This window comes from Bradyrhizobium sp. BR 10261, assembly GCF_019455395.1.
Taxonomy (GTDB): Bacteria; Pseudomonadota; Alphaproteobacteria; order Rhizobiales; family Xanthobacteraceae; genus Bradyrhizobium; species Bradyrhizobium manausense.
The window spans coordinates 113,488-226,916 of the sequence record NZ_JACOFQ010000010.1 but is presented as its reverse complement, the minus strand read 5'-3'; the positions used below and the strand labels follow the sequence as shown (position 1 = coordinate 226,916).

The window sequence follows — 113,429 nt, the reverse complement described above, 5'->3', positions numbered from 1 at the left end:
GCTGATCGTACTGCCGTTTCTTGACTAGCCAATGTGAGGGAGTTCAACCATGTCAGATCGTCATGTCGATGGACCGCTTCAACCGGGTGATCGCGCACCAAACGTCGTGCTGGAGGCCATCACACGCGAAGGGAAGATCGCACTCGAGGATTACCGCGGGCAACGTCCGATATTGGTCGGCTTGTTTCGGGGCCTGCACTGCCCATTCTGCCGGCGCCACATCGCGGCGCAGGCCCAACTCGACGGCGCGCTGCGCGGAAGGGGCATTGAAAGTCTCACGATCGTCAATACGCCGGCCGACCGGGCGCGGCTCTACTTCCGCTATCATCCCCTGCCGAACTTGCTCGCTGCCTCCGACCCCGAGAGGGTCTCGCATCGTGCGTTCGGTTTGCCCAATCTCGAGTTCACGGAGAACGAGACCGATTGGCCGCGCAAGGTCGGCATGGATGTGCTCATGAGCATGCCACCAGTCGATATGCCCGGCGAATTGCCTGGTCCGATGGCGCGTCCGGCGGCCGCCGAGTACCTCAACAACAAGGACGGCTATGAGATGACCGAAGCCGACCAGCGCATGGCGGCAGGCGGCACAGGCCAACTGTTCGGCCAATTCCTGCTCGATCGGGAAGGGATCGTGCGCTGGACCTTCACCGAGGTTCCGGATGGCGGCCGGCGCATGTTCGGAGCGCCGAGCCATCAGGAGCTGATGTCGGCCGCCTCGCAGGTGGCAAGCTAGGCAAGGAAGATCAGCTCGCCGTCCTCGGCTGCCTTTCCGCCAACGCCGCCGCCATCGCCGAGATCAGCGGGCGCATGAAGAAGGCTTCGTCGGCCGGCGAAACGTCGGTGCGCAAACCATGCGCGGCGAGTTCGCCGGAGACGGCCGGTCCGACTGAGGCGATCAATGTCCGCTCAAGCCCCGCGCGCAGCTTCGCTTCGCTGCCATGCGCCTTGGCCGCCTCGATCAGCCGGCGGACCTGGCCAAGATTTGTCAGCGCGATGGAGTCGATGCGCCCCTCCGCCATCTCGTCGATGGCGGCGACGATATTGGCGTTCGCGGCTTTGGAGTCGTAGACGTAAGGCAGCACCGTATCGACCTCCGCACCTTGCGCCGCGAGTGCGCCGGTCAGCGCGCTGTGGTCCTTGTCCGGATAGAGCTGGAGGCCGAGGCGGTGCCCCTTCAAGTCGAGCTTGCCCAGCATCTCGATCACGCCTTCGGTGGTCGGCTTCTCGGTGGTCTGCTGCGCCTCGAGCGCGATTTCACGCAGCGCCTTGCCGGGTTTCGGCCCGCGGGTAAATTTTCGCGTTTTGGCCAGTGCCGCGACAAAGTCTTGGTCGAGCCCGCGCGTGCGCGCGAGCTTCATGATCCGCCGCAGGCCTTCACCGGTCATCAGCACGAGGTCGTCAAACGGCTTGTCGATGGCGCGGCGGATCCAGGCTTCGACCGGGGCCGGGTCCGGCGCATCCTGAATGGTGAACATGGGGCATTGCACGACCTCGGCGCCCTGCTCGGCCAGGAGCTTCGAGAACTGCGCCTCCTCGCGGGTCTCCAGGATCAGGATGCGGGTGCCGTTCAAGCGGTCGGCCATGGGCGTGCTCCGGTCAGTCCAATATCGCAATCGTCCGTTCATCCTGACTCCGTCGTCGGGATTGGCGCAAGGCCAGCCACAGTGCTAGAGCAGGGCGCAAATCGCGGGTCGTTCCGCGCCGCTGCCCAATCTTTCGTCAAGAGCCATCTCTTCAACAGCCATCTCTTTAACAGCCATGCCCGATCATCAATACGTTCTGACCCTGTCCTGCCCGGATCGTCCCGGCATCGTCTCGGCGGTGTCGACCTTCCTGGCGAACTCCGGACAGAACATTCTCGACGCCCAGCAGTTCGACGACGTCGAGACCAAGAAATTCTTCATGCGCGTGGTGTTCACCGCGGCTGATCTCGCCGTGGAACTGGCGGCGCTGCAGACCGGCTTTGCCGCGATCGCCGAGCGTTTCGGCATGGAGTGGCAGATGCGCGACCGCGCCGCGCATCGCAAGGTGATGCTGCTGGTGTCAAAGTCCGACCATTGCCTGGTCGACATCCTCTACCGCTGGCGCACCGGCGAATTGCCGATGAGCCTGGTCGCGATCGTCTCCAACCACCCGCGTGAGGTCTATGCCGGGCTCGATTTCGGCGAGATACCGTTCCATTATCTGCCAGTCACCAAGGAGACCAAGCGCGAGCAGGAGGCTCAGATCCTCGATCTCGCCGCCAGGACCGGGACCGATCTCGTGGTGCTCGCCCGCTACATGCAGATCCTGTCGGATGATCTGTCGGCAAAACTGTCCGGACGCTGCATCAACATCCATCACTCGTTCCTGCCGGGCTTCAAGGGCGCCAAGCCCTATCACCAGGCCCATGAGCGCGGCGTTAAGCTGATCGGCGCCACCGCCCATTACGTCACGCGCGATCTCGACGAAGGCCCGATCATCGACCAGGACGTCGAGCGCATCAGTCATCGCGACACGCCTGAGGATCTCGTTCGCAAAGGCCGCGACATCGAACGCCGCGTGCTCGCGCGCGCAATCCGCTATCACCTCGACGACCGCGTCATCCTCAACGGCCGCAAGACCGTGGTGTTCGTGGATTAGCGAATGGTGAGTGGCGATTAGGCGAATAGAAAAGGGGGCATATTCGCCACCTCAGTGCACCGCCTCGCCCGACGTGGATCCGGTCGCGCCCTTCTGCGCCTGCTCTTCCTTGTCGCGATCCGCCGCCGGCATCAGCCGCTTGCGCTCGCGTTCCTTCATGTAGGCGTCGTATTGCGGCGTGCCCGGCCGGGGCGGGGCATCCGCCGGCAGGCCGCCGGCCCATTGCGGGATGTAGTCGCCCATGCCGGCCGAGAGCTTTTCGTTGACCGTGCCGCAGCCGGACAGGCCCGCGGCGAGCGCGAGCAGGGAGACGATGAAACGGAAACGTCTGGACATGGTCGGGTGCAGCAATCGGGACGAGGGACCGGGCGCCGGACGAGCGGCGCTGTCGGAACGGTAGCCTTCAACAAGGTAAAATAGGCTTATTCGAGATAGGTATAAAAATACCTTGATGATATCGGCGGATCGGGTCTCCCCGATGTCCGGATTCTGCAAATGAAAGACGAAATTCTCCATCCACGCCGACGGACGCATTCCTAGACTGCAGCCGTCGGCTCGCGACAATCTGCTTGGCTGGCGCGAGGGCTTTTTCGTTGACAGCTCCATTTCATTTGTACAATCGTACAAATGAAATGGAGCGAACTCGGGGGCTCGGGTTACCTGACGTAACCGCGACATCGCTTCCAATCTTGGTTAACCGAACGCGCGGGCATTGCGCCGAATGGTCGCCAAACGTCCGATTGACAATGACGGCCCGAAAGACGCCATGTGGCGCGCGATATCGCGCATGCGCGGGTCAAAGTGAGGCAAGGATCGGGGCACTCGGTCCACCGCGGGAATGAAGGGGAGGGACATCTGATGTTCGAACACAAGACGTTTTCTCGGGCGGCTGCCATTGCCGCCATCGCGGGCCTTGCGGGCCTCTCACCGGCCAAGGCGGAAGACACCGTCAAGATCGGCCTGATCCTGCCGATGACCGGCGGCCAGGCCTCGACCGGCAAGCAGATCGAGAACGCGATCAAGCTCTACATGCAGCAGAACGGCGAAACCGTCGCCGGCAAGAAGGTCGAGATCATCGTCAAGGACGATGCGGCGATCCCGGACAAGACCAAGACCGCCGCGCAGGAGCTGATCGTCAACGACAAGGTCAACTTGATCGCCGGCTTCGGCGTCACGCCGGCGGCGCTCGCCGCAGCGCCGCTTGCCACGCAAGCGAAGATTCCGGAAATCGTGATGGCAGCGGGCACCTCCATCATCACCGAGCGCTCGCCCTATATCGTGCGCACCAGCTTCACGCTGGCGCAGTCCTCCACCATCATCGGCGACTGGGCGGTGCAGAACGGCATCAAGAAGGTGGCGACGCTGACCTCCGACTACGCGCCGGGCAACGATGCGCTCAACTTCTTCAAGCAGAATTTCACTGCCGGTGGCGGCGAGGTGGTCGAAGAGGTCAAGGTCCCCCTGCAAAATCCTGATTTCGCGCCGTTCCTCCAGCGCATGAAGGATGCCAAGCCCGACGCGATCTTCGTGTTCGTGCCGGCGGGCCAGGGCGGCAATTTCATGAAGCAATATGCCGAGCGCGGCCTCGACAAGGCCGGCATCAAGGTGATCGGGCCGGGCGATGTCACCGACGACGATCTCCTCAACAACATGGGCGACGCCGTGATCGGCACCGTGACCGCACATCTCTATTCCGCGGCCCATCCCTCGCAGATGAACAAGGACTTCGTGGCGGCGTACAAGAAGGCCTTCAACAGCCGTCCCGGCTTCATGGCGGTCAGCGGCTATGACGGCATTCACCTGATCTACGAGGCACTGAAGAAGACGGGTGGCGACACCGACGGCACCAAGCTGGTCGAGGCCATGAAGGGCCAGAAATGGGAGAGCCCGCGCGGCCCGATCTCGATCGATCCGGAGACCCGCGACATCGTCCAGAATATCTATATCCGCAGGGTCGCAAGGTCGAAGTCTGACGGCGAGCTCTACAATGTCGAGTTCCAGGTCTTCGAGGCCGTCAAGGATCTCGGCAAGACCAAGAAGTGACCCGCGAAGCGGGTCATCCCGGGGCGACATCAGGATCGATCCAGTCTCGATGACCTCAATCCTCACCAACCTGTTCGATGGCGTGGCCTACGGCATGCTGCTGTTCGTGCTCGCCTGCGGGCTTGCGGTCACGCTGGGCCTGATGAACTTCGTCAATCTCGCCCATGGCGCCTTCGCCATGGCCGGCGGTTATGTCTGCATGCTGCTGGTGAACCAGCACGGCTGGCCGTTCTTCGCGGCCCTGCCGCTCGCCTTCGTCTCGTCCGCGGTGATCGGCATCGTGCTCGAGCGCACGCTCTATCGCCACCTCTATGCGCGTGGCCATCTCGACCAGGTGCTGTTCACGATTGGATTGACGTTCATGTCGGTCGCGGCCGTGGACTACATCCAGGGCTCCTCGCGCGTCTTCATCAACCTGCCGGCTGCCCTGCAAGGTCAGTTCGACGTGTTCGGCGTCGGCATCGGCCGCTACCGGCTGATGATCATCGTGATCTGCGGCCTGCTCACCATCGGTCTGCAGATGGTGCTGGCCAAGACGCGTTTCGGCAGCCGTCTGCGCGCCGCCGTCGATGATCCCCGTGCCGCGAGCGGCCTCGGCATCAACGTGCCGCAGGTGTTCGCCTTCACCTTTGCATTCGGCTGCGGGCTTGCCGGCCTTGGCGGCGCGCTCAGCGCCGAGATCCTCGGCCTCGATCCATATTTCCCGCTGAAATTCATGATCTACTTCCTGATCGTGGTCACCGTCGGCGGCTCCTCCTCGATAACAGGCCCGTTCCTGGCCTCGCTGCTGCTCGGCATTGGCGACGTCGCCGGCAAATATTACGTGCCGAAGATGGGACCCTTCGTGATCTACACCATGATGATCGTGATCCTGATCTGGCGACCGAACGGCCTGTTCGGCCGCACGGCCGCACGTTGAGCTTGCCGATGAGCGCTTCGTCCGACGTCGGTTATCACGCCCAGCGGCAGGCGCGCTGGCACTATGGCGAGGCCGTCTTCTGGCTCGTCGTGCTCGCCTGCGGCTTTCTGTTTCCCTCGCGTTATCTGATCATGACCGACATCCTGCGGCTGGCGCTGTTTGCGATCTCGCTCGATCTCATCCTCGGCTATGCCGGCATCGTCTCGCTCGGCCACGCCGCCTTCTTCGGCGTCGGCGCCTATGCCGCAGGACTTCTTGCGCTTCATGGCATCATCAACGAGCCGGTGCTGGCGCTGATCGCGGCGGGACTTGCCGCGATGGTGCTCGGCTTTGCCACAAGCTTTCTGGTGATCCGCGGCGTCGACTTGACGCGCCTGATGGTGACGCTCGGCATCGCGCTGCTGCTGGAGGCGCTCGCCGAACGCTTCTCCAACATCACCGGCGGCACCGACGGCCTTCAAGGTATCGAGATGCAGCCGATCCTCGGCGAGATCCCGTTCGACATGTTCGGCAAGGCCGGCTTCTTCTATTCGCTGGCCGTGCTGTTCGTGCTGTTCCTGCTGGCCCGGCGCATCGTGCATTCGCCGTTCGGCCTGTCGCTGCGCGCGATCAAGAACAACCCGCTGCGTGCGGCTGCCATCGGCATCCCCGTCAACCGCCGCCTGATCGCGATCTATACGCTTGCGGCGTTCTACGCCGGCATTGCGGGCGCGCTGTTCACCCAGACCACCGCGATCGCCTCGCTCGACGTATTCGCCTTCGACCGCTCCGCCGACCTGATGCTGGTGCTCGTCATCGGCGGCACCGGCTATCTCTATGGCGGGCTGATCGGCGCCGTGATCTTCCGCATGCTCCAGGAAGTGTTCTCCACCATCACCCCGCAATATTGGCAGTTCTGGATCGGGCTCGTTCTGGTCGTGATCGTGCTGGTCGGCCGCCAGCGACTGCACTATGGCGTGCTGTTCCTGCCCAATCTGCTGATCAAGCAGATTGCAGGACGCAAGGCGGTCGTGACAGTGCCGGAGAGCGACGCATGACCATCGCGCTCGAAACCCGAAACCTCGAAAAGACCTTTGGCGGTCTGCGCGTCACCCGCGACCTCTCGCTCAGGATCGAGCAGGGCGCTCGCCATGCGCTGATCGGGCCGAACGGCGCCGGCAAGACCACGGTGATCAACCAGCTCACCGGCGTGCTCAAGCCGAATTCGGGTCGCATCCTGCTCGAAGGCCAGGACATCACCGATCTGCCGGTGCACAAGCGCGTGCTGCGCGGCCTGTCGCGCACCTTCCAGATCAACCAGCTCTATCCCGATCTCACCCCGCTCGAGACCATCGGCCTTGCCGTCTCCGAGCGCCTCGGCCATGGCGGCGACTGGTGGCGGCGCATGGGCACGCGTAGCGACGTCAACGGCGAGATCGCCGATCTCCTGAGGCGCTTCCATCTGCTCGATGCCATGAACGAGCAGACCGTAAAGCTGCCCTACGGCAAGCAGCGCCTGCTCGAGATCGCGGTCGCGATCGCTGCCAAGCCGCGCGTGCTGCTGCTCGACGAGCCCGCAGCCGGCGTGCCGGAGAGCGAGCGCCATGACATTCTCGCTGTTGTCGGCAGCCTGCCGCGCGACGTCACGGTGCTGCTGATCGAGCACGACATGGACCTCGTGTTCTCGTTTGCCGACCGCATCTCGGTGCTGGTCTCCGGCGCGCTGCTGACCGAAGGGGCGCCCGAGCAAGTCGCGCGCGATCCGCAGGTGAAGGCGGTCTATCTCGGCGAGGAGGCGGTCAATGTCTGACCTGCTCGCAATCGACCAGCTTCGCGCCGGCTATGGCGAGGCGGTGGTGCTGCCCAACATGTCGCTGCGTCTCGCCGAGGGACAGGTGCTGGCGCTGCTGGGACGTAATGGCACCGGCAAGACCACGCTGATCAACTCCATCGTCGGCGTCACCCGTCGCTTCTCGGGTACCGTTGGTCTCGCCGGCACGGACGTCACGAGCTTGCGACCCGACCAGCGGGCGCGGGCCGGCATCGGCTGGGTGCCGCAGGAGCGCAACATCTTCCGCTCGCTGACGGTGGAGGAGAACATGACCGCGGTGGCGCAGCCCGGTCCCTGGACCGTCGAGAAGGTCTACGAGATGTTCCCGCGGCTGAAGGAACGCCGCAGCAATTTCGGCAACCAGCTCTCCGGCGGCGAGCAGCAGATGCTGGCGATCGGCCGCGCGCTGACCCTCAACCCGAAGGTCCTGCTGCTGGACGAGCCGACCGAGGGTCTCGCCCCCATCATCGTCGAGGAGCTGCTGAAGGCGATCGGGACCATCACCCGGGGCGGCGGCATCTGCTCGATCATCGTCGAGCAGAACGCGCAAAAGATTCTGGGGCTCGCCGACCGTGTTGTGATATTGGAGCGCGGAACGATCGTCCACGACGCCCCGAGCGCCGCGCTGAAGGCCGACCCGTCGGTCCTGGAGCGTCACCTCGGTGTCGCAGGGGCGGCGGCCCACTAGAAAATCCTCGGGAGTTCAAGAATGCAGCGAACCAAAGCCCCCTTCCGTGCCGACGAGGTCGGCAGCCTTCTGCGCCCTGCCAAGATCAAGGACGCACGCGCGAAACTCGAGAAGGGCGAGATCTCGACCGACGATCTGCGCAAGATCGAGGACATGGAGATCGAGAAGGTCGTGCACAAGCAGGCCTCGATCGGCCTCAAGCTCGCGACCGACGGCGAATTCCGCCGCTCCTGGTGGCATTTCGACTTCCTGGCCAAGCTCACCGGCTGCGAGCTGTTCCACCCCGATACCGGCATCCAGTTCGCGGGCGTGCAGACCCGTCACGACGCGGTGCGGGTGATCAACAAGCTCGATTTCCCCGACAATCACCCGATGCTCGACCATTTCCGCTTCCTGAAGAAGGTCGCCGACCAGGCCCACGTCACCGCCAAGATGACGATCCCCTCGCCAGCCGTGCTGCACTTCCGCGGCGGGCGCAAGTCGATCTCCAAGGACGTCTATCCCGACCTCGAGCCCTTCTACGAGGATCTCGGCAAGACCTACCGCAAGGCCGTGAAGGCATTTTACGACGCGGGCTGCCGCTATCTGCAGTTCGACGACACCGTCTGGGCTTATCTCTGCTCGCAGGACGAATTGCAGAAGGCGCGTGAGCGCGGCGACAATCCGGACGGTCTCCAGCAGATCTACGCCCGCATCATCAACTATGCGCTGGCCGAGAAGCCAGCCGACATGGTGGTGACGACGCATGTCTGCCGCGGCAATTTCCGCTCGACCTGGATTTCTTCGGGTGGCTACGAGCCCGTGGCAGAGACCTTGCTCGCAGGCACCAATTACGACGGCTACTTCCTCGAATACGACAGCGACCGCGCCGGCGGCTTCGAGCCGCTGCGCTTCCTGCCCAGGGGCAACAAGGTCGTCGTGGTCGGCGTCATCACCTCGAAGTTCGGCGAGCTCGAGAAAAAGGACGACATCAAGCGTCGTCTTGAAGAGGCCGCCAAGTTCGCGCCGCTGGAGCAGCTCGCGCTGTCGCCGCAGTGCGGCTTTGCCTCGACCGAAGAGGGCAACATCCTCTCCGAGGAAGAGCAGTGGGCCAAGCTGAGCCTTGCGGTGGAGATCGCGAAGGAAGTGTGGGGCACCTGAGCCTCTAGCGTCGAGCGCGCGAGTGGAGCGAAGCCTCACTACACACTCACTGTCATTCCCCGCGTAGGCGGGGAATCCAGTACGCCGCGGCCTATCGATTCAATCACAACTGTCTCGGAGTACTGGATCGCCCGGTCGAGCCGGGCGATGACAGCTGAGTGTTGGGCGAATAGCCCCACATTCAACGTCAGCCCGCGCGTCGTCACTTCTCCGCCAGATAGACCTCGCCGAGCAGCGACGAGTTCGACCACGGCACCTGCTTGTTCTTCGTGGCCGACACCACTTCGGCCCGCACCCGCGTCAGCATCTGCTGCACTTCGAGGCCCGGCGTGCCGATATGGCGGGACAGCGCGGCGGAGAAGGGCGAGTTGGCGCCTTCGCCATCGAGCGCGACCTGGCCGGGCGCGGTCGCGAATGCGATCAGCGTGCCAGCCCCCAGCGTCGCACCTGATCCGAGACTGGACGGTGCGGCGAGGCCCGACGCGCCCTCGATGCCGCGACTGCTGCCGGCGCTTGCGACTTGCTGCGCCATCGGGTTGTTGCGGCAGGCGTCGAAGATCAAAATGTTGGTGCGAACCTGGTCGTCCAGACCCGCCATGATCGTGTCCATGTCGATCATGGCCTCGGTCATGCTGCTGCCTGGCTTCAGCGCGACATCGACGGGAATGAGATAGTTGCGGCCGTCGATCTGCACGCCATGGCCGGCATAGTAGACGAGGGCCACCTGCGCCCGTGCGGCCTCGCGCAGGAAGTCGCGCGTCATCTTCTGCATCGCGGCGCGGTCGAGGTCGACGCCCTCCGATACCGTGAAGCCGATGTCGCGCAGGCTCTTTGCGACCGCGCGCGCGTCGTTGGGCGGATTGGGCAGCGCCTTCACATGGGCATAGGCCCCGTTGCCGACGACGAGCGCCATGCGGCTGCCGCGAACGGCCGGTGCAGGCGAGGGCGCAGGAGACGGTGCAGGTGCCGCGCCCGTCTGCTGCGGGGCTGGCGCTGCCGCCGGTTGCGTCGCCGGCGGTGGCGCATCGCGCGGCATCGGCGCGGCTGCGTCGCTCACCAGCGACAGCCGCACCTTTGCGGTCGCCTGGACCGCCTTGCTGCCGGCGTCGGAGGCCGTGATCGCCAGTGACGCGTTGTAGTCTTCGCGGGCATGCGCGTAGTCGCCCTTGGCCTCATAGGCGAGCGCGCGATGGGCATAGCCGGAGATCAGCACGCTGTTCGGCGGCGTCATGATGTTGGCTGGGGGCTTGTCCTTGGCTAGCCGGATCGCCTCGCTGCCATCGGCGATCGCGCGATCGAGATCGCCCCTGGCGCGCCAGATCGCGGTGCGCTGGATCAGCGGCTGCGGCAGCGTCGGGTCGATCCGGATCGCCTGATTGAGGTCGGCGAGCGCGCCGTCCAGATCGCCGAGCGCCTCCTTGGAGATGCCGCGATTCTGGAATGAGAACGCCGATCTGGGATCCGCCTTGATCGCCATGTCGTAGTCGGCGATCGCCTTGGTGTAGTCGCCCTTGCCGCGCCAGGCATTGCCGCGGTTGTGGAAGATGATGCCACTTGGCGGGCCGAGCTTTAGCGCATCATCGAAATCGGCGATCGCGATGTCGTAGTCGCCCTTGTCGAAATAGGCCGAGCCCCTGAGATTGTAGACCGCCTGGCCCGGCTGCAGCCGGATCGCCTCGGTGGTGTCGGCAATGACCTTGGCGTAGTCGCCTTTCTTGTTCCAGCCCACCGCGCGCCAGAAATAGACGGTCGCGAGCTGCCCGCCCTTGAAGACCTTCAGGGCGATGATCTTGGTGCAGGCGTCGACCATCTGGTCCGCCGGCGTGGTCTCGGTGGTGCAGAGCGGCCCCAGCTGGCTGCGCGACTGGCCGAGCAGGGCGCCGACCAAAGGGTCGCGGCGAGCAAAGCGAGCACGACGAGCAGGCGGCTCATGGGGGGTCCTCGAGGAGACGTGCTTGTTTGTTGTCTGGCGGCAGGTCGGGGTTCACGCACGTGTCATCGGCTGTGGGGGTAACGCAGGCGGTGGTATTCCCTCGGTGGGCAGAATTTGCTACGGGGTTGGTCCCAATTTTTCTGCCCACCGCTTTCCCATCGATGAAGAACGACGAAATCCTGAGCCAAATCACCGAGTTCTGCCGCAAGGCGGACATGGCGGAATCGACGTTTGGCCGGCGGGCGGTGAACGATGGGAAGCTCGTGCAGCGCCTGCGCGAGGGCAAGCGCATCACCATCGACACGCTGGAGCGGATTCAGGCCTATATCGCGGCATCGACGACCGGTGGCCTGCCGCCGCCGCGGGGGCTCCAGGTCCCCCCGGAGAAGCGTGATCCGCGTGGCAATTTCCGCTTCTTCGAGAACCGGCAGAAATATCTGCTGTTCGTCCACACCTGCAGCGAAAAGCGGGTGATCGCCGACCGGGTGGCGCTGGAGCTGTCCACCATCCATCCGCGCCCGCCGGCGCTGCGCATTTTCGATGCCGGTGTCGGCGACGGCACGGTGCTGGCGCGCGTGCTGCGCGCCACGCATCAGCGCTACCCGCATATGCCGTTCTATGTCGCCGGCAAGGAGCTTAGTCTCGAGGATCTGCGGCTGACGCTCGAGAAGGTGCCGGACCGCATTTTCGAGCATCCTGCGTCGGTTTTCGTCTTCACCAACATGTTCTATTCGGAGGCGCCCTGGCTGACGCCGGCCTCGCCTGCTGCGGCCGCGGCCACGGTCTGGCACGAGGTCCCGCTGAGGGGGGCCTCGTCGGGCGAGTTCGAGCAGCAGATCGCCGAGCTACGGCCGTTCCTGGAGCAGAATTGGCGGGCGGCGATCAGCCCGCGTACGGCAATGCCGCTTTACGAGCGGCCGGTCGTGCTCGTGCTCTACCGCGACGACCATCGATTCCTGCTCGATTCGACCATTCCGCGGCCCGGGCAGACCGAGGCCAATTTCGACCTCGTGATCGCATCCCAGCCATACCGGGCCCTGTCCTCGGTCAATTTTCGGGCCAAGCGGATCGTTGCACCGCTGGCGCGGGCGTTGCGACCGGGCGGCCGCCTGATCGGAATCCACTCTCATGGCCACGATCCCGGCATGGAAATGATCCAGGCCATCTGGCCCGGAGAAAACCCTTTCTCGGTGAGCCGTCATGAGCTATTGCGCGCGGTCAAGTATGAACTCGGATCGTTGGGCCGCGACCTAAATTTTAATGCTTACGCGGACAACCGTTCGATCTTCAGGTATGATATGGAAGCGCTGCCCAACGAGGTGACGGGTACCATCGGGACCTCGACGGCCTTTGCAGCGTGGAATGCGGCGGTGTATGTCGCTCAGATTGAGGACGACCGGTTGACAGATATGACTCAAAACGGCCGCACTCTGGATGCCGCCAGAGATGTGCTGCGGAAGTACAACGGGCTCTGGTTTCTTGACGAATCCTACGTCATCTCGCGCCGGCGTGATTGACATAATCCAACTGTAAACATCGCAAACGTCCGCCGGTAGCGGTGGAACAAGGGGTTTCTTGATGCGCGCGTCCTATCTCTTCACCAGCGAGTCCGTGTCCGAAGGCCATCCGGACAAGGTCTGTGACCGGATCTCGGATGAAATCGTCGACCTGTTCTACCGCGAAGGGCCGAAAGCCGGCATCGATCCGTGGCAGATCCGTGCCGCCTGCGAGACGCTGGCGACCACCAACAAGGTGGTGATCGCCGGTGAGACTCGCGGTCCGAAGTCGGTCACCAGCGAGCAGATCGAAAGCGTCGTGCGCGGCGCGATCAAGGACATCGGCTACGAGCAGGAAGGCTTCCACTGGAAGACCTGCGACATCGAGATCCTGCTGCACCCGCAGTCGGCCGACATCGCGCAGGGCGTCGATGCGCTGCAGCCGGGCGAGGTCAAGGAAGAGGGGGCGGGCGACCAGGGCATCATGTTCGGTTACGCCACCAACGAGACGCCCGACCTGATGCCGGCGCCGATCTTCTACGCCCACAAGATCCTCCGCCTGATCTCGGAAGCCCGCCACTCCGGCAAGGAGAAGGTGCTCGGCCCCGACTCCAAGAGCCAGGTCACCGTGCAGTACGAGAACGGCAAGCCGGTCGGCGTGCGAGAGATCGTGGTCTCGCACCAGCATCTGGTTCCGGACCTCACCTCGAACCAGGTCCGCGAGATCGTCGAGCCCTATGTGCGCGAGGCCCTGCCGAAGGACTGGATCACGCCGAAGACCATCTGGCACATCAACCCGACCGGCAAGTTCTACATCGGCGGTCCCGATGGCGATTCCGGCCTGACCGGCCGCAAGATCATCGTCGACACCTATGGCGGCGCTGCACCGCACGGCGGCGGCGCGTTCTCCGGCAAGGATCCGACCAAGGTCGATCGTTCGGCCGCTTATGCTGCGCGCTACGTCGCCAAGAACATCGTCGCCGCCGGTCTTGCCGATCGCTGCACGCTGCAGCTCGCCTACGCCATCGGCGTGGCGCGCCCACTGTCGATCTACATCGACACCCACGGCACCGGTAAGGTGTCGGAGGATCAGCTCGAGAAGGCCGCCGCCAAGGCGATGGACCTGACCCCGCGCGGCATCCGCAGCCATCTCGACCTCAATCGCCCGATCTACGCGCGCACCTCGGCCTACGGCCATTTCGGCCGCACGCCCGACAACGAGGGCGGCTTCTCCTGGGAGAAGACCGACCTCGTCGAGCAGCTGAAGCGCGCGCTCTAGTTCTCTTGCGTCGTTCCGGGGCGCCGCGACAGCGGCGACCCCGGAATGACGAGCCAAACAGACAGGAACCCCCAATGAACGCGAAGCCCGGCTTCACCGATTACATCGTCAAGGACATTTCGCTCGCCGATTTCGGCCGCAAGGAGCTCTCGCTCGCCGAGACCGAGATGCCTGGCCTGATGGCCACCCGCGAGGAGTTCGGCCCCAAGCAGCCTTTGAAGGGTGCGCGCATCGCCGGCTCCCTGCACATGACGATCCAGACCGGCGTGCTGATCGAGACGCTGGCAGCGCTCGGCGCCGACATCCGCTGGGTCTCCTGCAACATCTATTCGACGCAGGACCATGCCGCCGCGGCGATCGCGGCCGCCGGCATTCCCGTCTTCGCCGTCAAGGGCGAGACGCTCAAGGATTACTGGGACTACACCGCAAAGCTGTTCGACTGGCACGGCGGCGGTCATCCGAACATGATCCTCGATGACGGCGGTGACGCCACCATGTACGTCCATCTGGGTCTGCGGGCCGAGAAGGGCGACACCGCGTTCCTGGACAAGCCGGGCTCGGAAGAAGAGGAAGTCTTCTTCGCGCTTCTGAAGAAGCAGCTGAAGGAGAAGCCGAAGGGCTACTTCGCCGCGATCGCCGCGAGCATCAAGGGCGTGTCGGAAGAGACCACCACGGGCGTGCATCGTCTCTACGACATGCAGAAGGCCGGCACGCTGCTGTGGCCCGCCATCAACGTCAACGACAGCGTCACCAAGTCGAAGTTCGACAACCTCTATGGCTGCCGTGAATCGCTGGTCGACGGCATCCGGCGCGGCACCGACGTGATGATGTCGGGCAAGGTCGCGATGGTCGCGGGCTTCGGCGACGTCGGCAAGGGCTCGGCGGCCTCGCTGCGCCAGGCCGGGTGCCGCGTGATGGTGTCGGAAGTCGATCCGATCTGCGCGCTGCAGGCCGCGATGGAAGGCTACGAGGTCACGACCATGGAAGACGCCGCGCCCCGCGCCGACATCTTCGTCACCGCGACCGGCAACAAGGACATCATCACCATCGACCACATGCGCGCGATGAAGGATCGCGCCATCGTCTGCAACATCGGTCACTTCGACAACGAGATCCAGATCGCCGGTCTGCGCAATCTGAAGTGGACCAACATCAAGCCGCAGGTCGACGAGATCGAATTCCCCGACAAGCATCGCATCATCCTGCTGTCGGAAGGTCGCCTCGTGAACCTCGGCAACGCGATGGGCCATCCTTCGTTCGTGATGTCGGCGTCCTTCACCAACCAGACGCTGGCGCAGATCGAGCTGTTCGCCAACAACAAGGACGGCAAGTACAAGAAGGAAGTCTACGTGCTGCCGAAGACGCTCGACGAGAAGGTCGCGCGTCTCCACCTCGCCAAGATCGGCGTCAAGCTCACCGAGCTGCGCAAGGACCAGGCCGACTATATCGGCGTCAAGCCGGAAGGCCCGTACAAGAGCGATCACTACCGCTACTGAGCCGCAGGCCTGTCGACCAACAACGCGAAGCCCCGGAGCGATCCGGGGCTTTGTCGTTTCGGCCCGTGGAATTCAACCCGTTTGGCGGCTTCCGCACGCCCTGATTGCCGATTGACGCCCAGCAACGTCGAGCGGACAATCCCCGCGCGGCGGAGGAAACCATGCAACAAGAACATTTCGACGTGCTGATCGTCGGTGCCGGACTATCAGGCATTGGCGCGGGCTATCATCTTCAGAGCAAGTGCCCGGGCAAGAGCTACCTCATTCTGGAGGGGCGCGACTCCATCGGCGGCACCTGGGACCTGTTCCGCTATCCCGGCGTCCGCTCCGACAGCGACATGTTCACGCTCGGCTATTCCTTCAAGCCGTGGACCGATCCGAAGGCGATCGCCGACGGGCCGCAGATCCTGAACTATGTGCGCGAGACCGCCGCCGAGAACGGTATCGACAAGCACATCCGCTTCCGCCATCGCGTCAGGGGCGCGGCGTGGTCGACCAGTGACGCCCGCTGGACCATCGAAGCCGAGCGCGCGGCGGACGAGGGCGCGACGGAGCTCGTGCGCTTCACCTGCAATTTCTTGTTTCTGTGCGCGGGCTACTACAAATACGAAGCGGGCTACACGCCGGAATTCGCGGGCGCTGCCGACTTCGCCGGCCGGATCGTGCATCCGCAGAAATGGACCGAGGATATCGACTACGCCGGCAAGCGCGTCGTCGTGATCGGCTCCGGCGCGACCGCGGTGACGCTGGTGCCGGAGCTCGCCAAGACGGCGGCGCAGGTCACCATGCTGCAGCGCTCGCCGACCTATGTGGTGTCGCGTCCGGCGCAGGATCCCCTGGCCAACAAACTGCGCCGCAACTTGCCGGCGCGGCTGGCCTATCATTTGATCCGCTGGCGCAACGTGATGTGGGGGATGTTCTTCTTCCAGCTCAGCCGGCGCAAGCCGGCGAAGGTGAAGGACTTGATCCTGACGGGCGTGAGAGCTGCGCTTGGGCCGGATTACGACATCGCGACCCATTTCACGCCGCGCTACAATCCCTGGGACCAGCGGCTCTGCCTCGTGCCGGACGGCGATCTTTTCAAGGCGATCCGCGAGAAGCGCGCCGCCGTGGTCACCAACGAGATCGACACTTTTACGCACGATGGCATCCGCCTCAAGGACGGCAGCGAGCTTGCCGCCGACATCATCGTGACCGCGACGGGCCTGGTGCTCCAGGTCGTCGGCGGCCTCGAGGTCAGCGTCGATGGCCGTCCCGTCGATTTCGCCAAAACTCTCACCTACAAGGGCATGATGTATGCCGACGTGCCCAACATGGCGTCGGCCTTCGGCTACACCAATGCGTCCTGGACGCTGAAATGCGATCTCACTTGTGAATATGTCTGCCGGCTCATCAACTACATGGACCGGCACAATTTCCGGCAAGCCATGCCGCACAATGCCGATCCTGCTATCACCGCCCAGCCGTCGCTGGATTTTACCTCGGGTTATGTGCAGCGCTCTGTCGCAAAATTGCCAAAGCAGGGCTCGAAGCGACCGTGGCGGCTGTTCAGAACTATGCGCTCGACATCGTTTCCTTGCGCTTCGGCAAAATCGACGACGGCGTGATGCGGTATTCCTGATCGCGCCACGCAGGATCGCGGGATGGCCTCGCGTTCGCTTGAGACGAATCGCGACTTGTGGTAGTATCTTGCGCTGCAACAGGTTCGTTTCCGACAGCACCTGAGTTCCACGTCGTTGCCGTCCTTGGGGAGCGCAGGACATGCACGTCGTTGCCCTGGTCACGCAAAAAGGCGGAAGCGGCAAGAGTACGCTGTCCGTTGGACTGGCGGTGGCAGCAATGCAGCGCGCCGAGCGCGTCGCTCTTATTGAGGCGGACGCGCAGGGTACGGTCTCGAAATGGAAAGCGCGCCGCGAGAATCCCTATCCTTGCGTCGAGCGCGTTACCGATCCGGCCGAGATCGAACCGTTGATCGCGCGCCTGAGCGCCGAAGGCGTCTGGCTCGCCATCTTCGACACAGCTGCGACGACCAACAGCCTGGCGATGCGCGTCATCGCCTGCGCCGATCTCTGTCTCATCCCGGCGCGCCCGAGCCCGGCCGATATCGAAGCCGCAATCCCTACGCTGATTGCCATTCGCAGGCTCAATCGCCGCTTTGCCTTCATCCTCAATCAGACGCCGACGCGGGGCTGCCGCCTGAGCGAAGCTGCCACATCGCTGAGCTCGATCGGCGCGCTTGCGCTCCCGTTTATTGCGCAGCGTAACGATCACCAGGATGCGCTCGGAGCGGGGTTAGGCGTCACTGAGTTTGCACCGGCGGGCAAAGCTTCGGATGAGATTGGCAGTTTGTGGGGTTGGATCGCGGGGCACTTGGAAGAGTTGGACGATCATGGGAAAGGCACGCTCAAAGCGGCCTGCTGATGTTGCACGCGCCGGGCGTCGCTCGCTGCTGGAATTGGCGGCGGAAGTGAGCCGTGCGGTCGACGAGGGTCTGGCCATGCCGCCGGGCTCGGTCGCCGTCGCCCAAGATGCGCCGCAGATCGTGCAAGAAGAGCCTGCTCCGATGACCTTTCCGGTACAAGGAAAAGCCCGCGTCACCCTTGCAAGTCCCCAACCTCCGGGCAGTACCACCACTGATCTCATTGTCGATATGGCCAAGGCGTATCAAGCCCGCGCCTTGGACGGCATGAGCGCTACGTTCAACTACGCCAATGACCTCGCAAAGTCACGGCTGGTCGGTGTGACATCGGAGGCCAATGGAACAGTCGTCGTGGGAAGCGAGATCATCGACGCGATTGGAACGGCAGCTGAGTGGCGCGCCGTCGTGCTCGAACTGATGAAGGTCAATGCGGGCGCGACCCTGGAGTATGCGCAGGAGCTGGGCCGTGCAAAAACGCTGGCGGAGTTGGTGGAGCTGTCGGCCACGCATGCGCGAAAACAATGTGAGTTGGTCCTCGAGCAAACCGAGTTGCTGAGGTCAGTTGCTCAAAGGATGACCAAGCCCAGCGTCAGGTAATGCCGCTTGCCTGCCATCATCGCGCTCAGGACCTGCGCGGGACGACCAGGGCGAGCCCGAGATCGATCGCGAGCGCCAGCACCATGGCGCCACCGCCGAGAGCGAACAGGACGAGATAGTCGCCGCCGGTCTGCGCATAGATCCAGGAGAAGCCGTAAGCTGCGGCCGCCTGGAACAGCGCAAAGCTGGCGGTGGCGTGGCTCCACGTCGAGCGCTGCTGCTCGCCGGAGTGCGGGACGAGCTCATGGATACGGCCGAGCACCAGCGGCACGATGCCCGGCGTGAAGCCCCCGATCACCACACTCGATACGATCAACGAAACCGGTGCGGTGCTGATGGCCGGAAGCAGTACGGCCGCCGCTTCAATCAGGAACGCAGCGCGTATGGCTGTTCCGAATCCGGAGCGGTCGCCGAGATGGCCGGTGACGAGCGGGCCGACGATCGCACCGAGGCCGTACAGCACCCAATAGCGCGATCCCGCTGCGATGCCTTGGCTGAGGCCCCGCGCGACGAAGTCTACCATGAAGACCATGTGCGGGACCAGCGCCACGGCATTGAGGCCGTACTGGATCAGCAGTGCACGGGCGGCAGGCGAGGCGTGATGCTGCTTCACCTGGTGCAAGGGTGCGACATGGGAATTGGCCTCGCCAGGCCAGCTCCACCAACTCATCGCAGTGAGCACGGCCGAGAGCGCGCCAAGCCCATACCAGCTCTGCTGCAAGCCTTGTTGTAGGAGCAGCGGCACCAGCGTGCCCGATGCGGCAACGCCGAGGCCGACGCCGGCAAAGATCACGCCGCCGACGATGCCGCGCCGGCCGGGCGAGGTGCGCGGAAGAATAACGGAAGCAGCCAGCACCATGATGATCCCGCCGGTGAGACCCGACAGGAAGCGCCAGGTGAAGAACCAGATGAAAGACACCGGCGCAGAGCTGGCAAAGAAGCCGAGGGTTGCAAGCAGCATCATCGCCCGCAGCGCGCGGACCGCGCCGATGCGAGCCGCGACTGCTCGCGCTGCGAGCGCGCCGGCGAGGTAGCCGGCAAGGTTCGCAGCGCCCAGATAGACCACGTCGGAAGCGCTGAACCACTTTGCTGCGATCAGCGCCGGGATCAGCGGCGTGTAGGAGAAGCGAGCAAGGCCAAGCCCGACCAGCGATGCGGAGAGGCCGGCGACGGCATATCGCCAGGTCGGCTCTGACGCCGCGTTCGGCCGCTGATGAGGCCGGGCGTGACGCCCAGTGTTTGCGTTGAGTTCGGTCATTGTCATCCTCATGGGCGGGCTCAATGGCCGGCGATCTGGCCGCCGTCGACATGCAAGATCTCGCCGGTGACGAAGGACGCACCCTCCAGATAGAGCACGGCATCAACGATGTCGGACATCTCGCCCATGTGGCCGACCGGGTGCATCGCGCCGTATTGGGCGTGCGTCGAAATCGGGTGCATCGGCGACTTGATGATCCCCGGCGCCACCGCGTTCACGCGGATGCCGCGCCTGGCGTATTCGATCGCGAGCGACCTGGTCGCGGCGTTCAGCCCGCCCTTGCTGAGCGAGGCCAGCACTGAGGGCACGTTCGAATTGGCATGATCGACGAGCGTTGTTGTGATTTGGACGACATGACCCGATCCCTGCTTCTCCATCTCGGCGATCGCGAGCTGGGTGATGTTGAAGAAGCCGGCGACGTTGGTGCCCATCACGGCCGCGTAGTCCTCGGCCGTGTATTGCGTGAAGGGCTTTGCGACGAAGATGCCGGCGTTGTTGACAAGCGTGTCGACGCGCCCGAAGCGCGCGAGGGCCTGCGCAACGACGCGCTCGGCCGTCTTGCGGTCAGCGATGTCGCCGGCGACGGCGAGGATATCGTCGTCGCCTGACGGCTTGATCGACCTCGCCGTGGCGACCACGCGATAATTGCGATCGCGAAAACCCTGGACCAGGGCGGCGCCGATGCCCTGCGATGCACCGGTGATGATGGCAACCTTCTGCTCGATACTCATGACGGGCTCCTGTTGTTGATCCGTGCCAGCACTGGCTGGCTTGCCCGTCGAGGTACGCCGCGGCGGCCCGGCTGCGAATACGCGCTGTCCGGCAGACACTCTTTCGCGGCGCGTACGAATGCTGCGCCGGCGCCTCGCGGCAGTTGTGGGGGTTGGGGCAAACGCCTAGCTTGCCGGGGATTTCAGAAGGACCGCGGGAAAGCATGGATCGTCTGGATGCAATGAAGGTGTTCGTCCTTGCGGTGGATGAGGGCAGCCTTGCCGCCGCGGGGCGAAAGCTCGGTCGTTCGCCGGCGGCGGTCAGCCGTGCCATCGCCTTTCTGGAAGAGCGGGTCGGCGCCGAGCTGCTGCATCGGACCACGCGATCGATCAAGCTGAGCGAGGAGGGCGAGCGCTATGTCGCGGTCTGCCGCCGCGTGCTGGTCGAGCTGGAGGAGGCCGACGACATCGCAGCTGGCCCGCGTACCGCGCCGCGCGGCCTGCTGACGATCACCGCTCCGGTGGTGTCAGGCGAGATGGTGCTGCGGCCGATCCTGGATGCGTTTCTGGACGCCTATCCCACAGTGTCGGCGAAGCTGCTGCTGTTCGACCGCGCGGTCAATCTCATCGACGAAGGCGTGGATGTCGCGCTTCGCATCGGTCCGCTCGCGGACTCGGCGATGGTGGCGACGCGGATCGGCGAGGTCCGCCGTGTCGTCGTGGCAGCTCCGCGCTATCTCATGCAACATCCGCGGATCGAAGAGCCCGGGGACCTTACCAAGCATCAGATCGTGGCGATGGCCCATCTTCCCAATTCATGGACCTTCAAGCCCCCGGAAAACTCGTCAGCGCCCCGCACGGTCCGGTTCACTCCGCGTCTCACCGTCAGCAGCACCTATGCCGCCGTGGCTTCCGCCGTCGCCGGGCGCGGCGTGGCGCGGATGTACTCCTATCAGGTCGCCGAGCAGGTCGCGCGCGGCGAGCTCGAGATCGTGCTTGCTGGCGACGAGGACCCCGAGATGCCGGTTCACCTGATCTGTCCGCAGGGTCGCCTCTCGGTGCCGAAGGTGCGGGCCTTCACCGACTTCGCAGTTCCCCGGCTCAGGAAGCAGTTTGCACTGCTCAAGAAGAGTCTCGGTGTGCGCTAGAGATCGCGGACGCCGCGACCGCCAATGTGTTGTTTTGCGTATACGGCCGCCCGGCTGAATCGGCGATGGTTCCCGAACGGTTAACGCCGATTTAACGGATGGGTCCTAGCCTGTCTCGGCCGGGGTTACTCGCAAGGCCGAGGTGAGCCCAATGGAAGCCCAGAAGATCGCGGTCGACGCCGTTGTGGCGCTGACCGATTGTGACCGCGACGCCGTCATTGCATTCATCCGCCGGCTCTATCTTGCCGGTGTCACCGATCCCAAGCGCCTGACTTTCAAAGGTCTGCAGGCGCTGTCCCGGGCGTGATTCGGCTCGTTTCGGTCCGTTTTCGCCCCGGTTCATCCCGAACCTCTCCCGAGCGTGACCGCAACCCCCGGTGAATATCTTGCCGCTGGGGGCCCCGCGGGTTACACGACACCCCGGCTGGGTCACTCGGGATTGGGGAAATGCTGAAACAGCTTTTTGCGCCGCAACTTGTCATTCTGTACGTGCTTGTGGCATCGACGATATACGTTCACTTCCGCGGCAAACAGCGGCTGCGCTTTGCGCGCCAGCTCGGCGATCACTCGACCTACCTCGCGCCCTACAATGTGCTGATGTATGCGGGCTCGGCGGTGCCGAACAAGCCGGTGATCTCGGTCGAGCAGTTTCCGGAGCTGAAGCCGCTCAGCGAGAACTGGGAGACCATCCGCGACGAGGCGGTGCGCCTGTTCGACGAGGGCTTCATCCGCGCCGCTGCCAAGAACAATGACTGGGGCTTTTATTCGTTCTTCAAGAGCGGCTGGAAGCGGTTTTACCTGAAATGGTACGACGACTTCCTGCCTTCGGCGAACGCGCTGTGTCCGAAGACAGTGGAGCTGCTCAAGTCGATCCCGAGCGTGCACGGTGCGATGTTCGCGATGCTGCCGCCGGGCGGCAAGCTCGGTGCCCACCGCGATCCCTTCGCGGGCTCGCTCCGCTACCACCTCGGCCTCGTCACGCCGAACTCGAACAAGTGCCGCATCCTCGTCGACGGCGTCGAATGTGTCTGGCGTGACGGCGAAGCCTTCATGTTCGACGAAACCTTCATCCATAGCGCCGAGAATGCGACCGACGTCAATCGCATCATCCTGTTCTGCGACGTCGAGCGCCCAATGAAGTACGGCTTCATGACCGCGATCAACCGCTGGGTCAGCCATCACATCGTCAAGGCGTCGGCGACCCAGAACGTCGATGGCGAGCATGTCGGCGCGCTCAACAAGGTGTTCGGCAAGCTCTACGAGATCCATCTCGGCAGCCGCAAGATCAAGGAGTGGAACCGGAACGTCTACTACACGCTGAAATATTCGCTGACGGCGTTGGTGCTCGGACTCATCGTGTTTTCGGCGCTGCGTTGAATGGCCGTGGAGCCCTTGCCGACTGCGAGCGCCGATGTCGTGGAGTTCTTCCAGGGCTGGCTGGAAACATTCGCCGGCTATGTCCGCGAGGTCGACTACGCCTCGGCGCGGCCCCTCTTTCACCCTGACGTGCTTGCCTTCGGCACGCACAACGATGTTATCGGGGGCCTCGACCAATGGGTCACGACGCAATGGAATAGCGTCTGGCCCAGGACGACCGGCTTTCGTTTCGTTCTCGATCAGACCGCTATACTGGCGTCACGCGACGGCGAGATGGTGACCGTGATCGCGCCATGGACGAGCACGGGCTATCATCCCGATGGAAGCGCGTTTCCGCGCCCCGGCCGGGCGACCATGATCTTTTCGAGGAATGGCGATGGCTGGTTGTGCGTGCATTCGCACATGTCGCTCAATCGCGGTGTGCCGCAGGCAAGCCACGCCAACCGGCCGGTGAAGGCCTGGTAGACGTCGAAACAGAAAAGGCCCCGGACAGGTCCGGGGCCTTTTTGATTTCGGGATATTGGAGGCTTACTCCGGCTGGCCGATCGAGACCTGCAGCGTGCCGACGCCGTCGACGCCGCATTCGAGCTTGTCGCCGGGCTGGAGCTGCGACACGCCGGCCGGCGTGCCCGTCATGATGATGTCGCCGGCGGCGAGCTTCACCTGCTGCGAGAGCTGCCAGATGATCTCCGGCACGTTCCAGATCAGCTCGGAGAGGTCGCCCTTCTGCGCTTCCTTGCCATTGACGGTGAGCCAGATCTTGCCCTTGGAGGGATGGCCGATCTTCGACGCCGGCTGCACCGCGGAGCAGGGCGCCGAACCATCGAACGACTTTCCGATCTCCCACGGCCGCTCCTTCTTGCGCGAGGCGATCTGGAGATCGCGGCGCGTCAGGTCGATGCCGACGGCGTAGCCGTAGACGTGATCGAGCGCCTTGTCGGCGGCGATGTTCAGCCCGCCGCTCTTCATCGCGACCACGAGCTCGACCTCGTGATGCAGATCCTTGGTCAGCGGCGGATAGGGGATGGTGGCGCCATCTGGCACCAGCATGTCGGCGTGTTTGGCGAAGAAGAACGGCGGCGCGCGCTCGTCATTTCCCATCTCACGGATGTGCTCGAGATAGTTGCGGCCGACGCACCAGATGCGACGCACCGGATAGCGGCCGCTCTCGCCGACTACGGGGAGCGAAGCCTGGGGCGGAAGCGGGATCACGTAGGAGGCGGCGTTCATGAGGCGGTCTCGCTGCTCTTGAGGTGGAGGGAACTCTAGGCTGTGGCGCTGATCGGCGCCAGAGCGCCGGCGTCGTGATGTTGCAGGCGGAAGAACGAGGCGTAGCGCCCGGAGCGGCGCAGCAACTCGTCATGCCGGCCTTGCTCGACGATCTCGCCGCCCTCGACCACCAGGATGCTGTCTGCGTGCATGATGGTATGCAGGCGATGCGCGATTACGATGGTGGTGCGGTTCTGACAAAGATGCTCGATCGCCTCCTGCACCTGGCGCTCGGACTCGGAATCCAGCGCGGCGGTTGCTTCATCGAGCAGAATGATCGGCGCATTCTTGATCAGCGCGCGCGCCACCGCAATGCGCTGGCGTTGGCCGCCGGAGAGCTGGGTGCCGTGCTCGCCGACCGGCGTATCATAGCCGAGCGGGAAGCTTGTGATGAAATCATGCGCGCAAGCGGCTTTCGCGGCCTCGATGATCTCGTGCTCGCTTGCGCCCGGCTTGCCGAACGCGATGTTGTTGCGGATGGTGTCGCGGAACAGATAGACATCCTGGCCGACATAGGCGGTCTGGGCCCGCAGCGATTGGCGCGAGATCGCGCCAATCGACTGGCCGTCGATCAAGATGTCGCCTTGCGTCACCTCGTAGAAGCGCAGGAGCAGCGCCAGCACGGTCGACTTGCCGCCGCCGGACGGCCCGACCAGCGCGGTGACCTTGCCGGGCTCGGCCGTGAAGCTCATGCGGTTGAGCACGGTCTCGCCCGAGCGATAGGAGAAGCTAACGTCGCGCAGCTCGATTCGCGCGTCGGTGAGCTTCAGCGCCGGCTTGTCGTCGTCGGAATGCTCGCTCGCCGGGCTGTCGACGACCTCGAGCAACATGCGCGCGCCGACGAGCTGGCTGTTGAGGTCGATGTTCAGCCGCGCCAGCCGCTTGGCCGGCTCGGTCGCCATCAGGAACGCGGTCATGAACGAGAAGAACGCGCCGGGCGTGGCGTTGAGCGCGACCACGCTGTAGCCACCGTAAAGCAGGCAGCCGGCGACGGCGAAGCCACCGAGCATTTCCATCAGCGGATTGGAGCGGTTGGCGACGCGGGCCATCTTGTTGGCGTTGCGCTCGACGATCGCGATGTTCTCGTCGATGCGCTTCTGCATCGTGTCTTCGAGCGTGAACGCCTTGACGGTGCGGATGCCTTGCAGCGACTCCTGCATCGTCTCCATGATGTCGGCGGTGCCGGTGAACTGGTTGAAGGCGAGGCCCTTGATGCGCTTGACCAGCTTGCGCAGCACCAGCATCGCCGGCGGCACCGCGACGAGGCCGATCAACGACATCAGCGGGTCCTGCCATACCATCACGCCGATCATGGCGAGCAGCATCAAGAGGTCGCGCCCGATGGCGTTGACCAGCATGTTGAGCACGTCGGTAATCGATTTGGCGCCGGCCGTGAGCCGCGCCAGGAATTCGGACGAATGCCGCTCGGAGAAGAAGCCGACGCTCTCGCGCATCAGCTTTGCGAACAGCTGGCGCTGGTTGGCGGCGAGGATGGCATTGCTGATCTTGGTCAGGATCACCATGTGGCCGTAGGTCGCCACGCCCTTGATGAACAGCAGGATCACCGTGATGCCGGAGAACATCGCGATGCCCGGGATGTTCTTGTCGACATAGGCCTGGTTGATGACTTGGCCGAGCACATAGGTCGCGCCTGCGGTCGCACCCGCGGCAGCCGCCATCAGCGTGAAGGCAACGAGGTAGCGCCGCCAGTAGACGACCCCCTGTTCCATGACAAGGCGGCGAATGAGGACCATCGCCGCATAGGGATCGTCGGTGATTTTCTTTGGAAACTGGGCCATCCGGTGTCCATTGACGGCGCTGGGAAAAGCCTGCCCGCGCGTCAGGGATCGAATGGCCTCTGTGCCCGCTAAAGCTCCGCTTTTCAAGCCCAATTAAGGGCTTGCACAGGATGTGATTTTAGGCCGAGACAGCATGGCGGAGCTCGCCGTGGCGCTCCCGGAACAGCTTGTCCTCCCAGGCCAGCGCGTGGGCCGCGATGGTCTCGAGGTCTTCGTATTGCGGCCTCCAGTCGAGCAGGCCGCGGATACGGCCGGTGTCGGCGACCATAGTCATGATATCGCCGGGCCGGCGCGGGGCGTATTGGACGGCGAAGCTGCGGCCCGACACCCGGCGCACCGCGTCGATGGTTTCCAGCACCGAATAGCCGCGGCCATAACCGCAATTCAGCGTCGTCGAGGCGCCGCCGTTGCGCAAATAGGCCAGCGCAGAGTGATGCGCCTGCGACAGGTCGGTGACGTGGATGAAGTCGCGAATGCAGCTGCCGTCCGGGGTCGGATAGTCGGTGCCGAACACGTCGATCTTGGCGCGCTGGCCGGTCGCGGCCTCGACCGCGATCTTGAGCAGATGCGTGGCGCCGACGGTGGCAAGGCCAATGCGCGCCTGCGGATCGGCGCCGGCGACGTTGAAATAGCGCAAGGTCACGTACTGCATGCCGTAGGCGGCGGCGACGTCGTGCAGCATGATCTCGGTCATCAGCTTCGACGAGCCGTAGGGCGACAGCGGCCGCGTCGGCGCGTGCTCGGGCACGGGCACCTGATCCGGATTGCCGTAGACGGCGGCGGTCGAGGAGAAGATGAAACGACTGATGCCGCGCTTCACTGCGACGTTGAGCAGATTGCGCGCGGTGGTGAAGTTGTTGCGATAGTAGCCGAGCGGATCGCGCATCGAGTCCGGCACGACCGCCGAGCCCGCGAAATGGATGATGCTCTCGATGTCGTGCTGGGCGATCACGCCCTCGAGCAAATTCTCGTCGCCCGCATCGCCGATGAACAGCGGCACGCCCTCGGGCAGATAGGCGGAGAAACCGGTGGAGAGATCGTCGATCACGACGACGTCCTCGCCGGCTTCCGCCAGCGCCAGGACCGTGTGACTTCCGATATAGCCGGCGCCGCCCGTGACTAGCACAGTCATGATCTCACCCGTCCTCGATCAGCGCGCCAAGTTAACGTTTGCGCGGTGAAGAGGGAGTTTCGGCAGCCCTGAACTGGTCACTATGCTTAATGTTGCGTATAGGGGACGCACCAACGGAGCGTGACGTGGCGAATTCCCCTGATGATCTTGACGTGATCGTGCCAAATCTGCACAGGCGCTATTCCGGGGTCACCGCGACCAACCGGATGGTGGCGCCGCGTCTGGCAAAGCTCTATCGCGCAGGCTGGTTCGGCTCGGATGCGCCGCAGGGGATTGCGCGGCTCGCCGTCGGTGATGTCCTGAAACTGTGGCGCCGCAAGCGGCCTGTGATCTGGCACGCGCGGCGCAACAACGAGATGATCGCAGGCGTTGCGCTGCGCGCACTGGGCTGGCCGCTCAAGCTGGTCTTCACCTCGGCGGGGCAGCGCCATCACACCTGGATCACGCGCTGGCTGATCCGCCAAATGGACGCGATCATCGCGACATCAGACATCTCCGCCTCGTTTCTGAAGGTGCCATCGACGGTGATTCCGCACGGCGTCGACACCGACGTCTACACGCCTCCGGTCGATCGCGCCGCGGCGTTCGCGGAAAGCGGTTTGCCCGGCCGTTACGCCATCGGCTGCTTCGGCCGCGTCCGGGCGCAGAAGGGCACCGACGTGTTCGTCGATGCGATGTGCCGGCTGCTGCCGCGTTATCCTGACTTCACGGCCGTGATCGTCGGCCAGGTCACGGCCGAGCAGACACCGTTTGCCAATGATCTGAAGAATCGCATCGAGGCGGCAAACCTGCAATCGCGCATCGTCATGACGGGCGAGCTGCCGATCGACGAGGTGCAGCGCTGGTACCAGCGGCTGACGATCTACGCCTTCACCTCGCGCAATGAAGGCTTTGGCCTGACGCTGATCGAGGCGATGGCTGCGGGCAGTGCGCTGGTTGCCGCGCGCGCAGGAGCCGCGACGCTGGTGGTCGAAGACGGCGTGAGCGGCGTGCTGATCCCGACAGGTGATGCGGAGGCGCTGGCGGCCGCGCTCGAGCCGCTGATGCGGGACATGGCTCTAGCGACCGCGATGGGCGAGCGCGGGCGGCAACGGGCGCTTGAGAAGTTCAGCCTCGATGCGGAAGCGGCCCGAATCGGCGAGGTCTATCGGCCGCTGCTTTGAGCTGGTTTTCCGAAACGCGAAAACAACCCCATGCACAGTAGCCGATGCCAGCCAAATCAACGGCTTGCCGGGCGCCTTTGCCCGGAATGCGGATTTGACGAATTCTGCTTGAGGCGTCGGGCAAAACAGGTGTAGATTGGCATCATCCCACAATCACCGACGACATCCGCCGGCGTGCGACATACCTAGGGCTTCACCTGCCTAGGGCTTCACCTGCGGCTGCGAAAGCCGGCGTGCCAGTCGTGGCCCGGCATGGGGCGCCGGGTGAAGCCTGCGCTCGTAGGTGTCAGCAAGATCGAGCAGGCGTTTTCTGGTGAACGGGTCCGCTTTCGTGGCGAGCTCGCGGATGTCTTGAGCGCGTTCTTTGATGAAGTCTTCGTCCATCGGCTGTATCCCCCCGGAAAGCGAGAGGATGCCAAGCCTTTCCGAGGGTGTAAGCAACATATGTTAGGTCAGGCGCCACGCATGGTGGCGCTGATCAGGTCGTCGCGCGTGCGGCAGCTTCGCCCAGCACCCGCTGCGCAATCGCCACCACCTCTTCGGCTGCAACGTCCCGCATGCAGCGGTGGTCGTTCATCTTGCAGACCGTGCTCTGGCAGGGCTGGCACGACAGCACGCTCTTGGTCTGCACCCCGGTCGCGGCAAGGCCGTTCAATGGCGCCCAGAGATAGGGGCTGGTCGGGCCAAAAATGCCCATGGTGGGCGTGCCCAGCGCGGCCGCGATATGCATCAGGCCGGAATCGTTGGAGATGGCGACGCCGGCGGCCGCCATGGCGAGGACGCCGTTGCGCAAATCGTTGCCGGTGAGGTCGCGGACCCCTGGGCCGCCAGCGGTCCCCGGGCCGCCGGCGGTGACGATCTCCTGGGCGAGACCCTTGTAGCTTCCTCTCGACCAGAATCGGTTCAGGACTTCGCATCGAGCGGATCGACAAAGGGAATCAGCTACAAATTGTGGAGGGCTTGATTTGGGTTGTAGTCGTTGTGTAACCTCATGCAAACGTTACAAAAAGTCGAGTTACGTCATTACGCGACGTAATGACTTGAAATGTTGGCGAGGCGTGCTATATTCCAGCATGAGGGCGGCATGGACGTGGAATTTGCGGATGAAAGTCTCGACCGGCTGGAAACCGACATCCAGTTCAATGCCGGATTCGATCGCGCCATCGTCAAGGGCTTCCGCAAGGTGATGCAAGTGATCCGCGCGGCGCCAGACGAACGCGATTTCTACGCCCTTAAAGGATTGCACTTTGAGAAGCTTGAAGGGGACCGATCGCATCAACGCTCGATGCGACTGACGGGCAAGTGGCGTTTGATCGTGGAACTTCATGGGCAGGCGCCGAACAAGGTCGTCCGCATCATGGGCATTGAAGATTATCACTGAGAGGGAGGGCGAGATGACGGATAGACGGCCCGCCGAAGTATTCCCTCCCGGGGAGTTTTTGGCAGATGAACTTGAGGCGCGAGGTTGGACTCAGACCGAGTTCGCAGAGATTATTGGTCGGCCTCAGAAATTGGTGAACGACGTTGTTCTGGCAAAGCGCGCCGTTAGCCCGGAAACAGCTGCGGATTTCGCTGCTGCTTTGGGGACATCTGCCCAGTTTTGGATGAACCTTGAAACTGCGTGGCAACTCTCCAAGGTTCCCCCGCGCGACGACTCTATTGCTCGCGCTGCTAAACTTCGCGAGCGCTTCCCTGTTCGGGAGATGTGTAAGCGTGGCTGGATTAAGCTTGGAGAGTCAGCAGCCGAGCTTGAACGAAATGTCTTGTCGTTCTTCAATCTCAGTTCGCTCGAAGATCCGATTGAATTCCAGCACGCCGCGCGTCGCAACTACAAGCGAGAGGTCACGCCGCATCAATGGGCGTGGATCTTTCGGGTTAGTCAGCTCGCGGCTGCGTTAAAGACGCCGCCATACTCTGAGGCGACGCTTCGAAAGAGGAGTTCTGATCTGGAGCAGCTCATGACCGAGCCAGAAGCAATTCGCAATGTGCCCCGAATCCTATTCGAATGTGGTGTTCGTCTCGTGGTTGTTGAGCCGATACCCGGTTCTGAAATTCAAGGGGTCTGTTTCTGGATCAACGAAAACAAATCTCCCGTCATTGGTCTCACGTTAAAGGGCGACCAGATCGATAAGTTCTGGTTCGACCTTTGGCACGAGCTTGAGCATGTCCTTAATGGCGACGGTAAGGGAGGCCTTATTATCGAGGAGGATTTTGATGAAAGCAAAGCAGGGGATGATGAAGCCGAGGTTAGAGCTAATCGCGCCGCTGCGAACCATTGCGTTCCGCTGGGAGCGATGAACGATTTTTTTCTTAGGCACAATCCGATGTTCTCTGAGAAGAGCTTTTTGGGATTTGCCCGAATTATAAAGCGTCATCCTGGCGTCGTTGCTGGGCAGCTTCAAAAACGAACGGGTCGATGGGACCTATTTAAGAAGCATCAAGCCAAGATTAGGCACATCATAACAGAGACCGCTCTAACTGACGGCTATGGAGTGAACTCATGACTTACGTCAAGCAAATGCAGCGTATTGTTGATGAGTACAGACTCGAAGGACTGTCTTGGCCGACTTCGGCAAAGAATATCGCGGATTGGGCAATCAGAACTGGACGCTGGGAGCTTCCTGCCGCTGCGCTAAGGCGCCGTTGTGCTGACGATATCGCGTCAGCTATGCGCGAAGAATATATGACCGATCGAAAGGGGCGACGCGTTCGTCTCTTGCATCCGGCACCCCTCGAAACGGAGGGCCAAACAGAGATGGTCTGGGATGATATTCGCACGGCTTCGCGCGATCACATGCAGATATCCTTCCAGCACCGCAGAAAGGGAATCGTTGGGGACTGCCGTCAGATGAAGGTGGACGTGGATAGCTATAACGACGCTCATCCCGAAGCCGAACCAATTCAAATCGTTTTCGATTTCACGATGGACTTGGCCGAACTAGAGGCTGCGGACGAGGCGGCTTAAGCTATCGCGTTGTTGGTCATGCAATAGTTTGTTCGACCGCGACGATTAAAGGGATCCGCGCCCCCCATCCCCGCCCAGCACCTGCTGCGCAATCACCACTACCTCTTCGGCCGCAATATCCCGCATGCAGCGGTGGTCGTTCATCTTGCAGACCGTGCTCTGGCAGGGCTGGCACGACAGCACGCTCTTGGTCTGCACCCCGGTCGCGGCAAGGCCGTTCAATGGCGCCCAGAGATAGGGGCTGGTCGGGCCAAAAATGCCCATGGTGGGCGTGCCCAGCGCGGCCGCGATATGCATCAGGCCGGAATCGTTGGAGATGGCGACGCCGGCCGCGGCCATGGCGAGGACGCCGTTGCGTAAGTCGTTGCCGGTGAGGTCCCGCACCCCCGGGCCGCCAGCGGTCCCCGGGCCGCCAGCGGTCCCCGGGCCGCCAGCGGCGACGATCTCCTGGGCGAGACCCTTTTCCCCGGGGCCGCCGACCACCCAGACTTCGAGGCCGCGTTCGACCAGAAGCCGGGCGGCCTCGGGATATCCAGTCCAGCGCTTGGAGACCCCGACCGAACCGGGGGCGAGCGCCACGGCCGCGCCGGCGCTGAGGCCGTTGGCCTGGCGCCAGCGGGCGATCTCCTCAGGCGGAACCCGCAATTGCGGCACCGGCCATTCCGGCGGCAGCGGCGCGCCGTCGGGCTGGGCCAGGGCGGCATTCTCATCGATGAAGCGGGGGAGCTTTCGCTCGCCCCAGCGCCACCGGTTGATCAATCCGAACCTGAACTCGCCGACCCAGCCGACCCGCTCGGGGATACCGGCCAGCGTCGGTGCAATGGCGGCCTTCCAGGTGCGGGGCAGCACCAGGGCCGTGCCGTAGTTCCGATCGCGCAGAAGCTTGGCGAGGCCAAACTGGCGGCGCAGCGCCAGGCGGCTACGGGGCAGGTCCCAGACGATTCCGGCACGCACACCGGGCATGTAGTCGACCAGAGGGGCGCAAAGGGTGGTGGTGAGGAGATCGACCGGCCGGTTCGGCCATCGCTCCTTCAGGACCCGGACCACGGTATGATTCCGGACGAAATCGCCGATCCACATGTAGGGGACGATCAGAATCGGGCGCGTGTCGTCCCGTTCCTCATTCCCGCCAAGATGTGAATCAATATTCATTAGTCAATTGGACCGCAAATGCTCCAGACGGCGGTTCGGTTAGCCGCTCCGGGCCTACAGGTAAAGCCGGCAAAAGCGCGAGTCCAAAAGGGTCGGCCCAAAATGCTTACACTTTGGCAGATGATGCGCTACGGCAGGTATCGGGCCGCACAAGATCGGGCAGGGTGGTGGGAATGTTGCTGGTGACCGGCGGGGCCGGTTTTATCGGATCGAATGTCGTGGCTGCGCTGAACGATTCCGGCCGCAGCGACGTCGTGGTCTGCGATCTCCTCGGCAGCGACGGCAAGTGGCGCAACCTCGCCAAGCGGCAGCTTGTGGATATCGTGCCGCCGGCCGAGCTCGCTGACTGGCTGAAGGGCCGCAAGCTGGATGCCGTGATCCATCTCGGGGCGATTTCCGAGACCACCGCGACCGACGGCGATCTCGTGATCGAGACCAATTTCCGCTTCTCGATGCGCCTCTTGGACTGGTGCACGGCGGCTGCGGTGCCGCTGATCTACGCGTCATCGGCCGCGACCTATGGCGACGGTGCGGAGGGTTTTGACGACGATGCCTCGCTGGCCGCGTTGAAGAAGCTGCGGCCGATGAATCTCTACGGCTGGAGCAAGCATCTGTTCGATCTTGCGGTCGCCGAGCGCATCGCGCGCGGCGAGAGGTTGCCGCCGCAATGGACCGGCCTGAAATTCTTCAACGTGTTCGGCCCCAACGAATACCACAAGGGCGCGATGATGAGCGTGCTGGCGCGCCGTTTCGACGACGTCAAGGCGGGCCGCGTGGTGCAGCTGTTCAAGTCGCATCGCGACGGCATCGCCGACGGCGACCAGCGCCGCGATTTCATCTATGTCGACGACGTCGTGCGCGTCATCCTGTGGCTGCTGGCGACGCCCTCAGTGTCGGGCCTCTTCAATGTCGGCACCGGCAAGGCGCGCAGCTTCCGGGAGCTGATGTTAGCTGCCTATGCCGCGCTCGGCACCAGGCCCAACATCGAATACATCGACATGCCCGAGCAGATTCGCGGCAGCTACCAGTACTTCACCCAGAGCAAGGTCGATCGTCTCCACCGTGCCGGTTATAACGGCGGCTTCACGACGCTCGAGGACGCGGTGAAAGCCTATGTCGGGAATTATCTCGACCGGCCCGACCGTTTCCGCTGAGGTTTTGTTGATCATGGCGACGCCCATTCTCGATTTCGATGCCCTCGCGCAAGCCATCGCCGGCCGCACGGTGCTCTGCATCGGCGACATCATGCTGGACGAGTTCGTCTATGGCGAGGTGTCGCGGATCTCGCCGGAAGCGCCGACACCCGTCATCGCAGCCCAGCGCAGCGAGATCCATATCGGTGGCGCAGGTAACGTCGCGCGCAATATCGCTTCGCTCGGTGCGAGCTGTATCTTCGTCGGCCTTGTCGGCGACGACGATGCCGGCCGGCAGCTCGCCTCGGCACTCGCAGACCATGCCGGGATCGAAAGTGCGCTGGTGTGTGACCCGTCACGGCCGACCACCCGGAAAGTCCGCTTCGTCTCCGAGCATTTTTCCACGCATATGCTGCGCGCGGATTGGGAGCAGGCGCAAGCGGCCTCCGATGAGGTCGAGACCGGGCTGATCGAGGCGATCCTGCCGCAGATCGCGCGCGCCGATATCGTGCTGTTGTCCGACTACGCCAAGGGCGTGCTGACCGCGCGCGTCATCCGCCACACCATCGATGCCGCGCGCGCGGCCGGCAAGCCGGTGATCGTCGATCCCAAGAGCCTGAACTGGGCGATCTATCGCGGCGCGACGCTGCTCACGCCCAATCGCAAGGAATTTGCGGAAGCCACCCGCAGCCGCGCCGACACGCCGCAGAGCATCGTCGATGCCGGCGAGGACGTGATGCGGCTGGCCGATTGCGAGGCCATTCTGGTCACGCAGGGCGAGCACGGCATGACGCTGGTGCCGCGTCATGGCGAGGCGATCCACGTGCCAGCTTTCCCGGTGAAGGTACGCGACGTCTCCGGCGCCGGCGACACCGTCGCTGCCGCGCTCGCGGCCGCGCTCGCGGCGGGAGCGGATTGGGACACGGCGCTGCGGATCGCGAGTGCCGCGGCCGCGGTCGCCGTCGGCAAGCAGGGCACCGCCAGCGTCAGCGCCGCTGAGCTGCGCCGGAAGATCCTGCCGCACGCGACCCTGGCGGCCGAGGAGAAGGTCGTGAGCGCGCCAGGTCAGCTCGAGGCCCAGCTCGCCGAATGGAAGCGGGAGGGGCTGCGGATCGGCTTCACCAATGGCTGCTTCGACATCCTGCATCCCGGTCACGTCAAGGTGCTGACCGCGGCGCGCGCCGCCTGCGACCGTCTCATCGTCGGGCTGAACAGCGACGCCTCGGTGCGGCGGCTGAAGGGCGCGGATCGCCCGGTCCAGGACGAGCGGGCGCGCGCGGAGGTGCTGGCCGCGCTCGAGGCCGTCGATCTCGTCGTCGTCTTCGAGGAGGACACGCCGATCGACCTGATCAGGCGGATTACGCCGAGCGTGCTGGTGAAGGGCGGTGACTACACCCGCGAGCAGGTGGTCGGTCACGAGGTGGTCGAGGCCGCGGGCGGGGTGGTCGTGCTGGTCGACATTCTCCAGGGCTTCAGCACGACGGCGCTGGTCCATCGTGCGCGCGGAGGCGGCAAGTGACGGCTCTGGCGAGGGAGACGACCGCGCAGATATTGTGGCGGCGTTTGCGGAGCCCGGTCGCCTGGAGCGAGGCCGCCGACCTGTTCGCGATCCTCACGGTCGCGTCGCTGCCCTGGTCGACCTCGCTCACGGCAATCTTCAACAGCGTGTTCCTGCTCTGCATGGTGCCGTTCCTCGACGTCAGGGCATTCCTGCAGTCGCTGACGCGACCGATCTGTGCGGCGCCGATCGCATTGTTCGTGCTCGCGCTGGTGGGGACGCTGTGGTCGGACGCAGCCTGGGGAGCGCGGTTCTATGCGGTCGGTCCGACCATCAAACTGCTCGTGCTTCCCGTGCTGCTCTACCATTTCCAGCGATCGCCGCGCGGCTCCTGGATCTTCGTCGCCTTCCTGGTGTCCTGCGCGCTGTTGTCGGTGATGTCGTGGCTGGTTGCTTTTTATCCCGGCCTGGCACTGAGGCCCTATGATCCGCTCGAGCGCGGCATCTTCGTCAAGAATTACATCGACCAGAGCCAGGAGTTTACGCTCTGCGCTGTCGCGCTGGCCTATCCGACCACCCTGCTGCTGCGCGAGAAGCGGTATTGGCTCGCGGGATTGCTGACGGCGCTGGCGCTGAGCTTCTTCGTCAACATGGCCTTCGTGGTGGTGTCGCGCACCGCGCTCGTCACCGTTCCGATCATGTTCGGCGTGTTCGCGCTGCTGCATTTGAGATGGCGCAGTATCGCGATGATCTCCGTCGCACTGATCGCAGGCGCTGCGATCGCGTGGCAGGGCTCGCCGCAATTGCGCAAGACCGCCGACACTTTCGTCAGCGAGTATCAGCTCTACAACCAGAGGAACATTCCGACTTCGATGGGCGAACGCCTCGAGTACTGGCGCCACGCCATTCAATTCTTCAAGCAGGCGCCGCTTGCCGGGCATGGTACCGGCTCCTCGCAGGGACTGTTCGAACGGGCCGCCGAAGATCCCTCATGGATACCGGGCGTCAGGGTGTTTCCAAATCCGCATAACCAGTCGCTGCATGTCGCCATCCAGTGGGGCATCATCGGCATCGTCATCCTCTACGCAATCTGGATCTCACATCTCCTGCTGTTTCGCGGCGACGGGATTGCCAATTGGATAGGCCTTCTGGTCGTGGTGCAGAATGTCTTCACGTCCCTGTTCAACTCCCATCTGTTCGACTTCCACGAGGGCTGGATGTACGTCATCGGTGTCGGGGCTGCCGGCGGCATGGTGATCCGGGCACAACAGGGCAAGACGAAGGTTGGGGGAGCTGGTTCCTGAACGGCCGCGCGGCTGGCAAGTCTTGTCGAGATGGGCTATCAGCGCGGTCAGGTTGCAGCCATTGGGATATTCATCGGTCAGCGGATGACGCGTCTTTCGCATCTTACCTTGCGCAATTTCCTGATCGCGCTCCACGACCTGCTGGCGACGACAGCGGCGCTGTTCGCGGCCTTCTACCTGCGCTTCGAGGGTGGCGACGCTTTTTATGACCGCCTGCCGTTGCTGTTCCAGATCCTGCCCTATTTTCTGGCCTTCAGCGTGGTCGTTTTCTTCGTCTTCAACCTGACCACGACGAAGTGGCGCTTCATCTCGCTGCCGGACGCGCTGAACATCCTCCGCGTCGCGACCGTGCTGACGGCCGCGCTGCTGGCACTCGACTACATCTTCGTTTCCCCCAACATTCGCGGCGCCTTCTTCCTCGGCAAGGTGACGATCGTCCTCTACTGGTTTCTGGAGATCTTCGCGCTCAGTGCGCTGCGCATGGCCTACCGTTATTTCCGCTATACGCGGGTACGGCGCCACGCCCGTTCCGACGATGCCGCGCCGACACTGCTGATCGGTCGCGCGGCAGACGCCGAGGTGCTGTTGCGGGGTATCGAGAGCGGGTCGATCAAGCGGATCTGGCCGGTCGGCGTATTGTCGCCGTCGGGCGCGGATCGCGGGCAGCTGATCCGCAACGTGCCGGTGCTGGGCGGGCTCCACGATATCGAGGACGTCGTCGCCGACTACGCCAAGCGCAACAAGCCGATCGCGCGCTTCGTCATGACGCCGTCGGCATTCGAGCCGGAATCCCATCCCGAATCGATCCTGATGCGCGCGCGCAAGCTGGGTGTGATCGTCAACCGGATGCCCTCGCTCGACAGTGGCGATACGCCGCGCCTGACGGCTGTCGCTGTCGAGGATCTGCTGTTGCGGCCGAGCGAAAAGATCGACTATGCGCGCCTCGAAGCCCTGATCAGGGGCAAGGCAGTGATCGTCACCGGCGGCGGCGGCTCGATCGGCTCGGAGATCTGCGAGCGCGTCGTCGCCTTCGGCGCCGCGCGCCTCCTGATCCTGGAGAATTCCGAGCCGGCGCTCTACGCGATCACGGAGAAGCTCGCCGCGCAGGTTACGGCTGCGATCGAGGGGCGGATCGCCGACATCAGAGACCGCGAGCGCGTGATGCGGCTGATGGCCGAGTTCAAGCCCGACATCGTGTTCCACGCGGCGGCCCTCAAGCACGTGCCGATCCTCGAGCGCGACTGGAGCGAGGGCGTCAAGACCAACATCTTCGGCTCGATCAACGTTGCCGACGCGGCACTTGCCGCCGGCGCCGAGGCCATGGTGATGATCTCGACCGACAAGGCGATCGAGCCGGTGTCGATGCTGGGCCTGACCAAGCGTTTCGCCGAAATGTACTGCCAGGCGCTCGACCATGATCTTGCTGCGGGAGCCGCTCGCGCCAAGCCGCCGATGCGGCTGATCTCGGTTCGGTTCGGCAACGTGCTGGCCTCGAACGGCTCGGTGGTGCCGAAGTTCAAGGCCCAGATCGAAGCCGGCGGCCCGGTGACGGTGACGCATCCCGATATGGTTCGCTATTTCATGACCATCCGCGAAGCCTGCGACCTTGTCATCACCGCGGCGACGCATGCGCTCGGTACGGTGCGCTCGGACGTGTCGGTCTATGTCCTCAATATGGGCCAGCCGGTAAGGATCGCCGATCTCGCCGAGCGCATGATCCGTCTCTCCGGCCTGCAGCCGGGCTATGACATCGAGATCGTGTTTACGGGGATGCGGCCGGGCGAGCGCCTGAACGAAATCCTGTTCGCCTCGGAGGAGCCGACCCGCGAGATAGGCGTCGCCGGCATTATGGCGGCGCAGCCGAACGAGCCGCCGATGCAGACCCTGCGCAAATGGATCACGGCGCTGGACCAGGCGATCGCACGCGACGACCGGGCGACCATCAGGACCATCCTGCAGGAAGCGGTCCCCGAGTTCGGGTCGACCGCGGCCTGACCATGCAGCCGCAAGACAGGATCGCTGCCAAGATCGTCGTCGCAAGCCAGCATTATCCGCCGGATCCGAGCACGACCGCGGCGATCATGTCCGAAATAGCCTGCCACCTCGCCTCGAAGCACGACGTCGTCGTGCTGTCGGGCTCATCAGGCGCGCTGCCGGCCGCGCAGACCGGCTCCGGCAAGCCGCGCGTCGTTGCCGTCAAGAACCGGATCGCGGGCAAGGGGGCGCTGGTGCGCCGCGGCTTGTTCGAGCTCCTGTTCGTGTTGCGCATCTTCGTCGCGCTGATGCGACAGCTGAGGCGCGGCGATGTCGTGCTGACCGTCACAGCGCCGTTCATGCTGCCTTACGCCGTTGTCGCAGCGGCGTGGATGAAGGGGGCGCGTTCGGCCCTGATCATGCACGACCTCTTCCCTGATGTGCTGGTGATGGCCGGCATGCTGAAGCCCGGTTCGTTCGTCGCGGGGGCGATGCGCGCCGCCAACGGCCTGATGTTCCGCGGGCTCAATGCCGTCATCACGATCGGTCGCGATGCGGAGCGGCCGCTGCTCAGCTATGCCGGCATGACGCGGAACAAGATCCGCTTCGTCCCGAACTGGGCGACGCTGGTGCCGGCGGTGCGGCCGGTGACATCGGACAATCCGTTTCGTAAGCCGCTCGCGGCGCGCTTCATTGTCGGCTTGTCGGGCAATCTCGGTTTCACTCACGATCCGGAGATCGTGTTCGAGGCGGCCCGCCTTTTGACGGACCAGCCTGACATTCATTTCCTGCTATCGGGCTGGGGGATCGGCTTCGACAGGCTGACGCAGCTGCAGGCGAGTGCGAAATTGCCGAATGTGACTTTCGTGCCGCGGGTCGAGGATGCCGAACTCGAAAAATTGCTGGCTTCCGCCGATCTCTGGATCATTCCATACCGAAAGAACGTCGCGGGGGTGTCGGTGCCGAGCCGGTTCTATAACCTGCTTGCGGTCGGCCGTCCCGTCGTACTGGTCTCCGAGCCTGAGGCTGAAGCCGCGTTGACGGTGGTGGAGAACGGCCTTGGCTGGGTGGTGGCGCCGGGCCGACCCGATCAGCTTGCCGACGCCATCCTGATGGCGTCGACCTCCTGCGATGCTGCCATGGCCGAACGTGCGGTGAAGGCGGCATCGAAGTTCGATCGCAGCATTGCGATGAGCGCGTATGCCGACCTGATCGAAGAATTGCTGCGTCATCCCAGCCTCTCGGAGCAACGATGACCGAGAGCAAGGGGATCGTGCTGGTGACTGGAGCGAGCGGCTTTGTCGGGCGTCACGTCGCGCCGGCGCTTGCGCGCGCGGGATGGTCGGTCCGCGCAGCGGTTCGCAGCCCGAAAGGCCTCGACGGCGAGGTCGTCGTGGGGTCGATCGGCCCCGACACCGTCTGGCAGGCCGCGCTCGACGGCGTCGATGCCGTCGTGCATCTCGCCGCCCGGGTGCATCACCCGCGCGAGGAGCACGCGGGCGAGCTCTACCGCAACGTCAACACCGCAGGCACGCTGCACCTGGCACACTCTGCGGCAACTGCCGGCGTGCGCCGGTTCGTCTTCCTCAGCACCGCCCTCGTGCACGGCAGCAGCAATGAAGGCCGCGCCCCATTCAGCGAGGAGGACACCCTGGCCCCGCGCGGCGTTTACGGCATGTCCAAGGCCGCGGCCGAGGCAGGCTTGCGCACGCTGGCGCGCGACAGCGACATGGAGATCTCGGTGATCAGGCCGCCGCTGGTCTATGGCGCCGGCGCCAAGGGCAATTTCGCGCTCCTGGCGCGCGCGGTGCGTTTGGGATTGCCGCTGCCCCTTGCTGCGATCCGCAACCGCCGTGCATTCCTGGCGGTGCAGAACCTGTCGTCCTTCATCCTGCGCCGGCTGGCTGTCCCGGATCCGGCGAGCAATTTCGAGACATTCCTTGTCGCCGACTTTGAGCAGGTCTCGACGCCCGAACTTGTCGAGCGTCTGGCGCGGGCGTCCGGCAAGAGCCCGCGATTGTTCGGCGTGTCGCCGGAGCTGTTGGGCTCGCTGCTCGGCCTGGTCGGCCGGCAGGACACGCATCACAGTCTCTTTGGCTCGTTCGAGCTCAACGTCTCGAAGGCGATCGCAACGGGATGGCAGCCGGAGGTGTCGCTTGACGAGGGCTTGCGGCTGGCGCTCGCCGCTCAGGAAGCCTGAGGGCGCGAGAACCGCCGGAGTATGACAGCGACCGCGATCACGCCCGCCAGGAGCGCGAGCAGCGTGACCGTCGTCGAGCCGGCGCGAACGGTCAGGATGGCCAGCCCCGCCAGCGCAAGGTTGAGCGCGAAGATCTCGCCGACCACGCGGGGGACGGTGAAGCCGTTGTCGGTGGCGCGCTGGTAGAAATGCGAGCGATGGGCCAACCAGAATTGTTCGCGGCGCGCGATGCGGCGGAACAGCGTGATGGTGGAATCGACGAGATAATAGGCCGGCAATAACAGCGCCGCCGCGATTTGTCCGCTCCAGGCGAGCTCAAGCAGGCACCAGCCGAGCAGAAGGCCGATCGGCAGGCTGCCGACATCGCCCAGGAATACCTTTGCGACCGGCTTGTTGAACGGCGCGAAGCCGAGCAGGGCGCCGCAGAGGGCCGTTGCCAGCAGCGCTGCGGAGGAAGGGAGGTCGCCCCACCATCCGAGCAACCCGAGCGCGGCCGTGACCGGCACCACCTCCGCCACCGTCATCAGGTCGAGCCCGTCCATGAAGTTGACGAGATTCACGAACCAGACACCGCCGAGCACAATCACGCAACGTTCCAGCGCCAGCGGCAGGGCCGGCACGAGGCGCGCGTCCCCGGGCGCCGTGAACACGACCGCACCGACGCAGGCTGTCTGCAGCAAGAGCCGCGTGAACAGCGGAAGAGATACCAAATCGTCGACGAACCCGACGAGGGCGATGACGATCGTCGCGAGGACGAGGGCCGCCGGGATTGTCACGAGGCCCCAGGCCGCCCAGCCCAAAGCGACCACGAGTGTCGCCAGGATGACCGCAATGCCCGCGCCCTGCGGTGTCGGTATCGTGTGCGAGGAGCGTGCGTTCGGCCGCGCCAGCGCATAGCGCTGCAGCAGGGGATGGCTGGTCCAGGTGATGAGCGCCGAGATCGGCGCGGCGACCGCAACGGCAAGCAGCGACGGCAGGATTGGAAGCGCGGTCACTCCGGGACCCCGAGCTGCGCCGAGCCTTGCGTGGCTTTCTCCGCGCTCACGATCCAGACCAGGCCGCCGACGGCGCCGACGATGAACGAGACCGCGCCAAACAACAGCGAGACGTTGACGCCTTCGCTGGCGGCGAGCCCGGCGAAGCCGAAAGCCAGGCCCATGCTTGCCTCGCGCACGCCCCAGCCGGCGATCGAGATCGGCATCAACGTGATCAGGATCACCGGTGGCACCAGCAGGAAGACCTGGGCGAAGCTGATGGGGGCGGCGATCGACTGCACGACGCACCAGGCGATGACCGCGGTGAGCACGTGAACGAGGAGCGAGAGGATCGCCACCCGCGGTCCGCGTGCCGCGTTGAAGATGACGCGATTGGCGATCACGGCACAGGCGTGGAGGTGATGGGTCGCCCACCAGGTCTTCAGCCACGACCATTTCAGCGCGCCGAAGATCAGGAAGCCGATGCCGCCGGCGAGCGCGGCGAAGTCGACCAGCAACAGCGCCGAGCGGCCGTGCGGGTCGGTGATCAGCCGATAGCTCCAGGGCAGGCTCGCGACGATGAGGATCGCCAGCGCAATCAGGCCAATCGCGCGATCGACAAAGATCGAATAGGTCGCCGCGCGCCATCCAGCGCCGGCGCGCGCGACCAGCCACAGCCGGACCGCGTCGCCGCCGATCGCGGAGGGCAGGGTCTGGTTGAAGAAGGAGCCGATCACGTTGTAGCGCATGGCGCGGGCGAGCTCGAGCGGCGCGCCGCATGCGGCGCTGACATCGCGCCAGCGCAACACGCCGATGAAGATCTGCAGGAACGTCACCGCGATCGCCAGGCCGATCCAGACCAGGCTGGACACGGTGAAGCGCGAGACCAGCTCGGTCAGATCGACCTTGCGCAATGCCAGATAGAGCAGGGCCGCGGAGATCAGGATTTTGGCCGTCGACAGCAGGATTCGGCGCATCTCGTCCGCATGAACTGGGTTGGCGAAGGTTGCGGTCACCCGACGCCAGGCGCCGAATTCGGCCGCTTTGGTATGGTTTTGGCGCCGATCTTGCAATAGCTCTCTTGAAGCCCTCTTGAAGCTCTCTTGCAATGGCTCTTAAGCCCTTGTGGGGGGCTCTTTACTGTTAAATTGGCTGGCTATTGCGGCCCCCTCGGGACGCCGTCTAAAGAGACTGGCATGGCCAGTGTGGCGAACACGTCCTCGGATTTGCCTTGGCGGATTTACCTTGGGAACAGGATGACGGATCAGGCGATTTTGGTCACGGGAGCCGCGGGCTTCATCGGCTTTCACGTCGCCCGGCAGCTCCTGGCCGAGGGCAGGCCAGTCGTCGGATTGGATAATCTCAACACCTATTACGATCCGGCGCTGAAGCAGGCGCGGCTGGCGCTGTTGCGCAGCGAGGCCGGTTTCTCCTTCGTGCAGGCCGATCTTGCCGATCGCGAGGCGATGGCGGCGCTGTTTGCGCGACATCGATTTGCCCAAGTCGTGCATCTGGCGGCCCAGGCCGGCGTCCGCTACTCGATCGACCAGCCCCACAGTTACGTCGATTCCAACCTCCAGGGCTTTCTCAACATGCTGGAGGGCTGTCGGAACAACGGCTGTCGTCATCTCGTCTACGCCTCGTCATCCTCCGTTTACGGCGCGAACACGAAACTGCCGTTTTCCGTGCAGGACCGGACCGATCATCCCGTGAGCTTTTACGCCGCGACCAAGAAGGCGAACGAGGTGATGGCGCAGTCCTACAGCCATCTGTACCGGCTGCCGGTCACGGCCTTGCGGTTTTTTACAATCTACGGCCCGTGGGGACGGCCTGATATGGCCATGTTTCTGTTCGTAAACGCCATCCTGGCCGGCAAGCCGATCCGGCTCTTCAACCATGGCAGGATGCGCCGCGACTTCACCTATATCGACGATGTGACCCGTGTCGTGTCCAAACTGATCGATCTTGTGCCTGCGGACAATCCGGCTGCCGCAAATGCGCCGTCTCGAACCTACAATGTCGGAAATCACCGCCCCGAAGAGCTGATGCATGTCGTCGGACTTCTGGAGCGGGAGCTGGGCCGGACGGCGATCAAAGAATTGCTGCCGATGCAGCCGGGAGATGTGGTGGAAACGTTCGCGGATGTCGAGGATTTGATGCGCGACACCGGCTTTGCACCGTCAACGCCGATCGAGCACGGGGTCCACAATTTTGTCACCTGGTATCGCGACCACTACAAGGTTTGAAACGACGATGGACAAACGCATTATCCCCTTGATCATGTGCGGTGGTGCCGGCACGCGGCTGTGGCCGGCTTCGCGCGAGGTGCGGCCAAAACAGTTCCTGCCGCTGTTCGGCCCGCGCTCGACCTTCCAGGACACGCTGCTGCGTGTCTCCGATGCGTCGCTGTTCGACCGGCCTGTTGTCATCACCAATGCGGCGTACCGCTTCATGGTGCTGGAGCAGCTCGCCGAGATCGGCATCGAGGCCGACGTGATCCTCGAGCCGATGCGCCGCGACTCCGGTCCTGCGATCGCCGCCGGCGCGGCATTCGCGCAAAACCGCACCAGTGAAGCGATCGTGCTGGCGCTCGCCGCCGATCACGTGGTGCAGAACAATGCCGCCTTCGTCGCGGCATGCCGCGAGGGCCTCAGCGCCGCGAGCACGGGACGCATCGTCACCTTCGGCGTCAAGCCGGAGCGGCCGGCGACCGAATACGGCTATATCAGCCCGGGTGAGCCGATCTCAGGCGAAGTGCATGCGGTCGCGCGCTTCGTCGAGAAGCCCGATGCGGTGAAGGCTTCGGATTACGTCAATTCCGGCTATCTCTGGAACAGCGGCAACTTCATGTTCCCCGCGGCGCTGCTGCTCGACGAATATCGCAAGGTCGATGCGGCGAGTGTGGATGCGGTGTCCAATGCGGTGAACAATGCCGGTCGCGATCTCGGCTTCGTGACGCTGGAGCCGCAGGCCTTTGGTGCGGCCAAGGCGATCTCGATCGACTATGCCGTGATGGAAAAGACCTCGCGCGCGGCCGTGGTGCCGGTGTCGTGCGGCTGGTCCGATGTCGGCTCCTGGCGCGCGGTGTGGGAATTGTCCGACAAGGATGCGCAAGGCAATGCGGCCCACGGCACCGCCGTGTTCGAGGATTCGCGCAACTGCAACGTCACGACCGATCATGCGCTGGTCGCGCTCGAAGGCGTCGACGATCTCGTCGTCGTCGCGACCGCGGATGCGGTGCTGGTCTCGCGCCAGCAGGACGCCAACGGGCTGAAGCGCCTGATCACCAAGCTGAAGGCGGTCGCGCCCAAGGTCACCGAGGAGCATCTCAAGGTGCATCGCCCCTGGGGCAGCTATCAGTCGGTCGACAATGGCGAGCGCCACCAGGTCAAGCGCATCGTGGTGAAGCCGGGCGGACGGCTGTCGCTGCAGAAGCACCACCATCGCGCCGAGCACTGGATCGTGGTCCGCGGTGCCGCCCGTGTCACCGTCAACGAGACGGTGAAGACGGTGCACGAGAACGAGTCGATCTACATCCCGATGGGCGCGGTGCACCGGATGGAGAACCCCGGTAAAATCATGCTGGAACTGATCGAGGTCCAGACCGGGTCCTATCTCGGGGAAGACGACATCATCCGGATTGAAGACGACTATCAAAGGTCGTAACCAGCGAACTCCGAATCACGCGATCCGGGCCCCAAAGCCTGCTTTCGGTGGCTAAGGCCCGGAGAACGTGTAACTTTTTGAATCAAATCGTGTCCGGTCAATTTGGCCGGCATTCGCCACATTTGTGGCGCCCGTGCTAGAAGCAGCCCGGGGATTTGCGTTGAATCGGGGTTTGCTCAGATGAGTTCCATGGGATCACAGCCGGCAAGGGCCGGCTTGCGCGTCGGTGTCATCGGCGCCGGCGTGATGGGCAGCAACCATGCGCGGGTGCTCGCCGGCCTGCCCGGCGTCACCCTGGTCGGCGTGGTCGATCCTTCACCCACGCATCGGACGCGCGCGACGGAGCTCGCCGGATGCAACAGCTTCGAGACGCTCGACCAGCTCCTCGCCGAGGGCGTCGATGCCGTCACCATCGCAGCGCCGACGCATCTGCATCACGAAGTCGCGCTGGCCTGCATCGCCAGGAATATCCACGTGCTGGTCGAGAAGCCGATCGCCTCCACGGTGGAAGAGGGTCGCGAGATCGTCGCCGCCGCGCAAAAGGCCGGCGTCACGCTGATGGTCGGCCATGTCGAGCGCTTCAATCCGGCCGTTGCCGCGGTCAAGCAGGCGATCGCGGGCGAGGACATTCTCTCCATCGCGATCACCCGCGTCGGCCCGTTCCCGCCGCGCATGTCCAATGTCGGCGTCGTCATCGACCTCGCCGTGCACGACATCGATCTGATCCGCTGGTTCACCGAATCCGACATCGTCGAGGTGCAGCCGCAGCTGTCGAGCGCGGTCGCCGAGCGCGAGGACATCGCGCTGCTCCAGTTCCGCACCGCCAATGGCGTGCTTGCCCATATCAACACCAACTGGCTGACGCCGTTCAAGGCGCGCAGCGTCACGGTCGCGACCCGCGGCAAATACGTGATGGGCGATCTTCTGACGCGCCAGGTCACCGAATGCTTCGGCTTCAAGCCTGACGGCAGCTATTCGATGCGGCATCTGCCTGTCGGCCATGACGAGCCGCTGCGCGCCGAGCTGATCGCCTTCCTCAAGGCCGTTCGCAACGGCGAGACCCCTGCGGTCACCGGCGACGAAGGCGTCGCCAGCCTCGAGATCGCGACGCAGTGCCTCGAGACGCCATCGCGGCCCGCAGCGACGTCGCCCGCCCGCAAGGGTCCGCGCCGCGTCGCCGGCTAAATCCCTCCATGTCGACCAGGCAAGAAGGCGCCAAGAACCAGGCCATGAACCAGCATCTTCGTTCCGAACCGATTCCCTTCATCGACGTCGCCTCGCAGCGCGTGCGGCTCGGCGCCTCGCTCGATGCCGCCGTCAAGCGCGTGATGGACCATTGCCAGTTCGTCAACGGTCCTGAGGTCTTCGAGCTGGAGAAGCAGCTTGCGGCTTATTGCGGCGCCAAGCACGTGGTGGCGTGCTCCAACGGCACCGATGCGCTGCTGATGGTGCTGATGGCGAAGAGCGTCGGGCCCGGCGATGCCGTGCTGTGTCCTTCCTTCACCTTCATTGCGACCGCCTCGCCGGCGGCACGGACCGGCGCGACGCCTGTTTATGTCGACGTCGATGAGACGACCTTCAACATGGACCCGGAATCGCTCAAGCGGGGCATTGCGGCTGCGCGCAAGGCCGGCTTGAAGCCTGTGGCGGTCATTCCGGTCGATCTGTTCGGACAGCCGGCCGACCACGATGCCATCGCCGAGATCGCCGCGTCCGAAGGACTCTTCATCATCGATGACGCCGCGCAAGGTTTTGGCGCAAGCTACAAGGGTCGCAAGCTCGGCACCTTCGGGCTCGCCACCACGACCAGCTTCTTCCCGGCAAAGCCGCTCGGCTGTTTCGGCGACGGCGGCGCGATCCTGACCGACGACGACGAGCTCGCGGCGACGCTGCGCAGCATCCGCGTGCATGGGCAGGGCGTCGACAAATACGACAATATCCGCCTCGGCCTCACCGGCCGGCTCGACACCATGCAGGCCGCGATCCTGATCGAGAAGCTGAAGATCTTTGACGACGAGATCGCCGCCCGCAACAAGGTCGCGGAGCGCTACGCGCGCGGCCTGTCCAATGTGGTCACGGTGCCGCGTCTGGCGCCGGGCAATACCTCGGTCTGGGCGCAGTACACGATCCGCCTGCCTGAAGGCACCGACCGCGACGGCTTCGCGGCTGCGCTGAAGGCGCAGGGCGTGCCGACCGCGGTCTATTACGGCAAGTCGATGCATCAGCAATCCGCCTACAAGCAATATCCGATCGCGGAGGGTGGCCTGCCTGCCTGCGAGAGCCTGTCGCAGGACGTCATCAGCCTGCCGATGCACGCCTATTTGACCGAAGCCGATCAGGAGCGAATCATCGCCGCCGTGCACGGCGCGCTCGCGGGGTGAGGTTCACCTCTCCCGCGTGCGGGAGAGGTCGGATCGCGCGAGCGATCCGGGTGAGGGCTCTCTCCTCCGGGAGAGTCTTCGCTGTCGAGACACCATCTCCCCAACCCTCCCCCGGCAAGCGGGGGAGGGGGCGCACTTCCGTCGCGGTTTGCATCTAGACCTAATCGCGCCATGCTCTAGAACAGTCCGCATGCTCGGACGCATCTTCACCGTTGGCGGTTACACGCTGCTCTCGCGGCTGACGGGGTTTGCCCGCGACATCATGCTCGCGGCGATCCTCGGCGCCGGCCCTGTGGCCGACGCCTTTTTCGTGGCGCTGCGACTGCCCAATCATTTCCGCGCAATCTTCGCCGAGGGTGCCTTCAACGCCGCCTGGGTGCCGGCCTATGCACATGTCCATGGCGAGAAGAGGGAGGCGGCGGCACACCTTTTCGCCGACCGCATCTTCACGCTGCTGCTGGCCTCTCAAGTTGTGCTGCTGATCGTCGCCTGGCTGTTCATGCCTCAGGCCATGAGCATTCTGGCGCCGGGCTTTTCCGAGGACGCCGAGCAGCGCAAGCTCGCGATCGAGCTGACCCGGATCACCTTTCCCTATCTGCTGCTGATCACGCTGGTGACGCTCTATGGCGGCATGCTGAACGTGATGCAGCGCTTTGCCAGTGCCGCCGCCGCGTCGATCTTTCTCAACGTCGCGATGATGATGACGCTGGCGGTCGCCGTCTGGTTTCCGACCGCCGGCCATGCTGCGGCCTGGGGCGTCCTCATCTCGGGCTTCCTGCAATATTTCCTGCTCGCCGGCGATCTCGCCCGCCATGGCGGTCTGCCGCGCTTCGCGCCGCTGAGGCTCGACGAAGACGTCCGCAGCTTCTTCAAGGCGCTCGGGCCGGCCACATTGGGCTCGATGGGGACGCAGATCGCGCTGTTCGCCGACACCATCATCGGGACCTTCCTGCCGGCAGGCGCGCTGTCGGCGCTGTACTACGCCGACCGTCTCAATCAATTGCCGATCGGCGTCATCGGCATCGCCATCGGCACGGTGCTGTTGCCGGAAATGTCGAAACGCATCACGGCCAACGACCATGACGGCGCGATGAAGGCGCAGCGCCGCGCCTTCGATTTCACGCTGCTGTTCTCGATCCCGTTCGTCGCGGCCTTCCTGACCGTGCCCGACGAGATCATGCGCGCGCTGTTTGCCCGCGGCGCGTTCACCAAATCTGACGCGATTGCAGCGGGCGGCACGCTCGCTGCGTATGCGATCGGCCTGATCCCGTTCGTGCTGATCCGCAGCGCGGTTGCGACCTTCTACGCCCGCAAGGATACGGCGACGCCGGTACGCGCGTCGCTGACCGGCATCGCCGTCAACGTCGCGCTGAAAGTCGCCCTGATGGGATCGCTGGCCCAGATCGGCCTTGCGCTCGCGACTGCCGTCGGCGTCTGGACCAATCTCTTGCTGGTGCTGTTCTTTGCCGTGCGTCGCGGCTTTCTCGTGCTCGACCGCGCCTGGCTGATGTCGCTCGGCAAATTCCTGCTGACCGGGGTAGTCCTCGCGGCCGCCTTCTGGCTGATCGCGGGCGTCAGCGGATCTACGTTGGGCGCGATGCGCTTCCACGACGAGGTTGCGCTGGTCCTGCTCGCCGTCGGCGGCACGATCGTCTACGCGCTCGCGATCCTCGTGCTGTTCGGCCGTAGCTGGCTGGTCTCGCTGGTACGCGGCTAGACCCGAGCGAATGGTCAGCATTCAACTCGCCAGTTTTCTCTCCTTGGCGAACGGGCTGAGACCAAGCCAGGTTTGAGTCGAGGACGCGATTTGCCGGTCGCCAGTCAGAAGCATCCGACGACTGTCCACGGCCGCCCGGACCGTGTCGAGCCCCATCCAGATTGCAGTCATGCTGCGCAGATCAACGGAAATATAGAGGTCGACGTCAAATCCGGGATCGACCGAGCACAGGTCGACGCCTTCCTCTGGATCGACGATCAGCCACCAGTGTCGTTGCGTCGCCGAAAGCTCGGGGTAGACGAACTGGATGATGTTTCGCCGCCTGGGCATCGGCGTCGGATTCAGATTTCGCCGCATATCCCACATCAGCAGTTGAACGTCGAGGTGCTGGAGCGACAGGTCGGCCTTGATCCGGCGTTGGCCCCAGATTCCAAATCCTTCGACGATGGGAGTGAGTTCACGTCCCGCCGGCGTCAGCCGATATTCATAGAGGCCAGGCTCCGAAGCCAATGCTTCCCGCGCGACAATCCCCGCCGACTCGAGATCCTTGAGCCGCTGCGATAGCAGCGCGGGCGACATCCGGGGAACACCACGTCGCAGATCGTTGAAGCGCGTCGAGCCGGCCATCAGCTCCCGCAGCAGCACCACAGTCCAGCGTGTACACAGAACCTCGGCGGCCATCGCGACGGGACAGAACTGCTTGTAGCTGCCAGCAGCCATGTTCTCTCTCCTGGTGGACCATTTGCGAACGTACTGCGGAATTCGCATTGGCTTCCAGTTCAAAATCTGTACCGGCATCGATTCAGTTCGTGAACTAGTGGCGTGCAGAGGGCCCTTGCTACCTCTCAGCATACGGATTTGGACCGCTCCACCGGGCTTGAAGGACCGTCGCGACGCGTCGGCCGAAAGCCTCATGGCATCAACTCACAATGACAGGGTAATTGCGATGACAAGGATTTTCTGCAGGCCCAGGCTCTCCATGGCGAGCGTTGCGACGTTCGGCACGGTGTTGCTCTACTCGGGCACAGCATCCGCCGCTGTGGCCACGATCAGCCGCAGCGTTGACGTGAAGGCGGCTGCCCGGGACGTCTGGTCGCTGATCGGGCCGTTCTGCGCGATCAAGGATTGGCTGCCCCCGGTGGGTCAGTGCATCGAGGACGGCAAGGCGCCATCGACGCGCATTCTCGTCACGAAGGACGGAAGGGCCGCTTTCGTCGAGACACAAGTCGCCCGGAATGAAGCCGAGTACAGCTACTCCTACAAGTTCCTGACGAGCCCGCTGCCCGTCTCGAACTACACCGCAACGATCAAGGTGACTGCGAAAGCCAATGGCTCTTCCACCATTACCTGGAACGGTTCCTATACGCCCGAGCCAGGGCAGGAGAAGGCCGCGAGCGAAGCATTGCTCGGCGTCTATGAAGCGGGGCTCGCTGAAATCCAGGCAAGATTCGCGAAATAGGTCCGAAGCTCCGGACGTTCAACAGATCAGATCAAGGAGATCGACATCATGACGATTTACAGCGGCAAATGCTTTTGCGGCGCGGTCGAAATCGAAGCGGAGGGCGCACCGGAGGCCATGGGATATTGCCATTGCTCGTCGTGCCGCTCCTGGTCGGCCGCCCCAGTGAACGCATTCACATTGTGGAAGCCGCAGAACGTGCGGGTGACCAAGGGCGCCGAATTCGTCGCCACCTACGCACAATCGGAGCTGAGCCATCGGCAATACTGCAAGGGCTGCGGGGGGCATCTCATGTGCGACCATCCGCCGCTTGGGCTCGTCGACGTGTACGCAGCCACATTGCCGACGCTGAAGTTCGCGCCGGGCGTGCACGTCAATTATTCCGAGACGGTGTTGCCGATCAGGGACGGCCTGCCGAAACTGAAGGATTTTCCCGCCGAATTCGGAGGCTCAGGTGTCGCCGTTTCTGAATAGCCCCCTGGTCTGGACGTTGATCGCGCTGATCTTGTCCATGGCCGGAATCCTTCATGACCTCAGCTGAACTTCTTAACAGGAGAGCAGCCGTCTGATCGTCCGGCGATCTTTTTTCCGCGGCGTGCAGCCGCGGAAAAGAAGCCTGATTGTGAGTGGGGTGAGCGCTTGAAGTTGTTCTGCGCCAGATCGCAGAGATGCACCGACCAAAATGATGATGCCTGCAAATAAAGAAAACAGGATGCGCATCCTGCAGAGCTACTACTCAAATGTATGTTTCTCGTTCGTGATGCTCTGGTAGATTTCGCCGGAAATCAAATGGCCGACGCCGCTGACATCGCCGGGACTGCCGATATACCGCCAGCCCGTAAGTTGTTTGCCGCTGGAGACGTCCCAAAACCGAAACTCGACCTTGATGCGGCCATCGGGTTGACGGCCGATGCGGCCAACGACCAATCCCTGTGTGCTGGTTCTGCGCCAATCGGCAAATACAGGCAGCAGATCGACATTCACGTTCTTGTTCAGGAAAGCCACCTGATCAACCAATTCGACCACGCTGGTTTGTCTCAGGTCTGATGCAATGGTCCGCACGATCGTATCGGAGAGCTCGGTCTCCGAAGGGCCGCCTACGATAAAGTCAGGCAGCGCAATCCGGAGCGGCTGACTCGTTCGAATAACCGGACGCTGAAGGAAAGGATCGGCGGCCGCAGGTACGCTTATCGCAATGGCAATGGCAGCAGCGATGGTTCGAACGCGCATCAAGAATGCCCCGGAAGACAATGACCGCGAGTGGAGGTGAGCATTCGGGCGGAATTTGGGGCGCGACCGCAGAGGCTCGGAAGTCGCCGCGGGAGGGGCTCGCCTCCAGGGTGCAACCAGCTCTTGCACATCTCTTGATTTTGCGCGATTGCCGTGCTATTGGCTGCTCATGATGAAATGCTCGCGCAAAGTCAACTTCTGGAACATGACCCGCTTCGGTTGGGCCGTGGAAGGAGTCGTGCGCTAGCAATTCGACGACGACATCTCTTCCACCAGGCCCCGCCGGCATCGGACGGGGCCTTTTGTTTGGCCACGCTCCCTGCCGGCACAACAGCAGGAGCATACGATGCCACCACAACTCACGGATATCTCGCCTGGAATTGAGGGAGAGGCCGCAAGGCGCGGCCTCACGCTCTCGATCGTCCAGGCAAAGAGCGCGATCGACCAGGCATTGGCGGAGCGTCTCAAGGCGTCTGCGTCTGCGCTGGACGGCGCTGTGCTGGATGCTGCCGGACCAACGGCCGCATCGACGCCTGGCCTCCTCGGTCTGCTCAAGCGAGCCTGGCTTGCGTTTCTGGCGCGGCGCCAGAACCCGCAGCCTGCCTTGCAGGATCTGAGCGACAGGGAGCTGATGGATATCGGCCTGACGCGCGGCGAGGTCGACTATCTCTCGCCACAACGCGCCATCGACAAGTTGAGGGATAGCACGATGTATCTATGGAGCGGCCGTGGGATGTAAATGACCATGCCGCGCTAAGATAAGAGAAGGACTGATATCATGGTCTCAAACGCGGTCATTCCTCGGGCCGATTGTGAAATCCGACGATTGACTGTCGATGATCTGGATTGTCTCCGCGAGATTCGCGCGGAGGCAATTCGGGCGCATCCTCAGACGTTTGGATCTCCTGAAGAGGACGAAGGCGGCGATGTGATGATGGCGGCCTATCGCCAATGGCTCGGCGAGACGATCCTCGGCGCGTTTGGATGTGAGGGTCTGATCGGAGTCGCGGGCTTCTATGTCTCGCGATACAGGAAATCGCAGCATAGGGGACATATCTTCTCGGTCTATGTGCGGGAGAACGAACGCGGCAAGGGTGTCGGAGATCGGCTCGTCAAGGAGCTTCTTGCCCAAGCCGAGGCGCGTGTCGAGCAGGTGCACCTTGCCGTGGGATCGACGGCGGTTGCTGCCATCAAGACTTATCAGCGAAATGGTTTCGAGATCTATGGCACCGATCCCAGTGTCATTCGCATCGGTGATACCACCTATGACCATTACCTGATGATGAGGAAATTCAGCACTAGCGCCGGCCCCGACAGCCCGGCTTCCATTGGGGCCTGACGCATCAGGCCCCACAGGGAAATGACCGCGCTGCGGCCGTTCCGTCCGATCCCGCTCTGAGGCGCTGGGCGCGGGTCATTTTTTCGCGGGGGCCGCCTGCCTAAACCCGTTTGCACTGCCTCTTTTTCCACGGCAATATGCCGGCAAAACAACCATAGGACGGGACAAGACAATGGCAGCCCCCATCAAATTCGGCGTCGGCCAAAGCGTGCTGCGCAAGGAGGACGACGCGCTGATCCGCGGCAAGGGCCGCTATACCGACGATTACACGCCGCAAGCTGCGCTGCGCTGCCTGGTGCTGCGCTCGCCGCATGCACACGCCAAGTTCACCGTCGATGCGAGCCGCGCCCGGACGCTGCCTGGGGTCGCACTGATTCTCACCGCGGCCGAGGTCGGCGATCTCGGCAATCTGCCCTGCCTGTTCAATCTGGAGACCGATCCGTTCACCGGCCCGCCTTACCCGATCCTGGCCAAGGACGAGGTGCGGCATGTCGGCGATGCCGTCGCTTTCGTGGTTGCCGAGACCATCGACCAGGCCCGCGACGCGATCGAGGCCATCGACGTCAAATGGAGCCCGCTGCCGGCGGTGACCGGCGTCGTCAACGCCGTCAAGAAAGGCGCGCCGCAGGTCTGGCCGGACAAGCCGGGCAATGTGCTGTTCGACGTCTCGATCGGCGACAAGAAAGCGACTGAAGCCGCCTTCGCCAAGGCGCATACGGTTGCCGAAATCTCGATCGTCAATCCGCGCGTGGTTGCAAGCTTCATGGAGACGCGCGCGGCGGTCTGCGAATACGACGCCAAGGCCGATCATCTGACCCTGACGGTCGGCAGCCAGGGCAGCCACCGTCTGCGCGACATCCTCTGCCAGAATGTGCTGAACATCCCCACCGACAAGATGCGGGTGATCTGTCCCGATGTCGGCGGCGGCTTTGGCACCAAGCTGTTCCCGTACCGCGAATACGCCCTCATGGCCGTCGCCGCGCGCAAGCTGAAGAAGGCCGTCAAATGGTCGGCCGATCGCTCCGAGCATTTCATGGGCGATGCCCAGGGCCGCGACAACGTCACCACCGCCAAGATGGCGCTGACTGAAGACGGCAAGTTCCTGGCGATGGATTGCGACCTGATGGGCGACATGGGCGCGTATCTGTCGACCTTCGGGCCCTATATCCCGCATGGCGGCGCCGGCATGCTGCCGGGCCTTTACGACATCCAGGCGTTCCACTGCCGAGTGCGCACCATCTTCACCCACAGCGTGCCGGTCGACGCCTATCGCGGCGCGGGCCGGCCCGAGGCCGCCTACGTGATCGAACGTCTGGTCGATGCCTGTGCGCGCAAGCTCGAGATGACGCCGGATGCGATCCGTCGCAAGAACTTCATCCCGCCGAAGGCGCTGCCCTACAAGACCGCGACCGGCAAGGTCTACGACTCAGGCGATTTCGCCGCGCATCTGAAGCGCGCGATGGAAATCGGCGAGTGGAAGGAATTCGGAAAACGCGCCAAGGCGGCGAAGAAGCATGGGCTGATCCGCGGCATTGGCCTTGCGAGCTATGTCGAGATCTGCGGCGTAATGGGCGAGGAGACCGCCAATGTGCGGCTCGACCCCAACGGCGACGTTACCGTCCTGATCGGCACGCAGTCGAGCGGGCAGGGTCACCAGACCGCCTATGCGCAGATCGTCGCCGAGCAGTTCGGCGTTGCGCCGGAGCGCGTCCACGTCCGCCAGGGCGACACCGCAGAGATCGCCACGGGCCTCGGCACCGGCGGCTCGGCCTCGATTCCATCAGGCGGCGTCAGCGTCGAGCGCGCCACGCGCGAGCTCGGGCAAAAGCTCAAGGAGATCGCGGCGCAGGCGCTGGAAGCCAGCGCCGGTGACCTCGAGATCACCGACGGCATCATCAGGATCGCCGGTACCGACCGCTCGATCTCGTTCGCGGATCTCGCCAAGCGGCCCGGCGTCGATCCGTCGAAGCTGAATGGCAGCGCGACCTTCGCCAGCGCTGACGGCACCTACCCGAACGGCACGCATCTGGCGGAGGTCGAGATCGATCCGGCCACCGGCATCATCAGAATCGTCAACTACGTGATCGTCGACGATTTCGGCAAGACGCTGAATCCGCTGCTGCTGGCGGGCCAGGTGCATGGCGGCGCCATGCAGGGCATCGGCCAGGCGCTGATGGAGCAGGTGGTCTATGGCGCGACCGATGGCCAGCTCATCACCGCGACTTACATGGATTACGCGCTGCCGCGCGCGGCGGACGGCCCGTCCTTCGTGTTCGAGACCCACAACATTCCCTGCACGACCAATCCGATGGGCGTGAAGGGTGCGGGCGAGGCCGGCGCGATCGGGTCCTGCCCGGCCGTCGTTAACGCCATCGTCGATGCGCTCTGGCGCGAATACAAGATCGATCACATCGACATGCCGGCCACGCCGGAGCGGGTGTGGATCGCGATCAACGAGCACCACCGCCGCCACAGCCTGTAAGGCGTCGCGCCCGGCTCGCGGTGGGAATAATCGCCCGCGGCCGGGTTCTAACCATCAATGGCCTGTTCCCCCAACCGACTTGCGAGCCGGAGAAGAAGACTCATGAAACGAATGTTTGTTGTCGCGGGTACCCTGTTTCTGGGTGCAGGCGCCGTGATGGCGCAGCAGGAGGTCGCCGTCCAGCAGGACAATCTGATGCGCTCGCAGGCCAAGAGCATGTACGGCGTGATCCTCAAGATGGCGAAGGGCGACATTCCCTACAACCAGAAGCAAGTCGACGAGGCAATCGCCAGCCTGGAGGCGGACGTCGCCAAGATTGCCAAGACCTTCGAGGTCAATCCCAAGCAGAACGTGGTCAACGCCACCTATGGTTCGTCGCCAAAGGTGTGGCAGCAGAAGGCTGATTTCGAATCAAAAATCCCGCCGGTGCAGAAGGCGATCGCCGACGTCAAGGGCAAGATCCACGATGTCGCCAGCCTCAAGGCGGCCTACACCACGATCAACGACCGCTGCAACGATTGCCACGAAACGTATCGGCTGAAGCTGAAGTAGCGGTTGCGAATCCTTCGCCACAAGTTCGGTGTCATCGCCCGGCTTGACCGGGCGATCCAGTACTCCGAGATGGTCGTGGTTCAACCGATGGGCCGCGGTGTACTGGATTCCCCGCCTTCGCGGGGAATGACAGCCGTGAGTGCCGCAAATTCTGTCCGCTTGCCCTGACGGATCGCCGTCAGAAGGACTATGTTTGCTCGCGCCGCCGCGGCGTTGATGCCTGACGCTATCGAGAGTTGCGCCGCGGGCGGCGATCGCAGGCAACAGCGAGACAGGCCATGGCAAAACCGTTCCCGTCGAAAACCCATATCGGCAACCATATGCTGCATCCGGAAACGCTGATGCTGACCTATGGCTATGATCCGCAGCTGTCGGAAGGCGCCATCAAGCCGCCGGTGTTCCTGACCTCGACCTTCGTGTTCAAAACGGCCGAAGACGGGCAGGACTTCTTCGACTACGTCGCCGGCCGGCGCGAGCCGCCGGAGGGGATGGGCGCTGGGCTCGTCTATTCGCGCTTCAACCATCCCAACAGCGAGATTGTCGAGGACAGGCTCGCGGTCTATGAGCGCACCGAGAGCTGCGCGCTGTTCTCCTCGGGCATGGCGGCGATCTCGACGACGATTTTGGCGTTCGTCCGCCCGGGCGATGTCATTCTCCACTCGCAGCCGCTCTATGGCGGCACCGAAACCCTGCTGACGAACACGCTGTCGCGCTTCTCGATCGGCGCGGTCGGCTTTGCCGATGGCGTCGATGAGGCGGTGGTGAACCAGGCCGCGGAGGAGGCCATGCGTCGAGGGCGGGTTTCGATGATCCTGGTCGAGACGCCGGCCAACCCGACCAATGGCCTCGTCGACATCGCGCTGATGCGCCGCGTCGCCGACAGCATCGGCAAGGCCCAGGGCTACACGCCGATCATCGCCTGCGACAACACGCTGCTCGGCCCGGTGTTTCAGCGGCCGATCGAGCACGGCGCCGACATCTCGCTGTACTCGCTGACCAAATATGTCGGCGGCCATTCCGATCTGATCGCGGGCGCAGCCCTCGGCACCAAGGCAGTCATGAAGGGCATCAAGGCGCTGCGCGGCGCCATCGGCACCCAGCTCGATCCGCATTCCTGCTGGATGATCAACCGCTCGCTCGAGACACTCAGCCTGCGCATGGAGAAGGCCAACAGCAACGCGCGTCTTGTCGCGGATTTCCTGCGCGATCACGCCAAGGTGGCGAAGGTTCACTATCTCGGCCATCACGAGGAGACCTCGCCCTCGGGGCGCGTGTTCGCGCGGCAATGCTCAGGCGCGGGATCGACGTTCTCGTTCGACATCGTCGGCGGCCAGGCGGCGGCGGAGAAGTTTCTCAACGGCTTGCAGATCCTCAAGCTCGCGGTCAGCCTCGGCGGCACGGAATCGCTGGCGAGCCTGCCGGCGACGATGACCCATTCCGGCGTTCCAGCCGATATCCGCCGCAAGATCGGCGTGCTCGATTGCACCATCCGCCTGTCGATCGGGATCGAAAATCCGTCCGATCTGATCGCCGATCTCGAGCATGCGCTGAGTGCGGCTTGAGCGCACGGGCATTACCTGTCGTTTCGGAATCAAAAAGGCCGGACGCTCGCGCCCGGCCTTCAACGATGAGGTCGTGATGATCTCTACTTCGTCACCTGGCCGCGGATTTCGCCGCCCGGGTTGGCGGCGGTGTGAATGTTGACATAGAGCTTGCCGGACAGGAGATCGGAGGCCTGCGCGTCGGTCAGCGTCGCCGAACCTTCGGCCGGGCTGTTGGCGATGCCCGGGATCGGGATCGCGACGCCGGCGTTCTTGCCGACCTCGGCAGGGCCGTGGAAATGAGCGGCAGTGGCGGGGCCGGAGAGGCCGGAATAGGTCACCTTCCAGGACAGCTTCTTGGTGGCGGCGTCATAGTCGATATCGGCGGTGCCGGTGCCACTGGTGGTGGTGGCGGGCACTTCGGACTTGCCGTCCAATGTCGCCTTCAGCTTCTCCGCGCTGGCCGCGCCTGCGAATGCGACGGCAGCTCCGAGTGCCAGCGTGGCAAAAAGCGCTTTGTTCATGGGTCTCTCCCTGTTGACGCCTGATTGCTGTCACCTTGCAAACAGTGCGACTGCGACTTTATTCCCGGATTACAGTCACACCATCTAAATTATTCGTGGCTGGAGCTGTGGCGGGATGACCCGTAAATACGCTTGAGCTCAACGGGATTCTTCATGCTGCAACGAACAATTTACGTCACCTTGATCGCTGCTGTCGCAGCCATTGCCGTCTATTGGTGGTTGACGGCGCCGAGCGCCTTGGCGTTGCCGGCGCCGACGCGCAAGCCTGATCTCGCCAATGGGCAGGAGTTGTTCAATGCGGGCGGCTGCTCCTCCTGCCATGCCGTGCCCAACCAGCCGGATCGCCTGAAGCTCGGTGGCGGCCTCGCGCTGGGCTCGCCGTTCGGGACGTTCTATGCGCCGAACATTTCGCCTGACCCTACCGACGGCATCGGCCGCTGGAGCGAGGCTGATTTCGTCAATGCGGTGATGCGCGGCATTTCGCCCGAGGGCAGGCACTACTTCCCGGCATTTCCCTACACGTCCTATCATCTTGCTGAGGTCGACGACGTCCGCGATCTCTTTGCCTATCTGAAGACGCTGCCGCCGGTCTCGGGTCGCGTGCGCGACCACGAACTGCCGTTTCCCTTCAATATCCGCCGCAATGTCGGCATCTGGAAATTCCTGTTCATGGATGTCGGGCCGTTCGTGCCTGACGCAACGCGCTCCGCGCAGTGGAATCGCGGCGCCTACCTCGTGAATGGTTTTGGCCATTGCGCCGAATGCCACAGCCCGCGCAACGTTCTCGGCGGCGTCATCAGCTCGCAGCGCTTTGCCGGCGGTCCCAATCCCGAAGGCGAGGGCTGGGTGCCGAACATCACGCAGAAGGGCTTAGGTGACTGGAGCGAGAAGGATATCGCCGACTTCCTCGAGACGGGCGACATGCCCGAGGGTGACAGCGCATCGGGCGCGATGCGGCCGGTGATCAAGAACCTCGCGCAGTTGCAGCCGGAGGATCGCGCCGCGATGGCGGCGTACCTGAAGTCGCTGCCACCGGTCGATGGCCCGACGCCGCCCAAGCGCAAGGAAGGCGGCGGCTGAGCGCGTCCGGCTAGCCGGTGCCGAACGCCTTGAAGGTGATGATGGTGAGCGTGTCCTGGATGCCGGGCAGCACCTGCACCTTCTCGTTCACGAAGTGGCCGATGTCGGTGTCCTTGTCGACATAGAACTTCACCAGCAAATCGTATTGGCCGGCGGTGGAGTAGATCTCGGAGGCGATCTCGGCTTCGGCAAGCGCATTGGCGACCACATAGGACTGGCCAAGCTTGCATTTGATCTGGACGAAGAAAGGAACCATTGCAGTCAACTCCGAAGACATATCTGTCGGCTAATAGGCCAAAACCGGCCCGATTTAGCAAGCGGGCCGGCCGACCGCCGGAGAGCCGTCCGGGGTTTACGACGTCACCACCGCTGCTGCGAAAGCATCCCTGAGCCGCTGGGCCAGTTCGGCCTTGCGATAGGGCTTGGTCAGCACCACGGCCTCAGCCTGCACGCGGCCCTGCTCGACCAGGGTCTCCAGCGCATAGCCCGAGGTGAACAGCACCGGCAGGCCGGGCCTGATACGCCGGGCTTGCTCGGCGAGCTCCCAGCCGCTCATGCCGCCGGGCATGACGATGTCGGTGAACAGCATGTCAATGCCGGGGTCCGCGCGCAGCCGGTGCAGGGCCTCCTTGCCATTGCGGGCGGCGACGACGCGATAGCCCAGCGCCTCCACCCGCTGGATCACCGAGGAGCGTACGAACGGATCGTCCTCCGCGATCAGGATGGTCTCATGGCCGCGCGGGGCAGCCTCGTCAGTCTCGAGCATGTCGGCCAGCGCTTGTCCGCCGCCGGCGCGGGGCAGGTAGATCCGGACCGTCGTCCCCAGGCCCTGTTCGCTATAGATTGAGACATGGCCGTCGGATTGCTTGGCAAAGCCATAGACCATGCTCAGCCCGAGGCCGGAACCCTTGCCGACCTCCTTGGTGGTGAAGAACGGCTCGAACGCGCGCTCGATGACCTCGGACGCCATGCCTTCGCCGTCATCGGTGACCGAGATCAGTGCATAGCTTCCCGATGCGACCTCCGGGTGAAGGGCGCGATAGTCCTCGTCGATCGCGGCGATCTCCGTGCTCAGCGTCAAATGTCCGCCTGACGGCATCGCGTCCTGCGCGTTGAGCGCAAGGTTCAGCACGGCGGATTCGAGCTGGGCGCGGTCCGCAAAGGCCTGGATGGTGCCGGGACCGAACGTCGTCCTGATCTCGATGTTCTCGCGCAAGGTGCGCTTGAGCAGTTTCTGCATGGACAGGATCAGCTCGCCGCAATCGATCGCGCGCGGCTGGAGCAATTGGCGGCGGCTGAACGCCAGCAGCCGCTGCGTCAGTTCTGCGCCGCGTTCGCCTGATTCGCAGATGTCGTCGGCAAATTGCCGCAGATCGGGCCGCGCCTTGAGCTGCTCGCTGAGATGCTCGGCGTTGCCGATGATGACGGTGAGCAGATTGTTGAAGTCGTGGGCGATGCCGCCCGAGAGCTGGCCGACCGTCTCCATCTTCTGTGCCTGCTGGAGCTGCTGCTCGGTGAGCTTGCGCGTGGTCAGATCGTGGATGATGCCGACATGGATCAGCTCGCCATCCTGCCACGCCTGGCCCACCGAGAGGCCCATCGGAAACGTCGAGCCGTCCTTGCGCAGGCCGATGGCTTCGCCGGTTGCGAAACGCCGCGCATGAGCTGCGGAGGAGGGCCTTTCCTCATTGGACATCAGCATGCCGATGTCGCAATTCATGATCTCGTCGGCGCGATAGCCGAACAACCGCTCGCAGGCAGGGTTGAACAGGAGAATGCGGGCTTGCGCGTCGAACAGGATGACGCCGTCAACCGCAGTCTCGACGACAGCGGTGAGGCGCGTCATGCTTTCGCGCATCGCGCGCTGGGCGTCCCCCACCTGTTTGAGCAGCAGCGCCGCGTCCCGGCTCTTGATCGCTTCCTCCTCGAGCGCGGCCTGAACCTTTTGCAGCTCGAACGCGGAAGGGATCGTCAGGATCTTCGGCAGCAGGGGCCACAACGCAGCGGCGGTAAAGATGGAGGCCGCAGCCGCGACCGCCTTGACCATGCCCTCAATGCCGTAGATCGGAACCCAGAGCGTGTAGATCGACAGCACATGCGTCAGGCCGCAGGCCATGATGAAGATCGCGAACGCCCAGTAGACCCAGCCGAACTGGAGGTCGCGCCGCTTGGTGACGAGAATCGTGAGGGCGAACGGGATCGAGAAATAGGCGGCGGCGATGACGGCGTCGGAGGCGACGTGGAGCCAGATCAGCTCGGGCTCCCACAACAGGCAGATGCCGTGCGGTGAAAGCGTCGACGAATCGAGCAGACGTTGAAAAAAGGCCCACATGATTTCTTCCCGAGAGGATTGCGGCCGAAGCCGCCCCCAATTTGGCGTCGCTGGACGAATCCACTCACTAACCTGTCATTCGCACAGTCGGGCGCCAAGGCCGGGCGATGCCGTGGTCATATTTTCTCAGGATATGCACCCTTAAGGGACGACAATCCCGCGCAGTACCGGCTCCGCCTGATTCGTCGGCTTGCTGGGGCTGCGCCGGCGCGCTAGGACAGACGATGGCCAATGTCCTTTTCGACCAGGAATATCCTGCGATGACGACGCCCGTGGCGCTCACCATTGCCGGCTCGGATTCGAGCGGCGGGGCCGGGATTCAGGCCGACCTGAAGACCTTTGCTGCGCTCGGCGTCTACGGCGCATCCGCAATCACGGCGCTCACGGCGCAGAACACCAAGGGCGTCACCGGCATTCACGCGGTGCCGGCAACGTTCGTCACAGCGCAGATCGATGCCGTGTTTTCCGATCTCGATGTCGCCGCGGTGAAGATCGGCATGGTGGCGCAGGCCGCGAGCATCGATGCGATCGCTGCTGCGCTGGCGCGCTGGAAGCCTCGCCATGTCGTGCTCGATCCCGTAATGGTCGCGACATCAGGCGACCGCCTGCTCGCCGCAGAGGCCGTCACGGCGTTGCGCGCGAAACTGATGCCGCTCGCATCCGTGATCACGCCCAATTTGCCGGAGGCGGCCGCACTGCTCGAAGAACCGATCGCGCGAAGCGAGCCCGAGATCGAAAGCCAGGGACGCCGCCTGCTGTCTCTTGGCTGCCGCGCGGTTCTGATCAAGGGCGGGCACGGCGAGGGGGCGGAGAGCACCGATTATCTCGTTGCTGCGGGCACCACGCTGGCGCTCGCCGCGCCGCGCGTCGCGACGCGCAACACCCATGGCACCGGCTGTTCGCTGTCGTCAGCGGTGGCGGCGGGCCTCGCCAAGGGCGAGGATCTCGCGACGGCGGTACGCAACGCCAAAAGCTGGATCAGCGCGGCGATCGGGTCTGCCGACCGTTTCAGCGTCGGTCATGGCCACGGGCCGATCCACCATTTCCACACGTTTTACTGACGCCGGCACCCTGCTGGCGTCCTCCGTCCCGATATTAACCAATGAGGCCGGGGGTTCCGGGGTCTTGCGGGCCATCATTGCCCGACCATGTCGCCTGATTGTCGCATGTGACTGATATTCGCGGGGAGGGCGAGGCAAGGTTCGATTCGTATCTGAGGGGCCTCAAGGGTTCAATCGGTCATCCCCCTGTCACGGGACACAGTTACAGGCTGGCGCATGGGAAGTTACGATGTGAGTGACGAGAGCCCGGAGCGGCGCTTTCGCACGTTGTTCATCTCCGACGTTCATCTCGGAGCCCGCGGCTCTCAAGCCGATCTTCTGCTGGACTTCCTGCGCTACCATGACGCCGATACGATTTATCTGGTCGGCGACATCGTCGACGGCTGGGCGCTGAAATCGAGCTGGCACTGGCCGCAATCGCATAACGACCTGGTGCAGAAGCTGCTGCGCAAGGCGCGCAAGGGCGCCAAGATCATTTACGTGCCCGGCAATCACGACGAGTTCCTGCGCAACTATTACGGCACGCATTTCGGCGGCATCGACGTCGTCGAGAACACGGTGCACACCGGCGTGGACGGCAAGCGCTATCTCGTCATCCACGGCGACATCTTCGACCTCGTGGTGCAGAACGCGCGTTGGCTCGCCCATCTCGGCGACAAGGCCTACGACTTCGCGATCCAGATGAATCGCTTCGTCAACTTTTTCCGCCGCCTGTTCGGCGTGCCCTATTGGTCGCTGTCGCAATGGGCCAAGCAGAAGGTCAAGAACGCGGTCAATTATATCGGCGCGTTCGAGCAGGCGCTCTCGGCCGAAGCGCGGCGCCATGACGCCGACGGCGTGATTTGCGGCCACATCCACTATGCCGTGATCCGCGACGAGAACGGCATCCGCTACATGAACTGCGGCGACTGGGTCGAAAGCTGCACCGCGCTGGTCGAGCACGACGACGGCCATTTCGAGATCATCACCTGGGCGGATCATCTGCAGAAACCCGCGCAAGTGCCGCAAGTGGCAGCAAGGGCCGCTTGATGCGCAACCTGGTCGCGACCGATGCCTGGCACCCGCAAGTCAACGGTGTGGTTCGGACGCTGACCAAGCTGGCTGATGCCGCCAAGACGCTCGGTGTCGAGTTCACATTCCTGACGCCGCAATCGTTCCGCACCTTCGCGATGCCGAGCTATCGCGACGTCCGGCTGGCGATGCCGCGCCCGGCCCGCATTGCAAAGCTGATCGAGGACGCGCGGCCCGACAGCATCCATATCGCGACGGAGGGGCCGATCGGCCTGATGGTCCGCCGCTATTGCCGCCAGCGCAAGCTGCCATTCACGACCAGCTTCCATACCCGCTTTCCTGAATATGTCCGCGCCCGTGTGCCGGTGCCGGGCTCGCTGATCTGGCGGGCGCTACGCCGATTCCACAGCCCGAGCCGGGCCGTGATGGCGGCGACGCCCGCGCTGGCGCGGGAGCTCGGCGAGCGCGGTTTCGACAATGTCTTGCTGTGGCCGCGCGGCGTCGACACCCATTTGTTCCATCCTCGCGCTGTCGATCTTTGCCTGCCAGCGCCGATATTCCTCTCGGTCGGCCGCGTCGCGGTGGAGAAGAATCTCGAAGCGTTCCTCGATATCGATCTGCCCGGCACCAAGGTGATCGTCGGTGACGGCCCGGCGCGCATCGCGTTGGAAGAGGCCTATCCCGAGGCGATTTTCCTCGGGGAAAAGCACGGCGAGGAACTCGCCGACATCTATGCGGCGGCTGACGTCTTCGTGTTTCCGAGCAAGACCGATACGTTCGGCCTGGTCCTGCTCGAGGCGCTGGCGAGCGGCCTGCCGGTCGCGGCCTTCCCGGTCAAGGGTCCGCGCGACGTCATCGGCGATGCGCCGGTCGGCGCGCTGGACCATGACCTGCGCAACGCCTGTTTTGCGGCACTCGACATCTCCAGGCAGGCCTGCGTCGAATTCGCCGCCGCCTACACCTGGGAGGCCTCGGCGCGGGCTTTCATCGACGGCATCCGCGCCGTCGGCGCCGTGCTGCCGGGCCGGGACAGGGCGGAACAGCCGCGCTTCGTGGCCTAGATTCTTGTTTTGACGCGTTTTCTTCACGCGAACCGGTACCCACTTCGCTCGAAAACGCTTTGGGAAAAAATCCTCGCGCGGAGGTGTCTTGCCCGCGCCGCGCCGGGCGCGATAACATGCCGCCATGTCCGAACAGCCCCTTCCGATCGGCCCCGCCGATATCGACGCCGCAGCGCGCGTGCTCGCGCCCTTCGCCGTCCGCACTCCGCTGTTGTCTTTTCCGGTGCTCAACGAGCGCGTTGGGGCAAAGGTGTTCCTGAAGCCGGAGATGCTCCAGCGCACCGGCTCCTTCAAGTTCCGCGGCGCCTTCAACAAGGTGTACTCGATCCCGCAGGACAAGCGCGCCGGCGGCGTCGTCGCATTCTCCTCCGGCAACCACGCTCAGGGCGTGGCGGCGGCGGCAAAAATCCTCGACATGCACGCGACCATCGTGATGCCGGCGGACGCGCCGCTGTCGAAGCGCGAGCGCACCAAATCCTATGGCGCCGAGGTCGTGCTGTACGACCGCTACAACGACGACCGCGAGGCGATCTCGCGCGGCATCGCCGAGAAGCGCGGCGCGACGCTGGTGCGGCCCTATGACGATCCCTTCGTGATTGCCGGCCAGGGCACCGCCGGCCGCGAGATCGCGGAGGACATGGCAGCGCTCGGCCTCTCACCTGACATCGTGGTGGCGCCGGCGTCCGGCGGCGGCCTGATCGCGGGCGTCGCCACCGCCGTGAAGGCGCGCTATCCGCAGGCCCAGATCGTGGTGGCCGAGCCGGAAGCATTCGACGATCACGGCATCTCGCTGACCGCAGGCCATCGCGAGCCGCACCCGCCCGCTGGCCGCACCATCTGCGATGCGCTGATGGCGCTGATCCCCGGTGAGATGACCTTTGCGATCAACAGCAAGCTGCTGGCGCGCGGCGTGACCGCGTCGGACAAGGAAGTCGGCGCGGCGGTTGCCTTCGCCTATCACGAGCTGAAGCTCGTGGTCGAGCCGGGCGGCGCGGTTGGCCTGGCCGCGCTGCTGGCGGGACGTCTCGAAGTCGCCGGCAAGAGCGTCGTCATCGTGCTCTCGGGCGGCAATGTCGATGCGGATCTGTTCGCCGAACTGGTGGCCTAGGCGTCATTCCGGGCTCGCGAAGCGTCTCTGCCGCACAATGGATTCCGGGCCGGCGCCTTGCGGCGGCGCATCACGAAGAAAGGGGCTGAGCGTTGCCACTCTGCCCCTTATATCGTGCTTGTTGGTTTCGAACTCGCCGCTTGCTCGGTGCAACCTCTCCCGCTTGCGGGGGGGTGGGGGCTCTGTCCTCTTGGGAATTGTCCCGTTGTGGAGAAACCCTCTCCCCAGCCTCTCCCGCAAGCGGGAGAGGGAGCTACACCTACATCAATCAATGCATGAAGCCGCGGTGGTTGTTGCCGCCGTTCATCGCGGGCGACTGGTTCATCGACTGGCGGAAGTTGTTGTTGCCGCCGCCGTTGCCGATCGCATTGAACTGCGGGTGGCTGTTCACCTGGCCGTTCTGCACCTGCACCTTGTTCACCGGGTTGTTGTTGAGCTTCACGATGCCGGTGTTGCCGTTGTTGACGCGGGTCGGCTGGTTCTGGGGCTGAACATTCGTCGTCTTCACGTCGGTGCTCTTGACGTCGACTGTCGAACCACCCTTGCCTGTAGTCACCGGCATGCTCACGATCTTGCCCGCCGGGCCGGTATTGTTGTTGCCGGTGTTCGGCGTGGTGTTGGTCACCGGCAGGGTCACGATCTTGCCGATGCCGTTGTTGTTCGTCGTGGTCTTGGTGGGCGCCGGCAGGGTGACGATCTTGCTGATCACGTTGCCATCGACCGGCTTCTGCACGACCGGCAGGTTGCCGTTCGTCGGCGAACCGCCATTGCCCTGCTGCTGGATCAGCGGAATGTATTTGGGCTGGCCGAGATTGCCGATCTTCAGCGTCGGCGCAATGTTCTGCGGAGCCAAAAACTTCGTCGCCTGCAGCAGCGGGATGATCTTGGGCTGCGCCTGGAGCTTCAGCGCGGCCTGTGCATAGGGGCTGTTGCTGTAGTGGCTGTAGAAGGCCTGGTAGCCGATCGGCGAGTTCGCGAGCACCGCTTCGTGCCAGGCCTGCGAGATCAAGAGGTTCGCCAGCAGCCAGCGGATATGATCGCATAGCGGGTCGTGCGGATACATCGCGACGAACTCCTGATAATATTCCGGCTTGCCCTCGGACAGCACGTAATCATAGGCTTGGCGCGCCGAGCGGCTCGGCAGGTTGGAGGCCATCTGCACCACCGGCGCATGCACCGGCGCGCGGCTCGCGGCCACGGTCGTGTCGCCGAAGAAGGTGAAGTCGGAGGTCAGCGAGGAACTCTCCCAGGGGACCTGCGCACCGCTGGTGGTCTGGTTCACCGCGAGCCGCACGCGCTTGAACAACTGCTCGATCGGCACGTTGGGCTCGCGCGCGACGTTCAGGAAGGCCTGCGTATAGGGGCTGTGGCCGCCCGTGCCGTCGAGCGCTTCGGCGCCCGGCGCGGTCGAATAGCCGACAATAGAGCCGTTCGGCGCGTCGACGATGGCAAGGCCGCGGCCGGCGTCGTTCACGTTGGGGAACGGGTTGTTGCGGCAGGCGTCGAGAACGACGATGCGCATCCGGCTCGGGATCGTCTCCAGCGTCGACATCACGTCGACAAGACGAACGGAGTCGTTGACGAGGTCGGTCTGGTTCGAGACTTTCGCATCGACGGGGACGAGGTAGTTCTCGCCGGCAAGCTGCACGCCGTGGCCGGCGTAATAGACCATCGCCACGGTGTTCGGTCCGCGCGCGGACACTTTTGCGGAAAAATCCTGCACCACGCGCAGCATGTCGTTCTGGCCGAGGTCGGTGGCCGAGATCACCTCGAAGCCGGCGGAGTTGAGGAATTGCGCCATCGACTGGGCGTCATTGTCGGGGTTCGCAAGCTGCGGCGCGTTCTGGTAGTTCGAATTGCCGATCACCAGCGCCACCCGCTGCTCCGGGCCTTGCAGCGTGGTCGGGGCGGGCGTGACGGGGGCAACTTGCGCAGAAACAGGCCCGCAGGCAAAGCCGAACAGGCTTCCCAGCAGGCCGGCGGTGATCAGGGTGGATTTCAGGCGGAACATGGCGTGCTCCTTTGGCACTCATCTCGATGCGAGATTGGTTGCGAGGAGACTAGGTCGCGTTCGAAGCCGCAGTCCGTGATCGCGATCACCCTGGACGGGGCGTGATCCAGGTCACGCTGGTCTCAGCTACTCGCCAAGTGCTTGGAAATTGTAGGTAGGCAAAGGTGCGAAGCGCCGTGCCCACCATCTCTTTCGATCACGGACAATGCGTGGGCACGCTTCGCTTTGGCCACCCTACGGCGGTGGCGCAGTGGCGCGTCAAACGCCCCTACGAGAAGAACGCGATCTTCTCGGCCTGGGTCATGCGGCGGATCGGGGCGAGGGCGTCGTTGGCGGCGGGGCGGGGCTTTTGCACGATGCCGCTGGCGAGGATGGTGGCGCCAAGCGAGGGCTCGGGCAGGGCCGACCGCAACGGCAGCGTTGCGCTGGGGGCTCCGCCAGAGAATGCTGCGGCCGCCATGGCAGGGGCCGGCTGCTCCATCACTTCGGCGGCGGCTTCCGCGATGGCATCGGTCAGGCGCGCGAGCGATTCCATCGCGATCGGGGCCTCGACGACGGGCTCCTCGACCTCGGGCTCCTCAATATGGGGCGCGATCGGCGGCTGCTCGGCGACCGGTTCCGCGATCTCCGCGGGCATCTCCTCCGGCATCGGCTCGGGAACTGCTGCACCCATCTCCATGGGCTCGACGATCGCGTCGAACTCCGGATCGGGCGCGGCCATCTCCAGCGCGATGGCTTCGAGGATGGCGTCGTCCTCGGCCTCAGCGGCCGCGTGAAGGGAGAATTCGTCGGTGATCTCGGCAACGTCTGCGAGACCGGCGAGGTTGTCCTCGACCGCGGCAAAGCTCTCCTCGACGGCGGGAGCGCGGCTTTCGACGATCTCAGGCGCGACCGCGACGTCAATCATCGCCTGCTCGGCGATGCCACTGATGTTGGCGACTGTCTCAGGCTCGGGAGCGATCTCCTGCGGCGTCTCCGTAAAAGCCACGGGTGGTTCGCTCGCCATCGCCGGTGGCGCTTCGCCAACAGGTGCCTCAGCCGCCGGCGGCGCCGGCTGCTCGGGCGCAGGTCGCGCCGTCGCCTGCTGTGCAGCAGCGCCCCCAGCGTCCGTCTGCTCGATCCGGTCCTTGAGCAGATCGAAGGCGGCCTTGAGGTCGCCGCGCGGATCGATCCCCGACACCTGGGCGCAGGCCGCTTCGATCGAGGCGAGCTGCGAATCAATCAGGTCGCAGATTCGCCCGTCGGCGCCGATCTCGCGCCAGCGCCAGGAGATCTCCTTGATGATGCGCACGCCGCGCGTCACAGGCGCAAGGCTCGTTTCGATCGCGGCGGGATCGAACGCCTTGGCGACGGTGCCTTCTGCGTCCTCGACCGCGCGGCGGATCGCGACCAGCGCTTCCGGCAGGCGATCCTCGACGACCGGTTGTCGCTGTGCCGCAAGGGCTTCTTCGATTTTCGCGACCGCATCGAGCACCATGCTTGTGTCGGCGTTGCGGTTGCGCTTGGCGTATTCGCCGAGGAACCAGCGGCCGCGCGCCGTCTCCATGAAGGCTTCGCGGATCGCGTCGTAATCCTGCTCGTTCGGCTCGGCCGCGCGGGCAGCCATGGGCGAGAGGGCGAATGCTTCGTTGGCCATGACAATCTCGTCGCGCAAATCAGTGCGCGTTACTGTAACGATCACCACGATATCGACCGAATCGCAATTGGTTTGATGCAGAGCGAATCACAAATCCCCACGCCAGCGGCGGTCAAGCGGCGATTCGCCGTGAGTCTCGCGCTGTTCTACGGCACGTCCTACGGTGTCCTGGGCACCCATCTGCCGTTCTTCACGGTGTGGTTGACGGCCCTCGGCATCGAGCCGGGCTGGATCGGAATCATCAGCGCCGTCCCCGCCGTCACACGCTTCACGACGCTGCCTGTCGTGACCGGTCTTGCCGAACGGCGCCGCGCATTGCGCGGCGCGATGATCCTGACGGCGTCGGCCACCGCGCTTCTCTTTATGCTGGTCGGCACCCAGCAGCAGCCCTTGCCGGTGCTCGTGCTCTACATCGTGACCTGTTGCTGCTGGACTCCGCTGACGCCGCTCACCGATGCCTACGCCTTGCGCGGCGTCGCCCGCTACAAATTCGACTACGGACCCGTGCGACTCTGGGGATCGGTCGCGTTCATCCTCGGTGCGCTCGCCTGCGGACTGTTGATCGAATTGATCGCGGCGCGCCAGCTGATCTGGATCATTGTCGCGATGGCGACGATCTCGGCCTTGACAGGGCTTTTGCTGCAGCCGCTGGAGGAGGTGCCGCGAACGTCCGGGGTGGCGGAGGGCGGCAGGCCTCTGCTGCGCGACGCCGGCTTCCTCGCCATCATCGTCTCGTCCGCGCTGATCCAATCCAGTCACGTCGCCTATTACACCTTCGCCTCGATCAACTGGCAGAGCCATGGTCTTGGCGGATTGACCATCGCTGGGCTGTGGGCGCTCGGCGTGTGTGCCGAGATCGTCGTCTTCGCGGTGTCGCCGCGTTTTTCGTTGCATCCCGCGCTGCTGGTGGTGATCGGAGGCTTGAGTGCGGTGATGCGCTGGTCGATCACCGCGCATGAGCCGCCGATCGGCCTGCTCGCGATCGCGCAGCTCGGACATGGCCTGAGCTTCGGCCTGACCCAGGTTGGCGTGATGACTCTCCTGGTGCATCACGTGCCGCCCCGTCAAATGGCGCGAGCACAGGGATACTACGCGGCGACCACCGGGTTGTTGAGCTCGGCGACGTCGATCATCTCAGGCGCGATCTATGCACGCTATGGCGAGGGGCTGTACTACGTGATGGCGGGGATGGCCGCGGCCGGTGCGCTTCTGATCTGGTCGGCGCGGCATCGGCTGAAGGATCAGCCCCACAATGCGGCATCAGGCGGATAGACCAGGCTGCCGTCGTAACGAAGCCCATGATCGCGGTCGCGGGCGAGCAGCAAGGGACCATCGAGATCGACGAAGCGCGCTTGCGGCGTCAGCAGCATGGCAGGCGCCATCGACAGCGAGGTCGCGACCATGCAGCCGATCATGATCTCGAAGCCGAGTGCCTGCGCCGCATCGGCCATGGCGAGCGCTTCGGTGAGGCCGCCGGTCTTGTCGAGCTTGATGTTCACCGCGTCGTAGCGCGCGCGGAGCGGTGCCAGCGAGCTGCGGTCATGCACGCTCTCGTCGGCGCAGACCGCGAGCGGCCGCTTGATCCGCGCCAGCGCCTCGTCCTTGCCCGCCGGCAGCGGCTGCTCCACCAGGGTGACGCCGACGGCGGCACAGGCGGCGAGGTTGGCCTCCAGATTGGCCTCGGTCCAGGATTCGTTGGCATCGACGATCAGCTCGGATTCGGGAGCGGCCTTGCGCACCGCCGCGATCCGCATCCCATCGCCGTCGCCGCCGAGCTTGATCTTCAATAGCGGCCGGTTCGCCGCCTTGGCGGTCGCCGCCGCCATGGCCTCGGGCGTGCCCAATGAGATGGTATAGGCGGTGGTGCGCATCCCCGGCTCCGGGCGGTCCAGCAGGTTCCAGGCGCGCTGGCCGGCCGCCTTGGACTCCAGGTCGATCAGGGCGCAATCCAGGGCGTTGCGGGCAGCGCCCGGCGGCATCGCGGCCTGGAGGGCCTGCCGCGTCAGCCCGCCCGCCACGGCGGCCCGCATGGCCTCGATGGCCGCAAGGGCTGCCTCCGGGGTCTCGCCATAGCGAGGATAGGGGACGCATTCGCCGCGGCCGACGAGGCCGTTCCGGCTCACTTCGGCCACAACGGTCACCGCCTCCGTCTTGGCGCCCCGGCTGATGGTGAAACTGCCGGCGATCGGAAACCGCTCGATTCGCGCGGCAAGGGCAGGAACTTTGCTGGAAGTCATTTTGAACTCTGGCGAAATCTGAACCTGCTGGTTACCTCTAGCAACTAATATTAACCAAATGGGGATACCCTTTTCCGGGTACGGGCGCGTGCGCAACAATCTGATTTCCTCCGCCCTCGTCGTATGGGAGCGGACACCTTGAGCGGCGATCCGAAGCTGGAACGGATTGCCAAAGGCAATGCGCTGGCCCTCTGCGCCACTGGGACCTGGACCGCGAGCTTTGCGCCGGCCCTGGAGCGGATGGTCGCCGATGCCGAGAAGCTGGCCGGCAGCCCCCAGAACATCTTCATCGACGTCTCCGAGGTCGCCAAGCTCGACACCTTCGGGGCCTGGCTCATCGAGCGGCTCCGCCGCAGCCTGACGAAAGGCGCCGTCGAGGCGCAGATCGCGGGGCTCTCCGCCAACTATTCGAGCCTCGTCGACGAGGTGCGCCGGGTCCGCGCGACCCCCGTGGTCGAGACGTCGGCGATCACCGTCACCGGCATGCTGGAGCAGATCGGCCGCGCCGTGGCCGGTGTCGGCGGCACCTTTGCCGGCCTGATCGACATGCTGGGCGCCGTGCTCGCGGCGGGCGTGCATGTGCTGATCCATCCCCGCTCGTTCCGCCTGACCTCGACCGTGCACCACATGGAGCAGGTCTGCTGGCGCGCGGTGCCGATCATCGTGCTGATCACCTTCCTGATCGGCTGCATCATCGCCCAGCAAGGCATCTTCCATTTCCGCCGCTTCGGCGCCGACATCTTCGTCGTCGACATGCTCGGCGTCCTGGTGCTGCGCGAGATCGGCGTGCTGCTGGTCGCGATCATGGTCGCGGGCCGCTCGGGCAGCGCCTACACCGCCGAGCTCGGCTCGATGAAGATGCGCGAGGAGATCGACGCGCTGCGCACCATGGGCTTCGACCCGATCGAGGTGCTGGTGCTGCCGCGCATGCTGGCCTTGGTGCTGGCGCTGCCGATCCTCGCCTTCCTCGGCGCCATGGCTGCCCTCTACGGCGGCGGCCTCGTCGCCTGGCTCTATGGCGGCGTCGATCCCGAAGCGTTTCTGCTGCGCCTGCGCGATGCCATCTCGATCGATCATTTCATCGTCGGCATCGTCAAGGCGCCCGTGATGGCCGCGGTGATCGGCATCGTCGCCTGCGTCGAGGGCCTCGCGGTGCAGGGCAGCGCGGAATCGCTCGGACAGCACACCACAGCCTCGGTGGTGAAGGGCATCTTCTTCGTCATCGTGATGGACGGCGTGTTCGCCATCTTCTTCGCCTCGATCGGGATGTGACGATGGCGCAAGAGACGCAAAGCGCGATTCAAAACCCCATCATCCGCGTCCGCGACATCACCGTGCAGTTCGGCAGCACACGCGTGCTCGACGGGCTCAACCTCGACGTCAAGCGCGGCGAGATTCTCGGCTTTGTCGGCCCTTCAGGCGCGGGCAAGTCGGTGCTGACACGGACCATCATTGGCCTCGTGCCGAAGATCGCGGGCTCCATCGAAGTGTTCGGCGTCGACCTCGATTCCTCCAACAGCTCGCAGCGCCGCAATGTCGAGCGGCGCTGGGGCGTGCTGTTCCAGCAGGGCGCGCTGTTCTCCTCGCTCACCGTGCGGCAGAACATCCAGTTCCCGATGCGCGAGTACTTGCGCGTCTCGCAGCGGCTGATGGACGAGATCACCATGGCCAAGCTCGCCATGGTCGGCCTCAAGCCCGAGGTGGCCGAGCGCTTTCCCTCGGAACTGTCAGGCGGCATGATCAAGCGCGTCGCGCTCGCCCGCGCATTGTCGCTCGACCCTGATCTCGTCTTCCTCGACGAGCCGACCTCGGGTCTCGATCCGATCGGCGCCGGCGACTTCGACGAGCTGGTCAGGACGCTGCAGCGGACTTTGGGGCTGACCGTTTTCATGGTAACCCACGACCTCGACAGCCTTTACACAGCTTGCGACCGCATCGCCGTTTTAGGGAACGGTAAGATCATTGCGGCAGGGTCGATTGCCGACATGCAGGCCTCGCAGCATCCCTGGCTGAGGCAATATTTCCATGGCAAGCGCGCCCGCGCAGTGATGAGTTGAGTAGCCGGAGCACTTGATGGAAACGCGGGCAAACTACGTATTGATCGGATCTTTCACGCTGGCAGTGATCGCGGCTGCGATCGGCTTCGTGCTCTGGTTCCAGTCGCTGCACACCACCAAGCAGCGCAGCCCCTTCCGCGTCGTGTTCGAGGGCCCCGCGGCAGGCCTGCGCAACGGCGGCAGCGTCAATTTCAACGGTATCCGGGTCGGCGAGGTGGTCTCGGTGAAGCTCGACAATCCGCGGCGGGTTGTCGCACTCGCCATGATCGAGAACAACACGCCGCTGCGCAAGGACACCCTGGTCGGCCTCGAATTCCAGGGCCTGACCGGCGTCGCCGCGATCTCGCTCAAGGGCGGCGAGGAGGCCGCGCCGCCGCCGCCGCTCGACGAGGACGGCATCCCGACGCTGACGGCGGATCCGAACAAGCTCCAGGACGTCACCGAGGCGATCCGCGGCACGCTGCAGAACATCAACAAGATCGTCGCCGACAATCAGGAGTCGGTGAAGAACTCGCTGAAGAATCTCGAGACCTTCACCAATTCGCTCGCGCGCAATTCCGAGAAGATCGATGGCGTAATGGCCAAGGTCGACGGCGTCATGCTGAAGGCCGACAACCTCATGCTCGGCCTCAATACGCTTGCCGGCGGCAAGGATGGCGGCGAGCTGTTCCTGACGGTGAAGTCGATCCGCGAACTCGCCGAGGATTTCGACAAGCGCTCCGGTGCGCTGATGACCGATGGTCGCCGCACGCTCGGCGACATCAGTCGCGCCGTGAATAATTTCGATCGCAACCCGACCCGCGTGCTGTTCGGTGCCAGCAACAGCGCACCAGCCGCGGCGCCGCCGCCGGCCGAGCCGCCGAAGCCGGCGCCGGCGAACGAGCGCAAGCGGCAGTAGGCGGCTCTCTCCTCCGTCATTGCGAGCCAAGCGAAGCAATCCAGGCTGTTTCCGAGGAGGCAGTCTGGATTGCTTCGTCGCAAGAGCTCCTCGCAATGACGATGTGGCGAGACGCCCGTAGCCCGGACGGAGCGAAAGCGTAATCCGGGGCCGTCCCGCATGTCGCTGCGCTCCATGCGGGCTACGAAGTTTCGCCCAAACAAAAACGGAGGCCGTGAGGCCTCCGTTTTGTTGTCGTTGCTATCCGCGGCTTATCCCAACCGCCCCGCCGCATGTGCGAGCAGGGTGTAGACCAGGCCCGTCTCCGAGGTCAGGTGGCTGCGCAGCTCCTGCGGGCCGCGGCCGTCGCGGGCGACTTCGTCGAGCAGGCGTTCGAACTCGCCGATGTAGCGGTCGACCGTGCCCTTGAAGTTGCGGTCGGCGCGATATTTGCGGGCGACCTCGTCGAAGGCCTTCTGGCCGGCGGGCGTGTACAGGCGCTTGGTGAAGGCCTTGTTCTCGCCGCGCTGGTAGCGGTCCCACATCTCGGCGGCGAGGTTGCGGTCCATCAGCCGGCCGATGTCGAGCGACAGCGATTCCAGCGGATTGCTGCTCGCCTGCGGGGCCTGCGGCTGCGGAGCGGGGGCAGCCTGGCGGCCGCGCGGTGCCTCACGGCCGGTCGGAGCCGCCTGGCCCGCGTCCGTGCGGTTCAAGAGATCCGACAGCCAGCCGTCGCGGCCCTGGTCGTTGCCACCAGGGGCGACCGGCGGAGCCTCGGTGCGACGCGAGGAGGCGGGCAGGCCGAGGTCCGGCGGCGGCAGCGTCGAGGCGCTGCCGGTGTCGCGCATGCGGGTCTCGGTGCCACGACCGCCCACGCTTGCCATCACCGGCTCGTCCTGGCGCTGGACGGCGACGGAGGCGCGGCCCGCCGTGGTGACGTCGAGGCCGCGGCCGTGCTGGGCCACGATGCGGTTGAGCTCGGCGAGCGCCTCGATCTGGTCGACGATCACCTTGCGCATCTGCGCGGTGCTCTCGGCGGCCTCCTGCGGCATCTCGAGCACGCCGCGGCGCAGCTCGTTGCGGGTGGCTTCGAGCTCGTTGTGCATCTCGAACGCCATCTGCTTCATGCTGGCGACCAGGTTGCCGAACTTCTCGGTCGACTGCTTGAACATCGCATCCGCCTCGTCGGTGGTCTGGCGGTAGATGTCGTGCATGGCCTCGATGGTCTGGCGATGCTCCTCTTCGGACGCCGCGCGCACCGCCTCGAACTGGCGGGTGATCGCGGCCGAGCCTGCGCCGGCGGTCTCGGCGACCACGCGCGCGATGTCGCGGGCACGCTCTTCGGCCGCAGCGAGCGACTCATCGAGCAGCCCGGTGAAGCGCGACAGGCGCTGGTCGAGATCGGCGGTGCGCAGGTCGATGGTGGTGACGAGCGATTCCAGCGCCGCCTTGCGTTCGGCAAGCGAGGCGGTGGTGTTCTTGTTGCTCTGCTCGACGACCTGTGCGGCCTCGACCAGTGCCTGGCCGTGCTTGTCGAACTGGGTCGACAGCTCGCCGAGATCCTGCAGCGCCCGGGTGGTCTTCGTATTGAAGACGTTGAGCTGGTCTTCCAGGTTCTGCGTCGCCGCGCCGTTGCGCGAGGTGACGTCGTTCATGGCCGAGACGAAGTCGGCGACGCGTGTCACCAGCGCCCGCTCCAGCGAGTTGAGGTTGTCGTGCGCACCGGTCAGCACCTCCTGGAGCAGGATGTTGCCTTCGCGCAGGCGCTCGAACAGGGCGACCGTGTCGGTGCGCAGGATCTTGCTGGTCTCCTGCATCTCGGTGACCGCAGCGATGGAGACCTGGCGCGACTGGTCGATCGCCGCGCGCGAGGCCGTTTCGAGGTCCTTGAGCGACTTGCCGACGGCGCTGGTCGCGATCTCGCTCGCCGCGTTGATGGTGCGGGCGACTTCGTTGCCGTTGCCCATCATGCTCTGCGAGAAGGCCTGGCCGCGCGTCTCGATCGACTTCAACGCGTCGGAGGTGACGCGGTCGATGTCGAGCGTGAGCTGGCTGGTCTTCGAGCCGATCGCGTCCACGAGCGAGCCGCGCTTGGCGTCGATCATGTTGGAGAGGCGGTCGGCCTGCTGCTGCACATAGGTGACGATCTCGTCGGTCTTGCCGGTCATGGCCTGGCCGAAGCTCGAGCTGGCGGCGAGCACCGAACGCTCGACGTCGGCCGAGCTCGACTTGACCCGCGAGCTCGCCTCGTTGGAGGCGGAGATCAGCGCGTTCTGGGCATTGAGCGCGCTGGTCTGGATGTCGTTGGTCGCGTTCGCCGTGGCCGTGCTGAGCGCGCGCTCGATCTCGGTCGAGATCGTGCGGATCTGGCTTGCGGCGTCCGCCGAGGTCGAAGTCAGCGAGATCTGGGCCTCACGTGCGCTGCTCAGGATGGTCGAGGCGGTGTCGGCGCCGACCGCGGTCAGCGTGCGCTCGATATCCGTCGTCAGCGACTTGATCTGGGTCGCGGCGTCGGTCGAGGCCGAGATCAGCGTGCCCTGGGCCTCGCGCACGCCGCTGGTGAGCGCCTCGATGGTGGCGCCGCCCGCGGTTGCCAGCGCGCGCTGCATCTCGGCGGCGAGCGAGCGGACCTGGCTGGTCTGTTCGGCCGAAACGGAAAGCAGGGTGCTCTGGGCGTCGCGGGCGCTGGCCGTGATCGTTTCGGCGGTGGTCTGGCCGACCTGCGACAGCGAACGATGCACTTCGGCCGCGAGCGACTTGACCTGGCTCGCCGCATCCGACGACGCGTTGACCAGGGTGCTCTGGGCCTCGCGCGCGCCGCTCACGATGCTCTCGGCCGTCGCGGTCCCCGCCATCGAGAGCGAACGCTGCACGTCGGAGGACAGTGCCTTGATCTGGTTGGCGGTCTCGGTCGAGGCCGCGATCAGCGTGCTCTGCGCATCGCGGGCACCCGCGGTGATCGATTCCGCCGTCGAGGTGCCGGCCATCGAGAGCGAGCGCTGCACCTCGGCGGTGAGCGTCTTGACGTGGTTGGCCGCGTCCGAGGACGCCGTGACGAGCGTGGTCTGCACCTCGCGGGCGCCGGCCAGGATCGAGGCCGCGGTGGCCGAACCGGCTGCCGACAGCGTGCGCTCGACGTCGGCCGCGAGGCCCTTGATCTGGTTGGAGGCATCGCCCGAGGCTGCAACCAGCGACGATTGCGCTTCGCGGGCGCTGGTCAGGATCGAGTTCGCAGCACCGGTGCCGACCGCAGTCAGCGCGCGCTCGACCTCGGCCGAGGTCATCTTGAGCTGGGCGTTGACGTCGGAGGAGACCGTCATCAGCGACTGCTGAGCGGTGCGCGCGCCGGTCTGGATCGTCTCGCTGGTGTTGACCACGAGGTTGGTGAGCGAGCGCTCGGCGTCCTCGACATGCGAGCGGATCGCGGTCGAGATCATCTCGGCGCGGGACATCATGTCCTCGCTGGCCTGGCGGCCGCTGCTCTCGATGCGGCCGGCGACGGCCTCGACACGCGAGCCGAGCAGATCCTCGAACTGCGCCACGCGGACGTCGATGTCGCTCGCGACCGAACCGACCTTGGTCTCGATCGCCTGTTGGATGTCCTGGAAGCGCGCCGTGACCGTATCGGTCAGATGCATGCTGCGGCCGTCGATGAGGTCGGCAACGCTGGTGATGCGGCGATCGACCGCCTCGATCGCCTGTGCGGTGCCGTCGGTGAGCGTGGATGTCAGGAGGCCGAGGCGCACATCGATGGACTGCAGGGCCTGCGAGGCGCCGTTTGTCAGGGCGGTGTTCAGATAGGTGAGGCGGGTGTCGATGGTCTCGAGGGCCTGCGACGCGCCGCCGGTGAGCGTCGTGGTGAGATGGGTCAGGCGGCTGTCGATTGTCTGGATGGTTTGCGATGCGCCGTCGGTCAGCGTCGTCGTGAGGTTGATCAGGCGCGAGTCGATGGATTCGAGCGCCTGCGCCGCGCCGCCGGTGAGCGTCGTCGTGAGGTTGGTCAATCGCGCATCGATCGACTGGATCGCCTGCGTCGCACCGTCGGTCAGCGTCGTGGACAGCGCGTTGAGACGGCCATCGATGGTCTCGGTGACGGACTTCGCACGGGCATCGAACGACTGCTCGAGCGCGCCGACGCGGCCGCCGAGCTGTTCGTCGAAGGTCTTGATGTGGCCTTCGATCGTGCCGTCGAGGCTGGTGATCTTGCCGTTCAGCGAGGCGTCGAGAATGGACACGCGCTCGCCGATCGTGGTCTCGAACTGCACCAGGCGCTGGTCGAGAATGGCCGTGATCTCGCCGCCGTTGGCGGTGAAGCGGCTGTCGAAATTCTCGACATAGGTCTTCAGTGAGTCATGAATGTCCTGCGTGCGCTGGCCCATGCGCTCGACGATCTCGCCGCCGAAGGTCTTCACGGTGCGGTCGAACTCGGAGATGTGGCGGGTGATCAGGGCGCCCAGCGTACCGGAATCGCGGGCGAACCTCTCGACCAGCTCGGTACCCTGGTTCTTCACCAGCTCGTCGAACGCGCTCATCTGCAGCGACAGGGAATCGTGCGCGGTCTCGGTCTGGCTGACGACCTTGGCGACGAGGGTGTTGACCGTGGCCTCGAGCGCTTCGCTCGCCTTGTCGCCGGAGGTCATGATCTCGCCGGCGAGGCGGTTGCCGGCGTCGTCGATCTTGGCGGAAAGATCGTTGGAGCGCAGCTCGAGCTCGAGCAGCAGCGAGTCCGACGAGTTCTTGAGGCTGTCGTGCACCTGCTCGGTGCGCTCGGAGATGCCGTCGACGATCGCGGCGGAACGCTGCTCGAACTCGCCGGTGATGCGGTCGATACGCTCGTTCAGCATCTCATGGACGCGGTCGGCGAGGTCGACGAACTCGTCGTGAACGTGGCCGGTCTTGAAGTTGAGGCTGGTGGTCAGCCGCTCGCTGGCGTCGAGCACCGCGCGCGTGGTCTCGGCGCTGGCCTCCTCGAGGCGGTCGAGCAGGTCGCCGCCGCGCTCGCCGAGCGCCAGGATCATGTTGTCGCCGGCATGGCTCAGCGCGCTGGTGATATGGGCGCCGCGCTCCTCCAGCGCGCCGGTGATGGATTTGGCAACCTCGTCGACGCGCGAAGCGATTGCATCCGAGATCAGCGCGATGTCGTGGCGGAGGTCGATCTGCACGCCGGAAATGGCGCTGCGGACCTGCTCGGCCTGGCCGACCAGGTTGTCACGCTGGTGGGCGATGTCCTGCAGCAGGGCGCGGATGCGCACCTCGTTGTCGGAATAGGCGCGCTCGAGTGCGGCGACCTCGTTGGCGACCAGGGTCTCGAGTTCGCCGGCACGCGCGATGGCGCGCTCGATGCCGTCGCCCATCGCCGCGACCTCGCGGCGGATGGCCTGACCGACGGTGACCATGGAGTCGGACGCCGAGCCTTCCGGCTCGGAGAAGCGGATCGCGACCTGCGCCATCGCTTGCGCGACCTGGCTCATCTGCTGGCCGCGCCAGACCAGGCTCGCGAGGAAATAGAACAGCATGATTGGCGCGAAGAACATGGTGGCGAGGCCGGCGATCGCCAGCACGCCGCCGCTCTCGCCCAAGGCGGCCCGAATCGAGGGCAGGAAGCCGACCGTCAGCGCGGCGCAGGCCGCAAGCCAGACCACGGTGAAGATGGTGGCGCCGGTGTAGATGTTGCGGGCAGGGCGGCCCGTCTGCAGCGACTGGAGCAGCTGGCCGATGGTCTCGCGGTCATCATTGGCGGCCCGGCGCGAGGTCCGCGGTTCCTCGATGGAATCGAATACGGCGCGCTCATTGGCGGCAGGCCGCGGCTCGAAGGCCGGATCGTCGAACACAGGCGGCGCGGGCGGTGCGACCGGCGGGACCGCTTCGTTGCGCATCGATGCGTTCCGGCTGGTGTCGGCAGCCGTGTCGCTGATGTTGAGGGCTTCCTGGATCGCAGAAAGCGCAACTTCTGTGGGGTCTTTGACCTTTTTGGGAGTATTGGCCATGTTCAGTCCGAGCCCTCGTTACTTACTTGTACGCGTCCCCCGCGAGCCCTGCGCGCGGCGCAAGCCCACAGACCGGATCATGTCGCTTGCGCGGATCTCCGAGCCGTCCCCACCCGGACGGCTTGTCCGCCAATTTCCGCAACATCCTATTGGCAGAGCGTCGCGAATGAAATGCCCGCGATTAAGACATTCTTAATCATCGTTAACAGGAATGGGCCGTAACACCTTAGGCCTAAATGAATTTCTCCACTGGACTCGGCCGAATGCGGCAACTTTTCGTCAAGAAACGGGCGGATTTGCGTAAAACGACCCAAACACTTCGTTAACCATTTCCGTGCTTCGGTTGCGAGAACCGCCGGACCGGCGGACCATCGCGCGATGCCGGGGCCTGCGCCATGACGCCTGAACTGCAACGGATGGACTGGATGCCCTCGCCCCCCCTGGCGCCCATCGACAGCCCGCTCGACCTCGACCACCTCTCGCGCATGACGCTGGGCGATGCCGAGCTCGAGCAAGAGGTGCTGGCGATGTTTGCCGAGCAAGCGGTCCGCCTGATCGCGGCCATGGCCGCGCTGCCGGCCGAGACGGGCGCGCTGGCACACAAGCTCAAAGGCTCGGCACGCGGGATCGGCGCGTTCGCGGTCGCCGACGCGGCGGCCGGCCTCGAGACGGCGATCAGGACCGGCGACAACCCGCCGAGGGCCTTTGCTGCCCTGAAAGAGGCGGTGGCCGAGGTTCGTGCCGCGATCGCGACGATCCTCAAGCACTGAAGCCGGGGTCTCCAAAGGGCCGTGGTCTGCGCACCGCAGTGTTTTGTTTCGGCGCGCTTTCTCTCCGGCGAACAGGCGGCCACTTCGCTTGAAAACGCTATGGCGCGGCCCTAAGCGACCCGTTATAGGACAGCCCAGACCTCCTTTTTCCCCCAGATCGCGGCAGCACGAGAACACATGGCCAAAATTCACTTTGTCGACCACAAGGGCGAAACCCGCACGGTGGAAATTGAGAACGGCGCGACCGTGATGGAAGCCGCCATCCGCAACAGCATTCCCGGCATCGAAGCCGAGTGCGGCGGCGCGTGCGCCTGCGCGACGTGCCATGTCTATGTCGATGAAGCCTGGCGCGAGAAGGTCGGCAGCCCGACGCCGATGGAAGAGGACATGCTCGACTTCGGCTTCGACGTACGCCCGAACTCGCGCCTGTCGTGCCAGATCAAGGTCTCCGACGAACTCGACGGGCTCGTGGTGTCGACGCCGGAACGTCAGGCCTGATCTTCCTCTTTAAGAGCGCATGATCTTTCCGGAAAACCGCTACGCACTTAGCGCTAACGCGGCCCTGCGGGTCCGGATCATGCGCTAAGCGGCCGGCGGCGCGACTTCGATGCCGCGCTTGTGCCAGGGCTTGAATTTCTCGACCACCTCCGCAGTCAGCGGCGCCGGCCGCCGCGTCGCCTCGTCGAGCAGGACGCCGACCGATGTCGCCGATGCGATGCACGTTCCATTCGAGAACACGACCTGCTCGAAGGTCACTGACGTGCGTCCCAGCTTGACCACGCCGAGGCCGAGCTCGATCGTGCCCGGCCAGTGCAGTTCGGCGCGAAAATGCATGTCCAGCCGCACCATGATCCAGGCGAAGCCCGGCGGGGTCAGCCCGTATTCGGGAAGCTTCATCAAGGTGACGCGGCCGGTCTCGAAATAGGTGGCATAGACCGCGTTGTTGACGTGCTGGTTCGGGTCGAGATCGCCGAAGCGGACATTGTCGCTGAGGCGAAAAGGGAAGTCTTCCAGGCGCGGCGCCGTATCGAGGCGGCTTGGTGCGTTCACCGATTGATCTCCGTCAAATCCAGCCTCGTTACAGCCCAGTTATCTTGGCCCGGCAAGTGGGTGTGCCTGCGGGGCGCTCCCGCTTTTATGCCTTCCCTGATCCATCCCCGTTGGCTAGACAGGCAGGGTCACCTCTGCCCGCCGGGCGCCGTCCAACCGATAACGACCGATAAAGAGACGACATGAGCGACGTGATCAAAACCGATGTGCTGATTATTGGCGCCGGCCCCTGCGGTCTGTTCGCCGCCTTCGAGCTTGGCCTTCTCGACATGAAGGCGCATTTCGTCGACATCCTCGACAAGGTCGGCGGCCAGTGCGCCGAGCTCTATCCGGAAAAACCGATCTACGACATTCCCGGCATTCCGCAGGTTTCGGGGCAGGGGCTCACCGACGCGCTGATGGAGCAGATCAAGCCGTTCCACCCGACCTTCCATCTCGGCGAGATGGTCGAGAAGGTCGAGAAGATCGGCGATCCCTTGTTTCGCTGCACCACCGACACCGGCAAGGTGTTCGAATGCAAGGTGGTGGTGATCGCGGCCGGCGGCGGCTCGTTCCAGCCCAAGCGTCCGCCGGTGCCGGGGATCGAAGCCTATGAAGGCACCTCGGTGCACTACGCCGTGCGCAAGATGGAAACCTTCCGCGACAAGAACGTGCTGATCGTCGGCGGCGGCGATTCCGCGCTCGACTGGACGCTCAATCTGCATCCGCTCGCGAAGCGCATCACGCTGCTGCATCGTCGCGACGATTTTCGCGCTGCGCCCCACAGCGTCGAGCAGATGCGCGCGCTGGTTGCCGCCGGCAAGATGGATTTGCGGCTCGGCCAGGTCACGGCGCTGTCAGGTGCTGACGGCCAGCTGACCGGCGCCACGGTCAAGGGCAACGACAACAATGTCAGCGAGATCGCGTGCGACACCATGCTGCCGTTCTTCGGACTGACCATGAAGCTCGGTCCGGTTGCGAACTGGGGCATTGCGCTGGAGAATAATCTGGTGCCGGTCGAGACCAGTGCGTTCGAGACCAACGTGTCAGGCATCTTCGCGATCGGCGACATCAACACCTATCCCGGCAAGATCAAGCTGATCCTGTGCGGCTTCCATGAAGGCGCACTGATGTCGCAAAAAGCCCACCGTTATGTCTATCCGGAGAAGCGGCTCGTGTTCCAGTACACGACCTCCTCCTCCAGCCTGCAAAAGAAGCTTGGTGTCAATTAGTGGCGCCGGTGTCGGGCGCGTAGCGTCCCATGGTTCTGGTGCTGGAATCGTTCGCGAAATCGCCGTAGTCTGCGGTCAATCCGGTCTTGACGAGCAAGGTGTTTGGCTTAGCAAGGTGATGATGATGCGGAATCCTTTTTCGAGCTTTCGGCTGCTCTCGCTTCTGACGCTCGCCCTCGCCCTGTCGATAGGCGCGGCGAAGCCGGCTGCGGCGCAAGTGCCGGCTCAGCAGCCGACCGCAGCGGGGCTCTGGCAGAAGGTCGAAGACGGCAGGCCGGTGGGCTGGTTTCTCTTCATCGATCACAACGGCATTTTCGAAGGCGTCATCGCCAAGACCTTTCCCCGTCCCGGCGATGATCCGAACGAGGTCTGCGCGAAATGCACTGACGATCGCAAGAATCAGCCGGTGCTCGGGCTCTCCTTCATCCGCGACATGAAGCGCGATGGGCTGAAATATGAGGGCGGCAACGTCGTCAATCCGCGTGACGGCAACATCTGGAAAGCCAAGATGACTGTCAGCCCGGACGGGCAAACGCTGACCATGCGTGGCTTCCTCGGCATTTCGCTGTTCGGCAAGGACGAGACCTGGCAGCGCCTGCCTGATGCCAACCTGGCCGAGGTCGATCCCGCGATCATCGCCAAATATCTTCCCGCGCAAGCCGCCGCCGCAAAGACACCGCCGTCCGCGACCAAGAAGGGCGGTGCGATGATGATGGCGCCGGCGGCGAAGAAGTAGGCTGCCGCGCGGCCGTTGCGGCCGCTGCCTCACACAGCACTGCCATTTCTGCAGGCGAGCGCATTCGTCGAAAGGCCAATGCCGCCTACGACTGCGCCAGTAGTTCCCCGGAATGCGCCCTGGCGCCGGATTTGCATAGCTGTCGGCAAAGCCGCTGGGGGAACGAGTCGTCGTTTCGGGCCTGTTCAAAAGGCGTGAGCGGCCTTGTCAGTCCCTCGTGGTGCAATTCGATCCGCGAGAAGACGATATGAGACTTGCAAGATCGTGTGCGGCGATGGTGCCGGGACTGCTCCTGCTGCTGGCAACATCGGCGCTCGCGCGCGATGACGGCCGCTATGTCAACTCACCGCTCAAGCCGTGGTTCGAGAGCCTGCGCAGCGAGTATGGGCCGTGCTGCTCGGACGCCGACGGCTATGTCGTCGCCGATGTGGACTGGGAGTCCGACAAGGGACACTACCGTGTCCATCTCGACGACGAGTGGGTCGTCGTTCCCGATGGCGCCGTGATCACCGAGCCGAACAAGATCGGCCGCACCATGGTGTGGAAGCATTATCTCGACGGCCACCCGCGTGTGCGGTGCTTCATGCCGGGCAGCATGACCTGAAAATGCCTGCAGCGCCCGCACGGGATGCGAGCGCTGCGAATTGCGGATGATCTAAAGCGCGATGAGATTGGGTTGAATCGTCTCGCGCGTTAGCTCTTTGTTTGAGCATGATCTTTTCGGAAAACCGCTTCACACTTTTCCGGATCGTGCTCTAGCGCGCCTCGCTGTCGGAGGTCGTGCTGGCGAGCCGCTTCACGCGTGGTGTCAGGACCGACATCTGTACGGGCGAGGCGGGCATTCCGGCGACGATCATCATGGGCGCGATCGACTGTTCCTCGACACCGGCGCCCCCGAGCACCTGCACTTGCACCGCCGAGATCGGAAACGACTTCACTTCGTAGGAGGGGAGCTCGCCGGCAAATGCGCTGGCCGTGCTCGCAATCATCGCGCCGGTCACGGCAATCGTCGAGAGAATACGCATTTCAAAATCTCCGTGAGAAAATGACAATCGGAGATTTGGTCGCGGCACGACCGCGCCAGGTTCGCTTCCGAACCGACATTCGATGCGGATCGATGAGATATTTGATTGCGCGCGGCGACGGGCCGAAACGCTCCGGAAACGCGCAGCTCATATGTTTCAGCACCGTTTCGCCGGGAACTGTCGCATGCGGCCAAGCGATGTGAGGGGGGCGCTCTCAGCGAATCCGGAATGTGGCCGCGCGGATGTCGGACGGCGTCGCGCCATAGGCGCGGCGGAAGGTCCGGTTGAAATAGGAGATGTCCGAGAAGCCGCACTCGAAGGCGATTGCGCTGATCGTGTGGGCTGCAAAGGCAGGATCGCGCAGCATCTGCGATGCGCGCTCGAGCCGGCGCGCAAGCAAATATTCCGAAAACGTCGTGCCGTTGCGTTCGAACAGCTTGTGCACGTAGCGCGGCGTCACCCCGTGTCGCAGGGCCATCGTCGCGGCCGAGAGGTCGCCTGAGCCGAGCCGCTGGCGGATCTCCGCCTTGATCGACTGCAATCGCGCGGCGGCCACCCCGCGCTGCCTTGCCTCATGCGCCGCATCGGCATTGGCGCCGATCGCGAGCGCGGCGAGATCGACGATGTGGCTCGCGGCAGCCTTGGCCAGCTGCGCCTGGAGCGGGCCGTCCTCGTGCAGGGTCTGCACGTAGCGGACCAGCAGCCGCAGCGCGCGGTTCTCGGCGGGAAGCTGGCTCGCATAGGTCGAGTCGAGGTCGCGCACCAGAGCCGAAACGGCCGGCCGGGGCAGTACGATGGTGATGAAGCTGCCGAAGCTGTGCATCGTGTTCACCGACGGATCGGTCCCGGAGATGATCGAGGCGGAGCCGGGCCGGCCGACGATCTCGCGGCCGAGCTGCTTGGTCGTTCCGGCTCCGCTCATCAAGACCGATAATCCGAAGCCGTCCCGCGCACTGGAGAGATGCTGACGGGTGACATGGTAGTGCGCCGGAGAGCGCGAGCCGGCGACCACCCCGACGCCGGGCAATCCCTGGAAGGTCACGCTGGCATGAAAGGGCGTGTCGTCGATCGTCTCGATGTCCACATTGGCGATGTTGCGGCCGTAGACCTCCCGCCACATGGCAAGACGCCGGTGAGCTGGGAACGCATCAGTCGAAGTGCGGACGGGAACGAAGGGCGGGGTCGGAGACGTCATGCTGCGTGGGTCGCGATCCATCGTTCGGCAGTTCGACGGCTCTGACGCCTTGTTAGCGGATTCTCGCACCATTTCAACCGCGAGGGTCCGACTGTGGCCGCGATGCATCGAATGTCGGCAAAATGCCGATGAGTTCACACCGGTCCAATCCAGTTCATCCCAGTCCGAGCCTGCCGCGGCAGCCGCCGTTTAGGTGTTCGCACGAGCCGAAGCAGCCGCGTCGGCGTTGAGTCCCGACGCGTGCGGCGGAGCTGATTTCTGGAGGAGTGGGAATGAGAATTGGTCTCGGATTTCGCAACGTGTTGCTCACGACGACATCCGTCGCGGCATCAGCGGTGTGCGGCGTCACGTCGGCCATGGCCGGCGACAACGAGGCGCTTCTGTCGCTGCTGGCCAGCAAGGGCGTGATCTCACAAGGCGAAGTCCGCGCCGTCAACTCGGCCCCGCCTGCACAGCAGAGCGACCGTCTGCTGGCGATCCTGCGCAAGAAGGGCGTGCTCGCCGATGGCGACATCCAGGCGCTCAAATCGAAGTCGCGGCCGGAGAGCGTGGCCAGCACGGATGCCCGACCAGCCCCGGCGTCCCCCGTGCCGCCTCCGGCCGCGGCGCCTGCCGGTCCCGCGACGATGCCGCGCAAGGCGGCTGTGCTCGAGGTCGGCGGGTTCGAGATCGCGCCGGTCGGCTACATTGCGTTCACTGGCGTCAGCCGCAACACCAACACGGGCAACGCGACCACGACCAATTTCGGCGCGATCCCGTTCGACAATACAATCGGCGGTAACATGACCGAGACGCGCATGTCGGCGCAGAACTCGGTGTTCGGCCTGCGCGCGCGCGGCAATGTCAGGGGCGTCGATCTCACCGGTTATTTCGAGGGCGATTTCAACGGCAACGATCCTGCCAATGTCTTCGTCAATTCGAACAGCCATACCTTCCGGATGCGGCTTGCCTATGCCGACGTGAAGACCGGCCAGTTCGAGACGAGCTTTGGCCAGACCTACAGCTGGCTGACGCCGAACCGCTACGGCATGGGCCCCGATCCGTCGGACGTCTTCCTGACCAACAATATCGACCAGAGTTTCCAGGTCGGCCTGCCCTGGGCACGCCAGGCGGCGGCGCATTTCGCCTGGCACGCCACGCCGAACTTCACCATCGGTGCCGGCGTCGAAAATCCGCAGCAATATGTCGGTGCGGGTGAGGTGACCTATCCGTTCGCGTTCAATGCGCAGCTGCAGTCGCAGTTCGATACCGGCGCCGTCCCGGGCACGCCGAACCGGACGCCCGATGTGGTCGCGAAGGCCGCCTACGACAGCGACGTCTGGTCGGGCACGCGGCTGCATGTCGAGGCGGCCGGCATGTGGCGGCATTTCCGCTCCACGAATATCCCCTCGCTCATCGGGTCGAGCTGGAGCTGGCATGATACGAACGGATGGGCGGCGACGATCGGGGCGAACCTCGAATTCTTCAGGACGTTCACGCTTGTCGGCAATGCGTTCTGGGGCAATGGCGGCAGCCGCTATCTCGGCGCACTCGGTCCTGATGTCGTAGCGTTGCCGACCGGGGCTGCCGGCGGTGCGCACGATATCACGCTCTCGACGGTCAGTTCGCACGGCTTCCTCGCCGGGGCCGAGTGGCGCGTTCTCGATCCGACGATCCTGTCGGCGTATTACGGCCAGGCCTATTTCGATCGCAACTACACCCTCGACACCACCAACCCGTCGGCGTTCCCGGCATACGCCGGCTTCGGCGGTCCGAACTCGCCGAACACCGCCAACAAGCAGATCGAGCAGTGGACGGTCGATCTCAAGCACACCTTCTGGGCCGATCCGCAATACGGCGCCATCTCCGGTCTCGCCCAATACTCCTATCTGCGGCGTGAGCCCTGGTTCGTGGCCATCGGCGCGCCCGGCGAGGCCCACACCCATCTGTTCTTCACTGAGCTGCGCTACCAGCTTCCCGGCACTTGAGCGAAACGAGGATACGAACAATGATCAAGCACGCAATTGCCCTCGTTTCGCTGATGAGCGTTCTCGCCGGCCAGGCTGCGGCCGCGGATCTCGCAGCGGTGCCTTACGCGGCTGCGACCGCGGCGGCGCCGTGGACCGGATTTCACGTCGGTGTCGTCGCCGGCGGGGGGCGTGGAACGGCAAACCACGATTATCCGACTCTCCCGCTCATCGGCACGTCCGGCGACTTCGGGCAGACCGGCTGGATCGGGGGAGCCACGGCCGGATACGAGTGGCAGTTCGGCACGTTCGTCGTCGGCGTCGAAGGTGACCTTTCCGCTGCGAACATTGATGGCAACACATCGAATGGCTTCTGCGCCGGCACTCCGTGTCGGACGAAAATCACGTGGCTGCACACCGGCCGCGCCCGCGTTGGCGTGGCGCTCGGAGATGTCATGCCATACGTCACCGGCGGCGTCGCGGTTGCTGGATTGAAGTCCTGGAACAAGTTCAACCCGACCAATTCCGAGCCGAACGCCATTTGGAGCGGCGTCGTTGGCGGCGGCGTGGAATGGTCGTTCCTGCCGAATTGGTCAGCCAAGGCCGAATACCTGTTCGTGCCTTCGTTCACGACGGCCACCTCGACCGACCTGCCGGACGCCAAGGTGAACGAACGCAATGTCAGCCTGGTGCGGTTCGGCGTGAACTATCACCTCGGCGACGCACCGCTGAGGGCGCGGTATTGAGCGCCGCCGTCACGGTTCACGTTACCGGCGCCGGATTGAACAGCGTCAGATCGTTGTGGATGCCCCAGCGATCCGACCACGGTTTGGTGCGGCCGGAGGCGACATCGAGGATCAGGCGGAACAGGTCCCAGCCGGTTTCCTCGATGGTCTTGGCGCCGGTGGCGATGCCGCCGGCGTCGAAATCGATCAGGTCCTTCCAGCGCCGTGCAAGCTCAGTGCGGGTCGCGACCTTGATCACGGGTGCGGCGGCCAGTCCATAAGGCGTGCCACGGCCGGTGGTGAACACTTGCAGCGTCATGCCGGAGGCGAGCTGGAGCGTGCCGCAGATGAAGTCGGACGCCGGCGTTGCCGCAAACAGCATGCCCTTCTGCGTCGCCTTCTGGCCGGGCGAGAGCACGCCGGTGATGGCTGACGAACCGGACTTGACGATCGAGCCCAAGGATTTTTCGACGATGTTGGCGAGGCCGCCCTTCTTGTTGCCGGGCGTGGTGTTGGCGCTGCGATCGGCGCCGCCACGGGCGAGATAAGAATCGTACCAGGCCATCTCGCGCACCAGCGCGCGGCCGACATCCTCGTTGATGGCGCGGCGGGTGAGAAGCTGGATCGCATCGCGCACCTCGGTGACCTCGGAGAACATCACGGTGGCGCCGGCGCGCACCAGGAGGTCGGCGGCGAAGCCGACGGCAGGGTTGGCGGTGACGCCGGAGAAGGCATCGCTGCCGCCGCATTGCAGGCCGATGACGAGGTCGGAAGCGGGACAGGTCTCGCGCTTGCGGGAGTTGAGCACCTTCAGCCGCGCCTCGGCCTGGGTCATGATCGCGTCGACGATAGCGCCAAAACCGTCGAAGGCCTCATCCTGCATGCGGACGATGGCATCGTTCACGCCCTCCGGCACCAGCCGTTCGGGTGCAAGCTTTTCGCAGCCGAGGCCGATGACAAGGATCTCGCCGCCGAAATTCGGGTTCAACGCGAGGTTTTGCAGCGTGCGGATCGGCACGACCGCATCCGGCGCGGTGATGGCGACGCCGCAGCCATAGGCGTGGGTCAGCGGCACGACGTCGTCGACGTTCGGGTACTTCGGCAGCAGCTCGGCGCGGATGCGCTTTACCGCGTATTCCATCGTGCCCTTGACACATTGCACGGAGGAAGAGATGCCGAGGATGTTCTTGGTGCCGACCGATCCATCCGGATTGCGGTATCCCTCGAAGGTGAAGCCTTCGAGCGGCGGCAGCGGCGCCGGGACGGCGGTCGAAATCTCGAGCTTGTCGAGGGCAGGGGCCTCCGGCATGCGGATGCGGGCTTCATCGACCCATTCGCCGGCCAGGATCGGCGACAGCGCGTAGCCGATCACCTCACCATAGCGGATGATCGGCTCATCTTGGGCGATGTCGACCAGGGCAGTCTTGTGCCCTTGCGGCACAAAGGCGCGCAGCGTCAGTCCGCAGGCAAAGCGGGAGCCGGCGGGAAGCCCGAAATCATTGACCACGATCGCGACGTTGTCGCGCGCGTTGAGCTTGATGTAGCGGGGCTGCTCTTTCGCTGCGACGTCCTGGTCCATCGTGGACTCCGGAATTGTAGGGTGGGTTAGCCCCGTGATTGCGCGAAGCGCAATCACTCGGCGTAACCCACCACTGTTTCTCTCCGCGGAAGCAGAAGAGGTGGGTTACGCTGCGCTAACCCACCCTACGAAGTCAGCCTATCAACCTGGATAGGTATAGGCCGTCTTCACCGTCGTGTAGAACTCGCGTGCATAGGAGCCCTGCTCGCGGGGGCCGTAGCTCGAGCCCTTCCGGCCGCCGAACGGCACGTGATAGTCGACGCCGGCGGTCGGCAGATTGACCATCACCATGCCGGACTCGCTGTTGCGCTTGTAGTGCGAGGCGTATTTCAGGCTGGTGGTGCAGATGCCGGACGCGAGGCCGAACTCGGTGTCGTTGGAGATCGCAAGCGCCTCCTCGTAGTTCTTGGCGCGGATGACGGCGGCGACCGGTCCGAAGATTTCCTCACGCGCGATGCGCATGTTGTTGCTGGCTTCGGTGAACAGCGCCGGCTGCAGGTAGTGGCCGGGGTTCTCGCGCTTGAGCAGCTCGCCGCCGAAGGCGAGCTTGGCGCCTTCGTCCTGGCCGATCTTGATGTAGCGCAGGTCCTGGTCGAGCTGGCTCTGGTCGACCACGGGGCCGATATGCACGCCGGCCTTGAGCGCATCGTCGACCGACAGGCTGTTCAGACGTTCGGCCACCGCGGCGACGAAGCGGTCGTGAATGCCTTCGGTCACGATCAGGCGCGACGAGGCGGTGCAGCGCTGGCCGGTCGAGAAATAGGCGCCATTGACGGCGACCTCGACGGCGGTCTTCAGGTCGGCGTCGTCAAGCACGACCAGCGGATTCTTGCCGCCCATCTCGAGCTGGAATTTCTTCATCGGGTTCGAGAGCACGCAGGCCTGCGCGATCTTGCGGCCTGTCTGCACCGATCCGGTGAAGGAGATCGCCGCGACATCCGGATGCTCAAGCAGGGTCTGGCCGACGACGGACCCGGAGCCGACCACGAGATTGAACACGCCAGCTGGAATGCCCGATCGGGTGATGATTTCGGCGAGCGCGTGGCCCGAGCCGGGCACCAGCTCCGCCGGCTTGAACACCACGGTGTTGCCGTAGCAGAGCGCGGGCGCGATCTTCCAGGCGGGGATGGCGATCGGGAAATTCCAGGGCGTGATCATGCCGACGACGCCGACCGGCTCGCGCGTGATCTCGACATCGAGACCGGGACGCACCGAGGCGCCCTTCTCGCCGATCAGCCGCAGGGCCTCGCCGGCGAAGAACGCGAAGATCTGGCCGGCGCGGGCGACCTCGCCGATGCCCTCGGGGAGCGTCTTGCCTTCCTCGCGGGCGAGCAGGCGGCCAAGCTCTTCCTTGCGAGCGAGGATCTCGGTGGAAATCTTGTTCAGCGCGTCGTAGCGCACCTGCGGCGTCGACTGCGCCCAGGCGGGAAAGGCGGCCTTCGCGGCGGCGATCGCCTTCTCGGTCTGCGCCTTGTCGGCCTTGGCATATTCACCGACGAGATCATTGGTGTTGGAGGGATTGATATTCCTGGTGACGCCGGAGCCATCGACCCACTCGCCGCCGATGAAGTTTTTCAGGATCGCAGTCATACAGTCCTCCAAGTCATTTAAGGGGGCATGATCCAAGTCGGAAAACCGGTACCCGTTTTTCCGGGACCATGCCTCAGTTTCTTAGCGAACGAGGCAGGGACGCTTGTCGTCAAAGGTCCAGCCCGGGATCAAATCCTGCATGGCAATAGCGTCATCGCGGGCACCGAGTCCATGCTTCTTGTAGAGCTCGTGCGCGGCCTCGATGGCCGCCTGGTCGATCTCGATGCCGAGGCCCGGACGATCCGGAACCGCGATCTTGCCGCCGCGGATCTGTAGCGGCTCCTTGGTCAGCGCCTGGCCGTCCTGCCAGATCCAGTGGGTGTCGATCGCGGTGACCTTGCCGGGAGCGGCGGCGCCGACATGGGTGAACATGGCGAGCGAAATGTCAAAATGGTTGTTGGAGTGTGAGCCCCAGGTCAGACCGTTGTCACGGCAGGTCTGGGCGACGCGCACCGAGCCTTGCATGGTCCAGAAATGGGGATCGGCGAGCGGAATGTCCACCGCGCCGAGGCGTAGCGCGTGGCCGAGCTGGCGCCAGTCGGTCGCGATCATGTTGGTCGCGGTCGGCAGGCTGGTTGCGCGGCGGAACTCGGCCATGATCTCGCGGCCGGAGAAGCCGGCCTCGGCCCCGCAGGGGTCCTCGGCATAGGCGAGGATGCCGTGCATGTTCTTGCAGAGGCTGATGGCCTCATCGAGCGACCAGGCGCCGTTCGGGTCGAGCGTGACGCGGGCGTTGGGGAAGCGCCTGGCAATGGCGGTGACCGCCTCGATCTCCTGCTCGCCGCGGAGCACGCCGCCCTTCAGCTTGAAATCGGCGAAGCCGTAATGGTCCTGCGTGGCCTCCGCGAGCCGGACGACCGTCTCAGGCGTCATCGCCTCCTGATGGCGGAGGTTGAACCATTCCGCCTTGCCGATCTCGCCCTTGACGTAGTCGAGCTTGCTCTTGCTCCGATCGCCGACGAAGAAGAGATAGCCGAGCGTCTCGACGCTGCTCCGCTGCTGGCCTTCGCCGAGCAGAGCTGCGACCGGCAGATTGAGGTGCTGGCCGAGCAAATCGAGCAGGGCGGATTCAACGGCGGTGACGGAGTGGATCATCACGCGCAGGTCAAACGTCTGCTTGCCGCGGCCGCCGGCGTCGCGGTCGGCGAAGGTGGTTCTGATATCGGCGAGGATGTTGTTCATCGCGCCGACGGTCTTGCCGATCACGAGCGCGCGGGCGTCCTGCAGCGTCTGCCAGATCTTTTGTCCGCCCGGCACCTCGCCGACGCCGGTATGACCCGCATTGTCGGTGAGGATGACGATGTTGCGGGTGAAGAACGGTGCATGCGCGCCGCTCAGATTGAGGAGCATGCTGTCGCGGCCGGCGACCGGAATCACCTGCATCGCCGTGACAACCGGTGCGCCAGATATATCCGTCTGGGCCATCGCGCGCTTCTCCCTGTTGTTGCCTGTTATTCTGCAGCTCGTTGTGACGATGGGATGGCGGGCAGATTCTTCACCAGCGCGGTCAGTTCCGCCATCTCCTGCTCGGTCAGGTCGGTCAGCGGCGGACGGACCGGGCCGGAATCGCGGCCGATCACCTTCATGCCGGCCTTGATGATCGAGACCGCATAGCCCTTCTTGCGGTTGCGGATCGCGATCAGCGGCAGGATGAAATCCTTCAGCCCGGCGTGGATGGTCGCATGATCGCGCTTGCGCACGGCGGCGTAGAAATTGGTGGCGAACTCCGGCACGAAATTGAACACGGCCGAAGAATAGGTCGTCACGCCCATGTCGAGATAGGGCAGCGCGAACGTCTCCGCGGTCGGCAGGCCGCCGACATAGGTCAGGCGATCGCCGAGCTTGGTGTAGACGCGGGTCATCAACTCGATGTCGCCGATGCCGTCCTTGTAGCCGACGAGGTTTGGACAACGCTCGGCGAGGCGAGCGAGCGTGTCGGGCTGCAGGATGGCGTTGTCTCTGTTGTAGACGATGACGCCGATCTTCACGGCGGCGCAGACAGCCTCGACATGGGCGGCAAGGCCGTCCTGCTCGGAATGGGTGAGGTAGGGCGGCAGCAGCAAAAGGCCATCCGCGCCGGCCTTTTCCGCGCCAACAGCGATCTCGCGGGCGATGGCGGTGCCGTAGCCGGTGCCGGCGAGCACGGGCACGCGGCCCTTGGTCTCCTCGACGGCGACCTTGACCACCTCAGGAACCTCGGTCGGGGTCAGCGAGAAGAACTCGCCGGTGCCGCCGGCGGCGAACAGGCCTGCGACCTCGTAGCCGCACAACCAGTCCATGTTGGCGCGGTAGGTCGCTTCGTCGAAGGAGTAGTCCCCCTTGAACGGCGTGACGGGGAAGGACAGGAGGCCCGATCCGATCTTCTGGGCCATTTCCTGCGGGGTCATCTTGCTCACGGGGCGCTGCTCCCTGCTCTCGTGTGTGTGTCGGGGACGCTCACCGAGGCACTGAGGCACGCGTCCATGCGCCGCTGTTTAGGAGACCGTTCGATGCGCGTCCAAGCCAAAGCCTATATCGACCGATGCGGATTGAGCATCAATCCTCCACGACCTCCGCCGACGATAATTCACTGGCGATTTTGACCAGCGCCGACAGCAGCGGGTTCTCGTCGTCGCGGCGCCAGACCATGAAGAGCTCGACCGGGACGCGGTTGCGCAGCTTCAGCGGCCGCAGCCGCACGTCGGAGATCTTGAGGCCGGCGGCCGCGGCCGGCACGATGGCAAGGCCAAGGCCCGCGCGCACCATCGCCAGGATCGAATGGATCTGGCTGAGGTGCTGGACATAGCGCGGCAGAATGTCGGCGCGGGTGAACAGCGCAACCAAGAGGTCGTGGAAGTAGCGGCTTTCATAGGGCGAATACATCACGAAGGGCTGGTCGTCGAAGTCCTTGATGGTGATGTTCTCGGCATTGGCCAGCGGATGCTTCTTCGGAATGGCGGCGAGCAGGGGCTCGGCGACGACGCGGCGGCTGGCAAGCTCGGGCCGCGCGATCGGCGGCCGCAGCAGGCCGGCATCGATCTGGCCCGAGGTGAGGGCCTCGAACTGGTCACCGGAAACCATTTCCTTCAGCGAGAAGTCGACCTCCGGCAGCTTGGCCCGGCAGGCCGCGATCAGCTCAGGCAGGAAGCCGTAGGCGGCGGCGGCGGTGAAGCCGATCTTGACCGAGCCGGTCTTGCCGAGCGCGATGCGGCGAGCCACCTGCGAGGCGCTTTCGGCAAGCTTCAGGATACGGCGTGCCTCCGGCAGGAAGCTGCGGCCCGCCGGGGTCAGGCGCACCGACCGGCTGGTGCGCTCCAGGAGCGGCGCATCGATGATGTGCTCCAGCACCTGGATCTGCCGGGACAGCGGCGGCTGGGTCATGTTCAGTCGCGCGGCGGCGCGGCCGAAATGCAGTTCCTCCGCCACCGTGACGAAACAGCGGAGCTGGTTGAGGTCGAACATCGATACATGCCTTAGATGAATAAGGCGTTTCCCCGGCACTTCTAGCATCGATCACCTCCAAAAACAAAGACGGCGGCTTTCGAGGGCCGCCGTTGAGTTGCCCGGTCAAGCTCCCATGGGAGCCCTCAGGAGGAACGTTTGAGCGTCACCCGCTCGATCTTGCCGACGATGACGAGATAGGCGAACGCCGCCACCAGCGCGTTGGCGCCGACGAACAGCAGCGCGCCGTTGAAGGAGCCGGTCGCGGCGAGGATGTAGCCGATCACGATCGGCGTGGTGATCGAGGAGAGATTGCCGAAAGTGTTGAACAGGCCGCCGGAGACGCCGCCGGCTTCCTTCGGCGAGGTGTCGGAGACGACAGCCCAGCCGAGCGCGCCGATGCCCTTGCCGAAGAAGGCGAGCGCCATGAAACCGACCACCAGCGCCTGGCCGTCGACATAGTTGCAGGCGATGATCGACATCGACAGCAGCATGCCGCCGACGATCGGAATCTTGCGCGCCATGGTCAGCGAGCCGGTCCGGCGCAGGATCGCATCGGAGATGATGCCGCCGAGGACGCCGCCGATGAAGCCGCACAGCGCCGGCAGCGTCGCGACGAAGCCGGCTTGCAGGATCGACAGGCCGCGCTCCTTGACGAGATAGACCGGGAACCAGGTCAGGAAGAAATAGGTCAACGTGTTGATGCAGTACTGGCCGAGATAGACGCCGAGCATCATGCGGTTGGAGAGCAGCTGGCGGATGTGGTCCCAGCCGGAGCCGGCCGCGGGCGCACGTGCCCGCTTCAGATCGTCCTTGGGCGCATCGAGATCGACCAGCGCGCCGCCATCCCTGATGTAGTCGAACTCGGCCTCGTTGATGCCGGGGTGCTCCTTCGGTCCGTATACGGTCTTGACCCAGACCAGGCCCATGATCACGCCGAGACCGCCCATCACTGAGAATACGTAGCGCCAACCGTAATCATGGGCGATCCAACCCATCAGCGGCGCGAAGATCACGGTCGCGAAATATTGCCCCGAATTGAAGAAGGCCGACGCAGTGCCACGCTCGTTGCCGGGAAACCAGGCCGCGACGATGCGGGCATTGGCGGGGAAGGACGGCGCCTCCGCGACGCCGACCAGGAGCCGAAGCGCGAACAGCACGGCGACGGCGGCGCCGGCGCCGAGGAAACCGACCCAGCCCTGCATCATCGTGAACAGCGACCAGACGATGATGCTGAAGGCGTAGACGAGGCGCGAGCCGTAGCGGTCAAGCAGCCAGCCCCCCGGCACCTGGGCAACGACATAGGACCAGCCGAAGGCCGAGAAGATCCAGCCCATGGCGACCGGATCGAGATGAAGTTCCTTGGAGAGGGCGGGACCTGCGATCGAGAGCGTGGCGCGGTCGGCGTAATTGACGGTGGTGACCAGGAACAGCATGGTCACGATGAACAGCCTGACGCGAGACCTCTTCACGTCCGTTGCGGACACCACTGCGCTCATCAGGCGCTCCTTAGAACTTGAAATGTTTCCTCACGGCGACTCCTAGAGGCGCGCGTGGGAAAGTGTCCAAGTTGAAGGGGGTATCGATTGATGCCGGTTTTGAATTGATGGAACGGCAGGGAGTGGAGACGATCGTGAAACTGCGAAAATGCCGGCGCGATGTTGAGGGTGACGAGCTTTCTCCACGCACACCACTGTCGTTCCCCGCGACCCGGCTACGCCAGGGCTTCGCCGGGGTTGAGGTTCAGGGGCGCCGAAGCTGTAGCGTAGGCGGCAGGCGGGGAATCCAGTACGACGCGGCTCGTGGAGTACTGGATCGCCCGCCTGCGGGGCGATGATAGCGCGCATGTGGAGAGCATGTGGAGAGCGCGAGTTCGCACCACGGCGCGGTGGGAGATTGCTTTGCTTCTACTGCCGCGTGCCGCCCAGCAGCGGCGGCAGCAATCCGCGCGTGACACCCGGCGGCACCGCGTCCAGACCAAGCACGGCGCTTGCGGCGGGCAGCGTGGCATCCGCCATCGCGGCGTGGCCTTCGGCGCTCGGATGCACGGCGCCGCCGTAAACCGCCGAGAGCACGCCCCAGGTCGCGTCGTGAATGTCATTCGGCTGGCTCGCCGCCGGCAATCCCTGCGGATAGGTCATCGCTGCGAAATAGCTGTCATTGGCATCGCGGATCCAGCGCGCGCGCGGTAGATAGGCGCGATACTCCGAGGCGCCGCGGCCGCACAGCATCGGCTGGCTCGCCGCCGACACGATGTCCGGATTGAAGCTCTGTCCGTTCTCGGCAAAGCAGGTGCGGTCGAATTCGGGATCGCCTCCGGCATGCGCGCAGAAGCCGTGATCGGCAAACGCGGCCTGGTGGGAATCGACAAAGGTCATCCGGTCGGCCTCGGGATCGCGGCACAGCGCACCCTGCGTGCAGGTGGCCAGCCCCTTCAACTGCGGCAGGAACTCGGTGTCGACGAAGGTCGAGACGCGGGCGAGGCGCTGCGGATCGGCGCTGAAAGCGGGGTGGATGTCGAAGCCGCTGCGGCCGCCGCGACAGGGCACGCCGCCGTCGGCAAGCGCCGGATTGGCGTAGGAGACATAGACCACGTGCGAGAGATCGCCGCCAAGCAGCGGCTTCAGCGCCTCGCGTAAGCGGACGAAATTCTGCGGCAGCTCGCGCTGGAGCGCGTCACGGGAATCGTCGACGCTCGCCATCACGCCGGAGCGGCGGAACAGTGCACGTTCGGTCGCGGTGTCGACGATGACGTCGGCGACCAGGCCGGAGAAGTAGACGTCGTTGGCGCCGATCGAGAGCAGCACCAGATCGAGATTGCGATCCGGCTGACGCTTCTTCGCGGCGGTCAGTGCCTCGCGCAATTCGGCGACCTGCGCATTCACGCTGGTGTTGCAGACGCCCGACTTGCCGGGCGGGCACTCGCGGGCGCGTTGGGAGCCGAGCAGCCCGTCGCTGATGCTGGCGCCGGTGCAGGCGAGCGGCAGATAGGTGACGGCGATATGGGTGTAGCGCACCGCCAGCGCGAGCGCGGTGCGGGCCTGGTAGCTGTAGAGCGAGCGGTGGCACGGCGAGTTGAACCAGAGCGCACCATAGTGCTGCCAGTTGGCGAGCGTATCCGGCGCCTCGCAGGCGCGTCCGCCCTTGAAGCCGGCGCGGCTCGGCCGGTAATATTGTCCGACGCCCGTGCCGAGATAGGAGCGGAAGCAGAAGCCCTCGTCCGCCAGCGCCAGCGCCCGGTCCGGATTGCCCTCGCCGGAGGCGATGCTGTCGCCAAGGCCGGCGATGAAGATGTCGCGGACTTGGATCTCGGTCTGAAGGCGCCGGGTCGGATCGGAGCCGGAAGAGACGTCGACGGTTGCGACCGTCTGCTTGCCGTAGCGGACCCGCAGATTGACCGGTTCGGCGCAGTCGAAGGTGGAGGATTGCGGCCCGTCACCGTCGTCGAACGACCAGGCGCAGGTGGCGCCGACCGGCACCGCGCCGGCCAGGCGCACGGTGATGGGGTGGTCGACCGGGGTGAGGTAGTTCTCTTTGACGTTGTCACGGGTGCAGGGCTGGTTGACCCGGCCCTGCAGATCGATGCAGAGCCGATTGACCATGTTGCGGGCCCAGCCACGGCCTTCGCTTTGCAGCTCCAGCGACTGCTCGGCGGCGAGAATGCTGCGGTTACGGGCATTTTCGACATGCAGTAGGAAGTCGCGTTCCTCGCGGAACAGTCGGAAGCGGTTGCGGACCTCCCAATTGATCTGCATGGCGCCGGCATCCTGCGCGAGGACGCGCTGAAGCGGCAGAACGGTGAGGAGCCCGGCCAAAAGCAGGGCACCCGCAAGAAAACGGCGAGGGGAAACTGGGATCATGGCCCGCGTCTTCAACGGCAAAGTTGAGGCGGAAATAAGAGAGCATAGCCCCTGGCCGGCAATCCTCTCGCTGCGGCCTTTGCGGGCTTCCGCGCGGCCGCTGGCCGACTTTACCGTTTGCTGGCCTGGCGCACCAACCGTTCGCGCTCCATCGGCGTCACCTCCTTCGGCAGGTTGGCCTGAGCGCAAGCTTCCGCCAGTCGTCGCCGTTCCTGCCAAGGCCGCACCACGTTCATCCAGAGCTCCCTTGTGCCCATAATGGAAATGGCGAGACCGAACGGGATCACGAAATAAAGGATACGGAAGACCAGCAGGGTCGCGAGCAGTTGCTCGCGGCCGAATTCGGGCAGCGCCACCAGCATGGCGGCGTCGAACACGCCGATCGAGCCGGGTGCGTGGCTGGCGAAGCCCAGCAGCGTCGCCAGGATGAACACCACCGCGAGCGACAGGAAGTCGATCGGCGGATCAGCCGGAATCAGCAGGTACATTGCGAAGGCACAGAAGCCGAGATCGACCACGCCGATCAGGATCTGGACCAGCGTCAGCGGCGCCGACGGCAGCACCACCTTCCAGCCCTTCTGGCCGAGTTCGCGGCGTTTCTCGCCCATGCTGAGCCAGATCAGATAGGCGGCGATCGAGGCGAGGCCGCCGCACGCGATCAGCCGGTTGATCGACGATGGCAGCTGGTCCATGTAGGACGCCGCATCCGGATGGATGGCCATGCCGATCGACAGCACAAAAATGTTACCGAGCCAGAAGGTCAGGCCGGAGAGGAAGCAGATCTTGGCGACGTCGATCGCGTTCAGCCCGTAATCCGAATAAATTCGGAAGCGGATCGCACCGCCCGTAAATACCGTGGCACCAATGTTGTGGCCGATCGAATAGGACGTAAAGCTCGACAGCGCTGCGATGCGATACGGCACGTGTTTCTTGCCAATCGTTCGCAGTGCAAAAAAGTCGTAGAAGGTCAGCGTACAGAACGCGAAGAAAACGCAGATCGCGGCGAGCCCGATATGTCCGCGGGGAATATCGGCCAATGCGGTCAGGATGACGCCGGTATCGATGCCCTTGAGGGTCCGCACGAGCGTCGTAACCGCGAAGGCGATGATCATCACGCTCGCGGCAATCCCCAGCCGTCGCCAGCCGATCCATCTCTTGAAGCCGCGTTTCAGCGCGGGCAGCAGTCCGTGCATTCATCCTCCCGGCGGGGGGCAAGGCCGGCCGGGCCAGACACTGGCCGGTCGGCTGCGATCACTCGCCCGAGGCGGGCGTGGATCACTAGGCATGATGTAACTCATTTAAGGCAAAAACACCGACTTGTGCAGCCCTTGACAACGACAGGTTCTGGGCCGGACCCGCCGTTTTGTCATACGTGGTTCACATGGCCGGCGCGTTAGGCATATGAGTCGAGGGCCACGCCTCGACTGTGCCCCGTGTTTGCAAATGGTCCCAAATCCTGCGCTCGCAAGCATTGTTCCGGCGCAAAACGACGCAGACTTTTTTGGAACGACGGCGCTGCGCACCGGTTAGGGCTCCATCAGCAATCGAACACGGCGAAATCGCGGCTTTTGTTCAAGTCGACGCTGTCGTGTTCCCCAAGACTTCTCGAGGATTGGAACGATGGGACTGTTCACCAAAGACATCAAGACCATGAACGACCTGTTCGTGCATCAGCTGCAGGACATCTATTACGCCGAGCAGCAACTCACCAAAGCGCTGCCGAAAATGGCAGATAAGGCCACAGATCCGCAGCTGAAGCAGGGCTTTTTGACGCACCTTGAAGAAACCAGGCAGCACGTCACACGGCTCGAGGAAGTGTTCAAGATGCACGGCGTTTCGGTGAAGGCGGTCGATTGCCCGGCCATCGACGGTATCATCGAAGAAGCGGAGGAAACCGCGGGCGAGGTCGCCGACAAGGCGGTGCTCGATGCAGCCCTGATCAACGCGGCACAAGCCGCCGAGCATTACGAGATCGTCCGCTATGGCAGTTTGATCGCCTGGGCCAAGCAGCTCGGCCGCAGCGACTGCGCCGCCGTGCTTGCCAAGACGCTCGAGGAAGAGAAGGCAACCGACAAAAAACTGACCACGCTGGCCGAGAGCAAGGTGAACTTGCGGGCGGCGAGCTAAGCCCGAGTAGCCCTCAAGAGCGCCGCGCGGTTCTTCCGCGCGGCGCTTGCGTTTCGGGTACCCATCATTCGGTCGTTGTCGAAACATGATTGCGGGAGCACGGCGTAGAGTTCGCATGGGGCTGCAACCGAGATGGCAGCATGCGAGCCAACACCGTCAAATGTGAAACCTTCGACGCGGGTTGTGCCCCGCGCACCGCATCGCGCCTTGCAACCTCGCTGACGCTGGCTGCGATGAGCCTCGGCTATGGCGTCGTGCAGCTCGACGTCACCATCGTCAACACGGCGCTCGACGCCATGGGCAAGGCGCTCGGCGGCGGCGTCGCGGAGCTGCAATGGGTGGTCAGCGCCTACACCATCGCTTTTGCCGCCTTCATCCTGACATCAGGCGCACTCGGCGATCGCATCGGCGCCAAGCGCATCTTCATCGCGGGGTTCGCGATCTTCACGGCCGCTTCGCTGGCCTGTGCGCTGTCGCCCAACGCCATCGTGCTGATCGGCGCGCGACTGGTGCAGGGACTGGCGGCGGCCATCCTGGTGCCGAATTCGCTGGCGCTGCTCAATCACGCTTATACGGACGATCTTGCGCGCGGTCGGGCCGTTGCGGTCTGGGCGGCAGGTGCGAGCCTGGCGCTGACGGCCGGTCCCTTCGTCGGTGGCGCGCTGATCACGCTGGTCGGGTGGCGCGCGATCTTCCTCGTCAATCTGCCGATCGGCCTTGCAGGCCTGTGGCTGAGCTGGCGTTATGCGACCGAGACCACGCGGGCGCGCTCACGCGAGATCGATCTGCCCGGTCAGCTTGCTGCGATCGGAGCCTTGGGCGCGCTCGCCGGTGCAATCATCGAGGCTGGCGCGCTTGGATGGGGCCATCCGGCGGTGATCGCCGCCTTCGTCACTTCCGTCGTCTTCGCAGCGCTGTTTGTCTGGCGCGAGGCCAGCACCGAGCAGCCAATGCTGCCACTGTCTCTGTTCAGTCATCGGCTGTTCAGCCTGACCACGATCGTTGGCCTGCTTGTCAACGTCGCGATCTATGGTCTGATCTTCGTGCTGAGCCTCTACTTCCAGCGGATCAACGGTCTGTCAGCGTGGTGGACCGGGCTCGCCTTCGTGCCGATGATGGGAGCGGTGCTCCCGGTCAATCTGCTGGCGCCGCGCCTGGCCGAACGTATCGGCCCGTGCCCGACCATCGTGGCAGGTGCCTGCATCTCTGCGCTCGGCTGTCTTGGCCTGGTTTGGATCGAGGCCGGAACGAGCTACCCTGCGATCTTCGTGCAGATGATCGCGATCAGCGGCGGGCTTGGCCTCCTGGTGCCGCCGCTGACCTCGACCTTGCTCGGCAGCGTCGAGAAGGCGCGCTCGGGTGTCGCTGCGGGCGTCCTCAACGCGACACGGCAAACCGGCAGCGTCCTCGGCGTTGCACTGTTCGGCTCGCTGGTGGCGTCCGATCGCGCGTTCATGACCGGCCTTCACCAATCGCTAATGATATCGGCTGCGGTGCTGCTGCTGGCCGCCTGCGTGATCGGCCTTGGCGTCATCGCGCAGGGGCGAGAAATGTGAGCGGCCACACACATTCTCTGTTCACCAATCCGGCAACCGGCGCCGCGCCGGTTACCGACTGTCCATCTCTGCCGGCTCTAGTGCCTGATGGAACAGGGGCCGGCGATGTATCAAGTTCTGTTTTGTCTCACGGACCAGCATGATTGGCGGCTGGTCGCACTCGGCGGCGCCGTGTGCCTGCTGGCAAGCGCGGCGGCAATCAGTCTGTTTCATCGGGCGCGAGCGGCAAATGGCGTGCCCGCCTCGTATGGATCACGCTCGATGCCATCGTTGCCGGTTGCGGCATCTGGGCAACCCATTTCATCGCGATGCAGGCCTACGGGCCCGGTGCCGGTGGCGCCTACAACATCCCGGTGACGATCCTTTCGCTGGTCTTTGCGATTGCGGTCACCTTCATCGGTCTCAGTATTTCGGTTTCGACCAGGCGCGGAGCTCTGGTCGCGCTTGGCGGCGCTGTCGTGGGTGGCGGCGTGGCAGCCATGCATTACACCGGCATGATGGCGTTCGAGATTCCTGCCCATGTCGGTTGGACCGCCGGCACCGTCGCGGTATCGATTCTGCTGAGCATCGTCTTTGGATCGTCCGCCCTGTTCGTCGCGGGGCGGAGCGACAGCCTGTCCAGTGCGTTGGGCGCCACGATCCTGCTCACCGCTGCCATCGTCACACACCATTTCACCGCGATGGGCGCACTGCAGTTGACGCCCGATCCGGCGCTCGCAATCAGCGGTCTTGCGATCCCGCCGGCGTCGTTGTCCATCCTGACCGCCAGCGCGACCGTTGCCATCATCGCTATCGCGCTCACGGCCGCCGTGCTCGACCGTCGCGCCAAGGGCGAGATCGGGCGCCAGCAGATCGTGCTCGACACGGCGCTCGAGAACATGTCGCAGGGACTGTGCATGTTCGATGCCGAAGGCAAGATCATCCTCTTCAACGAACGTTACGCGGCGATGCTCCGCCGCTCCGACATGCAGCTGACCGGCCGCCTCCTGCTCGATATTCTCCGCGAGGAGGCGGCCAAGGGCCAGTGGAACGGTGATGCCGAACAATTCTTCGCGCGCCTCGTCGAGGATGCCCGGGAGGGACGTACAACGACGGATGTCGTTCGCCGGTTCGAGCGCTCGATCCGCGTCGTCAACCAGCCGATGCGGGGCGGCGGTTGGGTCGCAACCTTCGAGGACATCACCGAATGGCTGGACGCGCAGGCCAAGATCTCCCACATGGCGCGTCATGACGCGCTGACCAATCTGCCGAACCGCGTGCTGTTCCACGAGCAGCTCGAGCAGGGACTGCGCCGGGCGGCCGCGAATGACCAGCTCGCGGTGTTCTGTCTCGACCTCGATCACTTCAAGGACATCAACGATTCGCTCGGCCATCCCATCGGCGATGCGCTGCTGAAGCAAGTCGGCCAAAGGCTGAAGGCGACGGTCGGCGAGCACGACACCGTGGCCCGTCTCGGCGGCGACGAGTTCGCCGTGGTCCAGATCGGCCGATCGGAGGAGGCTGCCGCGCGGTCACTCGCCGGACGCATCGTCGGGGTGATCTCTGCGCCCTACGAGATCGAAGACCATCAGATCGTGATCGGCGTCTCGATCGGCATCTCATTGTCGCCGCAGGACGGCAGCAATCCGGATGAGCTGCTGAAAAACGCCGACCTGGCGCTATATCGCGCCAAGGCCGACGGCCGCGGCACCTATCGCTTCTTCGAAACCGGTATGGATGCGCGCGCGCAGGCCCGGCGCCTGCTGGACATGGATATGCGCGCGGCGCTGCAGCGCGATGAGTTCCAGCCGTATTATCAGCCGATCCGCGATGTCGTCAGCGATCGCGTTGTCGCCTTCGAAGCGCTGTTGCGTTGGAATCATCCGGAGCGCGGCCTGATCTCGCCCATCAACTTCATTCCGCTCGCGGAGGAGACCGGCCTCATCGTCCAGCTTGGCGAGCTCGTGCTGCACCGCGCCTGTGCGGATGCCGCGACCTGGCCGGATGACATCGGCGTCGCCGTCAATTTGTCGCCGGTCCAGTTCAAGAGTCCGAACCTGATTGCATCGGTGACGGAGGCGCTGAGGAATTCGGGGCTCGCAGCGCGTCGCCTCGAGCTCGAGATCACCGAATCCGTACTGCTTCAGAACAGCGAGGCGACGCTGACCACGCTGCACGATTTGCGCGCCATGGGCGTGCGGATCTCGCTCGACGATTTCGGTACCGGCTATTCCTCGCTGAGCTATTTGCGCAGCTTTCCCTTCGACAAGATCAAGATCGACCGCTCCTTCGTGTCCGAGCTTGCCACGCGCGAGGATTCCGTCGCGATCATCCGCGCCGTCACCGGCCTTGGCCGCAGCCTCGGCATCGTCACCACGGCGGAGGGGGTCGAAAACGACGCGCAGCTCGAGCTGCTCCGGCGCGAGGGCTGCACGCAGGCGCAGGGTTATCTGTTCAGCCAGCCGCGGCCCGCCTGCGAAGTCGCGATGATGCTGGATCGGCCGCGGCTGCGCGCTTCGGCTTAGTTGGGCTTGCCGCCGCGTAGCGCGAAATGCGCGCCGCAGAAGGCCATCACGGCACCGAGACACAGCGCCGCGAGGCCCGCCAGCACGCCGGAAACGGTCGGAAGCGGGCTCGGCGCCGACGCCGCTTGCCCGGCGCCCGCGAGCAGCAGCACGCCGACTACGATCAGGAACTGGCGCATCCGCTGCGGGATCTGGCCGGAGACGGCGCTCTGCATCAACGTCGCCGTGAAATAGCCGCCGGAAAATCCGACCGTCGCGATTAGCCACCAAGCGATCGCAGCACCAGTCGGCATGAACTCGCGCGGGTCGGAGCGCCAGAGGCCGCCGAGGTCGAGCCCGTAGCGCGCACCCAGCATGTGGACCGCGAGCGCGAGCAGTACGCCCGCGATCGCAGCAGCCCCGAGAATCAGGCGGCGTGGAAAATAGATCGTCTCAGCCATGCCTGGCTTGTAGGATGGGAAAGGGCGATCGTGCAAGCGGATCGCAAGCGGGATCAGGTGATGCAGATGTCGGACGGGCAGGGCGGGTCGGTCACGAGCTACGCCTACAAGGCGTCGTTGATCGGTTCGGCGCATCGCTTCGAGCTGACGGACGAAGGATTGTCCTGGCACATCGCCGGCCGCTCCGGCCTCTGGCGCTATGACGAGATCAGTGCCATCGGGCTGTCGTTCCGCCCGGTCTCGATGCAGCAGCACCGCTTTCGCGCCGATCTCAGCCATGCCAAGGGCGGTCGCATCGCGATCCTGTCGACGAGCTGGCAGACCGCGGCGCTGATGGCGCCGCAGGACAATGGCTTTCGCGACTTCATCGTCGCGCTGCACGCCCAGATGGCGAAGGCCGGCAGCCGGGCCGAGCTGACCGCCGGCCTCGGCCGCAAGACCTATGCCGCCGTGCTCGCCTTCCTGGCGCTGCTGGGCGTGGCGATGGCCGGGCTGTTGATCCGCGCGCTCTTGATCGGCGAGTTTGCCGGCGTGCTGTTCATCCTCGGCTTTGCGGCGCTGTTCGTCTGGCAGGTCGGCGGCTTCGTCCGGCGCAACCAGCCGCGAAGCTACAGTTTTGATCAACTGCCTCGCTCCTTGCTGCCCTAACTCTGCAATGCGCCGCAATCAAAATTGACTTCGCCGCTGCGCGCGCTTCCCGCATCGTGCCGAGATGACGTCAATGAATCGCAGCACGCGCCTGCCGACGGCGGACGAGATCGCCGAGATCAATCGCACTCATCTGATCGACACGCCGCTTGCGCCGGCCGATCTCTTGTTTCTGTTCGGCACCCGCGAGGATGTTGCGCTGCGCGTCGAAACCGCCGCGCGGCTGTGGCGCGAGGGCTTTTACCGCTGGTCGATTGTCAGCGGCGGTGTCACCCCGGGCTCGGAGCAATCCGAGTGCGCCATCATCAAGGCGGCGATGGTCGCAGCGGGCATTCCGGCGGACCGGATCCTGGAGGAGCACCGCGCGATGAACACCGGAGAGAACGTGATCTTCTCACTGCCTGTTATCGATGCGGCGCTGGGCCTGCGCAACATCCGCAGCGTGATCTGCCTCGGCAACACCTGGACGGCGCGGCGCTATCCGATGACATTGCACCGGCATTGGCCCGAGGTGACCAAGCTGCTGCTCACCGTCGACAGCTTTGCGACGCCGCGCACGCTCTGGCATACCGATGCCGAATTTCGTCGCCGTGTCCTGCACGAATGGGACAAGATCGAGCCGTACAAGGCGAAGGGCTTTATCGCGGAATGGCCGGAGCGCTGACGGCGAGGGGCTACTCCGTCGAGTCGAAATCCTCCTCCTTGGTGCCGAGCAGCGACACGATCGTACGCAGGCCGGAATCGAGCTGCTCGAACGAGGGCGGGGCAAGCGCGAGTCGCACCGCATTCGGCGCATGGCCGTGCGCGACAGCGAAGGTCGAGGACGGTGTCAATGCAATGCCGCGCCGCGCGGCCGCGGCGACGAAGGTCTGCGAGCGCCAATGCGGCGGCAGCGTCAGCCACAGATGATAGGAGCGCGGATCGGCCGAAAGCTGGTAGCCGGCGAGCAGCCGTGCCGCGGTCTGCTGGCGCCGCGCCGCGTCGATGCGCTTCAGCCGCGTCAGCTCGGCGACGGTGCCGTCGGCCATCAACCGTTGTCCGGCGGCGAGGGCGTGGCCGGAGGCGATCCAGCCGCCGGTGCGTACCGCGCTCATCATGCTTTCGCGCAAGTGCGGCGGCGCGACGAGGATGCCGAGCGCCAGGCCCGGTGCAACCTTCTTGGAGAGGCTGTCGAGCACGATGCAACGGTCCGGCCCGAGCGCTGCAAGCGGCGTGTCGTCGGCAAGAAAGCCGTAGACGGTGTCCTCGATGATGGTGAGATCGAGCTTCTCGGCGACGCGCATGATGTCGGCGCGCCGCGTCGCGTTCATGGTGACACCGAGTGGATTCTGGATGATCGGCTGCAGATACAGCGCCGACAGATGCGCTTCGCGATGCGCCTTTTGGATCGCATCGGGCCGCGCGCCGAATTCGTCCATCGGAATCGGAACCAGCGTGATGCCGAGCCGCGCGGCGATGCTCTTGACGTAAGGGTAACTCAGCGCTTCGACGCCGCAGCGGCCGCCGGTCGGCACCAGCGCTGACAGCGCGGCGGCGAGCGATTGCTTGCCGTTGGCGGTGAAGAGGATCTGCTCGGCCTGCGGCGCAAAATCCTTGCGGGCGAGATAGGCGGCGGCCGCAACGCGCGCGCTCTTGGTGCCGGTGCTGGTCGAGGAGCGCAGCACGGCTTCCAGCGCATCGACGCGATCGAGCCCGGCGAGGCTCTTGGCGATCATCGCCCATTGCTGCGGCAATAACGGATAGTTGACCTCGAAATCGATCCGCGCGTCGCGCGGCTCGGCGATGCTCTCGACCTGACGCCTGATGTCGCCGGAGATGAAGGTGCCGCGGCCGACCTCGCCGACCACGAGCCCACGGCGCAGAAGCTCCGTATAGACACGGCTGGCTGTCGAAACGGCAATGCCGCGATCATAGGCAAAATTGCGCTGCGGCGGCAGCCGGTCGCCGGGTCTTAACGTGCCTTTAGCGATATCTGCGGCAATGGCATCCGCAAGCTTCACGTACTCGAACTTGGACATTATTGCACCGAGAGCAATGTTTTTCTTGCTCCGAGCAATGTACTGGAGCATTTAAGTTCCATCAAGGTCCGCGATGGAGCCGAGGGGAGCGAGAGCAATCCGACGGCACATGAGGTGCAGGCGCTTCCAGCGTTTGCGCCAACGGCATTCGCTTCGCCGCGCAGGACCAAAGGCCGGAGAAGAAACATGACCACGATCTCGCAAACTGCCGGGCGGAGCTTACGCCCATCCACCTCGAGCGGATTTTTTGCCACGCTCGTCAATGCTGCTTACGCGCTGTTCGACCGCCTGGAGCGCCGCTCCGCCGTCAAGACGCTGAACGAGCTCGACGACCGCGCCCTGCGCGACATCGGCATCAACCGCAGCCAGATCGAGGACGCCGTGTACGGGCAGTTCAAGGCCGAACTGACCAGGTTTCTGTGATCTTGCTCGCCTGTGTCCCGGACGTGCTGCAGCGTTCTTGCGCTGCTGCGCAGAGCCGGGACACAGGAAGCCGCACGGTGCGCTGAGGCATGGGCCCCGGCTCTTGCTGCGTAGGGTGGATTAGCGAAGCGTAACCCACCGCTTCTGCCTCCACAGAAGCATCAGTGGTGGGTTACGCCTTCGGCTAACCCACCCTACGAGACCGTCCGGATCAAGCCAGTGCAACCTGGCCCCACACACCATAAATTCGATCGTCCTCGAATGCGCCAGGCTTGCGATGCGGCTGCGTCGGAGCGCTACGCTGACGCCCATGCCGGACATCCAGCCGCTGCATCCGCGCTGTGACGCTGCCCGCGAGCATGGCGATGCGTGCCGCGGCCTGTTTGACGACGAATAGGATCGTCGTGATGCGGCTCAGCACGCCGACCAGGAACAGCACCGAGAAGATGTCGATATAGGCGAGGAAGTCGCCGATCAACATGAGCTCCGGCGGAATCGGGATGCTGTGGTAGTAGGCGCAGATGAGGATGACGACGGGAATGAAGGCGATGACTTTCCGCACCGTCAGCCTGTCGAGCAGCGCAGCAAGTTGCACGACCAGCACCTCCCACAGCGCATCGCCGATTGCGAGCGGGATCTCGTAGGTCCATCTCCGCCAGAATTGCTTCACGCCATTGCTCCCGTTTTAGTGCCGCACCACCAGCACGGAGCATTTGGCATAACGCACCACATGCCCGGCATTGGAGCCGAGGAAATAGGTGCGCATCGCCGGCCGGTGCGAGGTCATGACGATCAGGTCGGCCTTCATCTGCGCGGCTTCCTCCAGGATCTCGTGATAGATGCCGCCTTGGCGCACCACGGTGGAGATGTGGGCGGGGTCGATGCCGGATTCGCGGGCGACGATGGCGAGCGCCTCTTCCGAGGTCTGGCGCTGCTGTTCGTCGAAGTCGGCCGGGACATATTCGGCCAGCATCACCGGCGTCATCGGCAGCACGTTGAGCAGCCGGACCGATCCGCTCCAGTTCTGCGACAGCGTCGTCGCGGTCGCAATCGCAGGCTTTGCCAGATCGGTGTCGGCGAGGTCGATGGGCACGAGAATGGACTTGAACATCTGCGCCTCCAAATCTTCCGGTCAGCACGTTCTCCCGGCACGTCGCGCGATCATCCCAGTCGAAGCAGCTTGGGGCTGACGAACAGCACCAGTTTGCCGCGGCGGTAGGCCACGTCCCCCCAATCCTTGACATCAAAGTCGAGGACCGCAAGCCCCGCCGTGGGCAGATTGTCGGCGAGCGCCTTGGCACTGGCCTTGTCGCCGCCGCCCGTCAGCATCAGCGCCGCCTCGTGCATGCCGGGATTGTGCCCGACCAGCAGGAGCTGTTTGGGATTGGCCGGGATCGTTGCAGTGCGAATGGTTTCGAGAATCTGCGCGGGATCGGCGCCATAGAGTTCCGGCAGAATCTCGACCCGCGGCGTTGCGACGCGGTCTTTCATCGCTTCCCAGGCGATGTCCCAGGTCTGCCTGGCGCGGACGGCATGCGACACCAGCACGGTGTCGGGGACCGGCGGATGGGTGGCCATCCAGTCGCCCATCTCGGCGGCGTCGCGCTGGCCGCGATGGTCGAGCCGGCGGTCCTGGTCGCGGCCGCTTGGCGCGTCGGTCTCGGTCTTGGCGTGACGCAGCAGCATCAAACGGCGCATGGCATTCTCGAATCGTTCCCCGTCCAGGATAATCTACAAGTGCCCGTTGAGGACAAGGTGACAAGCGCCTGCTCGGTATCAAGTTGTTGTTTTGAGCATGATCTTGTCGGAAAACCGCTGCGCACTTTTCCGGATCATGCTCTAAGAAAACGACATGAGCGAGACTTTCACAAGCGTGTCCCAGGAAGAAGCCGGCCTTCGCGAGCGTGCCCGGCTGTCGTTCGATCTCGACGCCGATATTTGCGTGATCGGGGCAGGGCTTGCCGGCCTTTCCGTCGCACTCGAGGCGGCACGGCTCGGGGCCAGCGTAGCGGTGCTCGAGGGCCGTCACATCGGCTGGAACGCCTCCGGCAACCAGCTCGGCACCGTGATGCCGGGCTTCGCGCTGCCGCTCACCGATCTGATCGAGCGCATCGGCTTCGAGGATGCCAGGGAGCTGTGGGCGCTCTCGAAGGAGGGCGCCGAGCTCGTCCGGGCCAACGTCACCGAAGAGAACATGCCTGATATCGGCCTCACCGAGGGCGTGCTCGAGGTCTCCAACGTCGATGCCGGCGACCGGCTGATCAGCCGGCTCCAGATGCTGTACGAGGATTTCGATACCGAGGTCGAAGGCTGGCAGGTCGATCGCGTGCGCGCGGCGCTCAAGACCGATCGTTACTTCCACGGGGTCTATTATCCCAAGGCGTTCCAGGTCGACGGCCGCAAATATGTGCATGGTCTCGCCGCGCTGGCGCGTCGCGCCGGTGCGCGCATCTTCGAGGACACGCCTGTCGTCAGCATCGATCATTCCGGCATCCGCAAGCGCATCGTCACGCCCTCGGCGCGGCTGCGCGCCTCTCATATCGTGCTTGCCGGCAACATTCATCTCGGCGCGCCGCTGCGGCGGCTATCGGAGACGCTGCTGCCGGTCTGGCGCTATGCCGGCATCACTGCGCCGCTCGGCGAGCGCTTGCATGAGATCATCGGCTTCAAGGGATCGGTGATGGATGACGACGGCGTCGATCATTTCCGCATCATCGATGGCGACCGGCTGATGTGGGTGAGCCCGGAGACCACCTGGGCCGCCCGACCGCAGCGCTTTGCAGGCAGCGTCAAGCGTCGCATCCGGTCGATCTTCCCCGAGCTCGGCAATGTCGAGGTCGCCGAGATGTTTGGCGGCGCCACCGGCCAGACCGTGCACGGCATGCCGCAGATCGGCCAGCTGCGCAAAGGCCTGTGGGTGGCGAGCGGGTTCGGCCGCCAGGGCATGAACACGTCGGCCATGGCCGGGCAACTGATCGCGCGCAGCATCCTGTGGGGCGAGGAACGCTGGAAGCTGTTTTCGCCGTTCGAGCTGGTCTGGGCCGGCGGCACCACCGGGCGGGTCGCGGGCCAATTGGTCGGCCTTTGGGGCAGGGCGAGTTCGTCCGCAGCCGGGACGCTGGCCCGTTACCGTGAGCGGGCGCGGGTGAAGGACAGGGAGCGCGAGGCACGCCTCGCCGAGGCCAACCGGGCCGCCGGCACCGGTCCGCGCCATTCGCCCTCCGGGGTTCGGCCGCGACTGGCGCCAGCGCCACCGCAACCGCCTGCAGCGGAGCAGGCGGAACCGGCCGCGCGGGAGCAGGGCGTCTCGCAATAAGGGCGCGAAAAATCCCGCCTGGACGTGTAACATTGTCCGTCAGAGCCCGTATCTCAGGGCGTACAGGCTCCCGCACGGAGAATGAGATGTTTGACCGCCGCATCCTGCTAACGACTGTCGCCGGCCTGTTCGGCCTTTCGGCCTTCCGCTGGCTGAGGACAACGCCGGCGCAGGCTGGAGAGAAGGCCGCGCAGAAGTTCGAGATCGAGAAGACCGACGCCGAGTGGCGGGCGCAATTGACGCCACAGCAATATGAGATCCTGCGCAAGGAGGGCACCGAGCGGCCCGGCTCCAGCCCGTTGCTGAACGAGCACCGCAAGGGCGTCTTCGCCTGCGCCGGCTGCGACCTGCCGCTGTTTAGCTCGGAGACCAAGTTCGAGAGCGGCACGGGTTGGCCGAGCTTCTACCAGCCGATCGAGGGCAATGTCGGCAAGACCGAGGAC

Annotated in this window: 99 protein-coding genes and 4 pseudogenes (2 of these 103 only partly in view); 65 read left to right on the top strand and 38 right to left on the bottom strand. The window is 64.5% G+C overall.

Annotated elements, in window-relative coordinates:
• Both HYH07_RS14465 and HYH07_RS14460 read left to right on the top strand, forming a co-directional pair.
• Window positions 1-28, top strand: partial view of an adenylate/guanylate cyclase domain-containing protein gene (locus tag HYH07_RS14465; protein ID WP_220003113.1) — the final stretch only. Its footprint begins 3,296 nt before the window's first position; the window shows 28 of its 3,324 coding nt (coding positions 3,297-3,324); its start codon lies beyond the left edge, outside the window; it ends in the stop codon at window positions 26-28.
• A gap of 21 nt (window positions 29-49) precedes the next feature.
• On the top strand, window positions 50-733 hold the full coding sequence (locus HYH07_RS14460; RefSeq protein WP_220003112.1) for a redoxin domain-containing protein: 684 nt from the start codon (window positions 50-52) through the stop codon (window positions 731-733).
• Between the two features lie 10 nt (window positions 734-743).
• On the opposite strand, the gene HYH07_RS14455 is transcribed toward HYH07_RS14460, so the two are convergent.
• A complete protein-coding gene (locus HYH07_RS14455; protein ID WP_220003111.1) occupies window positions 744-1,583 on the bottom strand; it encodes a uroporphyrinogen-III synthase in 840 nt (279 codons plus the stop codon).
• 175 nt (window positions 1,584-1,758) lie between these two features.
• Between HYH07_RS14455 and purU the strand changes: the two genes are divergently transcribed.
• Window positions 1,759-2,622, top strand: a complete 864-nt coding sequence (purU, locus tag HYH07_RS14450) for a formyltetrahydrofolate deformylase (RefSeq protein WP_220003110.1) — start codon at window positions 1,759-1,761, stop codon at window positions 2,620-2,622.
• A gap of 51 nt (window positions 2,623-2,673) precedes the next feature.
• Here purU and HYH07_RS14445 read toward each other — a convergent pair whose 3' ends face one another.
• The gene (locus HYH07_RS14445) at window positions 2,674-2,958 is read right to left on the bottom strand and encodes a hypothetical protein (RefSeq protein WP_220003142.1); all 285 of its coding nucleotides are present in this window, start codon (window positions 2,956-2,958) and stop codon (window positions 2,674-2,676) included.
• Window positions 2,959-3,480: 522 nt separating this feature from the next.
• Between HYH07_RS14445 and HYH07_RS14440 the strand changes: the two genes are divergently transcribed.
• Genes HYH07_RS14440 through HYH07_RS14415 form a run of 6 tightly spaced genes read left to right on the top strand, consistent with a single transcriptional unit; the run spans window position 3,481 to window position 9,222 of the window.
• Window positions 3,481-4,665, top strand: a complete 1,185-nt coding sequence (locus HYH07_RS14440) for an ABC transporter substrate-binding protein (RefSeq protein WP_220003109.1) — start codon at window positions 3,481-3,483, stop codon at window positions 4,663-4,665.
• A gap of 49 nt (window positions 4,666-4,714) precedes the next feature.
• The gene (locus HYH07_RS14435) at window positions 4,715-5,584 is read left to right on the top strand and encodes a branched-chain amino acid ABC transporter permease (RefSeq protein WP_220003108.1); all 870 of its coding nucleotides are present in this window, start codon (window positions 4,715-4,717) and stop codon (window positions 5,582-5,584) included.
• An 8-nt stretch (window positions 5,585-5,592) separates the two neighbouring features.
• A complete protein-coding gene (locus tag HYH07_RS14430; protein WP_220003107.1) occupies window positions 5,593-6,621 on the top strand; it encodes a branched-chain amino acid ABC transporter permease in 1,029 nt (342 codons plus the stop codon).
• Complete coding sequence (locus HYH07_RS14425; protein WP_220003106.1) at window positions 6,618-7,373, top strand: ABC transporter ATP-binding protein; 756 nt, start codon at window positions 6,618-6,620, stop codon at window positions 7,371-7,373. Before HYH07_RS14430 ends, HYH07_RS14425 begins: the two co-directional genes overlap by 4 nt.
• The gene (locus HYH07_RS14420) at window positions 7,366-8,082 is read left to right on the top strand and encodes an ABC transporter ATP-binding protein (protein WP_220003105.1); all 717 of its coding nucleotides are present in this window, start codon (window positions 7,366-7,368) and stop codon (window positions 8,080-8,082) included. Before HYH07_RS14425 ends, HYH07_RS14420 begins: the two co-directional genes overlap by 8 nt.
• Window positions 8,083-8,103: 21 nt before the next feature.
• Window positions 8,104-9,222, top strand: a complete 1,119-nt coding sequence (locus tag HYH07_RS14415; protein ID WP_220003104.1) for a cobalamin-independent methionine synthase II family protein — start codon at window positions 8,104-8,106, stop codon at window positions 9,220-9,222.
• 202 nt (window positions 9,223-9,424) lie between these two features.
• On the opposite strand, the pseudogene HYH07_RS14410 reads toward HYH07_RS14415, so the two are convergent.
• A pseudogene (locus tag HYH07_RS14410) lies at window positions 9,425-11,154 on the bottom strand (caspase family protein).
• A gap of 162 nt (window positions 11,155-11,316) precedes the next feature.
• Here HYH07_RS14410 and HYH07_RS14405 point away from each other — a divergent pair.
• The 6 genes and pseudogenes from HYH07_RS14405 (at window position 11,317) to HYH07_RS14380 (ending at window position 18,442) form a co-directional block, all read left to right on the top strand.
• Entirely contained in the window at window positions 11,317-12,672 is a 1,356-nt protein-coding gene (locus tag HYH07_RS14405) for a hypothetical protein (RefSeq protein WP_220003141.1), read from the top strand.
• A 61-nt stretch (window positions 12,673-12,733) separates the two neighbouring features.
• Complete coding sequence (gene metK / locus HYH07_RS14400) at window positions 12,734-13,930, top strand: methionine adenosyltransferase (RefSeq protein ID WP_220003103.1); 1,197 nt, start codon at window positions 12,734-12,736, stop codon at window positions 13,928-13,930.
• A 74-nt stretch (window positions 13,931-14,004) separates the two neighbouring features.
• Window positions 14,005-15,426 carry an adenosylhomocysteinase gene (ahcY, locus tag HYH07_RS14395; RefSeq protein WP_220003102.1) on the top strand — a complete coding sequence of 474 codons (1,422 nt, stop codon included), beginning with the start codon at window positions 14,005-14,007 and terminating at the stop codon, window positions 15,424-15,426.
• Window positions 15,427-15,587: 161 nt separating this feature from the next.
• Window positions 15,588-17,047 (top strand): annotated as a pseudogene (locus HYH07_RS14390) (flavin-containing monooxygenase).
• Window positions 17,048-17,187: 140 nt separating this feature from the next.
• Complete coding sequence (locus tag HYH07_RS14385) at window positions 17,188-17,847, top strand: ParA family protein (protein WP_220003101.1); 660 nt, start codon at window positions 17,188-17,190, stop codon at window positions 17,845-17,847.
• Window positions 17,816-18,442: a phasin family protein gene (locus HYH07_RS14380; RefSeq protein WP_220003100.1), complete on the top strand. Its 627-nt coding sequence runs from the start codon at window positions 17,816-17,818 to the stop codon at window positions 18,440-18,442. The genes HYH07_RS14385 and HYH07_RS14380 overlap by 32 nt, the downstream gene beginning before the upstream one ends.
• Window positions 18,443-18,467: 25 nt before the next feature.
• Here HYH07_RS14380 and HYH07_RS14375 read toward each other — a convergent pair whose 3' ends face one another.
• Together HYH07_RS14375 and HYH07_RS14370 are read right to left on the bottom strand one after the other, a co-directional pair.
• A complete protein-coding gene (locus HYH07_RS14375) occupies window positions 18,468-19,700 on the bottom strand; it encodes a YbfB/YjiJ family MFS transporter (RefSeq protein WP_220003099.1) in 1,233 nt (410 codons plus the stop codon).
• 20 nt (window positions 19,701-19,720) lie between these two features.
• A complete protein-coding gene (locus tag HYH07_RS14370) occupies window positions 19,721-20,431 on the bottom strand; it encodes an SDR family NAD(P)-dependent oxidoreductase (protein ID WP_220003098.1) in 711 nt (236 codons plus the stop codon).
• A 203-nt stretch (window positions 20,432-20,634) separates the two neighbouring features.
• Here HYH07_RS14370 and HYH07_RS14365 point away from each other — a divergent pair, with 203 nt between their 5' ends.
• From HYH07_RS14365 to HYH07_RS14350, 4 genes are all read left to right on the top strand, one after another.
• On the top strand, window positions 20,635-21,558 hold the full coding sequence (locus HYH07_RS14365) for a LysR family transcriptional regulator (protein ID WP_220003097.1): 924 nt from the start codon (window positions 20,635-20,637) through the stop codon (window positions 21,556-21,558).
• 151 nt (window positions 21,559-21,709) lie between these two features.
• Window positions 21,710-21,865 carry a hypothetical protein gene (locus tag HYH07_RS14360; protein WP_014493894.1) on the top strand — a complete coding sequence of 52 codons (156 nt, stop codon included), beginning with the start codon at window positions 21,710-21,712 and terminating at the stop codon, window positions 21,863-21,865.
• 140 nt (window positions 21,866-22,005) lie between these two features.
• On the top strand, window positions 22,006-22,935 hold the full coding sequence (locus HYH07_RS14355; protein WP_220003096.1) for an aspartyl/asparaginyl beta-hydroxylase domain-containing protein: 930 nt from the start codon (window positions 22,006-22,008) through the stop codon (window positions 22,933-22,935).
• Window positions 22,936-23,400, top strand: a complete 465-nt coding sequence (locus HYH07_RS14350) for a nuclear transport factor 2 family protein (protein ID WP_228749526.1) — start codon at window positions 22,936-22,938, stop codon at window positions 23,398-23,400. It abuts the gene before it with no gap.
• Window positions 23,401-23,463: 63 nt separating this feature from the next.
• Here HYH07_RS14350 and HYH07_RS14345 read toward each other — a convergent pair whose 3' ends face one another.
• The 3 genes from HYH07_RS14345 to galE all read right to left on the bottom strand — a co-directional run bounded on the left by HYH07_RS14345 (window position 23,464) and on the right by galE (window position 27,135).
• The gene (locus HYH07_RS14345; RefSeq protein ID WP_220003095.1) at window positions 23,464-24,165 is read right to left on the bottom strand and encodes a fumarylacetoacetate hydrolase family protein; all 702 of its coding nucleotides are present in this window, start codon (window positions 24,163-24,165) and stop codon (window positions 23,464-23,466) included.
• 35 nt (window positions 24,166-24,200) lie between these two features.
• Window positions 24,201-26,003: an ABC transporter ATP-binding protein gene (locus HYH07_RS14340; RefSeq protein ID WP_220003094.1), complete on the bottom strand. Its 1,803-nt coding sequence runs from the start codon at window positions 26,001-26,003 to the stop codon at window positions 24,201-24,203.
• Between the two features lie 118 nt (window positions 26,004-26,121).
• Window positions 26,122-27,135, bottom strand: a complete 1,014-nt coding sequence (galE, locus tag HYH07_RS14335; RefSeq protein ID WP_220003093.1) for a UDP-glucose 4-epimerase GalE — start codon at window positions 27,133-27,135, stop codon at window positions 26,122-26,124.
• A gap of 125 nt (window positions 27,136-27,260) precedes the next feature.
• Between galE and HYH07_RS14330 the strand changes: the two genes are divergently transcribed.
• Window positions 27,261-28,298: a glycosyltransferase family 4 protein gene (locus tag HYH07_RS14330; protein WP_220003092.1), complete on the top strand. Its 1,038-nt coding sequence runs from the start codon at window positions 27,261-27,263 to the stop codon at window positions 28,296-28,298.
• 201 nt (window positions 28,299-28,499) lie between these two features.
• On the opposite strand, the gene HYH07_RS14325 is transcribed toward HYH07_RS14330, so the two are convergent.
• Complete coding sequence (locus HYH07_RS14325; protein ID WP_220003091.1) at window positions 28,500-28,682, bottom strand: hypothetical protein; 183 nt, start codon at window positions 28,680-28,682, stop codon at window positions 28,500-28,502.
• A 94-nt stretch (window positions 28,683-28,776) separates the two neighbouring features.
• A pseudogene (locus tag HYH07_RS14320) lies at window positions 28,777-29,175 on the bottom strand (glycosyltransferase family 9 protein); the annotation flags it as partial.
• Window positions 29,176-29,382: 207 nt separating this feature from the next.
• On the opposite strand from HYH07_RS14320, the gene HYH07_RS14315 reads away from it, so the two are divergent.
• From HYH07_RS14315 to HYH07_RS14305, 3 genes are read left to right on the top strand one after another with little or no spacing between them, the layout of a single operon-like run.
• A complete protein-coding gene (locus tag HYH07_RS14315) occupies window positions 29,383-29,679 on the top strand; it encodes a type II toxin-antitoxin system RelE/ParE family toxin (protein ID WP_220003090.1) in 297 nt (98 codons plus the stop codon).
• 13 nt (window positions 29,680-29,692) lie between these two features.
• Entirely contained in the window at window positions 29,693-30,802 is a 1,110-nt protein-coding gene (locus HYH07_RS14310; protein ID WP_220003089.1) for a HigA family addiction module antitoxin, read from the top strand.
• Window positions 30,799-31,263 (top strand): hypothetical protein, encoded by a 465-nt coding sequence (locus HYH07_RS14305; RefSeq protein ID WP_220003088.1) that lies wholly within the window; start codon window positions 30,799-30,801, stop codon window positions 31,261-31,263. The genes HYH07_RS14310 and HYH07_RS14305 overlap by 4 nt, the downstream gene beginning before the upstream one ends.
• 45 nt (window positions 31,264-31,308) lie before the next feature.
• On the opposite strand, the gene waaF is transcribed toward HYH07_RS14305, so the two are convergent.
• Complete coding sequence (waaF, locus tag HYH07_RS14300) at window positions 31,309-32,415, bottom strand: lipopolysaccharide heptosyltransferase II (RefSeq protein ID WP_220003087.1); 1,107 nt, start codon at window positions 32,413-32,415, stop codon at window positions 31,309-31,311.
• A gap of 173 nt (window positions 32,416-32,588) precedes the next feature.
• On the opposite strand from waaF, the gene rfaD reads away from it, so the two are divergent.
• The 6 genes from rfaD (at window position 32,589) to HYH07_RS14270 (ending at window position 40,524) form a co-directional block, all read left to right on the top strand.
• Window positions 32,589-33,569 carry an ADP-glyceromanno-heptose 6-epimerase gene (gene rfaD, locus HYH07_RS14295; protein ID WP_220003086.1) on the top strand — a complete coding sequence of 327 codons (981 nt, stop codon included), beginning with the start codon at window positions 32,589-32,591 and terminating at the stop codon, window positions 33,567-33,569.
• A 13-nt stretch (window positions 33,570-33,582) separates the two neighbouring features.
• On the top strand, window positions 33,583-35,067 hold the full coding sequence (gene rfaE1, locus HYH07_RS14290; protein WP_220003085.1) for a D-glycero-beta-D-manno-heptose-7-phosphate kinase: 1,485 nt from the start codon (window positions 33,583-33,585) through the stop codon (window positions 35,065-35,067).
• Window positions 35,064-36,350, top strand: coding sequence for an O-antigen ligase (locus tag HYH07_RS14285; RefSeq protein ID WP_220003084.1), 1,287 nt, complete (start codon window positions 35,064-35,066; stop codon window positions 36,348-36,350). The genes rfaE1 and HYH07_RS14285 overlap by 4 nt, the downstream gene beginning before the upstream one ends.
• Window positions 36,351-36,434: 84 nt before the next feature.
• The gene (locus tag HYH07_RS14280; protein WP_220003083.1) at window positions 36,435-38,345 is read left to right on the top strand and encodes an SDR family NAD(P)-dependent oxidoreductase; all 1,911 of its coding nucleotides are present in this window, start codon (window positions 36,435-36,437) and stop codon (window positions 38,343-38,345) included.
• A 2-nt stretch (window positions 38,346-38,347) separates the two neighbouring features.
• Window positions 38,348-39,580 carry a glycosyltransferase family 4 protein gene (locus tag HYH07_RS14275; protein WP_220003082.1) on the top strand — a complete coding sequence of 411 codons (1,233 nt, stop codon included), beginning with the start codon at window positions 38,348-38,350 and terminating at the stop codon, window positions 39,578-39,580.
• Entirely contained in the window at window positions 39,577-40,524 is a 948-nt protein-coding gene (locus HYH07_RS14270; RefSeq protein WP_220003081.1) for an NAD-dependent epimerase/dehydratase family protein, read from the top strand. Before HYH07_RS14275 ends, HYH07_RS14270 begins: the two co-directional genes overlap by 4 nt.
• Here HYH07_RS14270 and HYH07_RS14265 read toward each other — a convergent pair.
• Together HYH07_RS14265 and HYH07_RS14260 are read right to left on the bottom strand one after the other, a co-directional pair.
• Window positions 40,512-41,519, bottom strand: coding sequence for a glycosyltransferase family 4 protein (locus HYH07_RS14265; protein WP_312016663.1), 1,008 nt, complete (start codon window positions 41,517-41,519; stop codon window positions 40,512-40,514). The two genes, HYH07_RS14270 and HYH07_RS14265, sit on opposite strands and share 13 nt — an antisense overlap.
• Window positions 41,516-42,475 (bottom strand): lysylphosphatidylglycerol synthase transmembrane domain-containing protein, encoded by a 960-nt coding sequence (locus HYH07_RS14260; RefSeq protein WP_220003080.1) that lies wholly within the window; start codon window positions 42,473-42,475, stop codon window positions 41,516-41,518. Before HYH07_RS14260 ends, HYH07_RS14265 begins: the two co-directional genes overlap by 4 nt.
• Window positions 42,476-42,754: 279 nt before the next feature.
• Between HYH07_RS14260 and HYH07_RS14255 the strand changes: the two genes are divergently transcribed.
• The 5 genes from HYH07_RS14255 to murJ all read left to right on the top strand — a co-directional run bounded on the left by HYH07_RS14255 (window position 42,755) and on the right by murJ (window position 49,262).
• Window positions 42,755-43,744: an SDR family NAD(P)-dependent oxidoreductase gene (locus HYH07_RS14255; RefSeq protein WP_220003138.1), complete on the top strand. Its 990-nt coding sequence runs from the start codon at window positions 42,755-42,757 to the stop codon at window positions 43,742-43,744.
• 7 nt (window positions 43,745-43,751) lie between these two features.
• Window positions 43,752-45,164, top strand: coding sequence for a mannose-1-phosphate guanylyltransferase/mannose-6-phosphate isomerase (locus tag HYH07_RS14250; RefSeq protein WP_220003079.1), 1,413 nt, complete (start codon window positions 43,752-43,754; stop codon window positions 45,162-45,164).
• Between the two features lie 180 nt (window positions 45,165-45,344).
• Window positions 45,345-46,349, top strand: a complete 1,005-nt coding sequence (locus HYH07_RS14245) for a Gfo/Idh/MocA family protein (RefSeq protein WP_220003078.1) — start codon at window positions 45,345-45,347, stop codon at window positions 46,347-46,349.
• Between the two features lie 8 nt (window positions 46,350-46,357).
• On the top strand, window positions 46,358-47,545 hold the full coding sequence (locus tag HYH07_RS14240; protein WP_283842816.1) for a DegT/DnrJ/EryC1/StrS aminotransferase family protein: 1,188 nt from the start codon (window positions 46,358-46,360) through the stop codon (window positions 47,543-47,545).
• 190 nt (window positions 47,546-47,735) lie between these two features.
• Window positions 47,736-49,262 carry a murein biosynthesis integral membrane protein MurJ gene (gene murJ, locus HYH07_RS14235; RefSeq protein WP_220003077.1) on the top strand — a complete coding sequence of 509 codons (1,527 nt, stop codon included), beginning with the start codon at window positions 47,736-47,738 and terminating at the stop codon, window positions 49,260-49,262.
• Window positions 49,263-49,283: 21 nt separating this feature from the next.
• Here murJ and HYH07_RS14230 read toward each other — a convergent pair whose 3' ends face one another.
• Complete coding sequence (locus HYH07_RS14230) at window positions 49,284-49,982, bottom strand: helix-turn-helix domain-containing protein (RefSeq protein WP_220003076.1); 699 nt, start codon at window positions 49,980-49,982, stop codon at window positions 49,284-49,286.
• Window positions 49,983-50,208: 226 nt separating this feature from the next.
• Here HYH07_RS14230 and HYH07_RS14225 point away from each other — a divergent pair, with 226 nt between their 5' ends.
• Entirely contained in the window at window positions 50,209-50,721 is a 513-nt protein-coding gene (locus HYH07_RS14225) for an SRPBCC family protein (protein WP_220003075.1), read from the top strand.
• A gap of 48 nt (window positions 50,722-50,769) precedes the next feature.
• Window positions 50,770-51,195: a GFA family protein gene (locus HYH07_RS14220; RefSeq protein ID WP_220003074.1), complete on the top strand. Its 426-nt coding sequence runs from the start codon at window positions 50,770-50,772 to the stop codon at window positions 51,193-51,195.
• Window positions 51,196-51,453: 258 nt separating this feature from the next.
• On the opposite strand, the gene HYH07_RS14215 is transcribed toward HYH07_RS14220, so the two are convergent.
• Window positions 51,454-51,951, bottom strand: a complete 498-nt coding sequence (locus tag HYH07_RS14215; protein ID WP_220003073.1) for a hypothetical protein — start codon at window positions 51,949-51,951, stop codon at window positions 51,454-51,456.
• Between the two features lie 346 nt (window positions 51,952-52,297).
• Between HYH07_RS14215 and HYH07_RS14210 the strand changes: the two genes are divergently transcribed.
• From HYH07_RS14210 to HYH07_RS14190, 5 genes are all read left to right on the top strand, one after another.
• Window positions 52,298-52,690 (top strand): DUF1127 domain-containing protein, encoded by a 393-nt coding sequence (locus HYH07_RS14210; protein WP_220003072.1) that lies wholly within the window; start codon window positions 52,298-52,300, stop codon window positions 52,688-52,690.
• 39 nt (window positions 52,691-52,729) lie between these two features.
• Window positions 52,730-53,290 carry a GNAT family N-acetyltransferase gene (locus HYH07_RS14205; RefSeq protein ID WP_220003071.1) on the top strand — a complete coding sequence of 187 codons (561 nt, stop codon included), beginning with the start codon at window positions 52,730-52,732 and terminating at the stop codon, window positions 53,288-53,290.
• A 172-nt stretch (window positions 53,291-53,462) separates the two neighbouring features.
• Window positions 53,463-55,772, top strand: coding sequence for a xanthine dehydrogenase family protein molybdopterin-binding subunit (locus tag HYH07_RS14200; protein ID WP_220003070.1), 2,310 nt, complete (start codon window positions 53,463-53,465; stop codon window positions 55,770-55,772).
• Between the two features lie 102 nt (window positions 55,773-55,874).
• Window positions 55,875-56,324, top strand: a complete 450-nt coding sequence (locus HYH07_RS14195) for a cytochrome c (protein WP_220003069.1) — start codon at window positions 55,875-55,877, stop codon at window positions 56,322-56,324.
• A gap of 278 nt (window positions 56,325-56,602) precedes the next feature.
• Window positions 56,603-57,886 (top strand): cystathionine gamma-synthase family protein, encoded by a 1,284-nt coding sequence (locus HYH07_RS14190; RefSeq protein WP_220003068.1) that lies wholly within the window; start codon window positions 56,603-56,605, stop codon window positions 57,884-57,886.
• A gap of 83 nt (window positions 57,887-57,969) precedes the next feature.
• On the opposite strand, the gene HYH07_RS14185 is transcribed toward HYH07_RS14190, so the two are convergent.
• Window positions 57,970-58,389 carry a CHRD domain-containing protein gene (locus HYH07_RS14185; protein ID WP_220003067.1) on the bottom strand — a complete coding sequence of 140 codons (420 nt, stop codon included), beginning with the start codon at window positions 58,387-58,389 and terminating at the stop codon, window positions 57,970-57,972.
• A gap of 153 nt (window positions 58,390-58,542) precedes the next feature.
• Between HYH07_RS14185 and HYH07_RS14180 the strand changes: the two genes are divergently transcribed.
• Window positions 58,543-59,469: a cytochrome c gene (locus tag HYH07_RS14180; RefSeq protein ID WP_220003066.1), complete on the top strand. Its 927-nt coding sequence runs from the start codon at window positions 58,543-58,545 to the stop codon at window positions 59,467-59,469.
• 10 nt (window positions 59,470-59,479) lie between these two features.
• Here HYH07_RS14180 and HYH07_RS14175 read toward each other — a convergent pair whose 3' ends face one another.
• Window positions 59,480-59,725 (bottom strand): Lrp/AsnC family transcriptional regulator, encoded by a 246-nt coding sequence (locus HYH07_RS14175; protein WP_061878884.1) that lies wholly within the window; start codon window positions 59,723-59,725, stop codon window positions 59,480-59,482.
• Between the two features lie 96 nt (window positions 59,726-59,821).
• Window positions 59,822-61,801 (bottom strand): PAS domain S-box protein, encoded by a 1,980-nt coding sequence (locus HYH07_RS14170; protein WP_220003065.1) that lies wholly within the window; start codon window positions 61,799-61,801, stop codon window positions 59,822-59,824.
• 260 nt (window positions 61,802-62,061) lie between these two features.
• Between HYH07_RS14170 and thiD the strand changes: the two genes are divergently transcribed.
• The 4 genes from thiD (at window position 62,062) to HYH07_RS14150 (ending at window position 66,042) form a co-directional block, all read left to right on the top strand.
• On the top strand, window positions 62,062-62,862 hold the full coding sequence (gene thiD, locus HYH07_RS14165; RefSeq protein ID WP_220003136.1) for a bifunctional hydroxymethylpyrimidine kinase/phosphomethylpyrimidine kinase: 801 nt from the start codon (window positions 62,062-62,064) through the stop codon (window positions 62,860-62,862).
• 216 nt (window positions 62,863-63,078) lie between these two features.
• Window positions 63,079-63,891 (top strand): UDP-2,3-diacylglucosamine diphosphatase, encoded by an 813-nt coding sequence (locus tag HYH07_RS14160; RefSeq protein WP_057749037.1) that lies wholly within the window; start codon window positions 63,079-63,081, stop codon window positions 63,889-63,891.
• Window positions 63,891-64,934, top strand: a complete 1,044-nt coding sequence (locus HYH07_RS14155) for a glycosyltransferase family 1 protein (RefSeq protein WP_220003064.1) — start codon at window positions 63,891-63,893, stop codon at window positions 64,932-64,934. The genes HYH07_RS14160 and HYH07_RS14155 overlap by 1 nt, the downstream gene beginning before the upstream one ends.
• A gap of 124 nt (window positions 64,935-65,058) precedes the next feature.
• Complete coding sequence (locus HYH07_RS14150) at window positions 65,059-66,042, top strand: threonine/serine dehydratase (protein ID WP_220003063.1); 984 nt, start codon at window positions 65,059-65,061, stop codon at window positions 66,040-66,042.
• Window positions 66,043-66,310: 268 nt separating this feature from the next.
• Here the strand turns inward: HYH07_RS14150 and HYH07_RS14145 are convergent, their stop codons facing one another.
• Both HYH07_RS14145 and HYH07_RS14140 read right to left on the bottom strand, forming a co-directional pair.
• Window positions 66,311-68,053, bottom strand: a complete 1,743-nt coding sequence (locus tag HYH07_RS14145; protein ID WP_220003062.1) for a caspase family protein — start codon at window positions 68,051-68,053, stop codon at window positions 66,311-66,313.
• Window positions 68,054-68,321: 268 nt separating this feature from the next.
• The gene (locus HYH07_RS14140; RefSeq protein WP_220003061.1) at window positions 68,322-69,689 is read right to left on the bottom strand and encodes a hypothetical protein; all 1,368 of its coding nucleotides are present in this window, start codon (window positions 69,687-69,689) and stop codon (window positions 68,322-68,324) included.
• Between the two features lie 75 nt (window positions 69,690-69,764).
• Between HYH07_RS14140 and HYH07_RS14135 the strand changes: the two genes are divergently transcribed.
• Entirely contained in the window at window positions 69,765-70,961 is a 1,197-nt protein-coding gene (locus HYH07_RS14135) for an MFS transporter (RefSeq protein ID WP_220003060.1), read from the top strand.
• Here the strand turns inward: HYH07_RS14135 and dgcA are convergent.
• Complete coding sequence (gene dgcA / locus HYH07_RS14130; protein ID WP_220003059.1) at window positions 70,931-71,926, bottom strand: N-acetyl-D-Glu racemase DgcA; 996 nt, start codon at window positions 71,924-71,926, stop codon at window positions 70,931-70,933. The two genes, HYH07_RS14135 and dgcA, sit on opposite strands and share 31 nt — an antisense overlap.
• Window positions 71,927-72,064: 138 nt before the next feature.
• Here dgcA and HYH07_RS14125 point away from each other — a divergent pair, with 138 nt between their 5' ends.
• From HYH07_RS14125 to HYH07_RS14115, 3 genes are read left to right on the top strand one after another with little or no spacing between them, the layout of a single operon-like run.
• Window positions 72,065-73,198, top strand: a complete 1,134-nt coding sequence (locus HYH07_RS14125) for an ABC transporter permease (protein WP_220003058.1) — start codon at window positions 72,065-72,067, stop codon at window positions 73,196-73,198.
• Between the two features lie 2 nt (window positions 73,199-73,200).
• Window positions 73,201-73,983 carry an ABC transporter ATP-binding protein gene (locus HYH07_RS14120; protein ID WP_220003057.1) on the top strand — a complete coding sequence of 261 codons (783 nt, stop codon included), beginning with the start codon at window positions 73,201-73,203 and terminating at the stop codon, window positions 73,981-73,983.
• Between the two features lie 16 nt (window positions 73,984-73,999).
• Window positions 74,000-74,881 (top strand): MlaD family protein, encoded by an 882-nt coding sequence (locus tag HYH07_RS14115; protein WP_057749055.1) that lies wholly within the window; start codon window positions 74,000-74,002, stop codon window positions 74,879-74,881.
• A gap of 251 nt (window positions 74,882-75,132) precedes the next feature.
• On the opposite strand, the gene HYH07_RS14110 is transcribed toward HYH07_RS14115, so the two are convergent.
• Window positions 75,133-80,847 (bottom strand): apolipoprotein A1/A4/E family protein, encoded by a 5,715-nt coding sequence (locus tag HYH07_RS14110; protein ID WP_220003056.1) that lies wholly within the window; start codon window positions 80,845-80,847, stop codon window positions 75,133-75,135.
• Between the two features lie 395 nt (window positions 80,848-81,242).
• On the opposite strand from HYH07_RS14110, the gene HYH07_RS14105 reads away from it, so the two are divergent.
• Both HYH07_RS14105 and HYH07_RS14100 read left to right on the top strand, forming a co-directional pair.
• Entirely contained in the window at window positions 81,243-81,617 is a 375-nt protein-coding gene (locus HYH07_RS14105; RefSeq protein WP_220003055.1) for an Hpt domain-containing protein, read from the top strand.
• 177 nt (window positions 81,618-81,794) lie between these two features.
• Window positions 81,795-82,115: a 2Fe-2S iron-sulfur cluster-binding protein gene (locus tag HYH07_RS14100; protein ID WP_011088626.1), complete on the top strand. Its 321-nt coding sequence runs from the start codon at window positions 81,795-81,797 to the stop codon at window positions 82,113-82,115.
• An 84-nt stretch (window positions 82,116-82,199) separates the two neighbouring features.
• Here the strand turns inward: HYH07_RS14100 and HYH07_RS14095 are convergent, their stop codons facing one another.
• Window positions 82,200-82,667, bottom strand: coding sequence for a thioesterase family protein (locus HYH07_RS14095; RefSeq protein ID WP_220003054.1), 468 nt, complete (start codon window positions 82,665-82,667; stop codon window positions 82,200-82,202).
• Between the two features lie 182 nt (window positions 82,668-82,849).
• On the opposite strand from HYH07_RS14095, the gene HYH07_RS14090 reads away from it, so the two are divergent.
• From HYH07_RS14090 to HYH07_RS14080, 3 genes are all read left to right on the top strand, one after another.
• Window positions 82,850-83,878 carry an NAD(P)/FAD-dependent oxidoreductase gene (locus HYH07_RS14090; protein ID WP_220003053.1) on the top strand — a complete coding sequence of 343 codons (1,029 nt, stop codon included), beginning with the start codon at window positions 82,850-82,852 and terminating at the stop codon, window positions 83,876-83,878.
• Between the two features lie 124 nt (window positions 83,879-84,002).
• On the top strand, window positions 84,003-84,614 hold the full coding sequence (locus HYH07_RS14085; protein ID WP_220003052.1) for a DUF2147 domain-containing protein: 612 nt from the start codon (window positions 84,003-84,005) through the stop codon (window positions 84,612-84,614).
• A 247-nt stretch (window positions 84,615-84,861) separates the two neighbouring features.
• Window positions 84,862-85,218, top strand: a complete 357-nt coding sequence (locus HYH07_RS14080; RefSeq protein WP_220003051.1) for a hypothetical protein — start codon at window positions 84,862-84,864, stop codon at window positions 85,216-85,218.
• 151 nt (window positions 85,219-85,369) lie between these two features.
• Here the strand turns inward: HYH07_RS14080 and HYH07_RS14075 are convergent, their stop codons facing one another.
• Complete coding sequence (locus tag HYH07_RS14075; protein WP_220003050.1) at window positions 85,370-85,639, bottom strand: hypothetical protein; 270 nt, start codon at window positions 85,637-85,639, stop codon at window positions 85,370-85,372.
• Between the two features lie 214 nt (window positions 85,640-85,853).
• Window positions 85,854-86,759, bottom strand: a complete 906-nt coding sequence (locus tag HYH07_RS14070) for an AraC family transcriptional regulator (RefSeq protein WP_220003049.1) — start codon at window positions 86,757-86,759, stop codon at window positions 85,854-85,856.
• Between the two features lie 347 nt (window positions 86,760-87,106).
• Here HYH07_RS14070 and HYH07_RS14065 point away from each other — a divergent pair, with 347 nt between their 5' ends.
• Window positions 87,107-88,801, top strand: a complete 1,695-nt coding sequence (locus HYH07_RS14065; RefSeq protein ID WP_220003048.1) for a hypothetical protein — start codon at window positions 87,107-87,109, stop codon at window positions 88,799-88,801.
• A 20-nt stretch (window positions 88,802-88,821) separates the two neighbouring features.
• Window positions 88,822-89,526 (top strand): outer membrane protein, encoded by a 705-nt coding sequence (locus tag HYH07_RS14060; protein ID WP_220003047.1) that lies wholly within the window; start codon window positions 88,822-88,824, stop codon window positions 89,524-89,526.
• 16 nt (window positions 89,527-89,542) lie between these two features.
• Here the strand turns inward: HYH07_RS14060 and garD are convergent, their stop codons facing one another.
• From garD to HYH07_RS14020, 8 genes are all read right to left on the bottom strand, one after another.
• Entirely contained in the window at window positions 89,543-91,084 is a 1,542-nt protein-coding gene (gene garD / locus HYH07_RS14055; RefSeq protein WP_220003046.1) for a galactarate dehydratase, read from the bottom strand.
• 141 nt (window positions 91,085-91,225) lie between these two features.
• Window positions 91,226-92,674, bottom strand: a complete 1,449-nt coding sequence (locus HYH07_RS14050; protein ID WP_220003045.1) for an aldehyde dehydrogenase family protein — start codon at window positions 92,672-92,674, stop codon at window positions 91,226-91,228.
• Window positions 92,675-92,755: 81 nt separating this feature from the next.
• The gene (gene gudD / locus HYH07_RS14045; RefSeq protein WP_220003044.1) at window positions 92,756-94,099 is read right to left on the bottom strand and encodes a glucarate dehydratase; all 1,344 of its coding nucleotides are present in this window, start codon (window positions 94,097-94,099) and stop codon (window positions 92,756-92,758) included.
• A gap of 26 nt (window positions 94,100-94,125) precedes the next feature.
• The gene (kdgD, locus tag HYH07_RS14040) at window positions 94,126-95,070 is read right to left on the bottom strand and encodes a 5-dehydro-4-deoxyglucarate dehydratase (RefSeq protein ID WP_220003043.1); all 945 of its coding nucleotides are present in this window, start codon (window positions 95,068-95,070) and stop codon (window positions 94,126-94,128) included.
• A 139-nt stretch (window positions 95,071-95,209) separates the two neighbouring features.
• A complete protein-coding gene (locus tag HYH07_RS14035; RefSeq protein WP_220003042.1) occupies window positions 95,210-96,115 on the bottom strand; it encodes a LysR substrate-binding domain-containing protein in 906 nt (301 codons plus the stop codon).
• A 125-nt stretch (window positions 96,116-96,240) separates the two neighbouring features.
• A complete protein-coding gene (locus HYH07_RS14030; protein WP_220003041.1) occupies window positions 96,241-97,593 on the bottom strand; it encodes an MFS transporter in 1,353 nt (450 codons plus the stop codon).
• A gap of 408 nt (window positions 97,594-98,001) precedes the next feature.
• Window positions 98,002-99,954, bottom strand: a complete 1,953-nt coding sequence (locus tag HYH07_RS14025) for a hypothetical protein (RefSeq protein WP_220003040.1) — start codon at window positions 99,952-99,954, stop codon at window positions 98,002-98,004.
• 110 nt (window positions 99,955-100,064) lie between these two features.
• Window positions 100,065-101,147 (bottom strand): YbhN family protein, encoded by a 1,083-nt coding sequence (locus HYH07_RS14020; RefSeq protein ID WP_220003039.1) that lies wholly within the window; start codon window positions 101,145-101,147, stop codon window positions 100,065-100,067.
• Window positions 101,148-101,574: 427 nt separating this feature from the next.
• Here HYH07_RS14020 and HYH07_RS14015 point away from each other — a divergent pair, with 427 nt between their 5' ends.
• The 3 genes and pseudogenes from HYH07_RS14015 to HYH07_RS14005 all read left to right on the top strand — a co-directional run bounded on the left by HYH07_RS14015 (window position 101,575) and on the right by HYH07_RS14005 (window position 106,141).
• Window positions 101,575-102,081 (top strand): ferritin-like domain-containing protein, encoded by a 507-nt coding sequence (locus HYH07_RS14015; RefSeq protein ID WP_057749098.1) that lies wholly within the window; start codon window positions 101,575-101,577, stop codon window positions 102,079-102,081.
• Window positions 102,082-102,221: 140 nt separating this feature from the next.
• The gene (locus HYH07_RS14010; protein ID WP_220003038.1) at window positions 102,222-103,637 is read left to right on the top strand and encodes an MFS transporter; all 1,416 of its coding nucleotides are present in this window, start codon (window positions 102,222-102,224) and stop codon (window positions 103,635-103,637) included.
• Window positions 103,638-103,742: 105 nt separating this feature from the next.
• A pseudogene (locus HYH07_RS14005) lies at window positions 103,743-106,141 on the top strand (EAL domain-containing protein).
• Here the strand turns inward: HYH07_RS14005 and HYH07_RS14000 are convergent.
• The gene (locus tag HYH07_RS14000; RefSeq protein WP_220003037.1) at window positions 106,138-106,581 is read right to left on the bottom strand and encodes a hypothetical protein; all 444 of its coding nucleotides are present in this window, start codon (window positions 106,579-106,581) and stop codon (window positions 106,138-106,140) included. The pseudogene HYH07_RS14005 and the gene HYH07_RS14000 sit on opposite strands and share 4 nt — an antisense overlap.
• Before the next feature lie 60 nt (window positions 106,582-106,641).
• Between HYH07_RS14000 and HYH07_RS13995 the strand changes: the two genes are divergently transcribed.
• Together HYH07_RS13995 and HYH07_RS13990 are read left to right on the top strand one after the other, a co-directional pair.
• The gene (locus HYH07_RS13995; protein ID WP_220003135.1) at window positions 106,642-107,229 is read left to right on the top strand and encodes a hypothetical protein; all 588 of its coding nucleotides are present in this window, start codon (window positions 106,642-106,644) and stop codon (window positions 107,227-107,229) included.
• A 64-nt stretch (window positions 107,230-107,293) separates the two neighbouring features.
• On the top strand, window positions 107,294-107,893 hold the full coding sequence (locus HYH07_RS13990; RefSeq protein ID WP_220003036.1) for a YdcF family protein: 600 nt from the start codon (window positions 107,294-107,296) through the stop codon (window positions 107,891-107,893).
• 10 nt (window positions 107,894-107,903) lie between these two features.
• Here HYH07_RS13990 and HYH07_RS13985 read toward each other — a convergent pair whose 3' ends face one another.
• Complete coding sequence (locus tag HYH07_RS13985; protein ID WP_220003035.1) at window positions 107,904-109,247, bottom strand: PLP-dependent aminotransferase family protein; 1,344 nt, start codon at window positions 109,245-109,247, stop codon at window positions 107,904-107,906.
• 186 nt (window positions 109,248-109,433) lie between these two features.
• Between HYH07_RS13985 and HYH07_RS13980 the strand changes: the two genes are divergently transcribed.
• Window positions 109,434-109,670, top strand: a complete 237-nt coding sequence (locus tag HYH07_RS13980) for a DUF1127 domain-containing protein (protein WP_057749113.1) — start codon at window positions 109,434-109,436, stop codon at window positions 109,668-109,670.
• A 211-nt stretch (window positions 109,671-109,881) separates the two neighbouring features.
• Here HYH07_RS13980 and HYH07_RS13975 read toward each other — a convergent pair whose 3' ends face one another.
• The 3 genes from HYH07_RS13975 to HYH07_RS13965 are packed head-to-tail and all read right to left on the bottom strand — an operon-like array spanning window position 109,882 to window position 111,368.
• Complete coding sequence (locus HYH07_RS13975) at window positions 109,882-110,340, bottom strand: hypothetical protein (RefSeq protein WP_220003034.1); 459 nt, start codon at window positions 110,338-110,340, stop codon at window positions 109,882-109,884.
• Between the two features lie 15 nt (window positions 110,341-110,355).
• Window positions 110,356-110,781 carry a universal stress protein gene (locus tag HYH07_RS13970; protein ID WP_057749171.1) on the bottom strand — a complete coding sequence of 142 codons (426 nt, stop codon included), beginning with the start codon at window positions 110,779-110,781 and terminating at the stop codon, window positions 110,356-110,358.
• 50 nt (window positions 110,782-110,831) lie between these two features.
• Window positions 110,832-111,368 (bottom strand): histidine phosphatase family protein, encoded by a 537-nt coding sequence (locus HYH07_RS13965; protein WP_220003033.1) that lies wholly within the window; start codon window positions 111,366-111,368, stop codon window positions 110,832-110,834.
• A 154-nt stretch (window positions 111,369-111,522) separates the two neighbouring features.
• Between HYH07_RS13965 and HYH07_RS13960 the strand changes: the two genes are divergently transcribed.
• Together HYH07_RS13960 and msrB are read left to right on the top strand one after the other, a co-directional pair.
• Complete coding sequence (locus HYH07_RS13960) at window positions 111,523-112,986, top strand: FAD-binding oxidoreductase (RefSeq protein ID WP_220003032.1); 1,464 nt, start codon at window positions 111,523-111,525, stop codon at window positions 112,984-112,986.
• An 86-nt stretch (window positions 112,987-113,072) separates the two neighbouring features.
• A protein-coding gene (gene msrB, locus HYH07_RS13955) for a peptide-methionine (R)-S-oxide reductase MsrB (RefSeq protein ID WP_057749122.1) crosses the window boundary here: on the top strand, window positions 113,073-113,429 show its 5' portion. The gene runs 156 nt beyond the window's last position; 357 of the gene's 513 nt are visible here — the first part of the coding sequence; the start codon lies at window positions 113,073-113,075; the stop codon falls past the right edge of the window.

Coding starts and splice junctions, on each gene's coding strand:
- dgcA (WP_220003059.1), bottom strand. CDS start 71,926: ATGACTTCCAGCAAAGTTCCTGCCCTTGCCGCGCGAATCGAGCGGTTT.
- HYH07_RS14415 (WP_220003104.1), top strand. CDS start 8,104: ATGCAGCGAACCAAAGCCCCCTTCCGTGCCGACGAGGTCGGCAGCCTT.
- HYH07_RS14010 (WP_220003038.1), top strand. CDS start 102,222: ATGCGAGCCAACACCGTCAAATGTGAAACCTTCGACGCGGGTTGTGCC.
- HYH07_RS14255 (WP_220003138.1), top strand. CDS start 42,755: ATGACGGATCAGGCGATTTTGGTCACGGGAGCCGCGGGCTTCATCGGC.
- thiD (WP_220003136.1), top strand. CDS start 62,062: ATGACGACGCCCGTGGCGCTCACCATTGCCGGCTCGGATTCGAGCGGC.
- HYH07_RS14195 (WP_220003069.1), top strand. CDS start 55,875: ATGAAACGAATGTTTGTTGTCGCGGGTACCCTGTTTCTGGGTGCAGGC.
- HYH07_RS14445 (WP_220003142.1), bottom strand. CDS start 2,958: ATGTCCAGACGTTTCCGTTTCATCGTCTCCCTGCTCGCGCTCGCCGCG.
- HYH07_RS14170 (WP_220003065.1), bottom strand. CDS start 61,801: ATGTGGGCCTTTTTTCAACGTCTGCTCGATTCGTCGACGCTTTCACCG.
- HYH07_RS14185 (WP_220003067.1), bottom strand. CDS start 58,389: ATGAACAAAGCGCTTTTTGCCACGCTGGCACTCGGAGCTGCCGTCGCA.
- HYH07_RS14000 (WP_220003037.1), bottom strand. CDS start 106,581: ATGGCTGAGACGATCTATTTTCCACGCCGCCTGATTCTCGGGGCTGCT.
- HYH07_RS14200 (WP_220003070.1), top strand. CDS start 53,463: ATGGCAGCCCCCATCAAATTCGGCGTCGGCCAAAGCGTGCTGCGCAAG.
- HYH07_RS13960 (WP_220003032.1), top strand. CDS start 111,523: ATGAGCGAGACTTTCACAAGCGTGTCCCAGGAAGAAGCCGGCCTTCGC.
- HYH07_RS14080 (WP_220003051.1), top strand. CDS start 84,862: ATGAGACTTGCAAGATCGTGTGCGGCGATGGTGCCGGGACTGCTCCTG.
- HYH07_RS14240 (WP_283842816.1), top strand. CDS start 46,358: ATGTCGACCAGGCAAGAAGGCGCCAAGAACCAGGCCATGAACCAGCAT.
- HYH07_RS13970 (WP_057749171.1), bottom strand. CDS start 110,781: ATGTTCAAGTCCATTCTCGTGCCCATCGACCTCGCCGACACCGATCTG.
- HYH07_RS14340 (WP_220003094.1), bottom strand. CDS start 26,003: ATGGCCCAGTTTCCAAAGAAAATCACCGACGATCCCTATGCGGCGATG.
- HYH07_RS14310 (WP_220003089.1), top strand. CDS start 29,693: ATGACGGATAGACGGCCCGCCGAAGTATTCCCTCCCGGGGAGTTTTTG.
- ahcY (WP_220003102.1), top strand. CDS start 14,005: ATGAACGCGAAGCCCGGCTTCACCGATTACATCGTCAAGGACATTTCG.
- gudD (WP_220003044.1), bottom strand. CDS start 94,099: ATGGCCCAGACGGATATATCTGGCGCACCGGTTGTCACGGCGATGCAG.
- HYH07_RS14030 (WP_220003041.1), bottom strand. CDS start 97,593: ATGAGCGCAGTGGTGTCCGCAACGGACGTGAAGAGGTCTCGCGTCAGG.
- HYH07_RS14150 (WP_220003063.1), top strand. CDS start 65,059: ATGTCCGAACAGCCCCTTCCGATCGGCCCCGCCGATATCGACGCCGCA.
- HYH07_RS14275 (WP_220003082.1), top strand. CDS start 38,348: ATGCAGCCGCAAGACAGGATCGCTGCCAAGATCGTCGTCGCAAGCCAG.
- HYH07_RS14355 (WP_220003096.1), top strand. CDS start 22,006: ATGCTGAAACAGCTTTTTGCGCCGCAACTTGTCATTCTGTACGTGCTT.
- HYH07_RS14070 (WP_220003049.1), bottom strand. CDS start 86,759: ATGTGGCGGGAGGTCTACGGCCGCAACATCGCCAATGTGGACATCGAG.
- HYH07_RS14230 (WP_220003076.1), bottom strand. CDS start 49,982: ATGGCTGCTGGCAGCTACAAGCAGTTCTGTCCCGTCGCGATGGCCGCC.
- HYH07_RS14375 (WP_220003099.1), bottom strand. CDS start 19,700: ATGACCGAACTCAACGCAAACACTGGGCGTCACGCCCGGCCTCATCAG.
- HYH07_RS14100 (WP_011088626.1), top strand. CDS start 81,795: ATGGCCAAAATTCACTTTGTCGACCACAAGGGCGAAACCCGCACGGTG.
- HYH07_RS14280 (WP_220003083.1), top strand. CDS start 36,435: ATGACGCGTCTTTCGCATCTTACCTTGCGCAATTTCCTGATCGCGCTC.
- rfaD (WP_220003086.1), top strand. CDS start 32,589: ATGTTGCTGGTGACCGGCGGGGCCGGTTTTATCGGATCGAATGTCGTG.
- waaF (WP_220003087.1), bottom strand. CDS start 32,415: ATGAATATTGATTCACATCTTGGCGGGAATGAGGAACGGGACGACACG.
- HYH07_RS14065 (WP_220003048.1), top strand. CDS start 87,107: ATGAGAATTGGTCTCGGATTTCGCAACGTGTTGCTCACGACGACATCC.
- HYH07_RS14380 (WP_220003100.1), top strand. CDS start 17,816: ATGGGAAAGGCACGCTCAAAGCGGCCTGCTGATGTTGCACGCGCCGGG.
- HYH07_RS14155 (WP_220003064.1), top strand. CDS start 63,891: ATGCGCAACCTGGTCGCGACCGATGCCTGGCACCCGCAAGTCAACGGT.
- HYH07_RS14050 (WP_220003045.1), bottom strand. CDS start 92,674: ATGACTGCGATCCTGAAAAACTTCATCGGCGGCGAGTGGGTCGATGGC.
- HYH07_RS13980 (WP_057749113.1), top strand. CDS start 109,434: ATGACCACGATCTCGCAAACTGCCGGGCGGAGCTTACGCCCATCCACC.
- HYH07_RS14305 (WP_220003088.1), top strand. CDS start 30,799: ATGACTTACGTCAAGCAAATGCAGCGTATTGTTGATGAGTACAGACTC.
- HYH07_RS14120 (WP_220003057.1), top strand. CDS start 73,201: ATGGCGCAAGAGACGCAAAGCGCGATTCAAAACCCCATCATCCGCGTC.
- HYH07_RS14075 (WP_220003050.1), bottom strand. CDS start 85,639: ATGCGTATTCTCTCGACGATTGCCGTGACCGGCGCGATGATTGCGAGC.
- HYH07_RS14085 (WP_220003052.1), top strand. CDS start 84,003: ATGCGGAATCCTTTTTCGAGCTTTCGGCTGCTCTCGCTTCTGACGCTC.
- HYH07_RS14180 (WP_220003066.1), top strand. CDS start 58,543: ATGCTGCAACGAACAATTTACGTCACCTTGATCGCTGCTGTCGCAGCC.
- HYH07_RS14250 (WP_220003079.1), top strand. CDS start 43,752: ATGGACAAACGCATTATCCCCTTGATCATGTGCGGTGGTGCCGGCACG.
- HYH07_RS14350 (WP_228749526.1), top strand. CDS start 22,936: ATGGCCGTGGAGCCCTTGCCGACTGCGAGCGCCGATGTCGTGGAGTTC.
- HYH07_RS14420 (WP_220003105.1), top strand. CDS start 7,366: ATGTCTGACCTGCTCGCAATCGACCAGCTTCGCGCCGGCTATGGCGAG.
- HYH07_RS14455 (WP_220003111.1), bottom strand. CDS start 1,583: ATGGCCGACCGCTTGAACGGCACCCGCATCCTGATCCTGGAGACCCGC.
- HYH07_RS14270 (WP_220003081.1), top strand. CDS start 39,577: ATGACCGAGAGCAAGGGGATCGTGCTGGTGACTGGAGCGAGCGGCTTT.
- HYH07_RS13985 (WP_220003035.1), bottom strand. CDS start 109,247: ATGTCCAAGTTCGAGTACGTGAAGCTTGCGGATGCCATTGCCGCAGAT.
- HYH07_RS14365 (WP_220003097.1), top strand. CDS start 20,635: ATGGATCGTCTGGATGCAATGAAGGTGTTCGTCCTTGCGGTGGATGAG.
- HYH07_RS14245 (WP_220003078.1), top strand. CDS start 45,345: ATGAGTTCCATGGGATCACAGCCGGCAAGGGCCGGCTTGCGCGTCGGT.
- purU (WP_220003110.1), top strand. CDS start 1,759: ATGCCCGATCATCAATACGTTCTGACCCTGTCCTGCCCGGATCGTCCC.
- HYH07_RS14325 (WP_220003091.1), bottom strand. CDS start 28,682: ATGGACGAAGACTTCATCAAAGAACGCGCTCAAGACATCCGCGAGCTC.
- HYH07_RS14205 (WP_220003071.1), top strand. CDS start 52,730: ATGGTCTCAAACGCGGTCATTCCTCGGGCCGATTGTGAAATCCGACGA.
- HYH07_RS14385 (WP_220003101.1), top strand. CDS start 17,188: ATGCACGTCGTTGCCCTGGTCACGCAAAAAGGCGGAAGCGGCAAGAGT.
- HYH07_RS14110 (WP_220003056.1), bottom strand. CDS start 80,847: ATGGCCAATACTCCCAAAAAGGTCAAAGACCCCACAGAAGTTGCGCTT.
- HYH07_RS14140 (WP_220003061.1), bottom strand. CDS start 69,689: ATGGCCAACGAAGCATTCGCCCTCTCGCCCATGGCTGCCCGCGCGGCC.
- HYH07_RS14060 (WP_220003047.1), top strand. CDS start 88,822: ATGATCAAGCACGCAATTGCCCTCGTTTCGCTGATGAGCGTTCTCGCC.
- HYH07_RS14370 (WP_220003098.1), bottom strand. CDS start 20,431: ATGAGTATCGAGCAGAAGGTTGCCATCATCACCGGTGCATCGCAGGGC.
- HYH07_RS14345 (WP_220003095.1), bottom strand. CDS start 24,165: ATGAACGCCGCCTCCTACGTGATCCCGCTTCCGCCCCAGGCTTCGCTC.
- galE (WP_220003093.1), bottom strand. CDS start 27,135: ATGACTGTGCTAGTCACGGGCGGCGCCGGCTATATCGGAAGTCACACG.
- HYH07_RS14015 (WP_057749098.1), top strand. CDS start 101,575: ATGGGACTGTTCACCAAAGACATCAAGACCATGAACGACCTGTTCGTG.
- HYH07_RS14425 (WP_220003106.1), top strand. CDS start 6,618: ATGACCATCGCGCTCGAAACCCGAAACCTCGAAAAGACCTTTGGCGGT.
- HYH07_RS14035 (WP_220003042.1), bottom strand. CDS start 96,115: ATGTTCGACCTCAACCAGCTCCGCTGTTTCGTCACGGTGGCGGAGGAA.
- HYH07_RS13990 (WP_220003036.1), top strand. CDS start 107,294: ATGACGTCAATGAATCGCAGCACGCGCCTGCCGACGGCGGACGAGATC.
- HYH07_RS14105 (WP_220003055.1), top strand. CDS start 81,243: ATGACGCCTGAACTGCAACGGATGGACTGGATGCCCTCGCCCCCCCTG.
- HYH07_RS14260 (WP_220003080.1), bottom strand. CDS start 42,475: ATGCGCCGAATCCTGCTGTCGACGGCCAAAATCCTGATCTCCGCGGCC.
- HYH07_RS14435 (WP_220003108.1), top strand. CDS start 4,715: ATGACCTCAATCCTCACCAACCTGTTCGATGGCGTGGCCTACGGCATG.
- HYH07_RS14440 (WP_220003109.1), top strand. CDS start 3,481: ATGTTCGAACACAAGACGTTTTCTCGGGCGGCTGCCATTGCCGCCATC.
- HYH07_RS14135 (WP_220003060.1), top strand. CDS start 69,765: ATGCAGAGCGAATCACAAATCCCCACGCCAGCGGCGGTCAAGCGGCGA.
- HYH07_RS14430 (WP_220003107.1), top strand. CDS start 5,593: ATGAGCGCTTCGTCCGACGTCGGTTATCACGCCCAGCGGCAGGCGCGC.
- HYH07_RS13965 (WP_220003033.1), bottom strand. CDS start 111,368: ATGCGCCGTTTGATGCTGCTGCGTCACGCCAAGACCGAGACCGACGCG.
- HYH07_RS14220 (WP_220003074.1), top strand. CDS start 50,770: ATGACGATTTACAGCGGCAAATGCTTTTGCGGCGCGGTCGAAATCGAA.
- HYH07_RS14460 (WP_220003112.1), top strand. CDS start 50: ATGTCAGATCGTCATGTCGATGGACCGCTTCAACCGGGTGATCGCGCA.
- HYH07_RS14175 (WP_061878884.1), bottom strand. CDS start 59,725: ATGGTTCCTTTCTTCGTCCAGATCAAATGCAAGCTTGGCCAGTCCTAT.
- murJ (WP_220003077.1), top strand. CDS start 47,736: ATGCTCGGACGCATCTTCACCGTTGGCGGTTACACGCTGCTCTCGCGG.
- HYH07_RS14315 (WP_220003090.1), top strand. CDS start 29,383: ATGGACGTGGAATTTGCGGATGAAAGTCTCGACCGGCTGGAAACCGAC.
- HYH07_RS13995 (WP_220003135.1), top strand. CDS start 106,642: ATGCAGATGTCGGACGGGCAGGGCGGGTCGGTCACGAGCTACGCCTAC.
- HYH07_RS14115 (WP_057749055.1), top strand. CDS start 74,000: ATGGAAACGCGGGCAAACTACGTATTGATCGGATCTTTCACGCTGGCA.
- HYH07_RS14405 (WP_220003141.1), top strand. CDS start 11,317: ATGAAGAACGACGAAATCCTGAGCCAAATCACCGAGTTCTGCCGCAAG.
- metK (WP_220003103.1), top strand. CDS start 12,734: ATGCGCGCGTCCTATCTCTTCACCAGCGAGTCCGTGTCCGAAGGCCAT.
- HYH07_RS14160 (WP_057749037.1), top strand. CDS start 63,079: ATGGGAAGTTACGATGTGAGTGACGAGAGCCCGGAGCGGCGCTTTCGC.
- HYH07_RS14145 (WP_220003062.1), bottom strand. CDS start 68,053: ATGTTCCGCCTGAAATCCACCCTGATCACCGCCGGCCTGCTGGGAAGC.
- HYH07_RS14210 (WP_220003072.1), top strand. CDS start 52,298: ATGCCACCACAACTCACGGATATCTCGCCTGGAATTGAGGGAGAGGCC.
- garD (WP_220003046.1), bottom strand. CDS start 91,084: ATGGACCAGGACGTCGCAGCGAAAGAGCAGCCCCGCTACATCAAGCTC.
- HYH07_RS14020 (WP_220003039.1), bottom strand. CDS start 101,147: ATGCACGGACTGCTGCCCGCGCTGAAACGCGGCTTCAAGAGATGGATC.
- HYH07_RS14225 (WP_220003075.1), top strand. CDS start 50,209: ATGACAAGGATTTTCTGCAGGCCCAGGCTCTCCATGGCGAGCGTTGCG.
- HYH07_RS14215 (WP_220003073.1), bottom strand. CDS start 51,951: ATGCGCGTTCGAACCATCGCTGCTGCCATTGCCATTGCGATAAGCGTA.
- HYH07_RS14190 (WP_220003068.1), top strand. CDS start 56,603: ATGGCAAAACCGTTCCCGTCGAAAACCCATATCGGCAACCATATGCTG.
- rfaE1 (WP_220003085.1), top strand. CDS start 33,583: ATGGCGACGCCCATTCTCGATTTCGATGCCCTCGCGCAAGCCATCGCC.
- HYH07_RS14360 (WP_014493894.1), top strand. CDS start 21,710: ATGGAAGCCCAGAAGATCGCGGTCGACGCCGTTGTGGCGCTGACCGAT.
- HYH07_RS14090 (WP_220003053.1), top strand. CDS start 82,850: ATGAGCGACGTGATCAAAACCGATGTGCTGATTATTGGCGCCGGCCCC.
- HYH07_RS14025 (WP_220003040.1), bottom strand. CDS start 99,954: ATGATCCCAGTTTCCCCTCGCCGTTTTCTTGCGGGTGCCCTGCTTTTG.